Below are 115343 nucleotides of genomic sequence, written 5' to 3'. Positions count from 1 at the left end.
CCCGCAGTAGCAGCACCATCTAATCCTAATACAGATACCGGAGTTGAAGGTCCAGCTTCTTTCACAATATTTCCTCTTTCATCATGCATGGCTTTAATTTTACCATGATGTTTTCCTGCCAACATGTAATCTCCAACTTTCAATGTCCCGTGTTGCACTAATATCGTAGACACATATCCTTTTCCTTTATCCAAAAATGCTTCTACAACCGTTCCTTGGGCTGCTTTATTTGGATTCGCTTTCAAATCTAAAATTTCAGCTTCTAATAACACTTTTTCCAATAAATCTTTTACACCTGTCCCAACTTTTGCAGAGATATCATGTGATTGGATTTTTCCACCCCAATCTTCTACAAGCAAATTCATACCTGCCAAACGCTCTTTAATTTTCTCAACATTAGCATTTGGTTTATCAATTTTATTGATAGCAAATATAATTGGCACATTAGCAGCTTGTGCGTGAGAAATAGCTTCTTTGGTTTGTGGCATAATATCATCATCCGCTGCAACAACAATAATAGCGATATCTGTAACTTGAGCACCACGAGCACGCATCGCCGTAAAGGCTTCGTGACCCGGTGTATCAAGGAATGCAATTTTTTGACCGTTATCCAATGTTACTCCATAGGCACCAATGTGCTGTGTAATTCCTCCAGATTCTCCAGCGATAACATTCTCTTTACGAATATAATCCAGTAAAGATGTTTTACCGTGATCCACGTGACCCATTACAGTTACAATCGGCGCTCTGAAAACTAGATCTTCTTCTTTATCCTCAACAACCTGAATCGCCTCTTCAATATCAACGGTAATGAATTCTACTTCATATCCAAATTCATCTGCAACAATTGTTAATGTTTCTGCATCCAAACGCTGATTTTGAGTAACCATGATTCCAAGAGACATACAAGTTCCAATCACTTTTGTAATTTGCACATCCATCATGATTGCAATTTCACCTACAGTAACAAATTCAGTAACTTTAATAGTTTTACTTCCTTCATCTAAAGCTCTTTGCTCATCATCAGATTTCTGACGGTGCGTATCTCTTTTATCTCTTCTATATTTTGCAGCTTTAGATTTACCTCCTTTACCTTGAAGTTTCTCTAAAGTTTCACGAATTTGATTTTTAACTTCTTCTTCTGTAGGCTCAACCTTTGCAACAATTGCAGGTCTATTCCCTTTTACAAAACCAGGCCTTGCGCTTCTATTCGCATTAAAACCGCCACCTCCAGTATTTGGAGTAATTTTGTTAGGATTTGGTGCCCCAGGAACACCAGGAGTTGCAGGAGGTTTTGGCGCTCCTGGTTTCGGAGCAATTCTCTTGCGCTTATTTTTATTAGCATTACCTGCACCAGGTACTCCAGTAGCACCAGGTTTGTTAGGCGTAATTTTCGGATCTTCCTTTTTCTTCTTAGGTTTATTAAATTGAGACAAATCAATAACCTGACCAGTTAAGGTTGCACCGGAAAGTTTTTGGTATTGAGTAGTTATAGATTCCTCAACTGGAGATTCATTTACAGAATCGTCTGCCTTTTTCTCAATAACAGCTTCCGGTTGTTTAACATCATTCTTAACTTCTTTAAACTTCGGTTTATCTTTAACCTCATTGTCTTTAGAAACAGGAACCTCTTTTTTGCTTTCTATCGGAACTTCAACTTTTACAACAGGCTCAGTTTCTTTCTTAACTTCTTCTTTAACAACAGGCGTTTCGTTTGAAGTTACCTCTACAGGAGCAATTACTTTTTCAGCAACAACAGGTTCAGGTGCAGGAGTGGCTTTTTTAGGATTAAGATCAATTTTACCAACTTGAACCGGTCCAGACAATGTAGCTCTGGCTTTAATTACTTCTTGTTGTTTCAAACGCTCTTCTTCTAGTTTGCGTTTATCTTCAACTTCTTTTTCACGCTCAATACGCAACGCTTCTTTTTCTTTTCTTTTCTCCTCACCAACTTCTTTAGAAGCTTCCTTATTCCCCTTGTCGCCTGCAAACTGACTTTGTAGGATATTAAATTCATTGTCAGAAATTTTAGCATTTGGATTTGCATCAATAGCAATTCCCTTATCCTTAAGATAATCTACAGCTCTTTCTAACGAAATATTTAATTCCCTTAAAACCTTGTTTATTCTAATAATTCTCTCTTCAGACATAAAATCTTTTTATTTTTACCTTATTCGTTGTTCCATTTTTACTTTACATTAAAAATAGAAATTTATTTTATATGAGGAATTAACAGCCTGTTAACTATCAAACTCTTCATTTAATATTCTTATTACATCTAAAATCGTTTCCTCTTCTAGATCTGTTCTTCTAACCAAGTCTTCAACGTCGTGTTTTAAAATACTTTTTGCAGTATCTAAACCAATTTTTGCAAATTCCTCAATAACCCACTCTTCGATTTCATCTGAAAACTCGGTTAATTCAACATCATCATCATCAGCAGTAGTTCCTGCAACATCACCTTCACGAATTACATCTAATTCATAACCTGTTAACTGTCCAGCCAAACGAATGTTATGACCTCCTCTACCGATTGCTTTAGAAACTTCTTCCAATTTCAAAAACACTTCAGCTCTCTTTGCTTCTTCATTAATTTTGATAGAAGAAACTTTAGCAGGACTTAACGCTCTGGTAATATACAATTGAACGTTGCTTGTATAGTTAATTACGTCGATATTTTCGTTTCCTAATTCACGAACAATTCCGTGAATACGAGATCCTTTCATACCAACACATGCTCCAACTGGATCAATACGATCATCATAAGAATCTACAGCTACTTTTGCTTTTTCACCAGGAATTCTCACTACATTTTTAACCATAATTAAACCGTCAAAAACCTCTGGGATTTCTTGTTCAAATAATTTCTCCAAGAACTTATCTGAAGTTCTAGACATAATAATTTGAGGCTTGTTCCCTTTTAGTTCAACACTTTCAATTATACCTCTAACGTTATCTCCTTTACGGAAGAAATCAGAAGGAATTTGTTTTTCTTTTGGCAAAATAATTTCGTTTCCGTCATCATCCACCAAAATTACAACTCTTGGACGAACATGATGTACTTCCGCAGTATAAATATCTCCGATAATATCTTTAAATTGCTTGTAAAGATTAGTATTATCGTGTTCGTGTATTTTTGAGATTAAGTTTTGTCTTAAAGCCAATATCGCTCTTCTTCCTAAATCTATCAATTTAACCTCTTCTGAAACTTCTTCACCAATTTCGAAATCGGCTTCGATTTTTCTAGCTTCAGTTAATGTAATTTCCTCATTTTCAAAATCCAAATCCTCGTCAGCAACGATTACTCTTCTTCTCCAGATCTCCATATCTCCTTTATCAGGATTTATGATGATGTCAAAATTATCATCTGAACCGTATTTTTTCTTCAATGCATTTCTAAATACATCTTCCAAAATTGCCATAAGCGTTACACGATCAATAAGTTTATCATCTTTAAACTCTGAAAATGAATCGATTAATGCTAAATTTTCCATGCGAATTCTTTAAATTAAAATGTTACTGTAACAACTGCTTCTTTAATGTCTGCGTAAGGTAGCTGCAATTCTTTTTGAACCGTCTCTTTTCCCTTACCCACTTTTTTGGCTTCTCTAGCTTTCCAAGACAAAATTATAAAAAGATCATTAGCTTCAACTAATTCTGCTTCAATATTTTCGCTATTGGTTTTAACAATTAAAGTTCTGCCAATATTCTTTTTATACTGTCTAACTAATTTTAGAGGTGAACCAACTCCTACCGAAGCTACCTCTAAAGAGAAATCTTGCTCTTCTCTATCCAAATTTCCTTCAACAGCACGACTTAAATCAATACAGTCTTGCAAAACCACTCCATTATCTCCATCAATCCCAATAATAATTTTAAAACTATCCGTTACAGTCAAGTCAATTAAAAAAACAGATGGTTTTTCCAGAAGAGCCTCTTCTACTACTTGCTTTACTTTCTCTTTAAATGTCATATCTTTATAAAAAGAGGGGACATTAGTCCCCTCATTATTTAAACTTTACTAAATAACGGTGCAAATATAGTGTTTTTTTATAAATCAAAAAATTGATTACTATTAAAAAAAAATATATCTTTAAACTATAATTAATAAACAGTTTAAACAAACCCAAATTACCATGAAAAAAATTCTTATCCCAACTGATTTTTCAAAATATGCTGACGAAGCCATAGAAGTTGGAGCACAAATTGCAAAAGAGAATAATAGCGAAATTGTATTAATTCACATGTTAGAATTACCTACTCACATGAACGATGCAATATCAAACGAAACAAGCATACCAGAGATCATGCTTTTTAAACGCAAAGCAGAAGAAACACTAAAAAGCATAAAAACTCGCCCTTATCTGTCGGAAATTAAAGTTACTGAAATAGTGCGATTGGATGGTGCTTCTAAAGGAATCAACAATTACATCAAACAAAACAATGATTTCGATTTAATCATAATGGGTTCTCACGGATCAACAGGCATAGATGAAATCTTTATTGGATCTAATACCGAAAAAGTAGTCAGAGAATCAGAAATCCCAGTATTAGTTATTAAAAACAAAATAGAAAACTTTAAAGCCAAAAATCTAATTTTCGCTTCTGACTTTTCAAACGAAATCAAAAAGCCTTTCAAGAAAGTCCTGGAATTTTCTAAATTATTTGAATCAAAATTAAATCTAGTAATGATCTGCACGCCAAACAGCTTCAAAAGCACTTCAGCTGCACATAAAATCGTAAACGAATTTGTATCCGAATTTGACATGCCAGAATATTCTTTTGAAATATACAACGAAAGCAATATTGAAAAAGGAATAATAAATTATTCAAATGAAAATAACGGAGACATAATTTCCTTCTGCACTCATGGAAGAACTGCATTGAGTCATTTCTTTACAGGAAGTATTTCTGAAGATTTAGTAAATCATTCTTCTAAACCAGTACTGACATTTAAAATATAACCTTTGTAATACAAAACAAAAGCCTCTCAATCGAGAGGCTTTTGTTTTTATTATTTACAGCTTAAATTTATTCCATAAAAAAAGCCTCTCGATTGAGAGGCTTCTTATGTTGGTCTACTAGGACTCGAACCTAGAAAGACTGCACCAAAAACAGTTGTGTTACCATTACACCATAGACCAGCTTTACTGCGAGCATTTCTGCTTAGCGAGTGCAAATTTAGAACAAATTCCTAGTTGTGCAAACTTTTTTGCTCTTTTTCTTCAAAAAAATTAAAGAAATTTTCAATTTAAAAATCAAAATCTGATTAAAATACTGAATTCCAAACCGTTTAGCAAAATGATTATTTTCATTAAAATTATAATAATGCGACTTCACTTTAAAAAAAAAAACATTTTCTTTGTATCGCTTTTAAAACATATAAAAAAAACAGAAGACAAGTATATGACATCATTCAATTTCAACAAATGGAATACCATTACAGGTTGGTTTGCCTTTTCAATCGCTTTAATAACTTATACGCTTACTGTTGAGCCAACCATGAGCTTTTGGGATTGCGGGGAATATATTGCTACTGCTGCAAAACTAGAAGTAGGACATCCGCCAGGAGCTCCTTTGTTTCAAATGATCGGTGCCTTTTTTGCAATGTTTGCAATAGACAAAGAACATATTGCACTGATGGTAAACATGACTTCTGTCTTTTCTAGTGCTTTTACTATCCTATTTATGTTTTGGTCATCTACGATGATTTTAAAAAAAATCATTAGCCAGTATTCTGAAATCAACAGCAGTAATTCAGTTGTAATAATAGGAAGCTCATTAGTAGGCTCCCTTGCGTATACTTTTTCAGATAGTTTTTGGTTTAATGCAGTAGAAGCCGAAGTATATGCAATGGCAAGCTTCCTAATCTCATTACTACTATGGTTAGGTCTGAGATGGGAGCAGGAAATGGACACGCCTAGAGGGCATAAATGGTTACTTTTAATTTCACTTGTAGTTGGATTATCATTTGGAGTGCACTTCATGGCCTTGTTAACTATTCCTGCGATTGGATTTTTATATTATTTTAAAAATTATAAAGTAGTAACAGTAAAAAATTTCATAATCGCTAACATTGTAGTTGTTTCTGTTTTACTTTTCATATTCAAATTATTATTACCGTTAACAATGGCATTCTTTGGTAAAACCGAAGTATTCATGGTGAATTCAATGGGACTGCCATTTAACTCAGGAACTATTTTTGTAACATTATTACTAATAGCTTTCTTCTATTTTGGATTAAATTACACTCGCAAAAAAGGACTAACACACTACAATACACTTATTCTATGTATCCTTTTTATTCTTATCGGATTCTCGACTTGGTTAATGCTACCTATCCGTGCCAACTCAGATACTGTCATTAACGAAAACAAGCCATCTGATGCTGCTGAAGTTTTAGCCTACTACAACAGAGAACAATACGGAGTAAATCCTTTATTTTACGGACCTCAATACACCGAAGCCTTCACAGGCCTAGACCCAGAAACACCGTATTTAGACAAAGCTCCAAACTACGAACGAGATTACAAAACAGGTAAATATGTAATTGTAAACAATTATAAAAATGCCGAGCAAAATTCGGACGATAGTCAAAAAACTATTTTACCAAGAATGTGGAGTACAGAACATATTGAAAACTACATAAACTTTACTCATCCGCCAGCATTTAGAATAGACCCTAATCATGATTATGATGAGGATTTAGTAAAATATGGTTTAGACCCTAGTAAATTAAGTGAAGAAGATTACAACAAAGCAATTGCTCAGTTAAAAAACGAAACCGAAAAAACCGTATCTGAGTTCAGACAAGCCTATGCTCAAAAACAAATTGACAATGATGGATATGTTTCTTTCCTAAAGCATTATAAAGATTACCTAATAATCGAAAAACCTACTACTGCAGACAATTTCAGCTTTATGTTTGAGTATCAATTTGGCTACATGTACTGGAGATATTTAATGTGGAATTTTGTTGGAAGGCAAAATGATGAACAAGGAAGATATGATTATATTGACGGCAATTGGATCAGCGGTATTCCATTCGTAGATAATACACACATCATTTCGCAAGACAATCTGCCAACAGACGCTTTAAACAACAAAGGCAGAAACGTCTATTTCTTTTTGCCATTTATACTTGGCTTAATTGGAATTATGTACCATGCCACTAAAGACAGAAAAAGCTTTTATGTTCTCTTTGCTCTTTTCCTTTTTATGGGAATTGCATTAAAAATATATTTAAATGAAAGACCATTCGAACCACGCGAAAGAGATTATGCCTTAGTAGGATCTTTTTTTGTATTTGCTATCTGGATTGGTTTTGGCGTGTATTCGCTATATGAAAGTTTTCAAAAATATGTTTCCTCAAAAATTGCCGGTCCAGCCATTATAGGAGCATCTTTATTAGCCGCACCGATATTAATGGCTTACCAAAACTGGGACGATCATGACCGTTCTGGCAAATACACAGCAACAGCAATGGCCAAAGCGTATTTACAATCCTGTGATCCAAACGCAATTTTATTCACTATCGGAGACAACGATACCTTTCCGCTTTGGTATGCCCAAGAGATAGAAGGAATCCGCACCGACATTAAAATTGTAAACACCAGCTTGTTCATGACCGATTGGTATATTGACCAAATGAAAAGAAAAGCATACGAATCAAATGCATTGCCTATCTCATTTACACACGATGAGTATGTAGGTGACAAACTCGATTATGTTGCATTCATTGATAAAACACAAAACCGCTGGGATTTAAAAGGTTTTCTAACATTTATAAAAGATCCAAGATCTACTGTAGAAATGCAGAACGGACAGACTATACACTACTATCCAACCAATAAATTAAGAATCCCTATAGACAAAGCCAATATTATAAAAAATAAGGTTGTTAATCCAAAATTATACGATTCTATTGTTCCTTACATTGACATTGATATAAAAGGAGGTGCTATTTACAAGAATAGACTAATGATGCTGGATCTTATCAACAACAACAACTGGAAAAGACCCGTTTATTTTAGTGGAGGAGCTTTCGACCCTGAAGATTATTTATGGATGAAAGACTATCTTCAATTAGAAGGCATGGTATATAAATTAGTTCCAATAAAAACAGTATTACCAGAAGATTCTAGTCAAATGGATATGGGACGAATTGACACTGATAATATGTATGCCAAAGTGATGGCATGGGACTGGGGCAACAGCGACAGTGATAAAATATACCACGATCCAGAAACCCGAAGAGAAAGTCTTACCTACAGAATGAATCTGGCACGATTGATGAAACAGCTTATCGCAGAAGGAAAGACAGACAAAGCAAAAAAAATCATTGAATTAGCAATGACAAAAATGCCTTTGGATAAATTTGGCTATTATGCATTAGTTCAACCATTTGCTAAAGGATATTATGATGTTGGCGAAAAAGCTAAAGCACATGATTTACTTGAAAAATTAATCAATAAGTATCACGAAAACCTAAATTACTACGCTAAATTGGCTCCGTCAGAACAATCAGATGTGAGTATTGAAATTGTAACAGATCTTGAACGTTATAGAAGTCTATTGACTGTAATGCAGGAAAGCAAAGATGCTGAATATTATAATTCCAGCAAAAAAACATTCAACACTTATATTGAAATTTTCGCCCGTTTTGGACGCAAAAAAGAGTAGATATTTTATACAAATTCAACCGAATAAAATGTAGTGCAATGTAAAAATGCACTACATTTTTTTTGCTTAAAATTGAATTTAATTGTACTATTGAATTATGAAATTCTATTGGATAAAGACAAATACTTTTATAAAAAAAATATTCTCCAATTTCACTTGGGACATTCCTAACGTAGAGAATAAAATCTATCTCACTTTTGATGATGGCCCGACTCCTGATATAACAGAATGGGTTTTGGAAGAATTAAAAAAATATCAGGCAAAGGCAACTTTTTTCTGTATTGGAAAAAACATTAAAAACAATCCCGATCTATTCAAGAAAATAATCAGTGAGGGACATGTGGTAGGAAATCACACCTTTAATCATCTAAATGGATGGAAAACAAATTCAGAAGATTATTTAAAAAACACCTCGCTATGTCAAGCGGAGATAAACAATCTGAACCTAACTGGCAATAAGTTATTTCGTCCGCCATACGGAAAAACAAAAACATCACAATCCAAAAAATTGCGTAAATTAGGCTATAAAATAATCATGTGGGATGTTCTCAGTGCCGATTTTGATCAAACCATAACACCTGAGAAATGTCTAGAAAATGTACTTCAAAATGTAGTTCCTGGAAGTATAATCATTTTTCATGACAGTGTAAAAGCATATAAAAATCTGAAATATGCACTCCCTCAGTCATTACAAATTCTAAAAGAAAGAGGCTTTACATTTGATACAATCGAATAAAAGATAAGGAATCCTTTATAACTGCTCTTGCACAATTCCTATTAAGGTATTTGCATCAAGCTCTCCTGATTGTCTCCAAATCATCATGCCGTCTTTATAAATCATTAAGGTAGGCAGTCCTTTTATACGGAGAGCATCAGCTAATTCTTTATTTTTATCTACATCGATCATAATAACTTTCACTTTATCTCCAAGCGCCGCCGCTACATCTTTTATAACAGGATGCATTGATAATGATGGTTCGTTCCAATCTGTGTAAAAATCTATTAACACAGGAACTTGTGCATTTATAAGTTCTCCAAATTTTGACATAAAACCAAAATATTAAATTTTTATTAGTTTCAAAAAGAGATATTCATTTACAAATTTAGCATTTTAAACCAATTATGCTAATTTTTCTCCCTTTAATAGTCGAATTACTGTAATCTCGGGCATAATACCCACCCTTCCAGGATAAGCGTGGAATCCAAACCCTCTGTTTACATATACATATCTGCCCAGATTCTCATATAAACCAGCCCACTGCTTATAAACATATTGCGCCAGACTCCACTTAAAAAAACCAGGAATCTCGATACCAAACTGCATTCCGTGAGTATGACCAGAAAGTGTCAAGTGGTAGTGTTTGCTATCATGCTGCACTACTTCGTTCCAGTGGCTAGGATCATGACTCATTAAAATTTTAAAATCCTCTTTGGTTAAATACTGCGAAGCTTTCTTTAAATCACCTGCCTGCTTGAAATTTTTACCCCAGTTTTCTACTCCTACCAATGCAATTTTTTGACCATCTTTTTCAATAAAAGTATGTTCGTTCAATAACAGCTGAAAACCAATATCTCCATACAATTTTTTGATTCCTTCAAAGTTTTCATCTTTTGCTTTTTGCGAAGGCCAAGTCACATATTCACCATAATCATGGTTCCCTAAAACAGAATATTTTCCATATTCATGTTTCTTGATTTTATTAAAAGTTTCAATCCAAGGATGCATTTCTTTGGCGTGAGTATTCACAATATCACCTGTAAATAAAATCAGATCCGAATTTTGTTCATTGACCAAATCAATAGCATGACTGATTTTTTCGGGATTATCAAAACTGCCACTATGTACATCAGAAATTTGAGTTATTGTAAATCCATCAAAAGCAGCTGGCAAATCAGGAAAATATATTGCTTGTTTGATTACTTTAAAATTATATTTTCCTTCAAAAATTCCATAAATCAATGACATGAAAGGAACAGCGGCAAGTCCTAAACCAATCTGACTAACAAATTTTCTCCTGGAAGGCAAAAAAGTTGACTTAGCATCATTATCAATAAAATAACAAATTGATCCTGAAATTAAGCGGAAAACATCCTCTCCTAATAAAACTATTGTCACTACAATTTTTGGAACATAAACTATAAGCAGCAGTCCCATCGTAAACATAGTCTGCTTGGTCTGCCCAACTGAACGGTCAAATTGTGTAAAAGAATAAATAATAAATATAAAAAGAAGAAAGCTTATTACTTGATAAGAAATCAGCATCCATCGCATCTTAATCAAAGTTTTGAGTGCCTGGAATGCATAAAGCTCAATAATAAAAAGAACAGCCCCGAAAAAAAATAAACGTAGAATCATTATTTTAAAAAATTTTACACAAAGTAACAACTAATGAAAACGTTAAGGTTTTATATTATCATAATTTTAACGCAAAAAAAGGGAGTAAATTTCTTTATCTCCCCTTTCCATCTATTAAAACCAACTTTTAATGCTTTTTTAGTCAATGATCTAATAAACCACTGACTGAAAAAACAATTATTTTTTTGCTGTTGAAGTTTCTGCAGCCGCAGTTTTACCAGCCTCAGCTTTGTGTGCTTTTTTGGTTTCTTTTTTAGCTTCTTTTTTAACCGCTTTTGTTTCTTTAGCTGGAGCAGTTTGAGCTGGCGCAGTTTGTGCACTTACCATAACTGTTGTTCCTAAAGCTACTGCCAATACCATCAATAATTTTTTCATGATTCTAAATTTTTAAAATTGTTAATTCGTTTATTATTTATAGGTCAAAACTACGTATGCCAAATGAAGATTAGATGAAGTTTTGACCTGTCTGAAAAAATTAACATTTAATTAGATTTTGGCTCTTTTGCAAACAATAAAAGAAAAGTGGTACCAACATTTATTTCAGATGAAATTTCAATCACAATATGATGAAACAAAGCAATACTTTCAACAATGGCAAGCCCTAAACCCTGCCCTTCCTGATCTGTACTCACTCTAGTAAATCGTTTAAAAACATTCTGCTGTTGTTTTTCATTCATTCCAATTCCAGAATCAGAAACTGAAATAAAATATTTCCCATCCAAAAACCCATCAGTTATTTCAATTGTACCCAATGGTTTATTGTATTTAATGGCATTCACAATCAGATTATAAAAAAGAATGTGTATCAGTGTTCTATTTCCTTTAAAATTAAAATGATGCTGTATTTTTTTATCAAAAGACAATTCTTTATCATCAATTCGGTCCTGCAAATCACTTACCAAATCGGTAATGATTGCATCAAAATCAATCTCTTCATTCGCTTCATACTGATTGTTTTCAATTTTTGAAATCAGCAGTAAATTAGCAATTATCTTTTTCAACAAATCCAATGTACTTAATGAACTCACAATTTTGTCCACGGCTCCATCATCCAAAGATTCATTTTGCAACAGGTTCTCAAATTTATTTTTTAACAACGCAATCGGCGTCAGCAGTTCATGGGAAACATTGGCAATGAACTGTTTTTCTTTTTTAAACAATTCAGTAATCCTGTCCATCATTTGATTTAAAACCGTATCCAATTCCTGAAAATCTGTCGAATGTGTTTTTATCGGCGTGTGATCAAAAGCCTCGGGTTCATTGACATGCCGAATTTTAGTGTCAATGATTTTATAAAATGGCTTTAATAAATATTCGATATAAAAAGTATCAGCTACAAAAGTAATCACAACAATTATGATTAAAACAATAATAAAGAAAAGCCTAATCACAAAGGTTAGATCATTAATTTCACTCAAATTATTCCCTATTTCCAAGAGATAATTTTCGTTTTCATATTTAAAATAATACTGAAGAATTCTATAATCATTACTTTCTTCTTCAATAATTCTTGGCTCAGTAACAAAAAGCGTCTGATTAATTTTAATAGCAGAAGGCATTCTGGAAAGCAAAAGAAACTCACTGTGCAAAGTCGAAAAACTCGCATACGTCTCCGAAGTATCATTCCGAACAATAAAATCATTTATTTCCTCCTTGTCCAAATGGTCAATGAATTTCTGCTTTTTCTCCAGCAGACTTTTATTGATGTGATTGTAAACCACTTTTTCGACCAAAACAGGAAGCATCAACCACAAAACCAATATCAGCAGTAAACGCGATAATGCATTAAAAATAGCCAGCTGATGTTTGATTTTCATGTTTAAAGAATGTTTGTTGTTTTAAAAAAATTACTTCTATTAGACTTTTATTATTTGCTTTTGAATTTGATTTTTGCCTTTTGATTTTTGTTTTTTGCTTAAACATTGATCCTATAACCAACATTCCTAACCGTTTCAAACCATTCAATTTTGGAATGTTTATCCAGTTTCTTTCTAAGATTCCGCACATGAACATCAATAAAATTCGAATCCGAATTCACCTCCAGAATATCTCCCCAAATATGTTCAGTCAATTGTAGACGCGTTATGACCCGATTTTTATTCAAAACCAAATACTGAAAAATATCAAACTCCTTTTTGGTGAGATTAATTGGAATCTCGGCATAACTCACTTTATAATCCTGCAGTTTCAGACTAAATCCATGAACATCCAACTGATTGACCGTGTAGCCATGCATTCTTCGGATAATCGCAAACAACCGCGCACCCAATTCTGTCAAAGCAAACGGCTTTGTCAAATAATCATCAGCGCCAAGCTGTAAGCCGTTTATGCGGTCTTCCAGTTCTCCTTGGGCAGTAATGATGATTACTGCAACTTTAGATTTTGTTTTCCGAATCTCTTTCAAAACATCAAAACCACTTCCGTCTGGCAAGCCTAAATCCAAAAGCATAATATCATAATCGTTGCTATTTATTTCCTCCAAAGCCTCTTCACAGTTCTTAGAAACTTTACAGATATAACCACTTCCCGAAAGATACTCTTTCACCTCTACAGCCAATTCGGGATTATCTTCAACAATTAAAATTTTCATAACTGATTACGATTAAAAATCATATACTTTTTAAAATTTGACGTATCTAAAATACAAAAAAGCCAGTAAATCGCTCTACTGACTTTGATAAAATAATCAACCCTTTTCTTTTACTCCCATCCTCAAATGCACGCAAAACAAAAACATCAATTATTTTTTTGCACTAGCACTTGAGGCTTCGGGTGTTGCCATTTTTTGCTCTTTTTTAGCTTTGTTGTGTTTGTGTTTTTTGGTGGTAATCTCTTTTGTCGAAGTTGCTTTTACATCTTTCGCAGGGAATGCCTGAACCATTGCACTTGTTCCTAAAACTGCTACTAATAACATCAATAAATTTCTCATGATTTCTAAAATTTAAATTATTAACTGTTTATTTATAGGTCAAATGTATAACCCTAAAATGAAGAAGAAATGAAGATTGATCTTTCCCAAAAAGTTTAACTTTCCCTTAACTGATTTCGTTTTCCTTAATTATTTTTTGGAGCAGAACATTTGTGATTTATTACAAGTTCCCTCCCGCTATCCACTACAATCTTGCAGGCCGAACACCGGCCTACAAGGATTTTCGTTTCTATCGGGGCTAAAAGACAACATTTCGTTTTCATAAAATCTGCTATATCGACAATGAATTCTCCGCACAGTTTGTCATTCCGAGGAACGAGGAATCACACTAGTTGCTTACGTTATATGATCTCTCCTTCGTCGAGATGACAAAACTGCGCTAAAACTTCTAGAATACCAATTATAAATTTAAACAACAAATTCATTTTTAAAACTCAATTCCCTACTTTTACGGACTAATTTTTTCAATATGTCAACTCAAAAACGTCTTTACCTTCTCGATGCTTACGCTCTAATATTTCGTGGTTATTTCGCCTTTATCAAAAACCCAAGAATCAATTCAAAAGGAATGGATACTTCGGCTATTATGGGGTTTATGAATGCCCTGATGGATGTAATCAAACGTGAAAAACCAGATCATTTAGCCGTAGCTTTTGACAAAGGCGGAAGTACTTACCGCTACGAAATGTATCAGGAATACAAAGCACACCGTGACGAAACTCCCGAAGCAATAAAAATAGCTGTTCCATATATATGTGAATTATTAAAAGCAATGCATATCCCAATTATAGAAGTCGCTGGTTTTGAAGCTGACGACCTAATTGGAACCATCGCCAAACAAGCCGAAAAACAAAATTATCAGGTTTTCATGGTAACACCCGATAAGGATTTTGCACAATTAGTTTCCGAAAACATCTTCATGTACAAACCCGCGCGAATGGGTAACGGAATCGAAATCTGGGGAGTTCCCGAAGTTTTAGAAAAATTTGAAATAGAGCGTCCTGAGCAAGTAATCGATTTTCTAGGAATGATGGGCGACGCCGCCGATAACATTCCAGGATTACCAGGAGTTGGAGAAAAAACAGCCAAAAAATTCTTAAAAGAATATGGCTCAATGGAAAATCTTTTGGCCAACACGCATCAACTGAAAGGCGCTATAAAAGAAAAAATCGAAGCCAATGCTGAGTTGGGATTATTGTCTAAAAAACTAGCAACTATCCTACTCGACTGTCCCGTAACTTTCAACGAGACAGAGTATGAATTATCCAAACCCGATGTTGAAAAAACCGATGCGCTGTTTCAGGAACTGGAATTTCGCCAGATGAAAGCACAGTTTGACAAATTGTACAATCCATCTGCTGAAGAAGAAACTACAACAAGCCCAGAAACTGCAACTGCCAAAAAAGCACCAGCAAAAAAATCCAACGAAGAACAATTCGATTTATTTGGATTTTCTGAAGAAGAAACTGGCGAAGCACAACACAGTTCGTTCTACGCAACTCTTGAAAATACTGAACATTTTTACCAAATCATACAAGGTGATTTTGCCGTAAAATTGCTTTTGCAAAATTTACTTCAGCAGACTTCCGTTTGTTTTGATACCGAAACTACAGGGATTGATGCCTTAAACGCCGAACTGGTTGGAATGTCATTTTCTTTCGAAAAAGGAAAAGCATTTTATGTTCCGTTTCCAGAAAGCAGAGAAGAAGCTCAGACTTTGGTTGACAAATTCAAGCCTTTTTTCGAAAATGAAGACATCGAAAAAATTGGTCAAAACGTAAAATACGACTTAAAGATTCTCTCAAATTATGGCGTTCAGATAAAAGGAAAACTATTCGACACGATGATTGCGCATTATCTGATCAATCCCGATATGCGCCACAATATGGATGTTTTATCAGAAACCTATTTGAAATATTCACCAAAATCAATTGAAGATTTAATCGGTAAAAAAGGAAAAGGGCAAAAAACAATGCGCGACGTACCATTGGAAGATATCAAAGAATACGCCGCCGAAGATGCTGATATTACCTATCAGTTAAAACAGAATTTCAGTCCGATTCTAGACAAAGCCGAAACCAAAAAACTATTTGACGAAATCGAAATTCCGTTAATCCCTGTTTTGGCTGCAATGGAATTGGAAGGAATTAACCTTGACGTTCCTTTCTTAAAGTCGATGTCAATTGACATGGCTGCCGAAAGCAATGCATTGGAACAAAAAATATATGAAACTGCTGGCGAGAAATTCAATCTGGCTTCACCAAAACAGCTCGGCGATATTTTATTTGACAAATTAAAAATCGGCGGAGCAAAACAAAAGAAAACCAAAACCGGTCAATATGCTACCGGCGAAGAAGTTTTGTCGTATTTAGCCAATGACAACGAAATTGTCCGTGATATTCTGGAGTGGCGTCAGATGGTAAAACTGCAAAGTACTTATATTGATGCGTTGCCGAATCAGGTTGACTCCAAAACAGGACGCGTTCACACCGATTATATGCAGACTGTTGCCGCAACAGGCCGTTTGAGTTCTAATAATCCAAATCTGCAGAATATTCCGGTCCGTACCGAAAGAGGACGATTAATCCGAAAAGCATTTATTGCCCGAGATGAAAATTACACTTTGGTTTCTGCGGATTACTCTCAGATAGAATTGCGTATCATTGCCGCTTTATCCGGCGAGGAAAATATGATTAAAGCTTTTCAAAATAACGAAGACATTCACAGAAGTACTGCTGCAAAAGTATTCAACGTTGCTTTAGAAGAAGTGACCAAAGAACAGCGTAGCAATGCCAAAACTGTAAACTTCGGAATTATCTATGGCGTTTCTGCCTTTGGATTGTCAAATCAGACTTCGCTTTCGCGAAAAGAAAGCGCGGAGCTAATTGATGCCTATTATGCGACTTATCCAAAACTGAAATCGTACATGTCTAATCAGGTAGATTTTGCAAGAGAAAATGGATATGTACAGACGGTTTTAGGAAGAAGACGTTATTTGAAAGACATAAATTCTGCCAATATGATGGTAAAAAGCGGTGCCGAACGAAATGCTGTAAACGCACCAATTCAGGGTTCTGCCGCCGATATTATCAAAATTGCGATGATTAATATTCATAAAAAACTAGTTTCCGAAAACTGGAAATCAAAAATGTTACTGCAGGTACATGATGAGCTTGTGTTCGATGTTCACAACGATGAACTCGAAAAAATCCAGCCGATGATTAAACACGAAATGGAAAACGCCTTCAAAATGGATGTACCATTGGATGTTGAAATTGGAATGGGAAGAAATTGGCTGGAAGCGCATTGATTTTAAGTTGGCAGGTTACAGATTTTAGTATTCAGTAATTACTATTTTGCAAGTATATAAAGACCGATTAACAAATTAGAATATTATGCAACTTTATTTAAAAAATAAGAATGACTGATGATTTCAACCCTCCAATTAACAGTAGAACAACTAAAGAATTGTTAGAAATAGCAGGAGCTCCAAAAAAATGGAATCCAAGAGCGTTAAAATTAGCTCTTGATGAACTCCATAACAGAAAAGTTGACACTTCCCAAATTGAAGAAGCACAAAGGACTGAAAAAAAACAAGTAGAATTGGAAATTTTAAAAAAAGCGAATAAAAGTTATCAAATTTCAGATTTCATTTTAAAACCAAAAAGCACTCTATTTGAACTTTTATTTACTTGGGAATTAAAAAAAGATGGATACATCCTTAAAGCGAAACAGCAGAAAACATTCAGAACTGTTCTTTGTATTATTTTTTTTCGTCTATGTTTTAAAGGAATTGACTGCAAACTCCTAGTACTTTATTTTTAATAAAAAAAGAGCAGAAGTCGTTACGTAAATAACCGTATCGATTCCTGCTTTTTTTATTTGCACAGTATATGAGATTATTAATTTTGAAGCCTAAGTTTTTTTTGTGAATGTTTTAGCGGGTTTTCGACTAAATTAAACCCATTATTCGAATTTGGCAAATAACCCCAATCTCGTGTAACAACTGTCGGCAGAAGTATTATTTACGTACAATCCAATTCTCAATTTCAATACCTTTTAATCTTTCGAAGTCTTTGGTGTTTTCGGTTACAAGAATTAATTTGTTTTCTATTGCAGTTACACCGATTAATAAATCAAATTCGTCATTTTGAGGTTTACCTAGTTTATTTAGACGAACTTTTTCTTCAGCATATTTTTTTATTGAACCGTAGATTGGAATTATTACAATTCCTTTTAAAAATATATCTACAGCTTTATGTGATTTTATTTTATCAGCACTATTTTCTGCACCAAATCTTAATTCTAAAACAGTTATTTCTGAAATATAACAGTTTTCTAAACCTTTTGATTTGAATATTTTGTCAACTTCAAATTTTCCACGAAGAAAATGTACACAGATATTAGTATCTAGTAAATATTTCATTAGAATTTAATATCTTTTGTTCTAAATTTTCTACTTGATTTGATTTCAGTATTTATTTCATCAGAAGTTTTTTCACTTGAAAATGCTCCAAAAGATTTATAAAAGTTAGTCTCTTTACTTTTGGTTTCTGCTTTTAATGATTTTGTCAACTTTTCAATTAGTTCAAGCTTGCTCATTGAGTTTAGGCTCTCGAATAATCCGAAGTAATTTTCTATTATATTTTTGTCAGTAAAAGTCATTTTTGTGCTGTTTTATTCAAAGATATACTTTTTTCCGATTTTGGTCAAATATTTTTACCAGTGTTCTCGCACTACCATAGTAGTTTAGGACTAAATTAAGCCCATTCTTCGGATTTGCCAAATCATCCAAATACAAGACCATTTTTCCATTAAACCAAATGCCCAAATCCGTTGTAGTGGCTGTTAGCAGTAGTCGCTTTTAATCAGAACCAATAAATTTCGTTATTCCACTTTTCACATCAACTTCAGCCCAAGAATGTTTTCCAAAAGTAACATTAAGAACTTTTCCATTAAGTTTAATATAACGGATTTTTGCTTCTCCAACTTTCGGCTTTCCGCAAACTTTAATAACATTTGTTTTCCATTTTAGTTTTCCACTTTCATAAGCAGACAAAGTTTGGTTGTCGTTTTCTAAAAAATAGATAATAGATTTATTTTCAATTCCTCTATAATTTGAGATTGCTAAATTCAACTCAGTTTCTTTTGTTATTTTCTTTTCATCATACAATTTCTGTTGAGCAAAACTTGTAGATAATATCAAAAATTGAAAGATAAAATACAAATATGGTTTCTTCATAAGTTTCTGAATTCTACTATTTTTTTGCGATTACTGCCAACTAGTTCATACACGAAACAACCTTCGTAAATACCTCCAAAATCGGGTAAATCAACGAAAGTTTGCCTCGTTTTATTCTTCTCTCAAATATAGAAATTTAAAATTACAAACCTGTAAAAGTAATTTTTGTTGATTTATGCTCTTTTTACGCTCCGCCTAGTAAAATTGGGCATTCGTAGAAAAAATAGTGCCATCAAACGAGCTTCGAACTGCATCAAAAGGTCTTCGGACTCTGTCAAACATGCTTCGGAATACATCACACAATCTTCGGAACGCAGATTACATACTTCTGATTCTCAATTATAAACTTCGAACAACCTCTCACCTTTTTCGAATGGACTTTTTTGATCTTTCGATGAATTTTTCGACAGAATCAAATCTAATTGCATAGTAAACCTGTTTATAAAATTGTTGCGCAATAGCCTCTTGTCAAATTTCGACATCAAAGTAGCAGCTAAATAATACCATTTAGAAATTTCTAAAGCATAAATCGATACGTCATTTTTATCAAAAAAATATTGGCGGGCTTACTACCAAGAAGCTGCGAGTTCAATTCGTTAAATAAATTTTCATCACTAATACTGTTAGATTTTATTGCTTGTGACCAAACCAAATACAGCTCGGAACCTGGAATATATTCCCAGCGCATTACTAAGTTAGACTGAAATTGAGTGGCAGAAAAATTAGGATTGTGAATCGTATAATCTGCCTCACCATTGCTGTCTTCATCTATTTGGTATCTATTATGAGCTTCATCAAAACTAATCTGATTTTCATTAAACAAACTAACCCTGTCACCATAATAATCTGCCAATGGATTAGTCACCCTATTGAATTGATTATACTTTCCTTTCGAAATAAAAGGCTGTCCGTAATACTGAATTGTCAGATTGGGATTGATGTTATAATCCAATCGGATAGAAGCACTCAATGTATTTTGATTTAAATTTCCTGTAATATATCGCGGGTCACCGTTAAAATTGGATTCTGTAATGTACTGCAGTTTATTTTTATTGACAGAAAAACTGGGATTCAATGATAGCGTAAAAGCATTAATCGGCTGATAAATAACTCCCAAACCAAACTCTGTATAAGAAAATGAATTGTCTTTTCCTTGAGAATCATAAACAGCTGTGTTGAATTTTAGTTTTTTTCTGCTGTCGGATGTAATACTGACTGATTTAAAAAACTCCTCCGAATAACGGAATCGCGGTCCGCCCTGCAAAACAGAATTCGAATAATTTACTGGTTTATAAATCAGGGAGACAGCTGCTTCCCAATTATTTTTTAAAACGGAGCTTGCGCCCAAAGTATACTGCATTTTATTGTAATTCCCTCCAAAATCAAAATTGGTAAACTGCTCCAATTGTGTGGTTATTTTTCTGAACTGCCCAAATGGCTTTAAAGTCTGATAGGATAAAAATGCAGACTGCTTAATTTCATCAGCCTGACGCAGAAACCCAATATCGTTTAGCTCTAACTCAGGAGATTTCCACATTAACGAGGTATTATAACGCCAGCTTCCAACACTTGCTTTTCCAATTTCGAATTTACCTCCCGTTCCCGTCAGCGAAGTTCTCATTGGATCTACAGAAACATAATCAGCATCAGCTCTTTGAAACAGATGTGTCATGCTTCGCTGTGTAATTATTATTGCTTCTTCACTGCCATTTACCTGGCTCATTACCACATTTCCTTTAAAATAATACTTTCTATTCTTCCAATTGTGCATAAAATCAATTCCCGATGTATATGCCGATTTATGAATAAAATTGAGATTATTTTCATCCACGTTCCGATTTGTTGCCGTAAAAATACCACCTATATAACTATTGCGATTATTAAAATCTTTCTGAACTCTGCCCACTAAATAATTGGTGTAAGGTTCTACTAATTCTTTTCTTTCTTCGCCGTTTTCCAGAATTCTGGCAAATTCATTTTTCGTTACACTTTCGAGTGCTCCAATTGACCAGCCACTTTTTGTTTTTCCGCTAAATTTTGCCGCTCCCAAAATCGTTGAATTAGTGGGAGTTTCAACAAAAGCCTGGTCAGAAACATTTGGAATACCATGCGGATTACCGCCAATTCTTCGGGAATAAAATAAATTATCCTGATTATCTGCAAAAATATAATCGAAGATATTTTTGTTTTCCACAAAAAAAGGACGGCGCTCTTCATAAAAAATCTGAAAACCATCCAGCGCAATTGCAGCAGGATCGGCTTCTACCTGACCAAAATCTGGGTTGATAGTCATATTTAACGTTAAATCATTGGTTATGCCAATCTTTGCATCCAGTCCGCCATTTATTTTAAAATCATTACCGTCCTTATATGGATTTCCCGCTACAGGCGGATATGTTTCTAATTTGGAAAGTACAAACGGCTGTATTTCTATCTGGCGTTTTGGAGACAAACCATTCAAACCATGTAATTCGCCAAACTCGCTTACCCATCCCGGAGCATCGAGAGGAATACGCTGCCAGACCGAACGCTCCTCTGTCCTGAAATATCTTCGGGTAGATTCTAATCCCCAGAATTGCTCCGAAGCATCACTAAATTTTAACTGGCTCAGCGGAATTTTTATTTCTGCTGTCCAGCCTTCCTCATCAACATTGGTTTTCAGGTACCAGATTGGATTCCAGTTTCCTTCCCAAGTTTTTCCGTTATCTGAAATAAAACCGTCACTTTTTACTCCGGCAACAGACCCTGCAAAAGAAAATGCGGTAAGCTTATCGTTATGACTACTAATGTTTATTTCGATCCAGTCTCCTTCAAAACCATCTCGTCTTGATAATCTTTTTACGATTCCTTTTGGATCTCTGTCATAACATCGAAAGCCAAAATAAATAAACTCGGTATCATACACCACCTTAAATTTGGTCTGTTCCAAAGGTGCCGTATTTTCATCGGGAAGATTTTCGATAAAATCTCCCGTCCAATCTACAATATCCCAGCCAGCATCAGTTAAAAGCCCGTCAATAACTGGCGGTGCCTGCGTTCCTAATGCTTTGGTGGTATATATTTTTCTTTCCACTTTTGGCGCCTGCTGTCCAAAACTAATTTGAAAAAGGAACAGCAGTAAAAGCACGTCCCTTTTAGAATGTATCGTTTTCCAGATTTCTGGTAAATTAAACTGCATCACAAGAAATCTTAAACTATTTACTCAGTTCCAAAACCCACATTTTCGTTGCTGGGATAGTTGTTTTGTCTGATGTTTTCAGGATTTCATCCGTCAGTACATTTTTTGCGGAAGCGAAACCAGCCGTTCTTTCGTCATACTTCTGAAAGTCAATTTCTTTTTCGGAATCACTTGTATTCATCACACACATTATTGTTTGATTTTCATCATATCTGAAATACACATACAATCCGTCAACAGGAACATAATGCATCATTTTTCCTGTTTTTAGTGCCGAGGAATTCTTTCTGTAATTAGCCAGTTTCCGAACCAAATCCTGTGTTGATTTTTCGTCATCTGTCATTCCTTTTCCAGTAAATGCATTTTTGGTATCTTCATTCCATCCGCCGGGAAAATCGGCACGAACCAAACCATCAGGAGCTTTGAATCCTTTTGCCAGCACTTCGGATCCATAATACAATTGCGGAATTCCTCTGCAGGTCAGCAACCATTGGAAACCCATTTTTTGCTTTTCGACATTCTCTCCTACCAATGAAAAGAAACGAGGTTCGTCATGATTGTCCAGCAACAGTACTTTTTGCATCGGGTTCTTGCTTAAATAATCACTGCTCAAAGTATAATACAATCTGTTCACTCCTTCTTTCCATCCAAAAGGCTCGGTCAAGGCTGGAATAATTCCGTAATACAATGCTTGAAAATCCACCACCGAAGGCAGGTTGCTTTTGAAACTGACATCCAAATTATTTTGTTCAAAATACGCCTGATTGGCCACGCCATGAACCATGATTTCTCCAAAAATGCTGATTTTCGGGAACTCATCCATAATTGCTTTATTACAGCGATTGGCAAAATCCAAATCATTATAAGTGTATGTATCCAGACGAACTCCGTCGATTCCAAACTTCTCGATATGCCAAATGCAGTTTTGAATAATAAAATTAGCCATAAACGGATTGTCCTGATTGATGTCCGGCATTATAGAATCAAACCAGCCGTCACTCATTCTTTTTTTATCAGATTTTGTTCCGTAAGGATCAAACAAAGTAATCTCTCTGTAATTTGTCTGCGTGTAAGCCGGCCATCGGTGTACCCAGTCATTCGCCGGCGGATCCAGTTCTAAGAAGTGAAAAGACCCCATATGATTGTAAACCGCATCAAAAATAAGTTTCATCCCTCTTTGATGTAATTGATTACTCAATTTTTCATACAAAGCATCGTCACCATATCGCTTGTCAATTTTGTAATGATTAGTAATAGCATATCCGTGTTCGGTTCTTTTTTCCATATCATTTTCCATGATTGGAGTAAACCACAATGTAGTAACACCAAGCCCCTGAATATAATCCAGATTATTGATCACTCCCTGCAGATCCCCGCCATGACGATCGTACATTTCGTTTCGGTTAAGAGATTGATCTCTCATTCCTTTTACTTTGTCATTTGTCACATCCCCGTTACTGAAACGGTCTACCATAATCAAATCAATAAAATCACTGGAAGTTACGCCCTGCGCGTATTGTGTTCCATTGCCAGATCTTCGGTTGTAAAGAGGCCATTTTATTTTTTGTTTTCCTCCCTTTTGATTCAGTTCGATAATTACATCACCGGCAACAGCTTCTGGTGCAATGACAATATCTACAGCAATGTATTTTTGGTTTGGAAAAGAATAGGTTTTTGCAACAGTTATTCCGGGATAATTGATGGTTACTTTATCAGATAAAAAAACATCATCAGTAGTTCGGATAAGCAATTGAATGGCATTGGTTTTCATGTCTGTCCACCAGTTTGTCGGATAGACTTCGGTGTTCTTTGCATTGGTTACCAAAGAAAAACCAAGCATCAGCAGTAAAATTGTTTTTTTCATAATAGTTATTTGTGATTTAAATAGTTGGCGAAAGGTATTTTCCTTTTCCGGCATCAGAAAGCCACTTATTTAAACGACCTGTTTTCTATTGTAAATAACCATTATGACCGCATGTCATCTGAATATGAAAACGTGTTTTCTAAACCACATTGATTTAAATTCTAAAACAAAACTCTTAGATTTACATTTTAGAAAAAACATGATGAGCGATGTAAGTATATATTCTGAAAGGACTTCACAGAAAATAAAATTGTATACATTTTATTGGTTGGGATATATTTTGCTTTTCAGTTTAATTCAGGGATTACCAACTTCCGATTTCTGGAGAGCTTTATCCAATGAATGTTACAGCACTCCGTCCAAAATATTGTTCGTTTTACTGATTGTTGAATTGGCAATGCCTTTTCTATTCTTCAAAAAGAAAAAGACGCTGTTCCTTTTTACTTATCTTTTCCTGATTCTGCTCTTCGCCTTTATTCAGCGACTTATCGATAATTATATTATTATTGCCATCAATCTGACCGAGTGGAAAGCCGAACCATTGTTTTATGCACCCGCTTACCTATATAATGTAATCAAACTACAATTTGTTGTTACCATTCCGTTAGCCATAAAATTGATTTATTATCTCGCAGAAGAGAAAAACAGGGTTCAATCCATTTTGACCGAAAAACTTCAAGCCGAATTATTTTCACTGCGGAATCAATTTCACCCGCACTTTTTATTTAATGTGCTAAATAGTCTGTACTCTAAAATCCTGAGCAAGTCAGATGATTCTGCAGATATTGTGCTTAAAATTTCAGATTTCCTGCGGTATTCCGTTTATGAGATAAATACGAAATCTATTCCTTTGGAAAAAGAAATAGAATATTTAAAAAATTATATTTCACTACAGCAATTACGGTTTGACAACCGGCTTGAACTTAGTTTCAGCACCAACGGAATTACAGAAAATCAATTTATCGAACCTTTCCTGATTCTTCCTTTTATTGAAAACAGTTTCAAATTCTGTCTGGATGATGCCAATGAAACTGCATGGATTACTATTTCGATTACCGCTTCAGAAGAATGGCTGGTGATAAAAATTGAAAATAGTCTGCCTTCTGATTTTTCAAATAATGAAAACACGGAGAATCCATACAGCGGAGTCGGAATCAATAATGTAAAAAGAAGACTGGAACTGCTTTATCCGGATCAGCATATTTTGACAGTAAAAAATGAAGGTGATTCTTTTTTTGTTTCATTAAAAATAAAAACAAATGACACCCACTAGAATCAACTGCATTATAATTGAAGATGAACTCCCGGCATCAATTTTGCTTGAGATGCATATTGCCAAATTTGATTTTCTGGATTTGAAAGGAAAATTCATGAGCACAAATACTGCACTGCATCTTTTGAAAACCCAAAAAATTGATTTACTTTTTTTAGACATCAATTTACCTGGAAAATCCGGAATTGAGTTTGCAAAAACATTGCCGGAAGATATCGGAATTATTTTTACAACTGCCAATCCACAGCATGCTGTAGACGGATTCGAATTGGAAGCAATCGACTATTTATTGAAACCAATTTCATTCGAACGGTTTTCGAAAGCAATACACAAATACTGTAAAATTCAGAAAACGAATCAGCAATTCGAACAGCTGACACAAGCGGAAGCCGAGCGTCCTTTTATTTTTGTAAAATGTGAAAGAAAAACACTCAAATTATATCTGGGTGAAATAAATTATTTCGAAGCACAGGGGAATTATCTGCTCATTCATACCGAAAGCGATTGTTTTAAAACCCATCAATCTATTACAGAAATAATCGAGAAACTGCCCGAAGGATTATTTCTCAGGATTCATCGTTCCTTCCTGATTCCTTTGAAAAAAGTCACACAGTTCAACAGCCGTTCTGTAACCATAAAAAATAAAATGCTGCCAATCGGAAGGCTTTACAGCACAACAACGATTAATCATTTGCAATCATTTCTAAAAAAATAGCATAAAAAAAACCATTCAATACGAATGGCTCTTTTATTATGTAGTGGATTCTCTTTCCTTTAATTTTGTTTTGATGACAACTGTTTCAAAAGGTTTGTGTTCTTCTTTAGATTCTAATCGGTCAATTAACAATCTTACAGCTTCTTCTCCAATCTCAATTCCATGCTGGCTGACAGTAGTTAAACTAGGTGATAAACGTCTGGAAGCAAGAATTCCATCAGCAAAACCAATAATTTTTAGGTCCTTCGGAATTTTATATCCTTTCTTTACTCCAACTTTTAAAGCTGCAACTGAATCATTTTCTTCCAATGCAAAAACGCCGTCAACAAGATTATTAGAATACAATTCCTCAATCTTCTCCGCTAAATCATGATCAGATTCTGATTCTGTTCGGATAATAATATTTTCATTGATTGCTATATTATTTAACTGCAGGGCTTTTAAATATCCTTCAGCTCTTAATTTACCAACACTTAAATTATTTGAAGACGAAATTAAAGCAATGTTTCTACAGCCTAAATCAATCAGGTGCTGGGTAGCATTCTGACCCGAATCAAAATCATCAACAATCACTTTATCACATTCTACTTCGTCTGTGGTTCTGTCAAACATAACGATAGGCGTACCGTCATTTATTATCGAATTAAAATGGCTGTAATCATTCAGTTTTTGCGCCTCTTCAGAAATAGACAAAACGAAACCGTCGATAGTTCCGTTACTCAGCATTTCCATTGTATGCGCCTCTTTGTCTAACGACTCATTAGAAATACACATAATAACATTATAACCCCTTTCATCTGCCACCTTTTCAATACCGCTGAAAACCTTGGCGAAAAATGAATTTAATATATTAGGTATAATAACGCCGATCGTTTTAGTTTTACGATTTTTAAGGTTCAGACCAATAACGTTGGGCTTATAATTTTTTAATTTTGCATATTCTTTAATCCTTACTTTCGTTTGTTCGCTAATCTCAGGACTGTCATTAAGCGCCTTAGAAACAGTAGATACCGAAACATTAAGTTCTTTTGCAATTTGTTTTAATGTTGCTTTTGCTTTCATTGGAGAGGGGTGGTATTTAAACTAAATTAATAGTCCTAAAATTGAAAATTATCCGTATTTAACAGTACATACCTAATTTTTTACTAAAAAACATAAAAAAAAGCAGGCATTTATTCGATAAAACGGAAAAGTACAAAAAAAATGCAACATCAAAAAAAAAAAAATCAAAATTATTGCAAAAGAATGAAACGTCGATGCAACTGAATTTACCATTCAATAAATATATATTTGATTATCAGCATAAACTCACTAAAAAAATAATCAATTAAGCTATTTGGATTTAAAATAATTAATTGTACTTTTGCAACCCCTTTATTGGGGATGGAATGTTTAATTAAAATATATTATTGTGAACGCATTAAGCTACAAGACAATTTCAGCAACAAAAGCCAATTCTACAAAAGAATGGATTGTTGTAGACGCTGATGGTCATAACTTAGGACGTCTTGCTACTAAAGTCGCTATGATTTTAAGAGGTAAGTACAAGCCAAGTTACACACCACACGTAGACTGTGGAGATAACGTAATTGTTATCAACTCAGAAAAAATCAACCTTACAGGTAACAAATTAGACGAAAAAACATATGTTCGTCACACAGGTTACCCAGGAGGACAAAGAACTTTAACTGCTAAAGTATTGCAAGCAAAAAACCCTGCATTATTAGTAGAGAAAGCAGTAAAAGGAATGTTACCTAAAAACAAATTAGGAGCTGAACTTTTCAGAAATTTAAATGTTGTTGTAGGATCTGAGCACAAACAAGGAGCTCAAAAACCTAGAACTGTTAACCTAAACGATCTTAAGTAATGGGAGTTATTCACAAAATCGGTAGAAGAAAAACCGCTGTTGCACGTGTTTATGTTTCTGAAGGAACAGGAGTAATCACTGTAAACAAAAAAGAATTCGCAACTTACTTTCCAACTGCAACTTTACAATACAAAGTTTTACAACCATTATCTATGACAGAAAATGCAAGTAACTTTGACGTAAAAGTAAACGTTTACGGAGGTGGTTCAAATGGTCAAGCAGAAGCTGTAAGAATGGCATTGGCACGCGTTATGTGTGAAGTAAATGCTGAAAACAGAGGAATTTTGAAGCCAGAAGGTTTGTTAACAAGAGATCCAAGAATGGTTGAACGTAAGAAATTCGGTCAGAAGAAAGCTCGTAAGAGATTCCAATTCTCTAAACGTTAATATTGCCTGTCTTGTGCAATACGTACAAGACATTCTAGAATGTATTAAAAAATTTAAAACAATGTTGTTGTTGTCCCATCGAGGTGGGAAATTAGTTTAGCATCTAAATGAAGCCTAGAGCCTAAAGCTTAAAGCTTAAAGCCATAAGGACCATTGCTAATTCAACAGAACGTAAACTAGTACAAAAAATGTCAAACAAAGTAGAAGTAAAAGAATTACTAGAAGCAGGTGTTCATTTTGGACACATGACTAGAAAATGGGATCCAAATATGGCTCCTTACATTTATATGGAGCGTAATGGTATTCACATTATCAATCTATATAAAACTGCAGCAAAAATCGAAGAAGCTAATGAAGCTTTGAAAAAAATCGCTGCATCAGGTAGAAAAATATTATTCGTTGCTACCAAAAAACAAGCAAAAGATATCGTTGCTGACAAAGCAAAAGCTGCAAACATGCCTTATATCACTGAAAGATGGCCTGGCGGAATGCTGACTAACTTCGTAACTATCCGTAAAGCTGTTAAAAAAATGGCTACTATCGATAAAATGAAGAAAGATGGTACATTCATGACTCTTTCTAAAAAAGAGCGTTTGCAAGTTGATCGTCTTCGTGCTAAACTAGAGAAAAACTTAGGTTCAATCGCAGATATGTCTAGACTTCCTGCAGCATTGTTCGTAGTAGATATCAAAGCTGAACACATCGCAATAAAAGAAGCTCAAAAATTAAACATTCCAGTTTTTGCAATGGTTGATACTAACTCTGATCCACGTGAAGTAGATTATGTTATCCCTGCAAATGATGATGCTTCTAAATCAATTGATAAAATTTTATCTTTAGTAACTGCTTCAATTATTGATGGTCTTGCAAACAGAACATCTGACAAAGAAACAGATGCTACTGAAGTTGCTGAAACTGAAGCTCCTGTAGCTGAAGTAGCAGCTGTTGAAGCTCCTGCAGCTCCAGCAACTGAAGAATAAATCAAATTTTAAATTCCAATTTTAAATTCCAAATTCCATAATTAGATTTTTAACTATCTGATAACGTTGGAATTTGGGATTTGAAGATTGGAATTTTTACTTTTAACATTAAAACAAAAAATATTATGGCAACAATTACTGCTGCAGACGTAAATAAATTAAGACAAACTACAGGCGCCGGAATGATGGACTGTAAAAAAGCTTTAGTTGAAGCTGATGGAGATTTCGATAAAGCGATACAAAACCTTAGAGAAAAAGGACAAAAAGTTGCTGCTAACCGTTCTGACCGTGAGTCTTCTGAAGGAGCTGCTGTTTCTTTTATCAATGCTGACAAAACTAAAGGAGCTATCATCACTTTAAACTGTGAAACAGATTTCGTAGGTAAAAACGAAGCTTTCGTAACTTTAGCTAAAGAATTAGTTGAAAGAGCTATCAACTTCTCTTCTAAAGAAGAATTCTTAGCTTCAGACTTCAATGGACTTACTGTTGCTGAAAAATTAATCGAGCAAACTGGTGTTATCGGTGAAAAAATCGAAATCGGTGGCTTTGAAATTTTAGAAGGCGCATTCGTTGGATCATATGTTCACGTTAACAAAATTGCTGCATTAACAGCAATTTCTGCACCAATTGCTAATGGTGACGTTATAACCAAAGACATCTCTATGCAGGTTGCTTCTATGGGAGCTGACACATTATCTTACAAAGATTTTGATCCTGCTTTCGTTGCTTCTGAACTTGCTGCTCGTATTGCTATAATCGAAAAAGAAAATGAAGAGGCAAAACGTTTAGGAAAAACTTTAAAAAATGTTCCTAAATACATTTCTTTCTCTCAATTAACTGAAGAAGTTTTGAAACAAGCTGAAGAAGATGCTAAAGCTGAATTAAAAGCTGAAGGTAAACCAGAACAAATTTGGGACAAAATTATTCCAGGAAAAATTCAGCGTTTCATCTCTGACAATACTACTTTAGATCAAGAGAAAGCTTTATTAGACCAAAACTTCATAAAAGATGACAGTAAAAAAGTTGGCGATTATGTTAAGGGATTCAATGTTGAAATCTCAGGTTTCAAAAGAGTTTCTTTGGGATAATACCTATTGATTTAAACAAACGAAATTATAATTAAGATTTCGGTTTACATAAAAAATCCCATCTTGTCTCTTCAAGATGGGATTTTTTTTTATGAATCAAGCCTTTTGATTAAACTTAGCGTTACCTGCAACGCATACAATTATTTCAAATTCACTAATTCAACTAATCTTCTTTATTTCTAAAAAAGAAAGCTAAACCACAATAATGCCCTACCATAAGATTTCTATCCTTAACGACAGGATTAAAACAGCACGATGAGGCATAAAGCAACAACAAAACACTTCTTTCTCTTTTTGACCGCAAAAAAGACTGCTTAATGACTTTATATGATGCGCAAACTTTTAATAAAAGAACAATTTTAATTTTTCAAAACTCCTTTATAATCAAAATAGAAAATTTGACCTATAAAAAAACAGCAGTAAGAAAATCTTACCGCTGTTGTTTAATTGTAATTTGATACTATTTAAATACTCAAAAGAGCACTATTTGAATTAACTATTTTCTGTCGTTAACCTCTACAGTTACCATTGCAGGATCTTTCAATTCTTCTTTTTCGACCATTTTAGAAAGTCTAAAAACAAGCAATGTACCTACAACTCCTAAACAAGTCATGAAAACCCAATTGGACTCGTACCCTGAATTCTGTATAATTTCCATACCCGTTTTAGCACTTAAAATATGTGCAAAACTATAACTCATTGTAAAAGCTGCCATATATTTCCCTTCCTGCATATGCGATCTGTCCATTGCAAATGAATTAGCAAATGGAAAAGTCAGCATTACACCGCAAGTCATAAAGAACATCATTGGAATCAAAACTACCTCAAAAGGAAGCAATAACAACAAGAAACTAGTTGCCATTAACAATAAACCGAAAGAAATAACTTTGTGATTATTAATTTTATTTCTGCTTACATAATTCACTATAGGAAGTTCAAAAAGCAAAATAAGCAATCCATTTAAACTTAATAGCAATCCGCTATCAAATTCTGTCATGTTAAAACGCTCTTTGTGATACAACGGCAAAGTAGTGAAAATCTGGAAGAAAAGAATACCTGTAATCAAACAGATAACCAAATGCAGCATGAATGGTCTGTCCTTCATCACTGAAACTTTAACTTTTTCCTTACTTTCTTTGCGTACTTTAATTGGTAATTTTTTCTCTTTAACGAAAAGAACAAAGACAATAATTGCCATTATACAAGTTATCCCATCTACATAAAAAATGTATTCATAACCCATCTGCATAATAATCAGACCGCCCAATACAGGACCAAAAAGAAATCCTAAATTGATAGCTGCACGAGTTAATGAATAGGCACGAGCTCTATCCTCTTTCTCTGTAAATGTTTTCAAACATACCAGCATTGCAGGTCTAAACATATCCGCAATAGTAGTAAGAATCAAAATACCAACGCAAAGCTCCTCAAAAGTAGTAGCATACTGCAGTAAAATAAATACTATACCACTTGCAAATAAACTAAAGACCATGACTTTATAAAAGCCAATTTTGTCTGACAGCTTACCGCTTAACCAAGTTCCTATTATAGAACCTATTCCAAAGAAAACCATTACCCAGCCAATCTGGCTATAAGTAAATTCTAAATTTTCTTTCATGTACTTTGACAGAAACGGAATAACCATTGTCCCTGCTCTGTTAATGAATGTAATTAAAGTTAAAATCCAAACCTCTTTCGGAAAACCTTTAAAATTGTCGAAGTATTTTTTTATCATAATTAATTTTTTTTGGGGCAAAAAATTTGTTGTTAGAGGCAAAAGTATATTATTTTTTGAATTAAGCAACAAGTAAACAGTTAAAAAACAAAACATTTTGTAAACATTCACAAAACATTTTAAAAACAAATAGAAAAGGTTTGGAAAAATTTTACAAAAACTTTTTTTTTAAAAAAAAACACAAAACAAGCGGATTATTCAATTTTTAATATAGATTTGCAATTCTAAGAAACCCCAAAATAATTACAATATGAAAGAAAAAATCTACTATTTAATAATTTGCTTTGTGCTTTCCTATTCTACACAAGCACAGCTTTATGGAGGAATAGAAATAGGAAGTAAAGGAATCAAAATGACTGTTCTCGATGTCGAAAGCATCAAAAGGAATACTTACGATGTAAAAGAGTTTTGGACTGAAAACGTTGGAATTGCTGCTGGTATTGGGATCGAAGGATCTCTATTACAGGAAGATATTGAAAAAGCAGGAGATGTAGTTTACAACAATTACAAAAAAATGCTTAATGAATACAAAATTGAAGACAAAAATATCTTTATTGTAGCATCATCTGGGGTAGGTTTAGCAAACAATACGAATGATTTAGTTGTAAAAATCAAGACCCTTACTAACAAAAAGATAGAAATCATCTCTTCTTCTTTAGAGGCAAAATTACTTTTAAGAGGATGTATCCCTCCTAAAAACTATTTAAGCTCTGTTATTATCGATATAGGTGGAGGTAATACAAAAGGAGGATATGCAAAAGACATCAACGGTGCTTCTGTATTCTTCCCAATTTCCTGCGATTTAGGAACTGTTACTTTGACTGAGATTATCAATAAAAAATGTAAACAAAAAACTGTTTTTGAATTTAATGAAAATCTTTTTGACTATTTACCTACTATCAGAGAGAGTTTCAAAAAAATGTACACCAGCCGTGCAGAATCACAAGACAAAAGCAATGTATACATCTCTGGTGGAGCAGCTTGGGCATTCTACACACTTTTAACAGGAATAAAAGCGGAAGAAAACTTCACGCAAATACAATATGATGATATTTTAGCAATTAGAACAATTGCAGAGAATAATTACCAAAGATTCGTGACAAATGCAGAAACGAATCCTGAAATGCAAAAAGTATTAAAAACATACCAACAAAAATATTTAATTGCAGCATTTAATCTTTTGGAAACTTCATTAGAAGTTCTGCCAAACATACAAAACAAAAAAATATTTTTTGCTAAACAAGGTCAGATTGCCTGGTTAGTAAGTTATGTATTCGACAGTGCTAAAGGAGTTAAACAAATCTATTAATTTAGCTGTATCGTAAAATATTATAGAAAAACAAATTCAAGGCTGTCTTAAAAAAGACAGCCTTATTTATTTAAAGCAAGCCTAAGATTTTTTTTTACAATGCACTATATTAGATTCAAAAAATAGATTATTTTTGAAAAATTGTTACAGTATCTTAACACATTAGCTATGTCAAATTTTAAAATTTTATTCTCCTTCATAATACTTACAGTACTATTTAGCTGTGGTAAAAACAAAGAAACTGAAGAACACCAATTAGAACAGCAAAAAGAACCAAATTACGAGCAGACCGCCCCTGCAATTCCTGAGTCTCAAAAAAATGACACAATATATAAATCGAAAGAGGACAGTGTAAGAGCTGTCAAAAACTCCATTTTAAGAAAACAAAAATTCAAGAAAAAAGAGGAAACTGGAGGTGAAGAAGAAACAGTTGCCGAAACGTCTGTAGAAACACCTATAGACAACACAGCTAAGACACCCGATAATAGTATTCCTTCTCAAAAACCCGCAATTAAGAAAGCGAAAGCACCGTCTTTTGTTTACATCAAAAAGATTTTAAACGAATGTGAAATCGGAAAAGTAATGACGCAGGAAGACTTGCAACGCCAATTTAACATTCCCAAAGAAGCAATACAGTTAGTTAAAACTGTTACCAAAATATCAGATAATGAACTGGACATTAAATGGAAAACTACTTGGCTTGTTGAAAAAATGTCAGATGCAAAATTTAATGACGGAAGGCTCAAAGTGCGTTTTGAAAAAAACAGAATGTACACATCAGGCGGTGCCATAGGCATCAAATATGAAAAGAAATTATATACCGATTTATACCTAATAGGACGTTCTGCTCATATTCCAACTGTAAAAGGATACTATTGGCAAATTGGTAAGGACTAATGGAAGAACCTATAAGATGTGGCTGGTGTCTTTCCAGCGATTTATATAAAAAATATCATGACGAAGAATGGGGCGTTCCCGTGTATGAGGACACCAAACTATTCGAATTCCTGCTTCTGGAAACTTTCCAAGCCGGTTTAAGCTGGATTACCATACTCAACAAAAGAGAAAATTTCCGCAAAGCCTTTGACAATTTCGACTATAAAAAAATAGCCAGCTATTCCGAAGATAAAATACAGGAATTACTACTGGACGTAGGTATTATCAGAAACAAACTCAAAGTTTATTCCGCCATTTCAAATGCTCAGGCTTTTATAAAAGTTCAACAAGAATTCGGCAGTTTTTCTAAATACATCTGGGGTTTCGTTGACGGAAAACCAATTGACAACCAACGTAAATCACTAAAAGAAGTCCAAGCCACTACTCCACTTTCCGATACAATCAGCAAGGATTTAAAAAAACGCGGATTCAAATTCGTAGGCTCTACAGTAGTTTACGCTCATATGCAAGCCACTGGAATGGTCAACGATCACGTGGAAGATTGCTGGAAGAAAACAAACAATAATCACATCTAACCAGAGTTTTGTTTTTACAAAAAAAGACTACATTTGCAAAAAAAAACAATCTTCCTTTATGAAAAAAGCAATTACACTTCTCAGCATTTTTTTGTTCACTATCACAGCCTGTACCAAAGACGACAATAATACAGAACAAACAATCCTTCTTAAAAAGTTCATTAATATAGAAGGCTCAAATACCCAAACTGGCATCATTAATTACAACGGCAATAAAATATCAGAGATAGCTTATTCCAATGGTTACAAGTATATCTATACTTACACTGGCGACCTAATCACAAAGGTAACGGGCTATGAAGACGGTACAATCGTAAGCATTATCGATTACACTTATGAAAACAACAATCTTAGAGGCAGTGTTGAAAACTATACAAGTAAGTCAAATGGAGTTTCAACTAACAGTAAATTAAGAACTGTTTATACCCCTAAATCTGATGGAACCATCTTAGAAGAACGCTTCAGTATAGACCCAAGCACTAATATAGAAACAAAAACTGCCAACAATATATATACCTTTACAAATGGTAATTTGATAAAAGAACTTAGTACTTACACTTATTTTGACGGAACAACAAGCATTACTACTACTATTTATGAATATGATAATAAAAAAAATCCTTCAGCAACCGCTATAGGACTTAATAAAATTGAATTCAGCGATACATCTTCATTAAACAATATCAATAAAAGAACTATTTCCTCTAAAAGCACAACAGATGGCATTCATTTTACACATCATCCCGACCAAACAAGAAATTATATTTTATCTTATGATGCCAACAATTTTTTAAAAGAGAGAAAATACAACGACATAAATCTCAACAATACCCCAACTACATTCATTACACAATATTTTTACGAATAGTAAAACGCGAAAGAATCTTTAAAAGGTTTCAATTTTAAATTATATAAAAAGCATGCTAAAAATAACTTTAGCATGCTTTTTGGTTAAAAAATAATCTCATACGCATTTCTTTATAATAAATTATATACATTTGCTTCACACTTTAGGGGTGTCTGCAATCGCAGGCTGAGATTTTACCCTCGAACCTGATCTAGTTCATACTAGCGTAGGAAAAAGTAAGATGACTTCTTTGCCGCACATCTGTGCGCAATTACAGCCATTCCTAAAGTATAATTACATACTAAATTCTAAAGGAATGGAACTGAAAATCAACAATCAAACCAAACAATTCCCTCTTGACAGTCTCACTGTACAAGCACTTCTTGACATGGAAATTCCCGAAAAACAAAACGGAATTGCCCTAGCCATCAACAATACCGTAATTCCAAAATCCAATTGGAATACCCACCTCATTCAAGAAACCGACGACATCTTAATCATTTCCGCCACACAAGGAGGATAATTCGGGCGTGACCCCATTGAGAAAAGGGGCTAAAACATAGCACCGCTTATACAGCCCCTTTCCTCAATGCGGTCGGGCTATCCACGCTACTACGGTAGCCAGCTCCTATCCCTCACGCGGGCAACTGCAAACCAAGAACTTTATATTTTCAGTACAAGAAACTACATATCAGACATAAAAAATCAAACTATGAACAACGAAGAAAAAATCTCAATAACGCCTTTTCCAAACTCCAAAAAAGTATATATCGAAGGAGAAATCCACCCGATAAAAGTCGCCATGCGTGAAATCTCACTAGCCGACACCAAATTAACCAACGGAAGAATCGAACAAAACCCACCTGTAACTGTTTATGACACTTCGGGACCATATACCGACCCAAACATTAACATCGATGTCCGCAAAGGATTGCCACGTATCCGCGAACAATGGATTCTAGACCGTAACGACGTAGAAGAACTAACCGAAATCACTTCTGATTATGGCAAATCGCGTTTGAATGACGAAAAATTGAATCATTTACGTTTTGAGTATTTACATAAACCAATGCGTGCCAAAAAAGGAGCCAACGTTTCCCAACTACATTATGCAAAAAAAGGCATCATCACTCCCGAAATGGAATACATTGCCATTCGTGAAAACCAACGCATCGAGCAATTGAATGAGCAAACGAAAGCCATGCAATGCCAACACGCAGGTCATAGTTTTGGGGCCAATACACCAAAATCAAAAATCACAGCCGAATTTGTTCGTAGCGAAGTAGCCAGAGGTCGTGCCATTATCCCAAACAACATCAACCATCCCGAAAGCGAACCAATGATTGTTGGACGTAATTTTTTGGTGAAAATCAATGCTAATATTGGAAATAGCACCGTAACATCAAGCATCGAAGAAGAAGTCGAAAAAGCCGTTTGGGCCTGCCGTTGGGGAGCCGACACCATTATGGATTTGTCCACCGGGAAGAACATCCACGAAACCCGAGAATGGATCATCCGCAACTCACCAGTACCAATTGGAACTGTGCCAATCTACCAAGCCCTCGAAAAAGTAAACGGAATCGCCGAAGACCTGACTTGGGAAGTATTCCGTGACACCTTAATCGAACAAGCCGAACAAGGAGTTTCTTATTTCACTATTCACGCCGGAGTTTTATTGCGTTACATCCATTTAACTGCTAATCGTGTTACCGGAATTGTTTCCCGAGGCGGTTCAATTATGGCAAAATGGTGTTTATTCCATCACAAAGAAAACTTCCTCTACACCCATTTCGAAGAAATCTGCGAAATAATGAAGCAATACGATGTCGCTTTCTCTTTGGGAGATGGTTTACGCCCCGGCTCCATCGCAGATGCCAATGATGCCGCACAATTCGCCGAATTGGAAACTCTTGGTGAATTGACAAAAATCGCATGGAAACACGATGTACAAGTTTTCATCGAAGGACCAGGTCACGTGCCGATGCACATGATTAAGGAAAATATGGACAAACAATTAGAGCATTGCGATGAAGCGCCATTCTACACTTTAGGACCATTAACAACTGATATTGCTCCAGGTTACGACCACATAACTTCGGCAATCGGAGCGGCAATGATTGGATGGTACGGCTGTGCAATGCTGTGTTATGTAACTCCAAAAGAACACCTTGGATTACCTAACAAAAAAGATGTAAAAGACGGCGTTATCACTTATAAAATTGCTGCACATGCCGCCGACTTAGCCAAAGGTCATCCTGGCTCGCAATATCGCGACAATGCCTTAAGCAAAGCCCGTTTCGAATTCCGTTGGGAAGATCAGTTTAATTTATCGTTAGACCCTGATACGGCAAGAGAATTCCACGATGAAACCCTACCTGCTGATGGGGCCAAAGTAGCACACTTCTGTTCAATGTGCGGACCAAAATTCTGCTCAATGAAAATATCACAGGAAATCCGTGATGTTGCCGAAGCTGAGAAAGGTATGGCGGCCAAATCAGAAGAGTTTATTGAACAAGGAAAAGAGATTTATATTTAAATAGAAAATAGAGCAAAGAAAAAAGAAATTAAACTTTCTAAATCTGAGTAGAAAAATGATCGTAATCACCAATCCAATTTCAATAGCTAATGAAATCTGCACTATTCATTCTCTTTTTGAGAACGGATTGGAGTTACTTCATATTCGGAAACCTAATTTTGGTGAAACAGAAATGAAACAATTTCTTTCTGATATAAATCATAATTATAGAGAACGCTTAGTATTGCATAATTACCATTGTTTAGCCGAAAAATTCAATATAAAACGTATCCACATAAGTGAAAGCAAACGAAAAGTAACCCTAATGTTACCTAGCAAACTACCATTTGATACCTATACAAGAAACGGTTTTCATTTATCAACTTCCGTTCATACTATTGAAGACTTCAATGCTTTGGAAAACGTTTTTGAATATGCTTTTTTAAGCCCAGTTTATCCAAGTATTTCTAAAGAAAATTACTTCTCAAAAACAGATATGTTTGAAGCTGTTAAAAACAGAAATAATTATACCACAAAGCTTATTGCTTTGGGGGGAATAGAATCAAAAAACATAAAACAAACATTAAAAAACGGATTCGACAATGTAGCCCTGTTAGGAACCATTTGGAATCGAAATAATCCAATCGAAAACTTTAAATCATGTCAGCAAATCGTCCAATCGTATTAACTATCGCTGGTTTTGACCCTTCAGCCGGAGCTGGAGTATTGGCAGATATCAAAACATTCGAACAGCATCGTGTATATGGTTTTGCTATTAATACCGGCAATACCATCCAGACCGAAAACGAGTTCTTTGAAATGCAATGGACAGATTTGGCATTTGTTCTGAAATCATTGGAAAAACTATTTATGAATTATACAATTAATGCAGTTAAAATAGGAATCGTGCCTTCATTAGAGTATTTGAAAGAAATAGTTTTTGCCATCAAAAGACTTTCACCAAAAACAAAAATTGTCTGGGATACCGTTTTAAAATCCTCTACTAATTTTGATTTTACAACTATTGGAAATCGTCAGGATTTGAATGAAATTCTAAATCAGGTTGATTTAATTACACCAAATTATGATGAAATCAAAATCATTTTTCCAGACTTCACACGGCTCTCCTGCTTCATCAGTTCATTGTCGCCCATACGAAGAGAGTCAAATGAAGATTTTATCTGTTCAGTTTTATTGAAGGGAGGTCACAATCCAAATGAAATGGGCGTTGATTATCTCTACATTGATAATGAAATTCATCAGCTTTTACCCAAAACTATTGAATGCTATGAAAAACACGGATCGGGTTGCGTATTATCTGCGGCAATAACCGCCAACATTGCATTGGAACAAAACTTAAAAACAGCTTGCGAAAAAGCAAAAATATATACTGAAAACTATTTATTATCCAACTCAACTAAACTAGGATTCCACCATGTATAACAAACTGCAATATATCTCTCAAGGAGAAAGCGTCGAAGAGCAATTGTATAATATTCATAGCGCATTAGACAACGGATGCGATTGGATTCAAATGCGATTTAAACATCAAAAGCCAAAAAAAGCTTTTGCCTTGGCTGAATCTGTAAAATTTTTATGCGAAGAATACCTCGCCAATTTCATCATCAACGACGATGTTCATCTGGCCAAACAATTCAATGCTGATGGCATTCATTTGGGACTTTCTGACATGGGGGTTGCTGAGGCCAGAGCCATATTGGGCAAAACCAAAATTATCGGCGCTACGGCAAATACATTTGAAGACATAGTGAAACAAGTAAATAATGGCTGTGATTATATTGGTTTAGGCCCATTTAAATTTACCAAAACCAAAAGTAATTTGAGTCCGATAATTGGTTTAGATGGTTACCGCTCCATCATCGACAAAATGAAAGATTCAGGAATTGAAATACCGCTGTACGCTATTGGAGGCATAACCCTTGAAGATTTAGAAAACCTAGTACAGACTGGGATTCACGGTATTGCTATTTCGGGCATTATCACCAAAAGCGATCAAAAAAGCAAACTCATTACAGAACTTAACGAAAAATTATATGGCAACGTCATTATTTAAAATAGGAGACAAAACACTGCAATCCAGACTGTTTTTGGGAACTGGAAAATTTGGTTCCAATCTGCAAATGGAAGAAGCTATTTTGGCCTCAGAAAGCGAATTGGTCACGGTGGCTTTGAAACGTATCGATTTAGAAACCGAAACAGATGCAATTCTAGCGCATCTCCAACATCCGCAAATTAATTTACTGCCGAATACTTCTGGTGCTCGAAATGCCAAGGAAGCGATTTTTGCAGCTCAATTAGCAAGAGAAGCATTAGAAACCAATTGGCTGAAACTAGAAATACACCCAGATCCAAAATATCTGATGCCCGACCCAATCGAAACCTTCAAAGCAACTGAAGAGCTGGCGAAACTAGGATTTATTGTTTTGCCTTACATACATGCAGACCCTGTTTTGTGCAAGCGTTTAGAAGATGCCGGAACATCAGCTGTGATGCCTTTGGGTTCGCCTATCGGAAGTAATAAAGGATTGAAAACAGTAGATTTTTTAGAAATTATTATTGACCAAAGTAATGTACCAGTAATTATTGACGCTGGAATTGGCGCTCCATCAGATGCAGCAAAAGCGATGGAATTGGGAGCTGATGCCGTTTTGGTAAATACTGCGATTGCCGTTGCCGGAAACCCAAAATTAATGGCCGAAGCGTTTAAAGAAGCGGTTATTGCAGGACGAAAAGCTTTCGAAGCCAAACTGGGACAACAATATAAACACGCTATCGCTTCTAGTCCTTTGACGACTTTTTTATATGAGTAAATATTTAACCGCAAAGAACGCAAAGGCTTGCGCAAAGTTCGCAAAGCTTTGCGAACTTAACTTTAGACATTAAACTTTGTGAACCTTGCGGTAAAAACCATCACAATATGAAAACATTTAAATCGGTTTTTGAACAATATGATTGGGACACTATCCAATCCAAAATATATCAAACTACTGCGAAAGAAGTCGAACAGGCTTTGGCAAAAGGTAAACGTAATCTGGATGATTTTCTGGCTCTGATTTCACCAGCTGCACAGCCATATTTAGAGCAAATGGCACAAATAAGCCACGAGCTTACCAAAAAGCGTTTTGGCAAAACAATTCAAATGTATGCGCCTTTGTATTTGAGTAATGAATGTCAAAATATCTGCACCTATTGCGGTTTTAGTTTAGACAACAAAATCAAACGAAAAACATTGACCGAAAATGAAATCGTATTAGAAGTGGAAGCCTTAAAAAAAGCAGGATTTGATCATGTATTGCTGGTTACCGGAGAAGCCAATTATACCGTAAATATCAATTATTTTCTAAACGCTATTGAACAAATCAGAAATGATTTTTCGATAATCTCGGTCGAAGTACAGCCTCTTTCACAAGAAGAATATGAGCGTTTGCAAGTTGTCGGAGTGTATTCAGTTTTGGTGTATCAGGAAACGTATCATCAGGAAGTTTATAAAAAATACCATACCAAAGGCAAAAAATCAAATTTTGATTTTCGATTGGACACACCCGACAGAATTGGAAAAGCTGGAATCCATAAAATAGGTCTAGGAGTTTTACTAGGTCTGGAAGACTGGCGCACCGATAGTTTTTTCAATGCTTTGCATTTGGATTATTTGCAGAAAACGTATTGGCAGACCAAATATTCGGTTTCATTTCCGAGACTACGCCCTGCAGAAGGCATCATTGAACCCAATTTCATTATGGATGACAAAGATTTGGCTCAGCTTATTTGCGCCTATCGATTGTGGAATGAAGATTTGGAAATTTCCATTTCGACTCGCGAGAATGAAAAATTCAGGAACAATATTATTCCGCTTGGCACAACGAGTATGAGTGCAGGATCAAAAACCAATCCAGGAGGCTATGTAGTTGACCCGCAATCGCTGGAGCAATTCGAAATTAGTGATGAACGTTCGGCTGCTGAAATTGCAGAAATCATTTCTCAAAAAGGATATGAACCCGTTTGGAAAGATTGGGACAGAACATTTAGTCAAAAGTCAAAGGTCGAAAGCCTTAAAGCCTAAAAAAGCTTTAATACTTAGACTTTCCAACTTTTGACTTTCCTAATTTTAAGACTTAAACAAAATGAGTGTTATACAAGAATTTTTACGATACAACCGACAAACGATACTGCCAGAAATAGGTGATTTGGGACAAGAAAAACTCAAAAAATCCAAAGTTTTGGTAATTGGTGCCGGTGGTTTGGGTTGCCCTATTTTGCAATACATTGCCACCGCTGGAGTGGGAACTATAGGCATTGTTGATTTTGACAAAATTGAGATTCATAATCTGCATCGGCAAATTTTATATACTGAAGACCAAGTGGGATTGCCTAAAGCTACGACAGCCAAAGCGACTATCGAAAAGTTAAATCCGCTGATTACTGTTTTAGCTTTTGAAGAAAAAATAACACTCGCTAATGCTTCAAAAATTATTGATGGTTTTGATTTTATAGTAGATGGCTCCGATAATTTTGCCACCCGATATTTGGTAAATGACACTTGTGTGGCTCTAAAAAAAACTTTGGTTTATGGAAGTATTTTAGGTTTTGAAGGTCAGTTGGCAGTTTTTAATCATCAGGGAAGTAAAAATTTGCGGGATTTATTTCCGGAACCTCCTAATCCTGATGATGTGCCTAATTGCAGTTTTAATGGTGTATTGGGAACTTTGCCAGGTATGATTGGAACGATGATGGCACACGAAACTTTGAAACTGATTATGGATTTACCAACATTGAAAAATGAATTAGTATTGTTCAGCACTTTGAATTGGAGTTTTACGAAACTGAAATTTTAACCATATAAGGCATATAAGTTCATTTAAGTTGGTATGCAAAAGAGCGATAATTTATATGACCTTACATGCCTTATATGGTAAAGTCATTTTCTTTTTAAAATTGACATAAAATCTTCCCGTTTAATTTCCCTACAGCCTAAACTTTCCAAATGTTCATTGTAAACCTGGCAATCCAATAAGCTGTAATTCTTTTCTTTGAGTTGATTAACTAAACTGATAAACGCTACTTTGGAAGCATTGGAAACCAACGAAAACATACTTTCACCACAGAAAACATGTCCCAAATCGATACCGTACAAACCGCCAACCAACTCATCGTTTTGCCAGACCTCAACCGCCTTTGCTATTCCTAATTCATTGAGTTTGCAATAGGCTTCGATCATTTCATTAGTAATCCAAGTTCCTGTTTGTCCGTCGCGTTTTACTTGCTGGCAATTGGAAATGACATCCCGAAAATTTTGATTAAAAGTCACTTTGAAGACATCCCGATTGAGGATATTTCGCATGCTTTTGGAGACAATCAAATCGTCTAAAAACAATACCATTCGGGGATTGGGCGACCACCAAATAATGGGTTCGCCTTCATTGAACCAAGGAAAAATGCCACTATGATACGCAAGCTGCAATCGCTCTGGAGACAAATCACCACCAATGGCAAGTATCCCATCACTATTGGCGTGGGAAACGGGAGGAAAAAACAAATCAGGTGATAGGTAATACATTTTCAATTTTAAAAATCAATTTCAATGGCAATGGCAATGGAAAATTCAAATAAAAAAAATCAGAAATTCAAGTAAACTCAAACTTCTGATTTCTAAATTCTGATTTCTGCCTTCTTTTTTCTTAGAATGGCAAATCGTCTGCTTCTTCTTCGTTCAAGTTAGTTGCTGGAGCAAAAGCTTGAGCAGCTGGCATTGGAGGTGCTTGCTGAGCTGGTGCTTCTGCAGCTAATCTTTCGATTCTCCAACCTTGAATACTATTAAAATATCTAGTTTCTCCTTGTGGATTAACCCATTCTCTTCCTCTTAAATTGATTGAAACTTTTACCGCTTCACCAATATTATAATTACTTAACAAATCACATTTATCTTGAGTGAATTCAACCAAAATATGCTGTGGATATTGCTCATCAGTAGTAACAACCAATTCTCTTTTTTTGAATGCCGCACTTACTTGTTGCTCTGGATTTACAACTTTAATTTTCCCAATTACTTCCATCTTCTTTTTTATTTAATTATTGTTACTTTGATTTTATTTTTTTGGCTAAAAGCACTTTCCATGCCGAAATTACATCATTCTGTAAAAGATATTTTTTGGCTTCCAAGTGCTGTTTTTCAAGGTCATCGGAGCTCAAAACTGCCTTTACAGCAAAATTTTGCTTTACAAATATACTAACTTCTTCAGTAGTAGGCAAGGCTTCAATATTACCTAACATTCCTAAATCGTTTCCATTAAAAACAGAGCTATTTTTAACAAAATCAGGAATAGCATCTACCCCAACCCCTAGTGTTGTAAGCGGTTTCGGCACTTCGAACAGTCCCTGATTGGAACGGGAATACCAATTGGCACCCAATCGGGAAACCAAATCAATTTTATGCTGGTCGATAGTTCCATTTTCGTTTAAAATGGCTTCATCGATATGTATATGAACTACTTCGCAAAGGATTAGATTTCCTGCTCCGCCTTCTGTTCCCAAAGGAATTATCTGGGTCACTTTGCACTCAAATTGTACTGGTGATTCTTTTACCCGAAAAGGTTTTATAGCAACTGAAGGTACTGGTGTAAAACCTGCTTTTAAAAATTCGTCAACTCCTTCGGCATACTCAGTACTTGCCAATGAAGTCTGCTGCACCATATCATAATTTACCACGTTGATAACGACTTCGCCTGTAGCTTCGGCATTGATCAGGGTGTGCTTAATTGTATTGTCTCTTACACGCCTTGCGGGCGAAAAAATCAGTACCGGCGGATTCGCGCTGAACACATTAAAAAAACTAAAAGGCGACAAATTTGGAATCCCGTTTTTGCCAATTGTACTCGCAAAAGCAATAGGCCGAGGTCCTACTGAACTTTGTAAATAGCCCTGTAATTTAACCGTATCAATGCTTTTTGGATCAATGCTAATCATAACTTTTTATTTGAACAAAAATAACAAATTAGCATCAGGATTCTGGATAAAATATAAATATCTTATGACCACAAATGCCCTAGCCCTGATGGGAACGGCATCCTGTTGTCCCGGGGTTCGGGACAACAGATATAGTGGACAGCAGGATTAGCTGCAAATAATAGTGATTTTAAAAGCAAGCACAATCTGAAGTTCATTATTTCGTTATATTTATACCACAAATTTACTGTTATGAATTTTACGGAAAACAGCAATCCTATCCGCTGGATTATTATTTTTATATCATTTGCGATAATTACGATTATCCTTTGGAACACTTATACTTTTTTTCAGATTTTCAAAAATGAGGAACGGATAAAAATGAACCTTTGGGCAACTGCTACAAAAACTTTAATCAATGCTCAGGAAAACACTGAGGTTGACTTACCTCTTCAAATTTTTGACAACAACACTACTATTCCAGTGATTCTGATCGAAAATGACAGCATTATTACTTCTAAAAATATTGACGAAGACATCCTTAAAAATAAGACCAAGACTGCCGCATATCTAAACGAATTAAAAAACGAAAACGACCCTATCAAAATCATTTACGCCCCTGGAAAACACCAGGAATTGTACTACGGGAATTCTTCCTTAATAGCAAAACTGAAATATTATCCAATAGCCTTATCGCTGATTATTATTCTTTGCGGCATCCTGATTTACAATTTTTATCTCAATCATAAAGTTGCTACTCAAAATAAATTATGGGCAGGAATGGCCAAAGAAACTGCACATCAGATAGGGACACCACTTTCTTCACTGATAGGCTGGCTGGAGATTTTGAAACTGGATAATATCGATGAATCTATCACTACAGAAATCGAAAAAGATATTGAACGCTTACAGACCATTACTGATCGGTTTTCTAAAATTGGTTCAGAACCCAAATTAGAATTAAAAGACGTCGTTGAAGAAACGAAACAATCCTATAATTATTTAATTTCCCGCTTTTCTAACCAAATAGACTTTTCTTTTAAAGGTCCAACGACACCCTTAAACATTTTTTTAAATCCAACTTTACACAGTTGGACGATAGAGAATCTAGTTAAAAACGCCATTGATGCAATGAAGGGAAGAGGAAAATTATCCTTAGTAATTGAAGAGGACAATCGACATATAAAGATAAACGTAACTGATACTGGAAACGGCATTCCTAAGAAAGAATTTCAGCGGGTTTTTGAAACGGGGTTTACTACCAAAAAAAGAGGCTGGGGATTAGGGCTTTCTTTAACCCGAAGAATTGTTGAGGAATATCACAAAGGCTCAGTGAAAGTACTGCACTCTGAAATAGGGAAAGGAACTACTATGCAGATTGTATTTTTAAAAAATAACAACTCTTAAACAAAACTACTATTAACGTAAAGGAACTCCAAACCACGTTATTTTCGTAAACATCCCTTTTCGAGCCGATTTACTTTTACTCATATAATCATTTACGAATTTTTCCTGTTCTTCTATCTGCTTTAAAATATCGATTATTGATTTTTTTAATGATTTTACATACGCCAGATTATTATCATCAAACTTACCAATCTTATAAATTCGGTTTTGACAATCCAGTATTTTCTGCTTTGGAGCCAGAATCATTTCTTTGATCGCTTCATCAGGTAAAACCGGTTTAAATTTATTATTTCTATACATAATAAAATCGTTAAACTGTGCTACCGCCTGATTATATTCATCACTGATGTCCTTCATTTTTGCCATTGCATCGTTATTTTGCACAGCATCCACTTCACTCTTTTTAAAGTGAATCATTTCCTGAATCAATTTGTTTTTGACACCGTTATTCTGAATTCGGATCAAAGCAGTTCTTGCCTTATCAACTTCTGACATTCGGTCATATTCTTCAATTTGACCTGCAAAATCAAACTTTGGCTTGGTCTTATTTATCTCAGTTTTTCCATCGATAAATTCCTGATTGGTGACGGTATAATTTAAAAACTGCCATAAATAATCGAACGGCATATGTGTTGCAATAAATTGACTTGGAGCCACCTTATAATTGAGATTATTTAGTCTTTTAAAGAATTTCATATTCTGAACATAACCTGCACCCCAAGTTGGATCAAACAGCCACCAAGTATTATTAATTTTTGCGGCGCACCAAGCATGTGACAGTACGTCTACTTTACCATTTTGCTTAGTATATCCACCAACAATATAGGATTTGATGTTCACCTTTTGAGCAATATCATTAAAAACTTCAGCATAATGAATGCAGACACCTTTCTTTGTTAGTAATGTATTTTTAATTTTATCTGGAGAAACTTCAGAGAAGTCGATGGATGCAATGTTCTCAATATCATAGCTGATATTTGATGCAGTCCAATAAAACACAGCACGGATTTTATCATTTTCCGATTTAAAGTTTTCATTAATATATTTGGCAATTCCATCTGTTGAAGTACTTAAATCCGACGGAATTTTGTCCATTTTTGCATCAATCAAAACATAAGGATTCTTCGTTTGACCAAAACTCATACTCGTAAATAGTAAAAACAAAAATATACGCTTCATAATCATTCATTTTTAAGCATAAAAAAACACAAACCTTTAGAATATTTCTTAAAAAGATTTGTGTTTTGAGCCTTTATATTTTTTACAGATTTGCTTGAATACTACTCGCTAATGTTTCAAACTCTTCTTTTGTTAAACTTACTTTGTGTCTGAAAGTCATTTCGCCCATTTCATTCAACGGAATCAAATGAACGTGTGCATGAGGCACTTCGAGACCTATTACAGCCACTCCTACTCGTAAACAAGGAACTGTTTTCTCTAGTGCAATCGCTACTTTTTTGGAAAAAGCCATCAAACCTAGATATAAATCATCTTCCATATCAAAAAACTTATCCACTTCTTTCTTTGGAATACAAAGCGTATGCCCTTTAGCATTTGGGTTTATATCCAAAAAAGCTAAGAAATTTTCATCCTCAGCCACTTTGTAGCAAGGAATTTCTCCGTCAATTATTTTTTTGAAAATGGTACTCATTATTTATTTGTTTAATCGTTAAAGCGTTTAACCGATTAAACAAATTAACGGTTAAACAGTTAAAAAAACTATTCTCTTGAAATTTCAAGGATTTCAAATTTCAAAACACCATTAGGCACAGTAATTTCGGCAACTTCGCCTACTTTTTTGCCCAACAAACCTTTTCCGATAGGAGAAGTAACTGATATTTTACCGGTTTTTAAATCGGCTTCGCTCTCGGCTACCAATGTGTATTTCATTTCCATTCCGTTGGTCTGGTTCTTGATTTTCACATTTGACAAAACCAATACTTTTGACAAATCCAAGTTAGACTCATCAATTAATCTTGCATTGGCATGAATTTCTTCCAGTTTTGCAATTCTCATTTCAAGCATTCCCTGTGCCTCTTTGGCTGCATCATATTCTGCATTTTCTGATAAGTCTCCTTTATCTCTTGCTTCTGCTATATCCTGCGATGCTTTTGGACGCATCACGCTTTTCAAATAATCTAACTCTTCTCTTAATTTTTTTAATCCGTCCGCTGTGTAATACGATATTGCGCTCATAATTTCCTCATTTATATAAAATAGAAAAAATCCCATCAGGACGGGATTTCTTTTCACAAAGATAGTGTATTTTTATTTTTAGTTTACAATAATATGTTAATCATAATAATTTCAAAGTTAAATAAATTAAATTTGTTTAACTAATTCCTCGGACTTAATTTTAAATAATGAAAAAATACATTCTACTGCTTATCATATCGCTATTTTTCCTGGGATGCAGCGACAATGAAAACTCTAATAAAAATCCTTATATTCCAAATTACACTTTTTCAGTAGATCTTAACCTGAATTTGCCGCTGTATGCAAACCTTAAAAGTCCTGGTAATGGTATTTATTATTCAGATGCAGGTGTAAAAGGCATATTCGTTTTTAATACTGGCACAGGATACAATGCTTTTGATGCTGCCTGTCCTAATCAGGAAATAAGCAGCTGTTCTACTATGACCCTCAAAGGAATCAATGCGCTTTGTGCGTGTGACAGTAAAGAATATAATCTATTTACAGGTCAAGGAACTACAGCCGTAACCTATCCTATGAAGCAATACCTTGTCCAGGTAGTAAGTGAAACCCTTGTCCGGGTGTATAATTAATACTACTAGGGCGTGCCACCATACAATAAAGGGAGCAAATCATCGCACTGGTGATCCGCTCCCTTTATTGTATACTGTCGGGCTATACGCGCTGCTTCGGCAGCCAGCTTCTATCCCTCACCCATGACCCACAGCATTCTTCTAATTTTAAAAAATCCTGAAGATTATTAAATTTTCCTGTTTAAAACTTCAAAGTTAATCCTGCCAAGAAATTAGCTCTAGCCTGCGGAAAATAATAAACATAACCTCCTCCATAATCAACTCCGTTAGAAACATAATCAACATTAAATATATTATTAGCCAAAACATTAATTCCTATCGATTTGAAAACTGAATTCATTTTTATTTCATAAGAAGCATTTAAATCATTTACAAAATAATCTTTCAATTTACCGCTTTTATCATCAATATTATTAAGGTATTGTTCACTTACAAATTTAGACAGCCAGCTTATTCTTAAGGCAGTTATTGGCGCAAAAGTCAAAATATTTCCTGCAATAAAATCAGGAGAATAAGCAATATTAGTATTCCCTAAATCAACTAAACTTCCTGTGGCATCAGAAACAAAATCAACATTTTTATTACTGCTTAGTGTAAAGTTTGGTGAAATAGACCACTTCTGTCCAAATTTAATAACCGCATCAACTTCCAATCCTAATCTATAACTATCGCCGCTATTCTTGCGTATTGGCGAACCAACATCATCCAGTTCTCCTGTCAAAACCAGCTGATCTTTATATTTCATATAATATACATTAGAATTAATCTGAATCGTTTTTGATTTCAATCTCCAGCCCAGTTCATAATCATTTAGTTTTTCAGGCCTTACACCAGTACCTCCTTCATAATCCGTTCTGTTAGGTTCACGATTTGCTGTGGCATATGAAAAATATAATGCGTTTTTTTCATTAACATTAAATGTAAATCCAGCTTTTGGGTTAAAGAAATTAAAATTATCATCAACCAAACCCGTTTCTGCTGCATTAGCTTTATATCGTACATTGCGGTATTGCAGATCTCCGTAAATACTTAAATTCTCTAACAATTGATAATTGGCTTTTGCAAAAACATTTCCATCACTTTTGGTGGCAAAATCATCGTAATAATGATCTCCCAGTTCGCTTTTCGAAGCATATCTAGACCAGATTACTTTTCCAAAATGATCTCCTTCGTATTTATTCCATCCGCCCCCTAGAATTACATCTAGTTTATCTGCTTTATAATTTACCGAAAAAGTAGTTCCATAAAAATCATTATCCAGCCATTTTTGACGAATTAAATCAGTACCTGGGACTAAATCTCCATCACTATTTTCAACCATTTTAGTAGGCTCAATTGCTCCATATCCTTCTACTGGTTCATTATATTTATAATTCTCATAATAACCTGTTCCTTTAGTGTAATGAAAAGCTAAATTTGTGCTCCAGTTATCAGATACTTTTTCGTTCCAATGCAATTGATAATGATCTTGCTGGTAGTTATCAGTTTCGTTATCATAGTAACGAGTTTTTCCAAATTCATCAATAAATTCTCCAGCAGAGTTGTAAGTTCTATCATCTGCCAATTTATCGGCATCAATGCCGTTCCATGACTGATACGTTTTTTCGGTACCGCCAAAGGTCAAGGCTTTTATCAAAGTAGTTTTCCCTACATAAGTTCCCTGCAGAAAATACGATTTTAAATCACTGCTTGCCCTATCTATATAACCATCCGATTTTAAAGCCGATAAACGTCCCGCAATTTCAAAATGATCATTCATCAGACCAGTGCTGAATTTTACTGTATGTTTATGTGTATTAAAAGTTCCGAAGGAATTCGAAATTTCTCCTGTACTTTTCTGGGAATAACTATCTGTCAGCATATTCAGACTCGCTCCAAAAGCACCAGCACCGTTTGTAGAAGTTCCTACACCGCGTTGCAGCTGTAAACTCTGTACCGAAGAAGCAAAATCAGGCATATTTACCCAATAAGTTCCATGACTTTCTGAATCATTATAAGGAATTCCGTTAATCGTTACATTGACACGAGTCGCATCACTGCCGCGAACACGAATTCCTGTATAACCTAGACCATTACCAGCATCTGAAGTCGTTACCACAGAAGGCAGGTAATTCATTAACACCGGAATATCCTGACCCAGATTTCGCGCTGCCAATTCTTCTTTACTCATATTAGAAAAACTTACTGGTGTTTTTGTAGTAACTCTCAGCGCCGAAACCAGCACTTCATCTAATTGATTGACCTTTGTTGTATCTTTTTGGGCTTGCTGCGCACTAGATAAAGCAGAAACCAGAAGAAACGAACAAGATATTAAAAAAAAAATTTTCTTTGTTTTTTCAGCTTTTGACCTTTGATTCTTTTTAAAAAATAGATTTTTCATCCGTAAATGATTTACGAATAAAAGGGGTAATTATTCTTTTGTTTAAATTAATAAATGGCTGTTCTACGGCAAATAGATAGTGTAAACGCTATTTTTTTGTCGTTTTTTCCCTTGGCAGCATTACCTGCCCAGGTTCTTTGGGTATGATCTCAGCTCGTTATTTAGAGCACCCCTTTGAGACAATGCAAAAGTAATATTAAAAATTGCAAAAATCAATAACAATTTCAAAAATCAAATTCCAATAAAAACATTAGTCTAAATTGGGTTTTCTGCGTGACTGCTTAATTTCAGAAATATTCTTTTTGTCTTTAATTCTTTTTCTTATTGCAGCTTTTGGAATTTTGGTGGGCTTGCGTTCTCTCGGGACATACAATCCTTTCTTTAAAATATCCAAAAATCGTTTGGTAACTATTTCTTTATTTTTGAGCTGGCTTCGGTCTTCATCACAATTCAGAATCAAAATCAAATCTGAAGTTAATCTGTGCTTTAAATTGGTTTCCAAAACTAATTTTTCCTCTTCGGATAATGCCATTGAATTGCGCAGATCAAAAGTCAGCACAACCTTGGACGAAACTTTATTAACATTTTGTCCTCCAGCACCGCTGCTTCTAACCGCTCTATATTTCAGTTCTGAAAGAATGGCTTGAATTTCCATTTCCTATAATGGCTGATGAGCCTGTTTTAATAGATCATTAACTGTTTTTACGGGATTAAAAGTAAACAGAGGAACTTCAACAAAAACAGTAAGCCAATTGGCCATTGCACCATTCCACAGTCCAGGAAGTTCATAGGATTTTAAATCAATCCCAGCATGATTTTTATATACAATAAAACCACTTTCTGGATCTATAAACTGTCGTAAATCGAACTTTTGATTTTGATAATTCTTTAATCCGCAAACCAAATCTACGGGATTAAAATGAGTAGCATTTCCGAGTAGTTTCGATTGTTCACTATTTTTTAAATCAATTTGCGAAGTTTCAACGATCTGCAATGTTAGCCTGCCATCAACTCCTCTTACCCAAAAAGGCCCCCCGCCAGGTTCTCCCTCATTTTTGACCATCCCGCAAACACGAATAGGTTTATCCAATATTTCTTTTAATTTACTGACTTGGTTTTTAAGTTTGAATTTATAAAAATCTTCATTCACCTCAATACTTAATTGTTCTTTGAGAAAAATCAAAATCTCATCTATTTTTTCACAATTTATTTCAAGTTCATCTAATTCCTTTAAATATAAGAAAATTTGATTTTGAAGTTCTAATAAAATCCCAGCCAACCCTCTTTTATAGAAGGAAATCTTATGAACATTATTTTGAATTACATTATCTATATTCTTAACAAAAACAATATCAGAATCAATTCCATTTAGATTTTCAATTAAAGCTCCGTGCCCGCCAGGCCGAAAAACTAACATTCCCCTCTCATCACGAAATGGTTTATTCTTTAAATCTACAGCAATAGTGTCAGTTCCCTTTTTTTGAAACGAATAACTGACTTCAATACTTGAATTTGATTTTATTTCAATTTTATTTTTTACTTCTTTTATAATATCTTCAAACTGATCTTGATGATTCTCAGAAACCGTTAAATGCAAACTTGATTCATTATTAGCTGTAGCATAAAAAGCACATTCATGTAAATGTTCTTCAATCGGAGTGGCAATTGATGCAGGGTACTTATGAAAAGGAAGAACTCCCTTAGGCTTGTTAGCAAAATCAAAATATTGAGCCGACAAAAGTGTCTTTATAAAATAATAATTTTTATAGTCACGAGCTAACGTATTAAAATTAGGATATATTTCCTGTAATTTTTTATCTACTGCTGCAAAAAAAGGAAACTTATCCATCCCAACGATAAAAAGAGACAATTCAGTATCTTTTTTTCTATTGATGTAAGCATTAATAGTTTCATTTCCTAAATCGAAATCATTCAAAAAAGTATTTAGAAATTTAAACATTCTTGTGGCTGCACCAGATGCAGGAACAAATTTTTGCAATTTTAGGTTTGATTTATTGGCATCAAAAAAATTGACTTTTTGTTCAAAATCAGTATCCGATAATTTTAGAATCCCATTATTTATAGTTGCAGGATTTACCAAAATAATTTTCTGAATTCCTTCATTGAAAATACGAAGCTGTCTTTTTACATTTTCCAGCGGAATGCCGTGGTGATGAATTTGTAAAAAATCAGTAGAGGTAAATCCCATCTGCAAAGCCATCGTTAAATCCTCTACAATACTGATAGCTTTTTTTAAGCGGGTTTCTTTATCTCCAGAAATAGTAATAAAAGGTTTTTTATTATCAATCAAAGATTGTTTAAAGACTTCAAAAACGCTTTCCCTTCCTTCTGGACTGTCTCTCAAACCATCGTCTTCCCAAGGCACATCAATATCCGTCAAAAAAAACAAATCGTATTGATGCGTACGGGCAGCCTTATCCAATAACGAATCACAAAAATTATAATACAGTTCAGAAAAGACTTTTGTTACTAACAAATTAGTATCACAAAAAAGATATTTATTCGCAATTAATGCACTCTCATTTTCCAGTTTTGTCTGTCCATAAGCAATAGGCAGCATATCGTCAATATCACAAATGCCACGGCCGCTATCTAATTTCTCCTGTAGATAGCCACGAGCAAATTCGGGAACCCAAACTGTTTGATAATACTCTGCAAGCTGTGTAGCCAAAGTAGTTTTACCTGTAGATTCCGGCCCAAAAACGGCAATTTTTATTATTGGTGAAGCTCCAGATTTTGTGAGCTGTTTAAGATTTTCTTCCATTCTAAATAACCGTAAACGGCAATAATTGTAAATATTATATATTGAAAGCTTGTAAAGGTATATCCTTTTGCCAAATAAAGCGGTATAGAAAGTAAATCTCCTACAATCCAAAAAATCCAGTTTTGGATTTTTCTTTTGGCCATCAGCCACATTCCAACAAAAAATATCGCTGTCAATATGGTGTCCAAATAGGAATACCAGCTGGCAAATTTATTAAAATAAAGATACACAATGACCACAAAAACAACAGTTAATACAAAAATAATCACAGCCATTATCCTCTCTTTACCGTTCATCGTTGAAATTGGAAATTCATCGATATTATCCTTTTTCCTAGTCCAATGATACCATCCATAAATGCTCATTATAAAATAATACACATTAATCATAGAATCTCCCAGAAGACTCCATTGCCAAAGTAAATATGCATAAATTGATGTACTTATCAGCCCTGTTGGAAAAACCCAAATATGATCCTTCTTGGCGCACCAAACACTCCACAGCCCAAAAAAAACTGCAGTAAGTTCTAAGTAAACTTCGTGAATTGGATATTCATTGTACTGTGCGAACAAGTAGTCAAACATATATTTTATTTTTTATCCATATTAAAAAAATCGGCATCATTTTCAAACGCTGTTCCTATAACAACTAGGTCAGCTCCGGCTTTGTAGGCATTTTGAATTCCCTGCAATTCTATAATCCCGCCGCCAACAATAAGCGGAATTTCAATATTTTGTGCGATTTTCTGAATCATTTCCAAAGGAACAGCTTGTTTGGCCCCGCTCCCTGCTTCTAAATAAATTAATTTATTGCCCAACATTTCTCCTGCTTGAGCGGTAGCGAGAGCGAAATCGAGATTGGTTCTGTCCAGCGGTTTAGTTTTACTAATACGTTCTACAGCAGTTTCTCCCCCGCTTTCTATAAGCATATATCCTGTTGAAATTATTTCGAGTTTTGTTTTCTTTAAAATTGGCGCAGCTTCTACTTGATGATCAATCAAATAATCTGAGTTTCGCCCTGAAATTAAAGACAAAAACAAGATAGCGTCTGCGTGATTTGAAATTTGAGATGGATTTCCAGGAAAAAGAACAATAGGCAAGTTTATTTTTTGCTTTAACGTAATAATCAGATCGTCCAGAATATTATTTTCAACATGGCTTCCGCCAATAAAAATATGGGTTGCTGGCGACTGATTGATTTTTTCGATTAAATATCCCAAATCATCCCAATGAATTTTATCAGGATCTAAAAGTATTGCGAGCAATTTTCGCTTTTCAAGCTTGGATTGAAGAATTTGGGTATAAATTGATGTCATAAATTATTTCAGAAAGATCTCAAAGGTAACGCAAAGATGCACAAAAATATTTTCTTCCAGAAATTCAGTATTTCTGACTGATAACTATTTTTCAAAAGCGTAAACCAAAGTGAAGTTTTCTATTTCCAGATAATTTACCTGAAACTTTATCTCTAAATCATCAAAAAGAAGACAAGCTTGCGTTTGTTTTTGGGATAAAGCAAATGGTTTTACCCGAATATGATCTTTGAAACTGATGCCTTTTTCGTTCCTAATTTTAAAGATCGCTTCTTTGGCGCCCCAGATTACGGTAAGTTTTTTTATGTATTGCTCTAAAGGTTCTCCTTTTAAATAATCGAATTCATAATCAATGAATTTATCGGCAATGCGGATAATTTTTTCACGCTGCAGTTCCATATCAATTCCAACCGTTTCTTCACTTATGATTATCGAAGCAAAATTGTGAGAATGTGTAATTGAAATGTAACGATGGTCATCTAAATACGGTTTCCCAAATTCATCATAATGCAGATCATAATCTGAAATTCCTATTTCTTGAATCAGCATACGCACACTTAAGAAAGCACGTTGATGCATTTCGGATTTCATTCCGTTTAGCCTAAGCTGTGTTTTTTCTTTTAAAACTACTTTGTCCACTAATTCATCAAAGGATTCAGTAACTTTCCAAATCAGGATTTGTGTTGTAGGATTGACGTTTATAGTTTTGAATAAAGGCATTCTTTTTTTAATATTATAAATGGTGAATTATAAATTATCATTTTTGAAACAAAACTTATTATTGACTATCTGGTGTTTTTAGCCCTGATGCTTGAATTGTTTTCACAATTCCCTTTTATGGTATCGTTTTTTCTAATGAGACCACAAAAGATATAGTGGACAGCAGGATTAGCTTCAAATAAAATTATTTCCTTAAAATTCAAAAGATTACGAAATTAAACAAATCATAAATATTCCCGAACGCTTTTTAAATCATAAGTTATTATGTAAATTTGCAAAAATTTTACAATTATACAAATATACTATAAATGAGTACAACGACTACGCCATATGTGGCTTTCAAAGTAAAAGACATTTCTCTAGCGGCTTGGGGAAGAAAAGAAATTGAATTGGCTGAAGCTGAAATGCCAGGTTTAATGGCGCTTCGTGCTGAATATAAAGATGAGCAGCCACTTGCTGGTGCGCGTATCGCTGGATGTCTGCACATGACTATCCAAACTGCAGTTTTGATCGAAACTTTAATCGCTCTTGGTGCTGAAGTTACTTGGTCTTCATGTAACATTTTCTCTACTCAGGATCAGGCTGCTGCTGCTATTGCTGCTGCTGGAATTTCAGTTTATGCTTGGAAAGGTCTTGACGAAGAATCTTTTGACTGGTGTATCGAGCAGACTTTATTCTTTGGTGAAGACAGAAAACCATTGAACATGATCCTTGATGATGGTGGAGATTTAACTAACATGGTTATCGATCGTTTCCCAGAATTGGTTCCTGGAATTAAAGGATTGTCTGAAGAAACTACTACTGGTGTTCACAGACTTTACGAAAGAGTAAAAGCTGGAACTCTTCCAATGCCTGCAATCAACATTAATGACTCTGTTACTAAATCTAAATTTGATAACAAATACGGATGTAAAGAATCTGCAGTTGATGCTGTTCGTCGTGCAACTGACTTAATGTTAGCTGGAAAAAGAGTAATCGTTTGTGGATACGGTGATGTTGGAAAAGGAACTGCTGCTTCTTTTAGAGGTGCTGGTTCTATCGTAACTGTTACTGAAATCGATCCAATTTGTGCTTTACAAGCTGCAATGGACGGTTATGAAGTTAAAAAATTAGATACCGTAATTGCTAATGCTGATATCATCATTACAACTACTGGAAATAAAGATATCGTTCTTGGCCGTCATTTCGAACAAATGAAAGACAAAACTGTTGTTTGTAACATCGGGCACTTTGATAACGAAATTGACATGGCCTGGTTGAACAAAACTCACGGTGCTTCAAAAATCGAAATCAAACCACAAGTTGACAAATATACTATCAACGGAAATGACATTATCATTTTGGCTGAAGGCCGTTTGGTAAACCTTGGCTGTGCAACAGGTCACCCAAGTTTTGTAATGAGTAACTCATTTACAAACCAGACTTTGGCTCAAATCGAATTATGGAAAAACAGTGCTGCATACAAAAATGAAGTGTACATGTTACCAAAACATTTGGATGAGAAAGTTGCTGCTTTGCACTTGGCTAAATTAGGAGTTGAATTGGAAGTTTTACGTGACGATCAAGCTGCTTATATCGGCGTTGAAGTTCAAGGTCCTTTCAAACCAGAATATTATAGATACTAGAAGATTTTAGATTGCTGATTGGCGATTTATGATTTAAGATATAGAACCCTTACAGTGATGTGAGGGTTTTTTTATTAAATAAAAAAGCAGGTAGCGTATTTAGAGTTGAAAATTTATATTTTAGCAGTCTAAAATTTTTAAAAAACCTCTACCTCTATTTTAATAAGTATGAAAAAAATCGCATTGTTATTATTCATGCTGTCATTAGGTTCGTGTGCTACTATTTTTAATAAAAAAGATCACATGTTATCGATAGCAACAAATGCATCAAATGCTACTTTAAAAATTAATGACAGTGTCTATAACTTACCTGCTCAAATACGTGTTAAAAGATCTAAAAAAGATTTACCAATTGAATTAATTTCGGATAGCCTGAATAAAAAGTATACTCTTAAACCATATATAAATGCTAAGTTTTTATACGGAAATTTGCTATTCATTGATTTTTTTGCCCTTGGTTACATAACTGATTTCACAAATCAGAAGAGATTCTCATATCAAGATAGTATTTTTTTAGATATTCATGATTCTATTAGCATTATTAAAACAGACAGAGCAAAGCGTTTTGAAAATTTCAAACATTATTTAACTAAAGAGTATACAACTAAAAAAGGTCAAATTAACTTCATAACAGGGATTCCCTATGTAAATAATTTTTATGCGGAACCGGTGGGTGAATCTGCAGTAAACAGCACTGGCTTTTTTGGATTTTCTGCTGGTGTTGAATATTTCTACACTAACAAAAACTATTTTTCAGCTAATTTTAGAGCAGCTTTTGATTATGAACTGCCAATTCCTGTGCCGTTTCCGGATATAAGTTTTGGTGAATTAAGATCTGTTAGTTTTAATTTAACACACAATCATAAGTTCAAAAGATTTTCAGTTGGCTATGGTGTAAATTATACTAAAAATCGCTGGAGTAAAGATATTGAAAATGATGAAAACTATGAAGATTATGAAACTACTACCAAAACTAATAAGGCACTAGGCGCCACAATAAATAGTTATTATCAAATTAGTCCAGTATTTTATTTAGGATTAAATTATAATCAAAGCCTTCTGAATCTAAATGATTCTTCTAACTCACAATTTGAACATGTAATTTCATTGGATTTTGTATTTAAATTTTCACTTAACAAAAATGAACTTTAAATCTGCCTGAAATAAATTTTAACAGACAGTGCTTTTAAAATATATTTTAAAAAATTAAAAATTTCTATCCATAAAAAGCTGAACAACTATCCTAAACATAAATAATTCAATGCAGTCAAGCGATGTGTTTTTTGTCACATTATTTCATGAAATACTGTAATTTCTCAATGTTAAATAACCGTCAACCGGTTCTACAATAAGTTAATCTCCCCATTTTTTTAACAGGAAACATTTCTCTAAAAATAATTGTCCGTTTCCAAATAACTGACTATTTTTAAAATCACAAACAAACCACTATTACTCAACCTATTCAAAACTGACAGCCTTGAAAAAATCCCTCACTCTCTCCTTTTTATTTGTTTTTATTTTTAGCCAAATTATTTTCGCACAAGAAAAAAAGCCAAAAGTTGTCTTAGTATTAAGCGGTGGCGGTGCCAAAGGAGTAGCGCATATTCCGCTTTTACAAAAACTGGATTCTTTACACATTGTTCCAGATCTTATCGTAGGGAATAGTATGGGAAGTATCATCGGGGGGTTATATGCCATGGGGTATTCAGGCGACAGTATCGAAAAAATTACAAAAAGTATCGACTGGGACAAGATACTAGGCGGTGGCCAGTCCTTAAAGACAGTAAGCGTTGAGGAAAAAAGAGAATTTCAAAGATATTTGGTCGGCCTAGGAATTAAGGATGGAAAACCAAACAGTATTAGCTCTATATTGAATGATCAAAACTTGAGAGAATACCTTTCTGAATTGACCTTTCCTGTTTACAATGTTAAAGATTTTGACAAACTCCCAATTCCGTTTCGAGCTATGGCTACTGATTTAGTAGAGGGGAAAGAAGTTATTTTAAGCAGTGGCAGTCTGGCTTTTGCAATGAGAGCCAGTATGTCATTACCCGCAGTTTTTAATCCAATGAATTATGAAAAAACTGTCTTAGTCGATGGTGGTGTTATGAATAATTTCCCGACCGACATTGCCAAACAAATGGGTGCCGACATCATCATAGGCAGTGATGTAGGCGGCGGAATGGAACCTATAGAAAAACTAAATAGTTTTGCAACAGTATTAATGCAAACTAGTATGTTTCCTAGTAACATAAAAAATCCTGCTAATCGCTCTCTGTGCAATATATTAGTAGATCATCTTCCTAATTTACGTTTTTCAACGGCTGATTTTGCTGAAAGTAACAAAATTTACAAAGACGGTAAAATTGCAACAGCTCAAAATTTACCAGCTTTAATCGCTTTAGCAGAAAAATTAAAGCCATTTCCGCAGCGTACTCACGAACTCCCAAAAATGCCTAACGAATTTGTCCTTGATACTATTGTCTATAAAAACATAAGCAAGGAAAATATTCCACTGGTAGTAGCTAGAGCAAACCTCAAAACACATACAAAATACACTACAAGAGATTTAATATCGGGGCTAAATAGAGCTATGGGGACAAATCTTTTTAGTCAGATCACATACAGCTATTTCATTACCGATAAAGATAAACTGGGAATTATACTGACCGGTTTTGAAACTGCCAAAAACCAAGTCAATGCATCGCTGCATTATGACACTTATAGAGGTGTTGGGCTAATTCTTAATTATACCGCCAGAAATGTTCTTGCCGAATCTTCACGCTTAATTATCACAGGAGACATTGCCGAGCAGCCAAAAGTTAGAATCGATTTTCAGAAAAATTTCGGAAAGAACAAAGACTGGTGGTGGGGATCTGAACTTTATGGAGCCTTTTTAAGACAGGAAATATTTATAGATGGTAAGTCGGCAGACAATATACTTTATAATGCATTTGAATTCAACAATGAAATAAACAGAAATTTAAATTCATTAAAAAGCTACATCGGTTTTGGTTTAAATTACCACTATACTAATTTAAAACCAAAATACGATACTGACTACAACCCTAATGTTTTTAACATCAGCAGCTACAACTTTAATGATTCAGAAATAAATCTGCATTATTCCTATAATGACATGGATAAGGTTTTCTTTGCCACAAATGGAACAATTTTAAAATCCAATATAAGCCGTTCATTGTTTACAAACGCCAACATCTCATTTTCTGACCCAGCCATAACAAACATTTCCAGCTCAACAAACGGCTATACTAAATTTGGATTTTCATTTGAAAAAAGAGCAGTTCTAAAAAGAAAAATTACAGGAATGGTAGGATTTGATTCGTATTTCATTTTCCAAGATAAACTTAAAAATGACCAAGCCTCTTTTTCGGATTATGGCTATGCAGCCAAATATTTCTTGGGAGGCATCATACCAAGTTCGGGCAGTAACCGCTTTTCTTTTCCTGGCCTGAATGAAGACGAAGTCAATGTTACTCAATTCATGGGAGTTAGACTTGGTGCGCAAATGAATCTAAAGGGGAAATTATATGTAACTCCTCATTTTAATATCGCTTCAGTGGGTTTTGATAATTTTAATGAATACATTGATAAAGTCTTTACTCCAAAAGGGAACTGGGATCAAAATTTAGAGACAAGTCTGTTATTGTCCGGAGGAGCTGCTATTTCGTATCAGTCAATTTTAGGACCTATTCACTTTGACACTTCCTGGATAAATAATATTGACAAAACCAGATTGTTCTTTAGTATTGGTTTTTCACTTAATCCATAGAAAAAAAAGACTTGGCATTATACAAAATACAAAACCCGTTTCTTTCGAGACGGGTTTTGTTACTATAAAGGTCTTTATAATTACTCTTGCAGCGTAAACTTTATAGCAGTACCGCCTCCTGAAGCTAAATTCAAATCTAATATTGTTTTACTGTTTACAGTTTTAGTATCGATAGTTACCGGATAAGGATTCGTTTTATAATCTGCTCCGGGGCCATCAGCATATATTTCGGCCTGATATTGTTTTCCTTCTTCTAAAAAAGATAAAGAAACTGATAATTTTCTGGCTTCTTTATTCGTGATAGAACCCAAATACCAATTTTTCCCTTCCCAATCTTTACGGACAATAGTGGTGTATTCTCCAATTTTGGTATCCAATACTTTAGTTTCAGACCAAGTACACGGCACTTCTTTAACGAATTTAAATTCTGGCTTTCCTTCATAATTTTCAGGCAGATCTGAAGCCATCTGCAATGGACTAAATATCACTACATACAAGGCTAACTGGCTTGCTAATGTAGTCTGCACTTTTGCATTATTTGGTGTTTTGTAGTCAAAATTAAAAATTCCAGGCGTGTAATCCATTGGACCAGAAAGCATTCTTGTAAATGGTAAAATAACAGTATGCTGCGGCGAATTACCTCCATCGGCGGACCAGGCATTGTACTCCTGTCCTCTTCCACCTTCTGCAGACATGAAATTTGGATACGTTCGTTGTAAACCAGTTCCTTTTACAGGTTCGTGGTTATCAATCATAATGTGGTATTTTGCCGCTACTTCAATCACTTTACGATAGTGACGAACACCATACTGGCTATCATGCCATTCTTTTTTATCCAAATACTTATTTACATAACCTGTTTTTACAGCATTTATACCCAATTTATTATACAGTTTGAAAGCTTCTTCGAATTGGTTTTCATAGTTTTTTGTAGCTCCTGCAGTTTCATTATGTCCTATCAAACGAACCTTTTTCTGAGTGGCATACTTAGTTATTTCATCCAAATCAAAATCTGGATAAGGTTTTGTAAAACTAAAAGCTGCACCATCGGCAGTCCAGTCACCGTCCCAGCCTACATTCCAGCCTTCGACTAATACTCCGTCTAAATTATTTTTGGCTGCGAAATCAATATATTCTTTAGTAATTTTAGTGGTCGCTCCATGTTTTGGACCTTGTCCCCAAGTATATTTTTCGAGATGCATTCCCCACCAGATACCAATATATTTTGAAGTTTCAATCCAGGACTCATCAGTAATTTTTGAAGGTTCATTTAAATTTAGCATTAAAGTAGAAGTTACCAAATCGCCAGGCGTTTTACCTACAATAACGGTTCTCCAAGGAGTTACAAATGGTGTCTGAGCATATACTTTGACACCATCAGCCCACGGCACAAGATCACTTTTGTATTGATTGCCTTTTAACTTCAGTAAAGTCATCGATGCAAAATCGGTAAGGTTTGCTTCATGGATGGCGACAAACAGCTTGTCTTTGGTTTCAAAAGTGGCAGGCGTATTAATTGTATCGGTTTTACTCATGAGCGTTTTTTTATACTCACTTTCGTAATAACTGTTATCTCTATGAACCGGAATTGACCACACATCGTTATCAAACGGAAATGAAAACTGTGTAATTTCATTCGAAATTTTTATTTTATCCAAATGAGGCTGTTTTGGAAAAGAATATCTAAATCCTAAACCATCATCAAAAACCCTAAAGATAATATCCACTAATCTTCCTTCTCCCTTTGATTCTTTCAAATGAACAATTAATTCATTATGAGAATCTCTAACTTTTCTAAATTCGCCCCAAGGCTGTTCCCAAACAGTATTGGCGGTATTTTTATCGACTTTTATCACCTCAAATCCTTCCGTCATCTTTTGAATTCCATCAAATTCAAAACCCAATAACGAAGGTTCTATTACCGATTTTCCGCTGGAGGAAAAACTATACTGAGGCTGTCCTGTCTTTGTCAAATAAAACTGCAATTCATTGTTTTTACTTGGGGAGGTAATTGAATATATTTTCTTTGCATTACAGGACAAGGATAATGCAAATACAAAACCAATCAGGTAAAATCTATATATTATTTTTTTCATTATTTATCTGCATTAATTATAACTGCTATTTAACTTCATTTAATAATTGTTTTGCTTTGTCGGGCTGCATAGACACAAAATAGCCAAATACTTTGTCAAGTTTTTTCTGCGCCTCTGTGTTGCCTTTCTTTTCTTTTCTCAAATTGTAAAGTTTACTGATTTCAGAAAACGAACTGCTGGTATTTTTTACTCCAGCAAAAGTTTTAATCTTTTCGACATACGAATACCCAAATTCCTTGGTTGGTTCAATCATGGTTCCTTCGCCAAAATCGTTCCATGTAATTAATTGAAGATAATTTACCTTGGCAGATTTTGCCATTGCTAATGTCTCGTCTAGAGTTGCGCCATTATTATGATCAATAGTCCAGCCAATATCATCTCCTGCTCCACCATCTTTATAAAAATCATGAAATCCTGGATAAGCACCACCCATGCCAACTGAAAGTTTAGGGAGTGTATTGGTGTAAAAATTACTTAGATACGTGTTGTCTTTGTATACCCATGCATATTCTCCAGACGCATTTGTTCCTGCTTTAGAAGAGTGATCCCATAAGGTTAAAAATGCTGGTTTTGTACTCAAGCCGCTAAAAACATTTGTCCATTCATCGGCAGTGGTTAAAATGATTGGTCCAAAATTCATTAATAATGGCTTACTGTTGATTTTTATATAATTAGAATCTCCAAAGTAATGGCTCTGCATATAACTTAAATCTGTTTTTGCCGCACTGGTAACTGTAGGCGCTAAACCTGCGTCTACAATATTTTTTAGAAATCGGTCTTCATAAACTATAGCATATTCTAGACCTACTTTGTCCAGCATAGCAATAAGCTGTTCGGTATTTTCTTTGACCATTTTATAATCATTAAGATCATAAGTGCCGTACCAATCAATTAAAACTCCGTCAATTCCTGCGTATTTCATCATTAACAAATGATTTTCGATCACCTCTTTATCTCCGGAATGATAAGGACCAATAAGCGGATAATAGTACGATGCAATTTCTCTGCGTCCATTAGCATCTGCATTATTTGGGTTTTTGTTTGCCATTGTCCAATGATAGCCCCATTTATGATCAGTGCTGCTTTCATTGGTTTCAAACCAAGCCATATAATGCATATAGATTTTGGTGCTGTTTGTCTTTTCTACAGGAACAGGATCGAAAGTCTCGGTAACTGGAGGAGTAGAAGTATCTGATTTTTTATCATCTCCACTACAGCTAGATGTTACTGCAAGATTGATAATACCTATGCAGAACAAGGTGATGTATTTATTCATTGATTTAATTATTGAATTTTAAAAAATATCAGCCTCCCACGACTAACCAACATGGGAGACTGACAAAAAGAACCTAATAACCAGGATTTTGTTTTAGGTTTTTATTAGTAGTAAGAACTGTACTTGGAATTGGAAAAATTGCTCTGTATTGTTCAGTTGCTCCTTTTTCCCACCATGGTAAAAAGAATGTTCCAAAACGGATATTGTCTGTTCTTCTTTTTCCTTCGAAAGTGAATTCTTTTAACAGCTCCTGATCTATAAAAGCAAGATCAACTGTCGCCGGCATTTCTTCTCCTGCACGGGCAGTAACCTGCTGTACAAATGGTTTTGCAAGATCTGGAGAACCCAAACGCACATAACATTCGGCTTGCATCATTAATATTTCGGCATAACGGATTAGTACGAAATCGTGGTCACGTTCCCACATTTCGCCAGCTTTCATTTCATATTTGCCAATACGCACACCTTGATTTTCTTTAGCATCAGCCACACTATTTACCTCCTCTGTATAAGTTAATGGTTCTCCATTATCCATGATAATTACAGATCCAGTTGCCAAATTGATCTGATCGCCGGCAACCATACATTTTTTTCTTTTATCAGTATCTGCAAAAGCCGAATAAACTCCAGGCTGTGCACACATTCCGTTTGCGCTCCAAGGATAATCTCCTGTGGCAGAAAGCGTCAGTTTATGCAGATAATGACAGGACATGGAACTCATATAGTTACCAACAGTTCCAGCTTTTGAATCGTAAGGAATTGCAAAAATTATTTCAGGTGACTTTTGATTTTCTGTTGCAAAATTGGCAAAGAAATCTGGTGCTAACGTATAACCCGAAATTTTTTGGCACATATCAATACAATCCTGCCAGCGCGGTGTACTTATAAAAGCTTCTGAATTTAAATACAATCTTGCCAGTATCGAATAGGCAACATTTTTTGTCAATTTAGAATACACCACATTCGAAGTTAAATGAGGAATGGCATCCAGTAATTCTTTTTCGACAAAATCATAAACTTGTTTTCTAGTCGAATTTGAAGGTAAGCCTACATCCTCAAAATTGGTTACAATTGGCACATTTCCAAATAAATCCAAAAGATTGTAGTAATAGTAAGCTCTCAATCCTTTTAATTCGGCATAAATCGGTGCTTTTGCATCTGCTGCCAAAGATGATTTATCTACCTGATAGATTATCGAATTAATTTTAGCAATTCCTGCATAATTATAGCGCCAAGCCGAAAGAATCATACGGTTATCAGCATTCCAGGTATGTTTTTGTGCATCTTGATATTGTCCGCCATCGTACCAGTTTGTTCCTCGGGTAGGAATAGTAGCTTCATCCGAAACAGTCTCGTTTAAGAAAAAAACATATTCGCAAGTTGGATATGAATTTGAAATCGCATCACCAAACCCTCTTAAGGACGAATAAGCACCACCAACTAAAGCATCAACTTCTTTTGGAGTTTTTCCAAAATTTGTATCTTCCACTTTATCAAATAGCTCTTCATCAAGATTGGTGCATGAAATAGTAAAAAGCATGCTTATGATTAATACTGCTGTTATTTTGATTTTCATTTTATATATTTTATAGTTAGCAAATCGTTTAATTATTTATCGAAAAATTCACACCAAACGAAATGGTCATTGGTCTCGGATAATTATTAAACCTATCAATCCCAGGATTATCTAAACCTGACAAATTAACTTCGGGATCTACACCGCTATAGTTTGTAAACACAGCTAAATTTTCTCCCATCATGTACACTCTTAATTTTGAAATTTTAGATTTTAATGGTATTACATAACCAACTGTTAGAGATTGTATCCTGAAAAAAGATGCATCTTCGATCCAATAACTGGAGAAAGTAGGAGGCGATTTTATACCTGAACCCACAAAATCATCAGGAACATTGTAAGCTGCCATTCTATTTGGATCATACAGCATCATATTAGTAGCATTTAATACTTTTTGCCCAAATAAGCCATATCCTGAAATACCTAAATCAAAATTGCCATAGGTAAAATCCATTCCAAGTCCCATAGAAAAATCAGGCTGTACATTTCCTAAATCTTTTTTCTCAGTGCCAAGGATAAATTTGCCATCAGCATCTAAACCAGAAGCTTCGTAACCCCAAAAAGTTCCAACTGGATACCCTTCGGCAATGATCTGCGAATATTGGTTTGACATTCCAGAAAGACCATGTAAAGAACCGCTGTAAATCACATCTGTTTTATAAGATGGATTTGATAGTTTTTCAATTTTTTGAATATTATGAGCCATTGTTAAATTTGCATTCCAAGTAAATTTTTCGCGCTCCATAATTTTAGCATTCAATGTAAGCTCCAGTCCTTTGTTTGACAATTCACCAACATTTGCAAGCATTGTACCTACTAAATATGGAGGCTGCGGTACTTCATAAGTATATAATAAATCTTTTGTGTTTTTAGAATACCATTCGAATGAACCTGTAATACCTTTAAAAAGACCAAAATCAACACCAATATTAAACTGCTCCGTAGTCTCCCATTTCAAATCAGGATTTGGATTTTGCGTAGGTGAGTATGCTAAACTCCAGCTATCGGTCGCTGGATCATAATAACTGTCACGACCCACTCCCAAGATTGAAAGTGACTTGTACTCGCCTATCCCGTCTTGATTACCGGTAACTCCATAACCTACTCTTAACTTTAAGTTGGTAAGCCAATTTTCTGTAGATTTCATAAAATCTTCATTAGATATTTTCCAAGCTGCAGATGCCGATGGAAAAGTTCCCCATTTATTATTTTCTCCAAAACGGCTTGATCCATCTTTTCTAATTGTAGCGGTCAGCATGTATTTGCTGTCATACGAATAATTAGCACGGGCAAAAAGTGACACTAAATTTGATTTTCCTTTATAAGAATACACATCCCCCAAACGGTAATTATAGCCTGCTCCTAAATTATTATACGAAAAAAGATCTGTTACAAAACCGCTTCTCTGAGCGCCAAATCCTTCATAAATATTTTCAAAATAAGAATAACCCACCATTCCGTTGATGTTGCTTTTTCCTAATGTTTTAGTATAATTCAAATAGGTTTCTACCTGACTAGTAACATATTCCCCATACGTTTTTTGTGCATATCCATCTTCTGTCTGTCCTTCCATAACTGCATAAGTAGGTTTGTATGTGTTGCCTTTGTTGGCATTATATTCCATTGACAGATTCACTACAGCTTTGAAATCATTAAAAAACTTAGCTTCCGATTTAAAGTAACCTAATAATCTGTTTCTGTCATTATCCGCAGTTCTGTTCGTTTGAATTTCAACTGGGTTTTCATACAGAGTCCCTCCTACTGATGTAAAATTTCCATTAGCATCACGAACAGGAATAGTAGGATTCAAGTTAAAAGCACGTTCAAATATTCTATAATCCAATGGATGGAATTTGTCTATAGAGGCAAATAAACCAGTATCAAATTTTACTGCTTTGTTTAAAATATACTGATAGGCATTTAAATTGGCACTCAAGCGTTTTAAATCAGTTGATTTGATAACCCCTTGATTATCTAAATACGATAACGAAGTACGAAAACCACTATCGCCGTTACCGGACGAAATGCTTAAAGTATGAGAATGTGAAATTGCTGTCTGTTCCAATTCTTTCTGCCAATTAGTATTTGCACCATAATCGATTGCATCTTTCATATTATTTTCGCGAACATATCCTCTCCATTGATTTGCAGAAAGCATATCGATATGGTTTGAAGCAGTTCCAACTCCTGAATACCCATTATAAGTTACAGAAACTCCTCTAACTCCAGATTTTGTAGTGATGATGATAACACCATTAGCACCTCTAGAACCATAAATTGCAGTTGCCGAAGCATCTTTTAAAACATCAATTGACTTAACATCTGAAGGCTGAACAATGTTGATGTCTACACCTGCAATTCCGTCTACTACAATAAGCGGATTATTGCTAGCTGTCAATGAAGTTCCGCCTCTTAGTCGTATTGAAGATCCGTAACTTGGATCACCACTGTCTTTTACCAATGTTAAACCCGCCACTTTTCCCTGCAAAACCTGTTCTGTAGAAGAAATAGTTCCTTTGGCCAAATTATCTGCTGATACCGTCGAAATAGCTCCTGTAAGATCTGATTTTCTCATAGTACCATATCCTACAGATACTATTTTAATATCATCAAGCATATTGACACTGCTGTCCAAACGAAAATTAATAGGCGCGTTCGAATTGGCATCTACCTGAGCAGTCTTTGTATTAAAACCCATAAAAGCCGCTTCAATTGTACTTCCTGATGCCACTTCAAGAACAAATTTACCAACGAAATCAGTCGATACAGCATTCTTAGTTCCAGATTCCTTAACTGTTGCTCCTGCTAACGGAACGCCCGAATTGTCATAAACGGTACCAGTAATTAGCTTTTTTCCCTGCGCATATACTCCTGCAGAAAGAAAAAGCATCAGAATCATTAATAGCAATGATTTGTTAGCCCATACTTGATGCAGTACTATTTTTTTATTTTTATTATTCATTAGAATTTATATTTTTAGTTGATAATGAATTGTTTAGTCTAATGTTTTCAGAGGTATCGTTGTATCTGAAATAACTTTCCCTTTATTGTCTTTTATCAAAACATGAATCTCGGTTAAGTTTTTTATTCCAGCCAATCCCGAAACTAGATCTATGAATCCTTTAATCTCTGCAGTGTTCCCTGCAAACTCTCCAGTTAGTATTTTGGCCCCAGCCGTAACTGTATAAATAAGTTTATTAACACCAGATTCGTTGTTTTTTCTCATGACTCCAAGAAAGTCTTTCTGGCTAATCTGCAGAGGGAAAAAACTAAATACCGGCGGTGGTGGCGGGGTGTAATCTGCTGCAATAAGAACCTGATCGGGAGTTGTGCCCGCCCAATCATCTTTGACCATCAAAAAGACTAGATTTGTCATAATGTATCCGTCTGGCGTATTGTAATACTTAGAAGGGATTAAATCCATTTTGTAAATCCCGCCTCCTAAATCTTTCAATTTTGTTTTCTCAACTATTTCTGGAAGCCAAGATTGATATTCCTGTTTTACATCCCAGTCATTAAGTCCGCTGTGCATGTGAACACTTGTCGCATTCTCAAAACCAGGCTGCAGATTTGCATTGAATAAAATACTTAAACCTTCATTCAGGCTAGGTTTAGTTGGGTATGCTCTAATTAATTCATTAGCAGTGCTGAAAGAAGAAAAATCAGTATAAGGGACATTCGCAACTTCAGATTGTTTTGATCCATTAAAATTTTTCAATCGAAACCAGAAACCTGCACTTGCTGCAATCTCGGCTGGCGTTTTAGAAAAATAGACTGTTGGTGTCAAAGTAAAACTCCATATTCCATCGCCTTCAGACTTCAATTTTGCAAAATCAGAAGAATGCTCCCAATTCCCAGCATCCGGCTCAGAAGGAGACCAAATCCAAATATAAATATCCTCTTCAGCCGTAAAAGTGGTAGCTGACAGATCAAAATACCAAGTAACCTGCTCATCATATTTATAAACTACAGGATAAGAACTGATTTTCCCAACAGAACCTGCTTGTTCTTGCGACTGAACGAGATTTGGAATCAAAAAAAGCGCAAGTAAAATTGTATATATAATTTTTTTCATATCAAATTATTAATTAATTGCTTTTAATTTAAAAACATACGACACAAAAGCAGTACCTCCCGAAGTTCGAACCAATTGAATTTCCATTTGGTCATTACTTCCAGGGACTGACGTTAATCGCAATTCGTCTGTTTTGTGTGTTTTTTGAGCATCACTATACAAGTAGATTTTTGATGCGGTTCCATTTGTCTGCTGAAAATTGGAACTTAATTCCCAATATCCTTTTAGAGCAAACAAAGGAGGAACATTACCAGTAACTTCATAAGTAGTAGGCTGATTTTTGTCGTCAACACTAAAATTAATTTTAAAGTCTGGATAGTTAAACAGAGTACTTAAATTCTGTTCACTTGGTTCAATGGCATTAGACTTTGCAAATTCGTCTACCATTTTTAAATTCATTAAACTCCAGTCTCCATTTACTTTTTCGTAAACCGTGATTGGTTCTACTGAGTTTCCATCATCAAATTCATTACACCCGAAGGTTAATAAACATAATACAATGGCTAACCCATACATAATTTTACATTTCATAAATTTGGTTTTGTTAGTTATTATTGGGTCGAAATTAGAAGTATACTAACAGGCAAAAAAAGAATTTATGAAAAATCAAGATATATAAAAGGTAAAAAACAATTTAAATTATTGAAAATCAATCAGTTGAAATTTAAGCTGATTAAAAAAAATCAAGATGAAATTTAGATTCAAAAAAACACTTAAATCACAAAATAATATCAATATCCAATATAAAAGAAGAAATATTTTCACATAGCACATAAATAAACCATTATTTTTATCAAATAAAGATTTTTTAAAGTATATTTAAGATTTATACAGAGAGAGAAAAAATCAAGACATATAAATCTTACATTTTTTAAATACTTAATCTATAATTACCTGAAATTCAACCCTATTTAATTATAGAACTAAAATACACCTACACAGATGCACAGATTGGCAATTTTATTGTTTTTTATATTTAATACCGTCATTTCGGCTCAAGAAACAGCACCTACTTTAGAAATTCTTGACAAAGTATTACTTAAAAAAGATTTCTATATCAAACAAAAATATTCTAAAATAAAAACCCTTCGAACGGATGCTCACAAATTCATTTTAAGCCAAAACAACAAAAGCCTTTACAACACGTACATGTTATTGTTTGATGAATACAAATCATTCAAATACGATTCAGCTTATTATTATTTAGAAGAAGCAAAATCAAAGGCGATCAAATTAAAAGACCCTGCATTACTAGCAAAAACAAGAATAAAAGAAGGTTTTATACTGTTATCATCAGGTCTTTTTAAAGAGGCTATCGACACATTAAACAGTATCACGCCAGAACAATTAGATAACAGAAGCAGATACGAATATTACTCCATCAAAGCCCGGGTTTACTATGACTTAACAGATTACAACAAAGACCAGAGATACAGCATTCATTATGTGCAGATGGGGAATGAATTTCTCAAAAAAGCATTAGCCTTAACCAAACCAAACACAAATGAATATTGGGCCGCAGAAAGTCTTGAACGCTTAAAGCAGCAAGATTGGGAAGGTGCCAAAAAAGCATTCAGCTATTGGATAAACCACTATGATTTACCGCCAAAATACTATGGAATCGCCACTTCAAGTCTTGGCTACATTTATTCAGAAGGAGGAAACAAAAAGAAAGCTATAGAATATCTGATTCTAGCAGCAATTGCCGATATCAAAAACGCTACAAAAGAAACTGTTGCATTGCGCAATCTAGCCAATGAACTGTTCAAAATGGGACAGATAGAAACAGCAAACAGATATGTCAATCTTGCTATGGATGATGCAACTTTTTATGATGCAAAGCATCGAAAAATAGAAATATCGTTCATTTTGCCAATTATTGAAAAAGCACAGTTCAGCAAAGTAAAAAGCAAAAACGACTTACTCGAAAACATTATAATTCTGCTAACCCTTTTTGCACTAATAATTATCGCTTTCCTTATTATTATCGTAAAACAATTAAAAGAAAAAAATGCCTCCAAAAAAGTAATGGCAGAAGCACTGAGCAAATTACAGGAAATGAACATCAGTTTAAGCGAAACCAATACTATCAAAGAAGAATATATTGCGTATTTTATTAAAGCCTCCTCAAACCTTATAAATAAGATTGACCACATACAAAAAAGCACGATTCAAAAAATCATCTCTAAAAAAACAGATGAAGTTATTTCCAGTCTAAAGAGATATAATGTAAAGGATGAACGGGAGCACCTATTTCATCAATTTGATGAAATTTTCCTAAAGCTATTCCCAACGTTTATCACTGAGTTTAACGAATTATTTTCTGACGATCATAAATCAATCGTTAAAAAAGGGGAACTATTAAACACAGAGCTCAGGATTTTCGCATTATACAGATTAGGAATTCAGGATGCTAACCAGATGGCAGACTTCTTGGAATTATCTGTGGCAACAATTTACACTTATAAGACCAGAATAAAGAGCAAGTCTAAATCGAAAGATAAATTCGAAGAAAAAATCATGGCCATCAGAGCAATCTAAAAATGTTTTATATTGCACCACCAATCTCGTTTCCAGTCATTTATTCGTAAAACAGCTCAAATGTAACATAGCAAAGACTCCGTTGCTTTTCTCCAAATTTTAAAAACAACTTTGCTCCAGCAATCAATTAAAAGTCATCTTTGCATAAAAAACAAAAACCCGTTTCTTTCGAAACGGGTTTTGTATAATTGAGAATCTTTATGATTATGCTTCGAATGGAAGTATAGAAACATAAGATTTGTTATCTCTTTTCTTTTGGAACTGAACAACTCCATCTACTCTTGCGTGTAGGGTGTGATCTTTACTAATGTAAACGTTTTCACCTGGATTATGCTTTGAACCTCTTTGTCTTACGATGATGTTCCCAGCAATAGCAGCTTGACCACCAAAAATCTTAACGCCTAAACGTTTTGATTCTGATTCTCTACCATTCTTCGAACTACCGACACCTTTCTTGTGAGCCATGACGTATTAGTTTATTTTGTTATTATTCTTGTGTATCTTCTTTTTTAGCTTTTGGAGCTTTTTTCACTTTAGGAGCTGCTACTTCAGCTTCTTCTGTAGTTGCTTCAACTGCTGCTTTTTTTGGAGCTGCTGCTTTTTTAGCTGTTCCACCTGCAGTAATACCTTCAATTACAATTTGAGTAAGATATTGTCTGTGACCGTTTCTTTTTTTGTATCCTTTTCTTCTTTTCTTTTTGAAAACGATAACTTTATCACCTTTTAAGTGTTGTAACACTTTAGCTTCTACTGAAGCACCTTCTATAGCTGGGGCGCCTATTGTGATTGATCCGTTATCATCTACCAAATAAACTTTGTCAAAAGAAACTTTTGATCCTTCTTCATTTGCTAAACGGTGAACGTAAACCTTTAGGTCTTTGCTAACTTTAAACTGTTGCCCTGCTATCTCTACGATTGCATACATACTGAATTGTTTTAATAATTTTTAAGGATGCAAATATACAATTAAATATTTACCCTGCAATCCTTTGCAAAAAAAATATTAACACCTTTAAATATGATATCTTTCTGTTCCATATTTAAAACAATTACCGTGATAAAACAAAACAAGTTCTACATTTACTAATACTGAATTTACTTACTAATCTAAAATAAAAAGAGTATTTTTGTTGTAACAACTATAATAAAATCATGACTAACAATAAATAAATTATTAATCTTTATGAAAAAATCAATAATGATGTTAAGCGCTGCATTAATGCTGGGAGGAGTTGCTTCTGCTCAAAAGGTAGCTTTCGAAGAATACGATTTAGATAATGGCTTACATGTTATTTTACACCATGACCCTTCAGCTCCTGTTGTAATAACATCGGTAATGTACCATGTAGGCGCCAAAGATGAGAGTCCGGACCGTACAGGTTTCGCTCACTTTTTTGAACATCTTTTATTTGAAGGTACTGAAAATATCAAAAGAGGCGAATGGTTTAAGATTGTTACTTCAAATGGAGGAACAAATAATGCGAATACAACAGATGACAGAACTTATTATTATGAAATTTTCCCGTCAAACAATCTGGAGTTAGGACTTTGGATGGAATCTGAAAGATTACTGCATCCTATTATTAACAAAATTGGAGTTGACACACAAAACGAAGTTGTAAAAGAAGAAAAAAGAACCAGTTATGATAACCGTCCATACGGAAATATTCTAACTGCCGTAAAAGAAAACATGTTCAAAAATCATCCGTACAGATGGACAACTATCGGCTCTATGAAAGATCTGGATGCTGCAACTCTTGAAGAATTCCAAGCATTCAACAAAAAATTCTACTTGCCAAATAATGCCGTTTTAGTTGTTGCAGGTGATTTTGAAAAAAAACAAGCCAAAGAATGGATTCAAAAATATTTTGGCGTAATTGCTAAAGGAGAAGTAACTCCGAAAAAAACGTATACCGAAGAACCTATTACTCAAACTATCAAAGCAACGTACGAGGATCCAAACATTCAGATCCCTATGCTGGTTGCAACTTATCGTACTCCTTCAATGAAAAGTAGAGATGCAAGAGTACTGGATTTGATTTCATCTTATTTAAGCGATGGCAAAAGTTCTAAGCTATACAAAAAAGTTGTAGATGACAAAAAAATGGCTTTAGAAATCGGGGCGGTAGGTTTTAGCCAAGAAGATTATGGTATGTATATATTGTACGGTTTGCCAATGGGCACGTTTACTACTAATGACATATTAAAAGAAATAGACGAAGAAATCGTAAAAATACAGACTGACCTGATCTCTGAAAAAGATTATCAAAAACTACAAAACAAATTTGATAACAACTTTGTGAATTCCAATTCAAGCATAGAAGGAATAGCTAATAATCTTGCCTCTTTTTACCTTCTTTACAAAGATGTCAATTTAATCAACACCGAAATTGAACTATATCATTCTATAACACGCGAAGAGATAAGAGAGGTTGCTAAAAAATACCTAAATCCAAACCAGCGTTTACTTTTAGATTATGTACCAGCCAAAGCAAAACCTCTTAACTAAAGAAATTGATATCATGAAAAAAATAAGTATAATATTCATCCTTTTGTTAGTAACAGGAATTATGCAAGCACAAGACCGCACGCAGCCTAAGCCCGGAAAATCACCTACAATCAACATCAAAAAACCACAAACTTTTGTTCTGGCTAATGGCATGAAAGTAATGGTGGTAGAAAATCATAAATTACCTCGAGTTTCCTTCAACTTAACCCTAGACAACGCACCATTTGCCGAAGGAAATAAAAAAGGAGTAGATCAATTAACCAGCAATTTAATTGGAAACGGAAGCAAGAAAACTACAAAAGCGGCCTTCAATGAAGAAATAGACTTTTTGGGAGCCGATATCTACTTTAGTGCCCAAGGAGCTACTGCAAATTCACTTTCGAAATACAGCGGAAGAGTTTTAGAATTAATGGCAGAAGGAGCCCTGAATCCTAATTTCACTCAAGAAGAATTTGACAAAGAAAAAGCCAAATTAATTGAAGGAATGAAAGCCGAAGAAAAGAGCGTTCCTGCAATTGCTAATCGAGTTGTTGATGCTTTAGCTTTTGGAAAAAACCATCCATCAGGAGAATTTGTCACCGAAGCAACATTAAACAACATCACACTAGCTGATGTCCAAACCAATTACCACAACTATTTCGTGCCAGAAAATGCATATTTAGTAATTATCGGTGATATTAAATACAGCAATGTAAAAACTGCCGTAGAAAAATTATTTGGCTCTTGGGAAAAAAGAAGTGCTCCAAAAACGTCATATGACGCACCAGTAAATGTTTCAAATTTACAAATCAATTTAGTTGATGTTCCAAATGCAGTTCAGTCAGAGATTACATTGGTTAACACTGTAAATTTAAAAATGGGCGATCCTGACTTTTTCCCTGCAGTAATTGCTAATCAAATTTTAGGAGGCGATTTCAATAGTTATTTAAATATGAGCCTGCGCGAAAAACACGCGTGGACTTACGGAGCAAGATCAAATGTTGGAGCCGGCAAATACACTACAAAATTTTATGCTAAATCTGCTGTAAGAAATGCGGTAACCGACAGTGCAGTAGTTGAATTCATCAAAGAAATAAAAAGAATCAGAACTGAAAAAGTAACTGATGAAGTATTGAAAACTGTAAAGGCCGGATATATTGGAAGGTTTGTTATGCAGGTAGAAAAACCGCAATCAGTAGCACGATATGCATTAAATATCGAGACAGAAAATCTTCCTGCTGATTTTTATGAAAAATACATCCAAACAGTTAATGCTGTTACAGCTGATGATGTATTGCGTGTTGCGAACAAATACTTCTTAATTGACAACACCAGAATTGTAATTGCTGGAAAAGGTTCGGAAATAGGACCAGGATTAGAAAAACTAAACATTCCTATATTCTATTTTGACAAATATGGCACGCCATTGGAAAAACCAGTTTTGAAAAAAGAAATCCCAGCGGGAATTACAGCCAAAAATGTACTTGAAAACTACATCAAAGCAATTGGAGGAGATAAAGCTGTAACATCAGTAAAATCTATAGCTATGAAAGGATCGACCTCAATTCCGCAGGCTCCGTCTCCGCTAACATTTACTTCAAAAACAGATACAAAAGGAAATTCATTAGTAGAACTTGCAATGGGACCTATGAGCGTGATGAAACAAGTAGTCAATCAAAAAGGAGCTTATGCCATCCAGCAAGGCCAGCGCAAAGATTTTGAAGGTGCTGAATTAGCCGAAATGAAAGCATCTGCAACTCCATTTGAGGAAGTATTGCTGTTAAAAAATCCAGCCCTTACTATTGACCGAATTGAAAACATTAATGGCAATGACGCCTATGCAATCAAAAACGGAAAAACTACTTATTTCTATGACACTAAAACAGGTTTAAAATTATCTGAGTCAAAAATTATAGAACAAGGCGGACAAACGATGAACGTCACAACTAATTTTGAAGATTACAAGGAAGTAAAAAGCGTAAAAGTTCCTTTTACTATCATTCAGAATGTAGGCATTGAATTAAACATCAAAATGTCTGAAATCACCATCAATGAAGGTGTAAAAGATACCGATTTTCAATAACTAAATATTTATTTGCAAAAAAAATAGACTGCTAATTGGCAGTCTATTTTTTTTATATCTAATTCATTTTTTAGAATTCAGATACCTAAACAGTAATAATTAAATTATTTCTTAGCCGATAAATAAACTCCTATCAAAATAATGAAAGCGCCAATACATTGAACAAATGTCAGCACCTCATTATCGAGCATTCCCCAAAAAATAGCAACAATCGGAATCAAATACGTAACCGATGTTGCAAAAACAGGCGATGACATTTGAATTAATTTGAAGAAGATAATATTTGCAATTCCTGTACCAACAACACCTAAAATCAATATAAACCAAAGGGAATGCTGTACTTTTTCAACATGAACAATTTCGAATAAATCAGTAAAAAACAAAATTCCCAAAGCAGGAAAAAGCAATACCAAAAAATTTCCCGTTGTAATACTCAAAGAAGTCAAATCGGATAAATATTTCTTAATCAAATTAACGTTTGTTGCGTAACAAATAGAGGCAATCAAAACCAAAACAGCATAATAATAATTTTGCTCCGGATGATTAACTGCTCCGTTAAAAACCAAAAGCAAACAGCCAACAAGTCCAATAACAACGCCCCATATTTGATTTCTTCTGAAAGTAATTCCAAAAAAAGCAGCTCCCAGAATCAAAGTATTAAGCGGTGTCAGCGAATTTAAAATGGCGGTAATTGAACTGTCAATCTGAGTCTCGGCAATTGCAAAAAGATAAGCCGGAATAAATGTTCCAAACAAAGAGGTTAATGCAATATATTTCCACTTATGGCTTGGAATTTTAAGCAAACTTTTAAAACCAATTATAAGTAAAAACAGCGCTGCAAAAATAATCCGTAAAGAACCCAATTGAAAAGCAGTCAATCCAATTAGTCCTTTTTTTATCAATATAAAAGAGCTCCCCCATATAAGAGACAACACCAACAAATAAATCCACTTCAGCTGCTTTGATATCATAAATTTAATTTTGATGCAAATTTGTAATAAATTTAGCAATCACCACTTCCTTTTTAATTATTTTTGTATCAAATTATTAAAACGTAAAATCTCAACATAATGAACTTCACAAAATCAATCGCAATTATAGCACTTTCAGGACTGCTTTTTGCCAGCTGTAAAGAAAATAAAACCGAAGTAAAAACAGAAACTGCTTCTACAGAAACTACAGCACCGAAAGTTAAAAAAGAAATTGCTCCCGAAAATCTTCAGACCGCTAGCTTCAGTATCGAAGGAATGACTTGTGCTGTAGGATGTGCTGCAACAATTCAGGAAGAATTAACAGTACTTGACGGCGTACAAACAGCCAAAGTTGATTTTGATAAAAAACTAGCTACCGTAACTTTTGACAAAACCGTTCAAACTCCCGAAAGCTTGACCAAAGTAGTTCAGGCAACTGGTGACGGAAAAACGTACAAAGTCTCTAATATGAAGTCGTAAAACGACAAATTATTAAACACGTAAATACAACAAAGCCCACGATTTAAATCGTGGGCTTTGTTGTATAAATCCTATTTTAGTAAGATTGCTTTCTTCCTCGCAAAGACTTTGGTTGCGATTTTTACCTAAAAACTACTAACTGTTATCTGCTTTCTGAATATTGCTATCTATACTATAACTACTTCCACTTCAATGTTTCCATCAAACGCTGCATATCATTCTTAATATAACTCGCAGCCGGCATAATAGAATCAAAATTAGGTTTTGCATAAAAATAAACAGAGCCAGTCACGAAATGCTTAATACTGTCTGTAGCATAAAACTGAGAGTTTGTTGCTGCATTTCCATCTACTTCATAAAACATCCCATATACTTTTTTATCGGGGTTGACGAATGGCTGTTCCAATATATCATCTGCTTTTATAACATGCTCATACGTTAATTTTTGAGCATCTCTGAGCAGTTTATTAACATCGTTACGTACCGGTTTATAAGTAAGATAGATAGTTGCCTTCATTTTTGGATAAGTGATCGAATAACCGCAGCCCGCATCTTCCTTCACAACTGCTTTAGAATTCACATCAAATTCAAATGGACAATTCCCTTTAAAACCAATATATTCCGCTTCAGGATAATCCAATCGCAAATAACTGGAAGGCTTAGGCAAAACGTCTTTTTTACATCCGGCTATTAACAAGAAGAATGCAAAAAACACAACAAGAAAGGTAATTTTTTTAAGCATTTTTTATTTTATTCAATCGTTACTTTTATTTGTTTAACCCTTTTTTGATCTACAGATTCGATAACAAACGTGCAGTTTTCAAAAACTATTTTCTGTCCCTTTTTTGGAAAATTACCTAACAACTCCAGAATAAATCCAGCTAATGTCTCTGCTTCTCCCTTTTGTTCTTCAAATAAATCCTCATCAACATCAATAATCCTGTAGAAATCCTTTAGATTTATTTTACCCTCAAAAATATAATTTCTATCATCAAGTTTTGAAAAATTAACAGGCGCATCATCAAATTCATCACTGATATCGCCAACTATCTCTTCTATAACATCTTCCAAAGAAACCAGTCCAGATGTTCCTCCATATTCATCAACAACAATTGCCAAATGACTTTTCATACTTTGAAAATCTTTGAGCAGATTGTCTAATTTTTTATTCTCGGGAACAAAAAAAGGCTCACGTAATAGGGCTGTCCAATCAAAAGTCACGTTATTAATATACGGAAGTAAATCTTTGACAAACAAAACGCCTTCTATCTGATCTATATTGTCTCTATAAACTGGAATTCTCGAAAATCCTTTTTCAATAATCTTGGGGTAGATTGATGCAAAAGACTCCGTAATTTCTAAAGCAAAGACATCAATTCTTGGACTCATTACTTGTCTAGTATCCGTATTTCCAAAAGACACGATTCCTTCCAATATTTTCTGTTCTTCAGTTGAAGTATCATCATTGGATGTTAATTCTAATGCTTGTGAAAGCTGGTCTACTGAAAAATTTGTCTTTTGTTTTCCTAATTTATTCTGCAAAAACAAAGTAACTGAACGCATTGGAGTACTTACAGGAGATAAAAACCTGTCTAATCCAGAAATGGGATATGCAATTAATTGTGCAAACTTAACATTGTTTCGGCTGGCATACACTTTTGGCAAAACTTCTCCAAAAAGCAACAGTAAAAAAGTTACTAAAATTACTTCGATTGTGAATTTTAAAACGGGAGAATCTATCGCTGAAAAAATATCTTTACCGACAAAAGAAAATAAAATAACCACACCAATGTTAATGAAATTATTAGCCACAAGTAAAGTTGCCAGCAATTTTTTTGGTTTTTCTAAAAGCCTTGCAATAATTTTTCCCTTAGAACTATTTTCTAAAATAGAATCTTCTAAATCCTTTTGTGACAAGGAAAACAAAGCTACTTCAGCGCCTGAGACTATCGCTGAACAAAACAGCAGAATAACAATTCCGATAAAACCGAATATTAAAGTAAGATCAACTTGAGAAGCAATCTCAAAACTGGGCTCTGGATCCAAATTGGTATAAATTAGTTAAACAATCAGAACGGCAAATCATTGATTGGCAAGCCGTTATTTTGAGGGTCAAAGTTAGTGTTTTTTAGGGATTCTGAAGAACTTAATGCCTTATTACTTTCAGCATCTTTTTTGGTTGTCAAAAAAGTAAATTCAACTACCTGAATTTCCATCGTATGTTTGGTCGAGCCATCTTCTGCCTGCCATTGCCGTGATTTAATGCGCCCTTCCACATATATCTTATCCCCTTTTGAAAGATATTTTTCAAAAATTTCTGCTACTTTATTACGAACAACCAGATTATGCCATTCTGTAGAAGTGATTTTTTCGTTGGTGGTTTTATTGATATAAACCTCATTTGTTGCTAATTGAAGCCTGCCAATACAGTTTCCTCCTTCAAAATAATGCATTTTGACATCGTCGCCAAGATGCCCAATAAGCATCACTTTATTTAATGTTCCGTTCATAATCTTGTGGTATTTCTATCAAAGGTACATTATTTTTTGAAACATTTTTTATAGGTTTTATCAGAGTATATGTTTTAAAAGTTTCATCTACATCTGAATCTGAGTGATTACAGAAATAATCAAAACTGACTTTACACAATTTTCAATTTAAAAAACAAAAACTTGTCGCTTTCTGACTCCGGGTGAGGGATGGAAGCTGGTTACCGAAGTAACGCGGACAGCCCGACGCTATAAAGCAATGGGGCCGAATACGCGTTCCTATAAAGTGGCCCCGTTGTTTTATAGGGTCACCCCCACACGAGCTTTAGCGAACTGACGAAGTAAATTATTTTACAGCTCCTCTTCGATGAAATTATGAATGACTATTGGAAACGGAAACGTTTTGGCTGTTTCGATGTTCATTCCGTTTTCGATTGTGCCTTTTAAATTTGCTTTCCAAAATTTGATATGCAGATGCTGGTGCGAGAGTTTATGAATGATACTTTCTTCATTATATTCCATCAGGCTCTCGATTGCATTTTCCTGAAAAAATTGCTGATTAATCTGCTGGGCTACGATTTCGAAATCCTCCACTTTGTCGGTCTCGATCAAAGGGAATTCATATAGATTGTGCCAGATTCCTTTGGCAGTGCGTTTCTGGATGACGGTGTTTTCCAATTCATCGACAGCTACTATATAATTAAAGTAACGGTTTCGGACTTTTGTCTTCTTTAATTTAACAGGTAATTGATCCACTTTCTTTTTCTTAAGAGCAAGACAGCTGGTATTAAAGACGCATTCAGTGCAGTTAGGATTTTTCGGCACGCACTGCAGGGCTCCAAATTCCATTATCGCCTGATTGAATTGCGCAGGATTATCTTTTGGCATTAACTCAAAAGCCAAAGCAGCGAATTCTTTTTTGGCGGAAGCCTGAGCAATATCGGTTTCAATATCAAAATAACGAGAAAGCACTCGAAACACATTTCCGTCTACCACTGGAACACATTCATTATAGGAGAAGGATGCGATTGCAGCAGCGGTGTACTCGCCAATACCTTTGAGTTTTAATAAGTCCTTATAATTATCTGGAAATATGCCGTTCATTTCATGAGCGACTATCTGCGCGGTTTTGTGCAGGTTACGGGCACGTGAATAATAGCCTAATCCCTGCCAAAGTTTCAGTACTTTTTCTTCCTCGGCGTCTGCCAAATCAAAAACAGTCGGAAAAGCAGTTGTAAAAGCCAAAAAATAAGGCATTCCCTGCGCAACTCTTGTCTGCTGCAGCATGATTTCGGAGAGCCAAATTGGGTATGGATTGATTGTTTTTCGCCAAGGAAGATCGCGTTTATTCTGCAAGTACCACTTAATTAAGGTATTATAAAAATTCATCTTAATATTTTAGAAAACAAAAGTAATTGTTTATGTAATTAAAATTTAACGATTTAGGTTGATTTATTGTTTTTTAAATTCATATATTTGCAAACTCAAAAAAATTATTACAACATAATAAAAAGGAAGAAAATGACGAAAGCAGATATCGTAGCGAAGATTTCAGAAAAATTAGGTCTTGAAAAAGGTGATGTACAAGCAACCGTAGAGACTTTTATGAACGAAGTAAAAAACTCACTAGAGACTGGTGACAATGTTTACCTAAGAGGTTTCGGTAGTTTTATCGTTAAAACAAGAGCTGAAAAAACTGGAAGAAATATTTCCAAAAATACCACTATCAAAATTCCAGCACACAACATTCCTGCATTCAAACCTGCTAAAGTTTTTGTTGAAGGTGTAAAAGTGAACAACGAAGCAAAATAACACTATTAATTAATTATAAAATCTATTAGATATGCCAAGTGGTAAAAAAAGAAAGAGACATAAGGTAGCAACGCACAAACGCAAAAAAAGAGCGAGAGCTAACCGTCACAAAAAGAAAAAGTAGTTTTAAACTACTTTTTTCTTTTTTAAACGTTCATTGAAATCGATTTTCAGTAAAACAGTATTCAGTCTGCAGTATTTAGTCACTGCAAACTTAAATCTGAATACTGCAAACTAAAAATCACCGGGTACAAAACCTGTTTAATTATTGTTTAATCCATCCTTGCTTGAAAAGTTGATGGCTGGCAGTTGATAGTTGATGGATTTTCCAACAACAAACAACAAACAACCGACAACCAATAAGTTCGGATAAAAATTTACAAATGAACAAAGAATTAATTATTCGTTCTAGTTCTGATTTCGTAGATTTTGCCTTATTAAAAGATGGAAAACTAATTGAATTACACAAGGAAGAAGAGAAAAGCAACTTTCAGGTTGGTGATATTTTTATTGCCAAAATAAGGAAACCCGTTGCTGGACTTAACGCTGCTTTTGTAAATGTAGGCTTCGAGAAAGATGCCTTTTTACATTATCACGATTTAGGACCTAACTTAGCTTCCCAGCTGAAATTCATAAAACTTGTAAGCGCAGGTAAAATAAAAGATTTCTCCCTTAAAAACTTTCAGTTTGAAAAAGAGATAGACAAGAACGGTACAATTACAGATGTAATCAGTGCTAATCAGTCTGTTTTGGTGCAAGTCGTCAAAGAACCAATATCGACCAAAGGCCCTAGATTAAGCGCTGAGCTTTCTCTGGCAGGAAGATTTATTGTTTTGGTTCCGTTTTCTGACCGCGTTTCTATTTCGCAGAAAATAGAAGACAAAAAAGAAAAGGAACGTTTGAAACGTCTTGTACAATCAGTCAAACCAAAAGGATTTGGCGTTATTGTTCGCACAGTAGCCGAAGGCAAAAGCACAGTAGAATTAGAAAAAGATTTGCAGAACCTGCTAAGCAGATGGAATGCAATGTGTAAAAAATTACCAACTGCTCATCATCCATCCAAAATTTTGGGAGAGCTCAACAGAGCCTCTTCTATATTAAGAGATGTATTTAATGATACCTTCAGCGGTATCCAGATCGATGATGAAGAGTTGTACCACCAAACAAAGGATTATCTGCAGGAAATTGCACCGTCCAAACAATCAATTGTTAAGTTCTATCAGTCCAAGGACACTCCTATTTTTGAGAAATACAATATAGAGAGACAAATCAAGACTTCATTTGGAAAAACCGTTTCCATGAGTAAAGGAGCTTATCTTATCATAGAACACACTGAAGCTTTGCACGTTATAGACGTAAATAGCGGAAACCGTTCTAACAAAGCCACCAACCAAGAGGACACAGCCATGGAAGTCAATATGATTGCAGCCGCCGAAATAGCGAGACAATTACGTCTGCGAGATATGGGCGGAATCATAGTAGTTGATTTTATCGATATGTCGAATCCCGAAAATCGAAAAGTCCTGTTCGACTTCTTGAGAGAAGAAATGAGCGACGATAAAGCGAAACACAAAATCTTACCACCGAGTAAATTTGGGTTGGTCCAAATTACCAGACAACGCGTAAGACCAGAAGTTATTATCAAAACAAGAGAAGAAGATCCAAACAATGAAAACGGCGAAATTGAAGCGCCGATTTTAATCATTGACAAAATCGCTTCCGATCTTGAAAGAGTATTAAAAACCCACAAAAACGTAGTGCTTAATGTACATCCTTTTGTGGCTGCATACCTCAGTAAAGGTTTTCCATCATTGCGTTCAAAATGGTTTTTTGAACACAAAAAATGGGTAAAAATCATACCACGTGACGCTTACACGTATTTAGAGTACCATTTCTATGACAAAAAAGGAAATGTTATCAACGAATAAAACAAAAACCGCTTTTCGAAAGATTGGCGGTTTTTTTGTGGCCTTTTTTCAAATAATTTTTGGGAGCTAGTTCCAGCTATCCGTTGCAATCTTTTTATTTTAAAGAAAAAATAAAAAGGATTTCCACTGCACACGAGCGAAGCGAACTGGCGAAGCAATCTGGGCTAAGGAATTTGTTTTTCAGAACAGCAGATCATAAAAATTGAAATAAAAAAATCACCTTTCACATGAGATTAGAAAGGTGATTTAATATCTTTTATATAGAACCTCAACTCGATCATTTTTGCCTTTTTTAGAAAATTACAAAAAAGCAATATGTTGATTGTTAGCCCCGATTGAACCGGAAATCCTTATAAGCCGGGGTTCGACTTATAAGATTGAAGCGAAAAGCGGGACGATACTTCTTGAAAATACCAATCTTTCTGCTCCAAATAATTAATAAACGAATTCAGCAGCTTATTAAATCTTGATCGTTTGAAGTTTTAATGCTGCTTTCTTTCGCTGCACCAACAGCACAGTAAACAAAACTCCCATTAATGACATTCCTATTCCAATTAAATTTGGCGATGCATAACTAAATCCCGCAATCAGAGGCAGTCCGCCTAAGAAAGCCCCTAAAGCATTTCCGATATTAAATGATGCCTGTATTGCTGCCGAAGCTATCATCTCGGCACCAACCGCAACCTGAAGCATCAGCATTTGAATGGAGGCAATAAAAGTAAATGAAATACAACCTGTTGAAAACACCAAAAACAAACTAACATAAGGATTTGAGGAAAAGAAAAATACCATTGCCAAATCCAAAGCCATCAGTAAAAACAAAGTGATAAGTGTCGTGCTTGGCGGAAATGTATCGGCTAATTTACCTCCAACAATATTTCCAACAACCATTCCGGCACCAGCCAATATCAATATATAAGGCACATTGGCGGCATCAAAACCTGAAATTTCAGTCAGTAAAGGTGCAATATAACTAATCCAGCAAAACAATCCTCCCACTCCAATCGCAGTTATGAGAATCACCAACCAAGCCTCGATTTTCTTAAACAACTGCATTTGTGTTTTCATTGAAACCCTATCATTGGAAGACAGATTTGGCATCCAAAAATAAAGAGAAATAAATGTAAGTATTCCAAAAATACCTATCAGGATAAAAGTATAGCGCCAGGAAAGATGATGCCCAATATAGGTTCCGATAGGCACTCCAATAAGATTGGCAATTGTTAATCCGGCAAACATAATGGATATTGCTTGAGCTTCTTTTCCTTTATCAGCAAGTCGGCTGGCAACCACTGCACCCACACCAAAAAAGGCTCCGTGAGGTAACCCAGATAACAATCGGGTTAGAATAAATAATTCATAATTGGGTACAATTACGGATAAGGAATTAAAGAAGGCGAGCATGGCTGCCAAAATCAAAAGCGTTTTTTTCGGCGGATAATTTCGGGCGCCAATAACCAACAAAGGTGCACCAATAACCACGCCAAGCGCATAAGCCGAAATTAAGTATCCCGCAATTGGTATACTAACATTTAAATCCGAAGCAACATCGGGTAAAATCCCCATCATCACAAACTCTGTAATCCCTATCGTCAAACCACCCAAAGAGAGTGAGATCAAGCTTTTTTTCATATCGTTTTATAGTAATTTTTGTCTTTTGCAAAATTAGGCACAAAAACCATCAAATAAATTGTAACTTCACAATATAAACTTGCAACAATCGGCTATGAAAAAATTAAATCAATTCGACACTTTAATGATTGATGAATTTGAGGAGGACAAATATCACCTGCCAACTCATAGTCATACCTATTACGAGATTATTTACATCATCAAAGGCAGTGGAATTCATCAGTTGAATAACAACTTACTTCCTTACAAAACAGGCGATTTATTTGTAATCTCAACCGATGATGAACACTATTTTGACATTAAAAAAAGAACTCGCTTTTTCTTTATAAAATTTACCGACACCTATTTTAATTCGAATAAAAAATTGTCCTGCGATGAATTTCTGCTCAATACACCCGAGAATTTCATGCGTGATAAGTCCCTCAAAGAAAATGTGCTGAAACTGGATAAAACCCATGCGAGTATATTAAAAAACACAATAGATAACATCAGGACTTACAATTGCAAAGACCATATTTCGACTTCACCGATTGCCTTTTATCAAATCCTATCCATTTTTGGGTTAATAAAAGAAAGCCTGCAACAACAGAACATAAAGATCACAGGATCAGGAATAGACAACGATCAGATAATCTCCTATATTCATCAGAATATCTACAACCCAAAACTAGTTCAGATTAAAACTATAGCTGATCATTTTACCATTTCCCAAAGTTATTTTGGAACGTATTTCAAAAGAAATTTTTCGCTAAGCTACAGGGATTACATCAACAAATTGAGAGTGCAATTGATTGAAAAAAGAATTCTGAATAAGCAATTATCGATGAAGCAAATTGCCTTTGAATTTGGTTTCACCGATGAAAGCCATCTTTCTAATTACTTCAAAAAACAAAGAAACTTGAAGCCTAGCGAAGTGAAGAAATTATAGTAAAATTTAATCATTATTAGGAACTATTTAGCTTCGCTGAATCTTCGATTTCTAGCTATCCGCTGCAAACGAAATTCACTGAACACCGATAAAAATAAAAGCGTAGTGAAGTAATCTTTTTATTTTTAAAGAAAAGTTTTTACAAAAATACATCAAAGATTAAAACAGGCAAAACGATTGTAGAATAAAGGCTTTACAGCCATTTTGTGATTTTGGTAATATGATAAAAAGCAGTAAAAAGCAAGGTTTTGAAAAAGTAAGGTTACCAAAACGTTACTCTTAAAAAATGAAACAATTGTTTTAAAATACTGTTTTTCAGTCTATTGCTTTGTGTTTCGTATTGTTTCGTAGCTCATATAAGTTTAATTTTAACATTAAGAATTATGAGTATGAAAACGACAAAAAAATCAACGTTTAAGGTATTGTTTTACCTTAAAAAGAATGCCCCAAAGAAAAATGGGATGATTACAGTTATGTGCAGGATTACCGTAAATGGCAACCAGTCTGCATTCAGTACAAAATTAGATATTTCCGCATCAAATTGGGACTTGAAGTACGGTAGGGTTTTAGGGAAAAGCCGTGAAGCCCTAGGCATGAATAGCAAGCTTGATAGAATCCGTTTGGATATTGAGGAATGTTATTCTAAAATACTAAATAACGAAGGAGCTGTAAATAGTGCTAACCTTAAAAATGTCTTTCTCGGTATGGAAAGTGGAGAACTGACCTTTTTCAAATTCTTCGAACAGTTTCTTTTAGACTTTGAGAAAAAAGTTAACAACGGACTTCGGGTAAAAGGCACACATACTAAGTATACAACACTTTTGAGGCATCTTAGGAGTTTTGTCTTTAAAAAATATGGTTGTTCGGATGTATCATTTAACAATCTTACTCCTGATTTTGTTCAGGACTTTGATTATTACCTGCGTGACGACCAAAATTTAACGCATAACACGATTTGGATTTACATGCTTGGATTTACAGCAGTGTGCCGATTGGCAATCGGCAGAAAGCATCTATTCTCTAATCCGCTCAGTGAATACAAGAACACAAAAAAAGATAAAGATAGAGGTTATCTGTTGCGCAGCGAATTGGAACTGCTTGTAACATTCAATTGCGAAAAAGGAAATGATGAATTGGTCAGAGACCTGTTTGTTTTCAGTTGCTTTACAGGGCTTTGCTATTCGGATATAAAAGGACTTAAAAACAGTAATATTCAAGAGTTCTTTGATGGTAATAAATGGATTATCGTTCGCAGGAAAAAAACAGCTACATCATCCAATGTAATGCTGTTGGAAATACCTAAAATGATTATCGGGAAGTATGCAGGATTATCAAGAGATGGAAAAATATTCCCAGTACCAGCAAATGCTACCTGTAATAATCGATTAAGAGTCATATCTAAATTAATAGACTGCCTTAAAGAGAAGAAAGTAACCTTTCATTTGGCGCGCCATACCTTTGCTACTCTCTTTTTAAGCGAAGGTGTTCCCCTTGAAAGTTTGAGTAAAATGTTGGGACACAAAAACATTGCCACCACACAGATTTACGCAAAAGTGCTTAACGAGAAAGTTGGAAAAGATATGCAAAAGGTATCGCACAAGTTTGAAGCTATGGAACGCTCTTTTGTGACAAGCTTATAAGAAGAACAATGTATTTCAATAATACATTACAGCCCATTGTTTTAAGTGTAACAATGGGCTGTTTTTTTATATTTAGCTGTTTAGAATACGATTTTAAAGTATTCTTTTGATTTCAATCGAACTCTGGTAATTACCCTCCAATATCTTGATGATATCCGATTCTCGGAACAGGATTTTACGTTCGAGTTTGATAAAGGGAATCAATCCGTCATCTCTGTACTGTTGCAAGGTACGTTTGCTAATGTGAAGTATTTCACAGACCTTTTCGCCACTCAAGTAAATTTCCCCACGCAAAAGCGGGTGAAAATGTTCCTTGATATACAATAGTTCATTTTTGATGTTTACCACTACTTCCAATAAAGCAAGCATATTCTCACTTGAATCTCCAATATGTTTCATTTCTTTTGCTTTTTTTATAGTTGTTCTCCCTGCATCAGTAATTCCACATCGGCTAATCTGAAATAAGTTTTCCGATTGATTAGTGTCGCCCCAAGAATGCCTTTTGATCTATAGGTCTGTAATGTCCGTTTGCTTATATTAAGTAATTGGCAAGCTTCCTGCTGGTCAAGCCATTTCGTTGCCTGTTGCAATGCCTTGTATGGAGAAGTGATTTCCTGGATCAATTTAGAAACTTCCTTTACTTCTTTATGCAATGTCTTTAAAATCTGAATATCTAAAACTGTTATTTCCATATCTAAATAATTTAAATTCGAAAATAAAAGTTATTTATATGTAACATTCCAATATTGTATTCAGTTGCTTTGTTTGGCACACTGTTGTCAAATAGAGTATTTGAAAAGTGCTTCCTAAAAGAATAAAAACTAGCCAAATTTAAACGGATACCTCAACACTTCCTTTGTTAAGAATTCTTGAAAGATTCTTCTCTTTCCTTGTAAATAGATACACTTTTACTGCTTTTGGCATAAAAACCTGCATTCCTGCATGCTTACATACCAACCTGATTGCCTGCGTATATCCGTAAATATAGATTTATAAGCTAATTATTAGGTCAGTATGCCCGACATTGGAAGAAAAACAGCCATTTAGGGACTAAACTTTAGCCTATAATTTTCTGCGTTTTACCTTTCGTTTCATTTGGTTTGCAAAGGCATTCTCCTGAAAATCCTCTGCTTGAGGATTGGACAATAATCCTCCAAATACATCAATATGTATGGTTTCCTTACGGTTCTCCAAAATTTCTTCCCCACCCAAAGAACCCAAGAAGTCATGAGCTTGTTTTGTTTCCCTGATTAAAGAATCGGTGTTCTTTAAAGGAATGTTTTCAGCTATTGGCAGATTTACTTTATTAGCGTTATTCCACCAGTCATTGAATACATTTGCTGAAAGGTTTTTACCTAAATCCGAACCATTCCATACGGTTTTGGAAGCGTGGTCAATAAACGTGATACCATAAATACGCCCATGGGCAGTACTGCGCAGTACTGCATTTACTCCCTGATTTATCAGTTGTTTTTTAAAATCAGTCTGGTTATCTGCAGTCTGCATGACCCGCTCAATTTTGTTCTTAACCGAATCCCTAGCAGGATTATCTTTTAGTTTTTTTCTGCACTCAGCGTAATGGGATTGCAGTTGTATATAACCTGCACTTTTTCCAAAGAGTGATGCTTTGAAGGGATTACTTGTCTTTTCTCCCTGTTCATTTAATGCGAAATATACCATTCCTTGTTTTGGAATTCCATTATATTCGCCCTTGACTTCTTCAGCAGTAATATTGAAAAGAGAAAGCAGGGCGTTGTATGTTCCGAAAGTCTGAAACGAATAATATTTTGGAAGAAGGCGTATTACAGAAGCCATCTGACTTTTTATATCGCCTGCTTTATAATCTACTGGTTTGAATATTTGATTTTGAGAATTTTCCTTTTTCTCCATAGCTGAATGCAGACCGTACTCGCTTTCCAATGCCCGACAAACATCCATCGAACGCCTTTTCTCAAATTTATCAGAGATTTTTCTGCCTTCTTCATCCACGCAAACCGATACGATATGAATATGGGTGCGCTCAATATCGGTATGTTTAAATAACACAAAGGGCTGTTCTCCATAACCGAGCTTTTCCATGTAAGTCTGGGCGATGTTCTTAAAGTCCTCATCACTTACCTTATCCTTTGGATCGGGATTCAGGGATATGTGCAGTATTGGATTTTCAGTTTTTCTATTGGCTTCTAAGTAAGGTTCAAAGGATTTCAGTATTTGACTAAGAGAATAACTGCCATCCGTTGTTTGGATTATTCTTTCGGCATGCAAAATCTGGGCATTTCCTGTTTCTACTTTACTTTGATTATAAGCCAACGACCCATATAAGTTGCTTCCTCTTCCAATTTTCGCAATCATTCTCTCATGTATTTTTCTTCAAATTCTGTAGTTAGCTGAATAATTTTCTGCGATAAAACAGCTAATTCTGCAGTTTGCTTTTCAAGGTTATACAGGTAGGTTGAAGCCTTTTTTTCTGAAAAATTGCGGTATAGTATTTTTACAACCTGATTGTAATTTGTTCCCACAGCCCTGAACTGTCCGAATAAAGTGGTCAAGCGCATGTAATAATCCATTCCCGCTTTATCAATCTTTATTGTCTTAATACCTTTTTGGAAAATGCAGGCTGTAATGAAGTGTGCCATCACATTCATTTGTGAAGCTTCATACAATGACAAAAAACGTGCATTTTCCTCTGCTGTGAGACTGATGGAATAACGGTGAACTGCGGGATCTTTCTTGGGATGCCTGCCACCTTTGTGCGGGTTGGTCTTGTTGTTACTCTCCATAGCATTTATTGACTATTGGTATAATTTAAAATTTTAAAACCAATATATTTTATTATCAAAAATGACTAGTATTTATGACAGTTTTTGGAAGTGTTCGGCTTAGTGTTTCTTAATGGAAAGGGCATTCTTTTACAAGGCAAACAATTGTATAAGACCCAGAAAATCATTATATTTAATGTATGAAAAAGACAAAAAAAGGCAAAGAAATACCCAATCTTCATCCCAAATTCTTTTGGGAATTTATTTATGATAAGATTAATTGGGAGCGTTCCTATAAAATGGTAATTGCCCGTATTGTAGAGCGTGGAGGGCAGGATCAAATTGACGAAATAGTTCGTTTTTATGGTCGGGAAAAAGTGATTACGACTGTCCGTGACGAAATTTACTTTCTGCCTAACTATGCCATTGAAGATGCCCTTAAATTCTTTCCCGAACTTAAAAAAGAAGAAATGTACTGTTACTTGAACCGCAAAGACAAACCCTATCACTGGATTTAGTTTCAATTTAGTATTTAGCTTTTGTCCAGATAAATAAAAAGAAACCCAAGTTATGACGGGATTCTTATGCTAACCAAAAGACTTCGGCATAATGTTTTGCTCGTTCCTCACAAACCACCCTTCGGGACTTATTCCGATTCCTTTTGGTTTGCATGAATCCCGTCAAGTGAAATTGCTTTCTTTTTCTTTTTTTCGGTTTTTCTGTTTTCTTTTGAAAATGTATTTTTTCTTGGTTTCTGTACAGGTTCAATTATGCTTGTGAGGTTTGACAGGAATATATATGTAAAAATCTAAGCTTTTATAGTAAAGCATTTTTATAGTTTTATGCTTTTATAGTTTTAAAAGCATTTATGCTTAAAGGCTCGCTTTTACAAAACATGCAGGATTATAACAGTCTTTTACACCTGCATTCCTGCCTGCCTGCACTCTTGAATTCAGGAATGCAGGCAGGCATAAAAACCTGAATTCTTGAATTCTTGCATGCCAACATACCTGCATGCTTACATACCTACATGCTTGAATACAAGAGTTCCTGAGTACTTGTCTGCCTGATTGCCTGCATACATCCATAAATAGGGATATATAAGCTAATTATTGAGTCAGTATTCCTGAGACTTTAAGAAAAACACAATTGTATAATTGGACTGTCCTGTATAATCCTGGATCCCAAATAATTTCTAAAACAATACTCTATCACACTACAATAAAAAAAGGGCATCAAGCCCTTTCAATAAATCCATTCCAATAATATTTTCGAAAGAAAATGGCAAGTTGTGTTTTGAGATGCTTGAAATGAATTCGGCATCTCAAAACCACTTGCCCCTGCGGAGGCTGGAAAACGCCTCCGAAGTCGCTATGTTTGTCAAATGTTGAAGAGAAAAGGCATAAGCCTTTATTTGGTTTTATAAATTTGATATAGAATACTAAATATCAAATAAACAATGACTTATGCAAGAACTAATGATCAAAATTACAGAAAATGAACAAAAAATTTTTGTTGGAATAGATGTACATCTAAAAAGCTGGACAGTGACAATCTTAACAGAGAACATTGTTCATAAAACCTTTACGCAGCCTCCTAGTGCGGCTGTTTTAGCGGATTATCTCAGAAGAAATTTTCCCGATTGTGAATACTATTCTGCTTATGAAGCAGGATTTAGTGGATTTTGGGCACACTATCAATTACTGGAACTGGGAATAAACAGTATTGTGATTAACGCTGCTGATGTTCCAACTTCGCAAAAAGAACTCTTTCAAAAGAACGACCCCATTGACAGTAGAAAAATTGCAAGAGCCTTAAGAGCGGGACAGCTTAATGCAATTCACGTCTTGAAAATAAAAACTTTAGAAGACCGTTCTCTGGTGAGAACAAGGGATATGTTAGTAAAGGATCTGGTAAGATTAAAATGCAGGGTTAAATCTTTTCTTCACTTTTACGGAATAGACATGCCCGAACAGTTCAAGAGCCCTTATACACACTGGACTAAACGTTTTATCAAATGGTTAAGGAAGATGTACAACTATCTTCACCATACGGTATAGATTCTTTAGGGTTTCTTGTTTCCGAGGTGGAAAGTCTACGAAAACTATTGCTTGAGGTAAACAGAAAAATCAGAGATCTAAGCGAAGAAGAACGCTATAGTAAACAGTTTGGTTTATTGGTAAGTATCCCTGGAATTGGCAGAATTAGCGCAATTACTTTACTAACTCAAATTGAGGATATAGCACGTTTTAAAAATACTGACTCATTTGCTTCTTATATTGGATTAGTACCCAACTTTTATTCGAGCGGAGAAAAAGAAAGTATAGGACAAATTACATTCAGAGGGCAAAAAATATTGAAAAGAATACTGGTAGAATGTGCATGGATGACTATCCGGTTTGATCCTGCATTATCCATATCCTATAATGAATATTGTAGACGGATGCAGCCAAATAAAGCCATCATAAGAATTGCACGAAAATTATTAAACAGAATTTATTATGTTTTGAAAAATGAAAAAATATATGCCTGTGGTATTAAGTAATAAGAGCTATAAAAACAACAACAAATATGAGGTGACCGCTTAATCCCCGACTGTAACTAGATTACTATCCGAAGTTTGCGGCCCTCAACTATAAAAATTGAAAAAGCGAAATGTAGCATTTAATGTCTACTGATAGAAGGTTGTTTTTATAGTAATTATTTATGAGTAAAAGGTTTTTTTAGCCATTGAGCGATACTTGTAATAAATAAAAAAAGAGGATGATAAAACATCCCCTTAGAATAATGTTACAGTGTAACGCAGGAAGTCTATTGCTGACAAGTTGCTCCTCAGCAGAGCCTGTTTCCTCTTCAACTCCTTAATACAAAGGAAATTATTTTTGATATAAATAAAAATAACTGGAGAAAAACTTTGATTACAACATAGAAGTCGGCGTTTTTGTTAAATTTACAAATGGAATCATGTTGTTTGACAATGTGATTTTTAGGCATTTAATCAGTATTTCTAGAATCTGGAGAAAATAATATACTTATTTCATTTAGCAATTCAAATTCATCTATTGGAAATAACTGCAGAGCAATACCCAGTATAAGTCCGACGTCAATTGACTGACTTTTTATCGTACTAGGAACTTCTGCTCACTCCTGATCCAGAGCCACCATATATAATTTCAACAGATTTCTAATAATAGAAGCGAGTTCATAATAATCATACACTCTTATTTTTGCGATATGAATTCCGCTTTTATCTTTCACCGGCTTCAAAGCGCTTAGGCAGTTGGCAGTCAGTTTTTTAAATTTTTCTAGTCTTTCAAGTTCATCTATTTCCATGATCTTTCCAATAGAAGCAGGTAGAATACTTTTTTGCCGTGCAGTACTTTTGAATAATGATCCACTTTGGTACTGGTGGAAAGATGTGACAGGAGTGCTTTAGGAATAAAACCTAGCTGCTCGTTAACGGATACTTGGTGGTCTTTAAAATTTGCCATAAACTACTTATTTAAAGTAAAAAATATACAAAAAATAAATTAAAAAAGAAAATACTCGTTAATTATTAGAATAAAAAAACTCGGAAGAAAATCTTCCGACTAAGACTAACTTTTGAGTCTCTTTTTTATTGTCAAATATTTGCAGACTTCAATACTTGACAAAACTTCAAGAATCTATAGAAAATTAAAAGACTCTGGGCAGTTTAAGCTGTTGTCAAAGCTAACGGCAAGATGTCCAGTTGTATCACAACCGACATCTTGCATCCCTATTGCCCCGGAACTAGGCGGTGGATACATTAAGTGCACCTATAGGTAGGTGCATCTTTTTTGAGGCATTTATGAAGTCCTAACACCCATGGTATTAAAACATGGATTCTGGATGATATAAATCTTATCCATTTTCTAACTAATTCCAACTCTTAATTTACGTTTCTTTCTTTGCATTTCCAATAATGGATACAGACTGATATGCCAAGCATCGAATTGCTGCATGATCAACCTGAATTCCATACATTTTTATTATATCTTCTACATCTCATAGCTTAACTTAAGCCTAAACTTGAAATATAATGTCTGCAGAATAATAGACTTCGCTTAATAATAACCTTTTGTATTGATTAATTTAAGAATTTAAAAAAGGTAAAACTTACCTTTAGATACCGCAGAGCCATATTAATTTGTTCTAAAAATATCCCTAAATTGATACAGCAATCGCTCTGTCAATCGCAAATCTTCGGTAATAATTTCGGCGCTACCCGACATTTCCTGCTGAAACGGAATAGTTTTATGATAGGAAGTTTCTAGTTTTTTTGGCAAAACAACATCAATCAATAAATTTCCTTCTTGGTTGGGCGTAAGCGAAATGTTTTGCACCACTCCCTGCAACATTCCATACTCATTATCTGGAAAATTAGCGAGTCGAATATTTACTTGCTGCCCTATTTTTATTTTACCCGATTTGAGTGCAGGAGCTTTGAGTTTGCCAACATACCCTTTTTGCAAATTGGGAATAACTGCAAAAACAGCTTCTCCCATTGAAATGCTTTGGTTGGCCGTCCAGATTTGTAAAAACGAAACTTTTCCAGCTATCGACGATTTCAAAACATATAATAATTCCCAATCTTTGATTGCTTTTTTGAGATTATAAAACGATTGTATTTGAGTACTCTCCAAAGTTGCATTTTCTTTAGTGCTGTTTATTTGATTGCTTTTGGCATTTCGAGTATTATCAATAAAAGTCGATTGGAGTTGCGAAATACTATTCAATAAACTTCGATAGTTTTTCTCGGCTTGCAGGTAACTCAATTTTTTATTATCAAAATCTTGCGCCGAAATAATGCCTTTATTAAACAGGGTTTCATATCGATTGATATCATTTTTCTGCAATTGCAATTCGCTTTCGTTCAAGCTTTTTTGCTGTTGCAAAAGCTGTAATCTGGCTCTAATCTGAATGTCTTCAGAGCCCTGTGCAGTAGCCTGAACCTGATAGGGCCGCAATTCTTGATTCAAATCGTGCGCCAAGCAGTCTTTCTCAAAAAGGGAAAAAGCGGCTTGTATTTCCCCGAGATTAGATGCTTTATAACGGTTAATTATGTCTTCAAAATTTATACTTTTTCTACCGCCTTCTTCAGAAATTGGGAAGCTTATTGCTTTGGAAAGACTTAGCACTTCTTTATAATCTGCCGAATTTTGAATAATTGCCAACGTTGTGTTTTCTTTTACAATGGTTTTGTCTAGTACTAAAATAGCTTCTATTTTTCCTGATGTTTTTGCTAAGACTTTCTCGGGCGGAATTTGGGTGGTAATGACAATTGACGTTGCGACAATATCGGGATATTTGATGAACCATGTTGATAAAAGCAATAGCACAATCACCCCAGAAACTGCCACTGTTCCCCACCGAATCATCCAGTTGGGCACTCGGGTTAGGATTTCTTGAACTTCTTCACTTCTTAATTCTATTCTTATATTCTTTGGCATTTGTTTCATTTTTAAATCTAAAACACTTCTCTTATTTGTTATTATTTGCGTCATAAGTGCAAATCAGTAAACAAAAATTTTATATTCCCAATTGCAATTGATTTCGAACCAATTCATAATAACTTCCTTTTCGTTTCACTAACTCCTCATGGTTTCCCAGTTCAATTATTTTGCCTTTTTCCAGTACTACAATCTGGTCTGCATTAATTACTGTACTCAATCGATGAGCGATGACTACCACGGTTTTATTTTTAAAAAAAAGATCTAACTTTTGCATAATTTTTCTCTCGTTATTGGAGTCTAATGAAGATGTGGCTTCGTCAAAAAACAACATTTCAGGATTTTTATAAACGGCTCTAGCAATCAATAAACGTTGTTTTTGACCAGTACTCATCCCTACCCCTTCCACTCCTATTTTGGTGTTATAACCTAATGGTAATCCTGAAACATAGCTGGTAATATTAGCAACATCGGCGGCATAAACTAGACGTTTTTTATTGATGCTCTCCATTCCAATAGCAATATTATTGGCAATCGTATCATTAAAAATAAAACCTTCCTGCATCACTGCGCCAACATGATTTCGCCAAGATTTCTGATTTATATTTTCTAAATCAGTATTATCTACTAAAATCGTTCCTGCATTTGGTTTATAAAACTTCAACAATAGCTTCATTAAAGTAGTTTTACCGCTACCACTCGTGCCCACAATAGCTGTGATTTTATTGGTGGGAATAGTAAGGCTTAAATTTTCTAAAACATTCACATCAGACCCAATATACCGAAACGACAAATCATGTATAACAATATTGCTATCCATAGGAATGTCGTGTGTCTGCGTTTCGTCTTGCTGGGTCTCATCTTCTTTTTCGTGAATTTCAGAGAGCCTGGATAGAGATATCCGGGCGTCTTGCAACTCCTGAATAAAGCCTATAAAATGCTCAATAGGTCCATTTAAACTCCCTACTATGCTGCTTATTGCCATCATCATTCCTAAAGTAATTTGCCCATCGATGACCAGTTTTGCAGACAAAAAAGCGATAAAAATATTTTTGACCTGATTAATAATTGATGAGCCGATTCCTTGAGTCTGTCCGAGTATCATACCCTGCATAGATACTTTAAATAACCGAGCTTGTACAAACTCCCATCCCCAGCGCTTTTCGCGCTCGGCATTGTGCAGTTTTATCTCCTGCATTCCGTTTATAAGCTCAATTACCTTACTTTGCTCTTGACTTACTTCGGCAAAGCGTATATAATCAAGTTTTTCCCGTCGTTTAAGAAATAATGTTACCCACAAAAAATAAAAGAGACTCCCCGTAAAAAAAATAATAAATATTTTGAGATTGTAATACGCCAAAACTCCTCCCATTACTATCATATTTATAAATGAAAATAAAATGGTTAATGACGATGTGGTTAAAATTTTCTCTATCCTGCTGTGATCATTTATCCGCTGCATGATGTCGCCAGTAATACGTGTATCAAAAAAAGATATTGGCAGATTCATCAATTTGACGAAAAAATCAGAAATGAGCGAAATATTTATTCGTGCCGATAGATGTAGTACAATCCAACTTTGAATAATACTCAAAGTAGTAGTGCCAACAAAAAGAAACAATTGAGCCACTAGCATCATGTAGACAAAACTGATGTTTTGGTTACGTATTCCTATATCCATTACGCTTTGGGTGAAAAATGGGCTTACAATTTGCAGCATCGTCCCTACTAACAGACCAATTGCTAACTGTATCATAAACGATTTGTAAGGCAACACATACTTTACCAAAAGCGCAAAACCAAATTTGTTTTTGGGATCTACATCTGACTCGGATTGATAAAACTTAGGTGAAGGTTCTAATAGCAATACAATGCCTTCTTCGGTGGTTTGACTGGCATTATTGCCAATCCAAGATTTCAAAAAACTTTTTTCATCGTATTCTAATAACCCAATAGCAGGGTCAGAAACATAATATGTTTTATCTTTTTTCCATAATTTAGAAAACATTTCGCTTCTTTGTCTTTCTGGAACCTTATATAGTACTACATAGTGCCCCTTATTCCAATGCAAAATACAAGGGAGCGGAACTTCTTCTAATTTTAAGAGGTTTATTTTTACTCCCATACTCCTAAAACCAAGTTTTTCGGCAGCATCACTCATACACATCAAATTACTGCCCTCTCGGGTAGTTTCAGTGTATTCACGTAATTTTTGAATATTTAAGGATTTACCGTGATGTTTCGCGATAATTTTCAGGCAGGTAGGACCGCAATCTTTGTGGTCAGCCTGTTTGTAATATGGAAATTTAGCCAATTTTGTTTTTATTTATGCTGAAATTTTATTGTCGTTTTTAGATATCTTTGCTTTAATTTTTAACGATAATAATTTCCAAAAACTATTTTTGTTAATTCCGTTTTTATTAAAATAAAAAACTTCGGGGATAGGATAGGTTACCGTTTTGTTCTTACATTTTACTTTATATTTTATCAAGTCATAAAACATACATTCAAACCGGTCATCGTATATTATTATTCCATTGTCCCATCTTATATTGTTTGACATACCTTGCACAATTATGTAATCGAAAAAAGCTCTAAAATGCCCTTCCTTATCCCCTTTTACGGCGAGATAAGTCATGCTCTGTACGTTATTTGGATAGTCTAAAATAGAATCACCTCGATCCAGTTCGGTAAACAAAAAGTTGCATTCATCAAAACAATAATGCTCTGGATCTGTATAAACCTGCTTATAGTCACGGCTCTGCATAAACAACGTATTCATTTTTATGTTATTTCTATACAAAAGAAAAGTTCCTGTTGTAATATCGTTTCTGCTGCTAATGATATCATACTCATTGAGAATTTTGGCAGTCATAAAATTGCGAATATTACCATAAGCCATATCGATATCTCCATGCCCCCAAAAATCATATTTTTGAATAATTTCCGGAAAGATAAAGCCATAAGCGGGTTTGAAATCACAGAGCTTATAAGGAGTTTCTATAGCTACCGTAAAGCCTAGTTTTACTGATGCACGTTCTTTGAACTCTTCCAATGTTTTGTAGACTACTTTCACATTTTCTGGCTTATCAGGTATAATAGCTGTGTTATCCGTAATTATTATAAAATCTACAGTTGGATTAAATTTACAGGTATGAATAAAATAAGGCATGTACCATGGATATTTACCATACCAGAAGGTTATTATAGCAAGTGATGATAGTCCTTCAGTATTTTTTTCTAAAACATTCATTGATTTATTTAAATTGCTTTTTGAATTTATTTTTGGTTGAATTTTGATAAAAAGAGATCTTGATTATTGCTAATAGGTTAAAAATATACCTTTATTTATTCTTTGATTTTTAAAGTTAAAAGATTTTCTCACTCTATATTGTAATCACCTTTATTGTATTTGTCGATTATTTCTTTTGCAGCTGCGAAATCAGCTTCATTTATTTGTAAATTTACAGGATTGTAGCCTCCGGCGGTAACTAACCAAGGCTCTATGGCTGACATATACTGGTTTTGGACAAAGCTTTCAATGCCGGCATTACTTAATAAATTTTTAATATTCATGACTTCCATTTGGGATCCTCTAAATAGTATTATCATTAATTTTTTATTTAAGTTAATCGTTTATTTCTTGTATTAATTTTTGTATCGAAAAGCCATATTTTATATTCATATAATACAATACAGAAATTGAGATAATGATATTTACTCCTATGCTTATATCAAAAAATAACGCGGTAGAAAATTTATTAGTCAGAAAATTTATGAGGAGAACAATTGCATTGCTGAAAGAATGCAAAATAATGGTGTATGCTATATTTTTATTTTTAGCATACACCATTCCTAAAAGAAACCCTACTATTGTAGCAAATACAATTTGAATTGGCTGTATATGGATAAGCCCAAATAGAAAAGCTGAAATTATGACACTCTTTTTTTTGTTATAATTATTTAGAAGAGAGTTTAATAAAATGTTTCTAAATATTATTTCTTCTAAAAAGGGAGCAACCACTACAGCGCCTAAAATAAAATATAGTGACGGCTGAAAACTATTATTTGGAAAAAGAAAGTGATTGATCGGTATAATGAATAAGGTTTGTAGCGTCCAAATAATTATTAAAACAAATAATATAAAATTAACATCAAATGGGATGATGACATAGTTTAATTTTACTCTGTTTTTAAAGTTGATCAAGTGTACAAATAGCACAAAAAATATCGAAAAACCAATAAAAAGTAAATGCATTGCCAAATCTTGATTAAATAATCTGTCTAATATAAAATATTTTAATGGCATACAAATGACCATTGACAAAATGAGCAATAAAGCAAATTGTACTATATTTTTTGGAAACATATCTTAATTTATTAAGACCTGCAAAAAGAATATTTGCAGGTCTAGATTTGTTCTTTTTAAGAGTTTTATAAACTAATCTACTACTTAATTAACGATTTAACTGCGTTAATTCCCATTTGAATTCCATTTGATACAGCTTGAGCAAAGTATAAAAGCTCGTTCTGTTCATTTGCTGCATTTGTGCCGGCTCCCATAGGGTTGTTTATCGGCTGCGCATATTGTGGTGCGGGAGGATATCCGCCACTCCCGCTGGATAACATTGGCTGTGTAGCCTGCCAAGTGCCATTTCCTCCGCTACCTGCCATAATATTTCTCATTTCTCTTCTAGATAGGCCATTTTCTAAATTGTAAAGATTCATTTTTTTCATTTTTTTTCATTTTTAAGTTTATATTAATAAAATTACCCTTATCATATCCAATATCAATCACGTGCACATGATTGAAAAGAGATGATAAAAAAACTTACAAATAAATAACATTATTTTCGATAAATTAAGTTTTTTTTGATTAATTTTACATTTTTTTACGAAAATATTTATTTTGCTAAAAATTAAAGCAAGAATTATAAAACAAATTGATTTATTTCAAAAAACACGGCACCTAAGTTTAGTACCATAAAACCCTCTATGCATTTAGAAAACGAACGAAATAGAATTACTATCATTCATATTAATTTGCATAAATTCACCAACTTAAGCATAAGACTTATTTATAAAAAAGTGTTCATGGTAATTAATCAACAAAGTGAAGCACCATAAACTTATATTTATAATGTTTATCGAGCAGATAAAGATCATATTGTGATTTTAAATTAAGAACTAAAATTTAAAAAAATTGTGTAGAACTAATAAAAAGTGACTAAAGTTTTTTTTTAAAGTTAATCAATGAATAAAATCTATATAAAATTATTATGAATATCAAACAAGGTGTATATTTTATGTCAAACAATAGAGTATTGGATATGACCATTACTTTTTTAAACAGTTTTAGAGTTCACAACAAAGAATTGCCATTATGCTTAATTCCTTACGACAATGATTTTAAACAAATTGAGGCATTAAAAGATGTTTATCATTTTCGTGTTTTTGACAATCAGCTACTGTTAGAGACTTGCGATTCTATTAGTGTTAAATTTCATGGTAATGTAGTAGGCGCCTATCGAAAACTTGTGACTTGGGAGGGCGCTTTTGAACAATTCATATATATAGACATCGATACTGTTGTGCTTGATAGCTTATCTTTTGTTTGGGCAAATCTAACTCATTGCAAAATATTTACTTCGCACTCTAATATAGCTGAAATCCGAGGATGGGTTTGGAAAGATTCCATTTATGCTAAAAATAAATTAAATAAATCACAAATTGAATATGCCGCAAATACAGGTTTTATAGTAAGCACAAAAAAAACTTTGTCTATAAACTGGGTTCTTAGTCAAGTAGAAGAAGCCTTGGCATTAAAAGAGCATATGACTTTGTTTTGCATGGAGCAGCCATTTTTAAACTTTCTGATAGTTACTTCTGGTTATAATTATGGAAGTTTATTTAGTTTCTTTTTAAGCGATGCCATAAGGGAGGAAAAAAGTAGCATAAAGTTGGAATTTTGGGCAGGTTTGCCTAGAGCAAAAATTAATAAAGGCCGATTAATACACCCTAAGCATCATCCAGTTTTCTTAGTGCATTGGGCTGGAGTATGGCAACAAAATGATGGTGATTTATCCAAAATTCCATATAAACAGCTTTGGGAGTATTATAGAAACCTAGACCCATTGTACTTGCCAGAACCAGAAAATGGAACTCAAAATAGCATTTTAAAACGTCTTTTAGCTTTTTTTAATATTGTGAAGTGACATGTTTCTATCACAATTCTTTTATAATAAAAAGTCCCATTTAAATAATTACAACTAAAAATGAAACAGTTAAGATAGTTAGATAAAATCGAAATAAAGTAAGAATACATAATTTTGAATGTAATACTAAAAACCTAATACCAGAATAAAATCTGGTATTAGGTTTTGCTTTTTTCTCTTATTTATACTCCGTACATCTATTTTGGCGATTTTGGGTCATTCTCAATATCTTTTGACTTTCGAAATGGGTTTTGTAATGATTAATATCCAAAGGTTTTCCTTAAAATACTTCTAGATGGAGCATTTCCATATAATAAAAGCTTAGGGCATATGCTGTTATATGTTGGCACACCGATTTTCAAAACAGTTTCAAGTTGCTCTTTGTTAGCTAAATATTGAGGTAGTAAAAAATTGGTGTTTGACAATTTTATTAAAAGCTTCAATTCTAGAGTTCGATGTGGATATTAACAGACAAACAGCCTCAAAACATTTAGAACAACTTATAGAACGTAAATTAGTGGCTTTACATAAAATAGGAAAAAAAAATTACATCAATACAGCTTTATATGACTTTCTGCATAATGTACCACAACAGTTTAAGTTTAAATAATTTTTATTTTGAATTCATTTTTAGTGTCATTTAAAAAAAACTTAACATGTCAAAATTATCATCTTAGAAAAAGTTAACACTTTATAAATTTTATCAATCCCGTCCTAAATAAAATTACGGTATATAAAATCTGCCCATTTCATTGAGTTTATACTTTGAAATGGTCATTTTCTAAAAGAGAACCCCCTGTATATTTTCTGGAGGAGGTCCTATGTGTTCTTCAAAAGGTTTATCCAACCATTTTTGCAGGTCAATTTTAACGAAAAAATTCAAACGTATAAAAGCTACTAAATTGGATAGATACCAATCAAATTTTGATTGCGCTTTTAATGCTTTTAGGATGGGAATAGTAATTAAAGTCGTCCAGATTTGAATCATAACAGCATTTTCGGATGTTCCCATAAATGATTTTATGTGAAGTAACTGCTTTATGTCTCTAAAAAAGATTTCTACTTGCCATCTGCTTTTGTATAACTCACCAATAGTTTTGGGTGACCAATAAAACTGATTTGTAATAAGCTCTATAATTTGTTCATTTTGTTCATCTCATACCGCTACACGCCGTAATTTTTTGGATATTTTGTTTTTGAAGGCTCATTTTTCAATTCAATCAATTCGTCTTTCATAATATGCTGATGACGATTTTCGGGCAACTCATTTTCTTATACTGTGATATATTGTAAGTTCTCTTTGTGTCTAATTAAAAAAAAAACTTCGTTGCTATCCCAGATATTTAAAAGAGAAAAGTCATTATAAAAGCGGTTAGCAACAATCACACTGTCTTTTAAAAGTGGAATTTCATAAGCTCCTTTATTATCAGCTGTTTTACCGTTGGTAATATTGATGTAAGCAGGTAAATTACCATCAAAATCAAGCAGTGTGTGCATTTTAACAGCTCCTTTGGCTTTTTTGTATTTTGCCCAATCAAACAAACTTAAGCATAAACTAATGGTAGTTGAGTTCAATAAAAAAATCTTTGACTTTATTCTGAATTTAACTTGTTTAAATTTGGGATGCTGTCCTAAACTTTGGAGTAATTCAAAATAATATTTTTTGAAGAGTTCGTGAGAACGATTTTTATTTTGATAACTAATCGAAGATTTTGAGGGAGCTTTATTGATTCCAAGATGGTTTAAGTTCCCTGTGGCAGAACGAAGTCCGTTACTGATATCTCGAACAGACTGACTCTTGGCAAACTGGCAGAAAAGCATTGAAATTAAATGATTCCAACTATTGAATCCTTTATTATGCTTGTCGGTTTCTTTCCTGGAAACTATTTTATTGAATTTTGAACGGTCTAATTTTGAAATTATTTGAGAAAACAAAGTTATATTTGCCATAAGAGGGCGGGTTTTTGTTGTGCAATTCAAAGTTAATTTGAGACACAAAAATTATCCTCTTTTTCTTTTCCTTTTTTTTAAACGTTTACGACGTTATTGAAATTTTATATTAATAAAATAATTTATCACTAAAGCCCAAAATAATTTGGATGGCTATAAATACTCAAGTGAGGAAAATCCAAAAAACATCACTGAGGCGATTTTTATACAAAATATAAAATATTAAAAATCATTAAGATATAATTTTAAAAAGAACAAATTTCAATTTTCATAACACTGAGGTCATGGATTCAATTCCCCTCTTTTCAACGATAATTATAATAAAACGGAACCGATAATAATAAGAAGAATTTAAAATTCATTTACTTTAAAGATTATCATTATCACAAACTATCTTATAAAAATCATCAATAAACTTGTTAGATTTTTCTAGATTACCCACTGTTAGAAAAATTAAGAAGTCCCTTTTTATGACATTCTTTAGTTCTAAAAAAATATTTTATTTAAATTAGAAGCTTAAATTTGTGTGACGCATTACCTAGCGGGCGGGAACTTGACTCTAACTAACATTGAGTTTTTATTTAGTTTAAAATAGACTTCCCTTTATATTCCCTTCAAAACAACATATGTTAATTATGTGTTCTATAACTTCTTTTTGTTATTCCCTTGTCACATTCTTTGAATTCAGAAATATAAAATCATAACATTGAACTCAAATTAGAATATTCTAAAATTGGAACAAGTTAAAAAAAACAACAAAAAAGCCAATCCCTTCGAATTGGATTTTTGTGGCAGTTATGTTTGTGTCTTATTAATTTATCATATCTTTAAATGTTTCTTGTTCTTTTAAATTCCAACATTATTGTCAATTATTGTTGATTTTTTTATCGCCTATAAAATGGTTCGAAAATTGTGCCGTTAGGGCTACTTTTATTATTTGCTTTCATTTTCTATTAAATAAAGCATACAATCCATTTCTTATTTCTTTAATTTGTTTTCAGGGACACTCATAACATCCACTTATCTCTATATAGTCGACGACAGTATTAGGAATATTGAAAATCTTGCTATATTTTACAAAAATATTTTTATGTATATTTGTCGGGAGCAAATGGAAACATATTGAAATACAAAGCAATAAGCACCGTTACCAAATCGTTACCAGACTACTTTGACAATCTCTATAAAAGCCCAGTATTCAGCCGATAAGGCTTTTTTCTAAAAACTTTAAAGAAAAAACAAAAAGGATTCCACTTCACACGAACGAAGCAATCTGGGCTAGGGCATTCGTTTTAAAATTAAAATTAATTTTTAACATTAATTTTATAATTTAGCGACATTTTAATAATCTAATTTTTCAAACGTTAAAAATAATAAGAATCTATTTTTAGCATCATTAACTTTATAAAAAATGAAGAGCCTTACAGAAATAATAACTAAAAATAATTTCTTTTACATTAGTGTTTTACTATTAATTATCGCTTGCAGTCTTTTTTTATGCATCTATTCTAGAGCTGAGGGGTTTGTGCTTATGAATAGTTTCCATTCAACTGCCTTAACAATCTTTTTTAAAAATATTACTTATTGCGGAGATGGTCTTTTTACCTTAATACTATTTGCAATTATCATGTTCTTTTTTAAAAAGCATAGAGAATTAGGGTTGCTTTTATTGATTGGCTATTTAAGTTCTGGTATTTTATCTCAAATCATAAAGAATTTTGTTTTCTCTCCAAGACCTAATGCCTATTTTGCATATTATCATCCCAACTATCATCTAGATACTTTTTTAAAAATCAAAAGTTATCGTAGTTTCCCTTCTGGTCATACGGCTTCAGTATTTGCAATGAGTACCATTCTTACAAATTATTTTAAAAAAAGATACTTGTATCCTTTGTTATTATTGTTTGCAGTTACAATAGGCTATTCACGTATTTATTTGGCTCAACACTTCCTTATTGATGTTTTGGCTGGTGCAATAATTGGAGTTTTATCAGGCACTTTCTGCATTCTATGGTACAGTAAAAACAAAATCAAAATCAACAAAATAATAATTCAACTTACACAGAAACTTCTATTAAGGATGCAAAATTTTAAAACGCAAGACAAACCAAAGGCGAATATTTAATGTTTGGATTACTTAGATTTTCTGTCTTGACTTGTAACTGATTTAACACTTATTATTAGCCAATAATTTCAAGAAAGTGCTTAGACCTAGAAAGAGTTGTTAACTTTTTTTATACAGATTACAAACTCTATAGCGAATTGAAAAAGTAATCTGGGCTAGGACATTGATTATCAAAAAAAAAAAAAAAAAATACTTTTTTACAATATATTTACAATTTTATTGAATTTTAATAATCTAAATTTCAACCATTAAAAACAGCAAGAGTCTATTTTTACCATATATTAATTTTATGAAAATGAAAAGACTTTTAGAAATAATAGACAAAAACAACTTTTTTTATATTGCAAGTTTGCTCTTGACTATCTCTGCTGTTTTCTTTTTATGCACTAATACAAAAGCTAATAGTTTCATCATTTTGAATGTCTTCCACTCAGCTTCACTAACAATCTTTTTTCAAAACATTACTATTTGCGGAGATGGCCTTTTCACTTTATTGCTATTTGTGGTTATCATGCTTTCCTTTAAAAAACATAGAGAATTAGGGGTGCTTTTGCTCCTTGGCTATTTAAGTTCTGGAATTTTATCCCAAATCATAAAACATTTTGTTATGTCGCCTAGGCCTAGCGTATATTTCGAATCCCTACATTATAGCTATTATTTGGACACTTTTTCAAATTGCAGAATTGGATTTCGAAGTTTCCCTTCTGGTCATACCGCTTCGGCATTTGCAATGGTGACCGTTTTTACAAATTATTTTAAAACAAGACATATCTGGGCTTTTTCATTGTTATTTGCAATGGCGATAGGATATTCCCGAATTTATCTGGCCCATCATTTCCCAATTGATGTATTGGCGGGAGCTACTTTAGGCATTCTATCAGGTACTTTCAGTATTTTATGGTACAGAAAAAATAAATTCAAGATCAAAAAAGCGGGTATTCAAATTACAAGGCAATACAACTTAACGATGCACAATTTTAAAACTCAGCATAAACCAAAAATAAATGGATCTTATTAAATTTTTTAAATTTGGATTGGTTGGGTTTTCCGGACTCCTGATAGATTTCTCAATAACTTGGTTTTGTAAAGAAAAATTGTTGCTTAACAAATACCTTTCCAATTCATTTGGATTTCTTTTTGGTGTTGTCAACAATTATTTTCTGAATAAATATTTCACTTTTCACAATACAGATAACCATCTTGCCACTCAATTTTTAAGCTTTCTGATTATCTCCATTATCGGTTTTTTATTGAATACCTCATTTCTTTATTTACTTCAAAAAAATACCAAAATCAATTTCTATGTTTGCAAAGCAATCGTAACAATAATTGTTTTCGTCTGGAATTTTACCGCAAACTCATTGTACACCTTTAAATTATAATGAAAGAAAATCAACAGTTAATCTTAATTATAGCACTGGCAACAATCACTAGATGCATTATAGCCGTATCAATAGGCTTGGGCAACGACGAAGTGTATTATCTGACGTATGCCCAACATCTGCAATGGAATTATTTTGACCATCCACCAATGGTTGCCTTGTTAATTCGGCTGACAACTTTTAATCTCTATTTCACCAATGAGTTTTTTGTTCGTTTGGGATCAATTATTTTTGGTGCAGTTAATACTTATTTGATTTATCGCATCTGCGAAAGAATTAAAAATAAAAAAGCGGGTTTAATCGCCTCGTTGCTTTATTCAGGTTCCTTGTATTCCAGCATAATTGCAGGAGTATTTATTTTGCCGGACTCTCCACAATTATTTTTTTGGCTGATTAGTATTCGCTTTTTAATTCAAATTGTTTCCGAAACTGCCGAACCTAAAAAACTTAACAAACATCTGATCCTTTTCGGTTTATTCAGCGGATTGTGTATTATGAGCAAAATTCACGGGATCTTTTTATGGGCTGGTTTTGGGTTGTACATTTTATGCTACCAAAGAGCTTTACTAAAAAATGGTTATCTGTATTTAGCAGTTCTGATTACTTTGCTCATTATTTCGCCAATTTTAATTTGGAACATCGAAAATCATTTTATAACCTATACCTTTCACAGTCAAAGAGTCACAATTAACAGAGGAATCAATGTTTCCGGTTTTTTTAGAGAGTTTTTTGGAGGCTTTTTTTATAACAATCCGATTAATTATTTTTTGACAATTTGTACTTTAATTGCCGTTTGGAAAAATAAAATCGACATTTCGACAGCTGTCAAAAGACTGCTTCTTTTGATAAGCCTTCCTTTAATTCTATTATTACTTTCTATCTCATTCTTCAGAGACACTCTGCCACATTGGTCAGGTCCGGCATTTGTTACACTACTAATACTCACTTCCTGTTACATTTCCGATGAAATTGAAAGTACCAAGAATACTAATACAATATGGAAAAGATCAGTAAATTCCTCATGCATATTGATTTCTGTAATTGCAGTGGCAGGTATTCTAACTATAAATTTCTACCCAGGAACAATTGGAAAGAAGGACGAAATATCCTTGGGCAAAAAAGACTTTACACTTGACATGTATGATTGGAACTTCTTCAAAACTGAATTTAAAAAAGTACGCAATAAAAACATACAATCGGGCATAACAAAAACTACTTTCATCCTAAATAACAAATGGTTTCCTGGAGCGCATATTGACAATTATATTGCACAGCCTTTGGGACTGGACTTTATAGCTTTAGGAAAACTGGAAGATATCCATACTTATAATTGGTTAAATACCTATAGAAAACAGCTAAAAATTGGTGATGATGCCTATTTTGTAACTGTTTCAAATAGTTTTAGCGATCCGAAAGAATTGTACAAAAAGAGCTTTAAAAAAATTAATCCTCCAATAATTATTAGACAATTCAGGAATAAAAAACCTGCCCGAAATATGCTGGTTTATTTACTTCAGGATTATACTGACGAATAAAAATTATTCCTTCACAATCTCAATTTTTCTTCGAATTTCGTTTCCAAATTCATCGACCACAGTAATGTAATGAAATCCCGTCGTTGCCGAAATAGGCATTTCATGAAAGGTTTTGGTCGTGCCTTTAAAAACATTATCGACATACCAAAACAATTTGCTTTCGCGTTGCGAATGAGCCACTTTTAAAATCACGGGCTGTACTTCGCTGTTGAAATTTTTGGTCAAATAGATTTTGCTGTTGGTTTTTGGGTAAATAAAATCCATTGTAGCGGTTTGTGTTCCCATACAATCATTTCTGAACGGAGGCAACGGCAAATACTCAATGTGCTGACTTTTGTAATACCAAGCCATCACGGGAGGCAAAACAAACCAATTTTTGGTCACAATTTTATCAACACTTTCGCAACTGCTGTTAACCTGAAACTGCAGTGTTTTATCCAAATGCACCGTTTTATGGTAGGGACAAACAGGAGTATTCTTCCCTTTTTTGGAAACCCATTGTTTAATTGTCGGACAGCCTTCTTTGGCAATATAGCCACTCAGGTTACAGACCTCAACTTCATCCAAATCTTTATAGGGCGTATCAAACCATCGTTGTCTTGGCAACAAATTAAAGACATCAAACAAAATAGGAGCCGAACTTGTAACTCCCGTCAATGTAGGCCTTCCCTCACCTGTTGCGTTACCTACCCACACACCCACAACATATTTTGCATTCGTTCCTATCGCCCACGCATCGCGGTTACCAAAACTAGTTCCAGTTTTCCAAGCAATTTTGAGCGAACTGTCGTAGAATTTCCAAGCCTCGTCACCCTCGGGACGATTTACCTGTTCCATTGCATTATAGGTCTGCCAAATCGAACCCGCTCCCAAAATGTTCTTTTGCTTGGTTTCGTCCCCAAAATCTATTTGAAAATCATCATCATAATTAAGTTCTGCAAATTCATTGGTTCGGTAGTTTCCTTGATTTTTATTGAAATAATTTAAGGTTGAAGACAAACCCGCATAGGTTCGGCACAAATCCCATAAATTGCTTTCGGCTCCGCCCAAAATAAGCGACAAACCGTAATGGTCTGGAGGTTTATTTATATCTCTTAATTTGAAACGCTGTAATTCTTCATAAAATTTATTCACACCAAAATCCTGCAACATCAATACGGCGGGAATATTCAGCGAACGCGACAATGCCCGATGTGCCGGAACCGCACCGTCAAATGTCAGGTTGAAATTTTGTGGTGTATAACCCGAAATCTGTGTCGGGATATCAGCCACCAATGTGTTGGGCAACAATTCCCCGTCGTCGAGCATAGCCCCGTACAAAAGCGGTTTGAGAATACTTCCCGTACTTCGTGGCGCATCGATAATATCCACATCTTTTTGGTGGTTACCATCCGTAGGCGAATTCCCCACGTAACTCAGCACTTTTCGATTGGACACGTCAATAACCAAAATGGCCAAATTATGGACTTCATTTTGTCTGTATTGATTGTAATAATACTTCGCAATTTGGTTGACCCTGTTCTGCAATCCAATTTCAATAGTCGTTTTAACCCTTGTTCCCGACTGATTTCTGGCAACACGTTGCAATAAATGAGGTGCAATTTGAGGCAGATCATACGGCTTTTGTGGCAACGGTTCGTCTATCGAAAGTTCATAAGTTTGCTTGTCGATTATTCCTTCTTGATTTAATTTTAGCAAAAGCCTATTGCGTTTACTTAATAATTTAATTTGGTTTTTACCAGGGTAAATTAAACTTGGAGCATTCGGCAAAACCGCCAATGTTGCGCTTTCAGCCCAAGACAATTGATGTGACTGCACTCCAAAATACCGCCAGGAAGCCATTTCGAGACCCACCACATTTCCGCCAAAAGGAGCATGAGAAGCGTATAATTCCAATATTCCATTTTTCGAATATCCCAACTCTAATCTCGTTGCGAGAATAAGTTCGATTAATTTTTCGAAATAGGTTCGCCCTTTTCCATTTCTAGATAAGCGGATTACTTGTTGCGTCAAAGTACTTCCGCCACGAACGACTTTGCCTGCTTTTCTATTTTGCTTAAATGCGTTGACCATCGCCACAGGATTGAATCCAGGGTGTTTATAAAAATACTCATCCTCAAAATAGACAATGCATTTCTTGAATTTATTAGGAACGCTGTCTTGCGCGGGAAACCGCCATTGTCCGTCAAGCGCAATTTTAGCGCCAAGCAACTCACCTTCCCTGCTTTCAATCACCGTGGAATACGGTTCCTGAAACAAAGTTCGTCGCAACGAAAAATAATAAACCACCAACAGCAAAAATGCTATTGATGATTTTATTTTATTCCTTTTTATCCAATTGATGATGCGTTGTGAGAACGCTATTAGTTTATTTTTCAAAGTTTTTTTGTTTAACCGCAAGGGTCGCAAAGTTATACGCTAAGTACGCAAAGTTTTTTTGGACACGGATGACACGGATGGAACGGATTATCACAGATTTTTACTTTATAAATTTTTATTTCAATTTGCATAAAATCCTTTGTATCCGAGCTATATTTTATCTGCGTAAATCTGCAAAATCTGCGTGCTATATTTTTCATGCAGATTTCGCAGATTCAGCAGATTTATTTTTAATTCAATCCGTGTAAAATCCGTTTAATCCGTGGCATCCGTGGCCCATATCATTATCTACTTCACCACCTGAACCCAAAATCCTTTAGTCCTTGCCAAAAACGTATTATCATACATCGCCTCGCATTGCAGTCCAGGTAAATAATACGTTCCCAAATAAGAAGCATTCAGCAATATTCTAAACGTTTTTGCCTCACCTGCTTTCAAGCCAAAATAGAAATTAGTTCTATCATCACGAATATCAATATAATCGGCAACATTGTTGGTTGCGTCACCATAGTCCGTAAAACGGGTATTTACAATTTCAAAACCGGATGGTAAAATCTGAGACAACGCTACATTTTCAACGTGTTCGTTCTTTTGGTTTCTAACGGTAACCTCAGCCACAAACTCGGTTCCCTGATTGATTTTAGATACATTGATAACACCACCTTTTCGGTTTTTGAAAACTATAGAAGCCGAAACATTGCTCTGTATTTCATTTTCCTGACCAATAGGAAGAATTCCGGTATTCAGCACCCTAACAAACAATCTGTTCTTTCTGTTATTTTTTAGAGTCACACTGTTTGAACCCATTTTGACAGCCAAACTCTTGTCTGCTATGGTTTTCATAGTTTTAACTGCTTGCGATTTTCCGTCTTTGGTAAACTGAATATCAATTCCTTTGGCACCATTGCTCATCGAAAATTTAGCCATTGCATACAAGCAATAAGCCGTGGTCTGCGTGCTCATCCATTGATCGCTGGACATGTCTTTTGCTAATTTTATCGCCATTGCAAATGACTTTTCCTTTTGCCCAAGCAACAACATCGTTTCCAATGCCATTGCCCGATTTCTGTCGGCCGAACCATAATAGTAATAGTTGTAATTGGAATTATCTTCTATTGTACTGTTCAAAAATAATGTCTGACCAGCCGATTTTTGTCCTGCCAACACATACGCCACTGCCAAACGCAATTTACTTTCGTTCGAAATCCCTTTCGTCTCTCGCAATCTGTTCATCGAAGCCAAATCAGGTGATCCCGCCAAAGCCAAAGTGTATAAACGATAGGCCTGCGCCAAATCATTTCCGTAG

The 115343-nt window shown here is 34.4% G+C and carries 100 protein-coding genes, 1 tRNA gene, 1 pseudogene and 1 riboswitch (2 of these 103 cut by a window edge); of the genes and pseudogenes, 44 read left to right on the top strand and 58 right to left on the bottom strand.

The features are described from left to right. From infB to rimP, 3 genes are all read right to left on the bottom strand, one after another. A protein-coding gene (infB, locus tag C8P67_RS05815) for a translation initiation factor IF-2 (RefSeq protein WP_115811314.1) crosses the window boundary here: on the bottom strand, positions 1–2150 show its 5' portion. Its footprint begins 760 nt before the window's first position; only the first 2150 of its 2910 coding nucleotides appear in the window; the start codon lies at positions 2148–2150; its stop codon lies off the left edge, out of view. A 90-nt stretch (positions 2151–2240) separates the two neighbouring features. Further along, on the bottom strand, positions 2241–3494 hold the full coding sequence (nusA, locus tag C8P67_RS05810; RefSeq protein ID WP_115811312.1) for a transcription termination factor NusA: 1254 nt from the start codon (positions 3492–3494) through the stop codon (positions 2241–2243). Positions 3495–3508: 14 nt separating this feature from the next. Then, complete coding sequence (rimP, locus tag C8P67_RS05805; RefSeq protein ID WP_115811310.1) at positions 3509–3973, bottom strand: ribosome assembly cofactor RimP; 465 nt, start codon at positions 3971–3973, stop codon at positions 3509–3511. Positions 3974–4136: 163 nt separating this feature from the next. Here rimP and C8P67_RS05800 point away from each other — a divergent pair, with 163 nt between their 5' ends. Then, positions 4137–4964, top strand: a complete 828-nt coding sequence (locus C8P67_RS05800) for a universal stress protein (RefSeq protein WP_115811309.1) — start codon at positions 4137–4139, stop codon at positions 4962–4964. A 109-nt stretch (positions 4965–5073) separates the two neighbouring features. On the opposite strand, the gene C8P67_RS05795 is transcribed toward C8P67_RS05800, so the two are convergent. Beyond that, positions 5074–5144: transfer RNA gene (locus tag C8P67_RS05795), tRNA-Gln, on the bottom strand. Positions 5145–5406: 262 nt separating this feature from the next. Between C8P67_RS05795 and C8P67_RS05790 the strand changes: the two genes are divergently transcribed. Together C8P67_RS05790 and C8P67_RS05785 are read left to right on the top strand one after the other, a co-directional pair. After that, the gene (locus C8P67_RS05790; RefSeq protein WP_115811944.1) at positions 5407–8682 is read left to right on the top strand and encodes a glycosyltransferase family 117 protein; all 3276 of its coding nucleotides are present in this window, start codon (positions 5407–5409) and stop codon (positions 8680–8682) included. A gap of 97 nt (positions 8683–8779) precedes the next feature. Further along, entirely contained in the window at positions 8780–9418 is a 639-nt protein-coding gene (locus tag C8P67_RS05785; protein ID WP_115811307.1) for a polysaccharide deacetylase family protein, read from the top strand. Between the two features lie 15 nt (positions 9419–9433). On the opposite strand, the gene C8P67_RS05780 is transcribed toward C8P67_RS05785, so the two are convergent. The 6 genes from C8P67_RS05780 to C8P67_RS05755 all read right to left on the bottom strand — a co-directional run bounded on the left by C8P67_RS05780 (position 9434) and on the right by C8P67_RS05755 (position 13967). Then, entirely contained in the window at positions 9434–9730 is a 297-nt protein-coding gene (locus tag C8P67_RS05780) for a thioredoxin family protein (RefSeq protein ID WP_115811305.1), read from the bottom strand. 72 nt (positions 9731–9802) lie between these two features. After that, a complete protein-coding gene (locus C8P67_RS05775; RefSeq protein WP_115811303.1) occupies positions 9803–11038 on the bottom strand; it encodes a metallophosphoesterase in 1236 nt (411 codons plus the stop codon). 177 nt (positions 11039–11215) lie between these two features. Next, positions 11216–11413 (bottom strand): hypothetical protein, encoded by a 198-nt coding sequence (locus tag C8P67_RS05770; RefSeq protein WP_115811301.1) that lies wholly within the window; start codon positions 11411–11413, stop codon positions 11216–11218. A gap of 107 nt (positions 11414–11520) precedes the next feature. After that, positions 11521–12855 (bottom strand): sensor histidine kinase, encoded by a 1335-nt coding sequence (locus tag C8P67_RS05765; protein WP_245980381.1) that lies wholly within the window; start codon positions 12853–12855, stop codon positions 11521–11523. Between the two features lie 98 nt (positions 12856–12953). Beyond that, complete coding sequence (locus C8P67_RS05760) at positions 12954–13628, bottom strand: response regulator transcription factor (protein WP_115811299.1); 675 nt, start codon at positions 13626–13628, stop codon at positions 12954–12956. 150 nt (positions 13629–13778) lie between these two features. Next, positions 13779–13967, bottom strand: a complete 189-nt coding sequence (locus tag C8P67_RS05755; protein ID WP_115811297.1) for a hypothetical protein — start codon at positions 13965–13967, stop codon at positions 13779–13781. A 469-nt stretch (positions 13968–14436) separates the two neighbouring features. Between C8P67_RS05755 and polA the strand changes: the two genes are divergently transcribed. After that, entirely contained in the window at positions 14437–17277 is a 2841-nt protein-coding gene (polA, locus tag C8P67_RS05750; RefSeq protein WP_115811295.1) for a DNA polymerase I, read from the top strand. A gap of 110 nt (positions 17278–17387) precedes the next feature. After that, the gene (locus C8P67_RS05745) at positions 17388–17792 is read left to right on the top strand and encodes a hypothetical protein (protein ID WP_211319891.1); all 405 of its coding nucleotides are present in this window, start codon (positions 17388–17390) and stop codon (positions 17790–17792) included. A gap of 196 nt (positions 17793–17988) precedes the next feature. On the opposite strand, the gene C8P67_RS05740 is transcribed toward C8P67_RS05745, so the two are convergent. From C8P67_RS05740 to C8P67_RS05720, 5 genes are all read right to left on the bottom strand, one after another. Next, complete coding sequence (locus tag C8P67_RS05740) at positions 17989–18393, bottom strand: type II toxin-antitoxin system VapC family toxin (RefSeq protein ID WP_115811293.1); 405 nt, start codon at positions 18391–18393, stop codon at positions 17989–17991. Then, entirely contained in the window at positions 18393–18632 is a 240-nt protein-coding gene (locus C8P67_RS05735) for a hypothetical protein (protein WP_115811291.1), read from the bottom strand. The genes C8P67_RS05740 and C8P67_RS05735 overlap by 1 nt, the downstream gene beginning before the upstream one ends. A 199-nt stretch (positions 18633–18831) precedes the next feature. Then, positions 18832–19209 (bottom strand): hypothetical protein, encoded by a 378-nt coding sequence (locus C8P67_RS05730; RefSeq protein WP_147298202.1) that lies wholly within the window; start codon positions 19207–19209, stop codon positions 18832–18834. A 517-nt stretch (positions 19210–19726) separates the two neighbouring features. Continuing rightward, entirely contained in the window at positions 19727–22387 is a 2661-nt protein-coding gene (locus C8P67_RS05725; protein ID WP_211319890.1) for a DUF5916 domain-containing protein, read from the bottom strand. Positions 22388–22403: 16 nt separating this feature from the next. Next, positions 22404–24251, bottom strand: a complete 1848-nt coding sequence (locus C8P67_RS05720; RefSeq protein WP_115811287.1) for an alpha-amylase family glycosyl hydrolase — start codon at positions 24249–24251, stop codon at positions 22404–22406. A gap of 103 nt (positions 24252–24354) precedes the next feature. Between C8P67_RS05720 and C8P67_RS05715 the strand changes: the two genes are divergently transcribed. Both C8P67_RS05715 and C8P67_RS05710 read left to right on the top strand, forming a co-directional pair. Further along, entirely contained in the window at positions 24355–25524 is a 1170-nt protein-coding gene (locus C8P67_RS05715; protein ID WP_115811285.1) for a sensor histidine kinase, read from the top strand. Then, on the top strand, positions 25511–26239 hold the full coding sequence (locus C8P67_RS05710; protein ID WP_115811283.1) for a LytR/AlgR family response regulator transcription factor: 729 nt from the start codon (positions 25511–25513) through the stop codon (positions 26237–26239). Before C8P67_RS05715 ends, C8P67_RS05710 begins: the two co-directional genes overlap by 14 nt. A 36-nt stretch (positions 26240–26275) precedes the next feature. Here the strand turns inward: C8P67_RS05710 and C8P67_RS05705 are convergent, their stop codons facing one another. Beyond that, positions 26276–27301 (bottom strand): LacI family DNA-binding transcriptional regulator, encoded by a 1026-nt coding sequence (locus C8P67_RS05705; RefSeq protein ID WP_115811281.1) that lies wholly within the window; start codon positions 27299–27301, stop codon positions 26276–26278. A gap of 349 nt (positions 27302–27650) precedes the next feature. On the opposite strand from C8P67_RS05705, the gene rplM reads away from it, so the two are divergent. The 4 genes from rplM to tsf all read left to right on the top strand — a co-directional run bounded on the left by rplM (position 27651) and on the right by tsf (position 30560). Next, positions 27651–28106: a 50S ribosomal protein L13 gene (gene rplM / locus C8P67_RS05700; protein ID WP_115811279.1), complete on the top strand. Its 456-nt coding sequence runs from the start codon at positions 27651–27653 to the stop codon at positions 28104–28106. After that, positions 28106–28492 carry a 30S ribosomal protein S9 gene (rpsI, locus tag C8P67_RS05695; RefSeq protein WP_115811277.1) on the top strand — a complete coding sequence of 129 codons (387 nt, stop codon included), beginning with the start codon at positions 28106–28108 and terminating at the stop codon, positions 28490–28492. Before rplM ends, rpsI begins: the two co-directional genes overlap by 1 nt. 188 nt (positions 28493–28680) lie before the next feature. Further along, the gene (gene rpsB / locus C8P67_RS05690) at positions 28681–29472 is read left to right on the top strand and encodes a 30S ribosomal protein S2 (RefSeq protein WP_115811275.1); all 792 of its coding nucleotides are present in this window, start codon (positions 28681–28683) and stop codon (positions 29470–29472) included. Positions 29473–29597: 125 nt separating this feature from the next. Continuing rightward, positions 29598–30560, top strand: a complete 963-nt coding sequence (gene tsf, locus C8P67_RS05685; RefSeq protein WP_115811938.1) for a translation elongation factor Ts — start codon at positions 29598–29600, stop codon at positions 30558–30560. A gap of 496 nt (positions 30561–31056) precedes the next feature. On the opposite strand, the gene C8P67_RS05680 is transcribed toward tsf, so the two are convergent. Continuing rightward, on the bottom strand, positions 31057–32295 hold the full coding sequence (locus C8P67_RS05680; RefSeq protein ID WP_115811936.1) for an MFS transporter: 1239 nt from the start codon (positions 32293–32295) through the stop codon (positions 31057–31059). Between the two features lie 250 nt (positions 32296–32545). On the opposite strand from C8P67_RS05680, the gene C8P67_RS05675 reads away from it, so the two are divergent. From C8P67_RS05675 to C8P67_RS05620, 12 genes are all read left to right on the top strand, one after another. Beyond that, positions 32546–33604 carry a Ppx/GppA phosphatase family protein gene (locus tag C8P67_RS05675; protein WP_115811273.1) on the top strand — a complete coding sequence of 353 codons (1059 nt, stop codon included), beginning with the start codon at positions 32546–32548 and terminating at the stop codon, positions 33602–33604. A 168-nt stretch (positions 33605–33772) separates the two neighbouring features. Further along, positions 33773–34501 carry a hypothetical protein gene (locus tag C8P67_RS05670; RefSeq protein ID WP_115811271.1) on the top strand — a complete coding sequence of 243 codons (729 nt, stop codon included), beginning with the start codon at positions 33773–33775 and terminating at the stop codon, positions 34499–34501. Next, the gene (locus tag C8P67_RS05665) at positions 34501–35076 is read left to right on the top strand and encodes a DNA-3-methyladenine glycosylase I (RefSeq protein WP_115811269.1); all 576 of its coding nucleotides are present in this window, start codon (positions 34501–34503) and stop codon (positions 35074–35076) included. Before C8P67_RS05670 ends, C8P67_RS05665 begins: the two co-directional genes overlap by 1 nt. A gap of 58 nt (positions 35077–35134) precedes the next feature. Further along, complete coding sequence (locus C8P67_RS05660; protein WP_115811267.1) at positions 35135–35944, top strand: hypothetical protein; 810 nt, start codon at positions 35135–35137, stop codon at positions 35942–35944. Positions 35945–36078: 134 nt separating this feature from the next. Next, positions 36079–36173: riboswitch (TPP riboswitch) on the top strand. 66 nt (positions 36174–36239) lie between these two features. Next, entirely contained in the window at positions 36240–36446 is a 207-nt protein-coding gene (thiS, locus tag C8P67_RS05655; protein ID WP_115811265.1) for a sulfur carrier protein ThiS, read from the top strand. A 189-nt stretch (positions 36447–36635) separates the two neighbouring features. After that, on the top strand, positions 36636–38459 hold the full coding sequence (gene thiC, locus C8P67_RS05650; RefSeq protein WP_115811263.1) for a phosphomethylpyrimidine synthase ThiC: 1824 nt from the start codon (positions 36636–36638) through the stop codon (positions 38457–38459). Between the two features lie 55 nt (positions 38460–38514). Next, on the top strand, positions 38515–39126 hold the full coding sequence (locus C8P67_RS05645) for a thiamine phosphate synthase (RefSeq protein ID WP_115811261.1): 612 nt from the start codon (positions 38515–38517) through the stop codon (positions 39124–39126). Beyond that, positions 39099–39881: a hydroxymethylpyrimidine/phosphomethylpyrimidine kinase gene (locus C8P67_RS05640; protein WP_115811259.1), complete on the top strand. Its 783-nt coding sequence runs from the start codon at positions 39099–39101 to the stop codon at positions 39879–39881. Before C8P67_RS05645 ends, C8P67_RS05640 begins: the two co-directional genes overlap by 28 nt. Then, entirely contained in the window at positions 39874–40512 is a 639-nt protein-coding gene (locus tag C8P67_RS05635; protein WP_115811257.1) for a thiamine phosphate synthase, read from the top strand. The genes C8P67_RS05640 and C8P67_RS05635 overlap by 8 nt, the downstream gene beginning before the upstream one ends. Continuing rightward, on the top strand, positions 40493–41269 hold the full coding sequence (locus C8P67_RS05630) for a thiazole synthase (RefSeq protein WP_115811255.1): 777 nt from the start codon (positions 40493–40495) through the stop codon (positions 41267–41269). Before C8P67_RS05635 ends, C8P67_RS05630 begins: the two co-directional genes overlap by 20 nt. Positions 41270–41376: 107 nt before the next feature. Continuing rightward, on the top strand, positions 41377–42519 hold the full coding sequence (thiH, locus tag C8P67_RS05625) for a 2-iminoacetate synthase ThiH (protein WP_115811253.1): 1143 nt from the start codon (positions 41377–41379) through the stop codon (positions 42517–42519). Between the two features lie 61 nt (positions 42520–42580). Next, positions 42581–43291, top strand: coding sequence for a HesA/MoeB/ThiF family protein (locus C8P67_RS05620; RefSeq protein ID WP_115811251.1), 711 nt, complete (start codon positions 42581–42583; stop codon positions 43289–43291). A gap of 83 nt (positions 43292–43374) precedes the next feature. On the opposite strand, the gene aat is transcribed toward C8P67_RS05620, so the two are convergent. The 3 genes from aat to C8P67_RS05605 all read right to left on the bottom strand — a co-directional run bounded on the left by aat (position 43375) and on the right by C8P67_RS05605 (position 45419). Further along, positions 43375–44013: a leucyl/phenylalanyl-tRNA--protein transferase gene (aat, locus tag C8P67_RS05615; RefSeq protein ID WP_115811249.1), complete on the bottom strand. Its 639-nt coding sequence runs from the start codon at positions 44011–44013 to the stop codon at positions 43375–43377. 121 nt (positions 44014–44134) lie between these two features. Then, positions 44135–44509, bottom strand: a complete 375-nt coding sequence (locus tag C8P67_RS05610; RefSeq protein WP_115811247.1) for a DUF3127 domain-containing protein — start codon at positions 44507–44509, stop codon at positions 44135–44137. Positions 44510–44531: 22 nt separating this feature from the next. Next, positions 44532–45419: a flavin reductase family protein gene (locus C8P67_RS05605; protein WP_115811245.1), complete on the bottom strand. Its 888-nt coding sequence runs from the start codon at positions 45417–45419 to the stop codon at positions 44532–44534. A 231-nt stretch (positions 45420–45650) separates the two neighbouring features. Here C8P67_RS05605 and C8P67_RS05600 point away from each other — a divergent pair, with 231 nt between their 5' ends. Further along, positions 45651–46805 carry a sensor histidine kinase gene (locus C8P67_RS05600; protein WP_115811243.1) on the top strand — a complete coding sequence of 385 codons (1155 nt, stop codon included), beginning with the start codon at positions 45651–45653 and terminating at the stop codon, positions 46803–46805. Between the two features lie 12 nt (positions 46806–46817). On the opposite strand, the gene C8P67_RS05595 is transcribed toward C8P67_RS05600, so the two are convergent. The 3 genes from C8P67_RS05595 to greA all read right to left on the bottom strand — a co-directional run bounded on the left by C8P67_RS05595 (position 46818) and on the right by greA (position 49001). Then, on the bottom strand, positions 46818–47984 hold the full coding sequence (locus C8P67_RS05595) for a transglutaminase domain-containing protein (protein WP_170141416.1): 1167 nt from the start codon (positions 47982–47984) through the stop codon (positions 46818–46820). Between the two features lie 82 nt (positions 47985–48066). Continuing rightward, positions 48067–48456: an HIT family protein gene (locus tag C8P67_RS05590; RefSeq protein ID WP_115811239.1), complete on the bottom strand. Its 390-nt coding sequence runs from the start codon at positions 48454–48456 to the stop codon at positions 48067–48069. A 68-nt stretch (positions 48457–48524) separates the two neighbouring features. Next, positions 48525–49001 carry a transcription elongation factor GreA gene (gene greA, locus C8P67_RS05585; RefSeq protein WP_115811934.1) on the bottom strand — a complete coding sequence of 159 codons (477 nt, stop codon included), beginning with the start codon at positions 48999–49001 and terminating at the stop codon, positions 48525–48527. A gap of 167 nt (positions 49002–49168) precedes the next feature. Here greA and C8P67_RS05580 point away from each other — a divergent pair, with 167 nt between their 5' ends. Next, on the top strand, positions 49169–49591 hold the full coding sequence (locus C8P67_RS05580) for a hypothetical protein (protein WP_115811238.1): 423 nt from the start codon (positions 49169–49171) through the stop codon (positions 49589–49591). Between the two features lie 181 nt (positions 49592–49772). Here the strand turns inward: C8P67_RS05580 and C8P67_RS05575 are convergent, their stop codons facing one another. The 6 genes from C8P67_RS05575 to C8P67_RS05550 all read right to left on the bottom strand — a co-directional run bounded on the left by C8P67_RS05575 (position 49773) and on the right by C8P67_RS05550 (position 56788). Next, positions 49773–51971: a TonB-dependent receptor gene (locus C8P67_RS05575; protein WP_115811236.1), complete on the bottom strand. Its 2199-nt coding sequence runs from the start codon at positions 51969–51971 to the stop codon at positions 49773–49775. A gap of 250 nt (positions 51972–52221) precedes the next feature. After that, the gene (arfB, locus tag C8P67_RS05570) at positions 52222–52626 is read right to left on the bottom strand and encodes an alternative ribosome rescue aminoacyl-tRNA hydrolase ArfB (protein WP_115811234.1); all 405 of its coding nucleotides are present in this window, start codon (positions 52624–52626) and stop codon (positions 52222–52224) included. Positions 52627–52629: 3 nt separating this feature from the next. Beyond that, positions 52630–54756, bottom strand: a complete 2127-nt coding sequence (locus C8P67_RS05565; RefSeq protein WP_115811232.1) for a DUF4301 family protein — start codon at positions 54754–54756, stop codon at positions 52630–52632. After that, the gene (gene pnuC, locus C8P67_RS05560; protein WP_115811230.1) at positions 54708–55340 is read right to left on the bottom strand and encodes a nicotinamide riboside transporter PnuC; all 633 of its coding nucleotides are present in this window, start codon (positions 55338–55340) and stop codon (positions 54708–54710) included. The genes C8P67_RS05565 and pnuC overlap by 49 nt, the downstream gene beginning before the upstream one ends. A gap of 5 nt (positions 55341–55345) precedes the next feature. Further along, complete coding sequence (locus C8P67_RS05555) at positions 55346–56071, bottom strand: geranylgeranylglyceryl/heptaprenylglyceryl phosphate synthase (protein WP_115811228.1); 726 nt, start codon at positions 56069–56071, stop codon at positions 55346–55348. 84 nt (positions 56072–56155) lie between these two features. Beyond that, the gene (locus C8P67_RS05550) at positions 56156–56788 is read right to left on the bottom strand and encodes a 4'-phosphopantetheinyl transferase family protein (protein ID WP_115811226.1); all 633 of its coding nucleotides are present in this window, start codon (positions 56786–56788) and stop codon (positions 56156–56158) included. 308 nt (positions 56789–57096) lie between these two features. Here C8P67_RS05550 and ahcY point away from each other — a divergent pair, with 308 nt between their 5' ends. From ahcY to C8P67_RS05535, 3 genes are all read left to right on the top strand, one after another. Beyond that, on the top strand, positions 57097–58413 hold the full coding sequence (gene ahcY, locus C8P67_RS05545; protein ID WP_115811224.1) for an adenosylhomocysteinase: 1317 nt from the start codon (positions 57097–57099) through the stop codon (positions 58411–58413). Between the two features lie 168 nt (positions 58414–58581). Further along, positions 58582–59565 carry a hypothetical protein gene (locus tag C8P67_RS05540; RefSeq protein ID WP_115811222.1) on the top strand — a complete coding sequence of 328 codons (984 nt, stop codon included), beginning with the start codon at positions 58582–58584 and terminating at the stop codon, positions 59563–59565. Positions 59566–59890: 325 nt separating this feature from the next. Further along, a complete protein-coding gene (locus C8P67_RS05535; protein WP_115811220.1) occupies positions 59891–62206 on the top strand; it encodes a patatin-like phospholipase family protein in 2316 nt (771 codons plus the stop codon). An 80-nt stretch (positions 62207–62286) separates the two neighbouring features. Here C8P67_RS05535 and C8P67_RS05530 read toward each other — a convergent pair whose 3' ends face one another. The 6 genes from C8P67_RS05530 to C8P67_RS05505 form a co-directional block, all read right to left on the bottom strand. Continuing rightward, positions 62287–64302 (bottom strand): glycoside hydrolase family 97 protein, encoded by a 2016-nt coding sequence (locus C8P67_RS05530; protein ID WP_115811218.1) that lies wholly within the window; start codon positions 64300–64302, stop codon positions 62287–62289. A gap of 25 nt (positions 64303–64327) precedes the next feature. Next, a complete protein-coding gene (locus C8P67_RS05525) occupies positions 64328–65578 on the bottom strand; it encodes a glycoside hydrolase family 71/99-like protein (protein WP_115811217.1) in 1251 nt (416 codons plus the stop codon). A gap of 73 nt (positions 65579–65651) precedes the next feature. Further along, the gene (locus tag C8P67_RS05520; protein ID WP_115811215.1) at positions 65652–67154 is read right to left on the bottom strand and encodes a RagB/SusD family nutrient uptake outer membrane protein; all 1503 of its coding nucleotides are present in this window, start codon (positions 67152–67154) and stop codon (positions 65652–65654) included. A gap of 28 nt (positions 67155–67182) precedes the next feature. Beyond that, positions 67183–70116 (bottom strand): SusC/RagA family TonB-linked outer membrane protein, encoded by a 2934-nt coding sequence (locus tag C8P67_RS05515; protein ID WP_115811214.1) that lies wholly within the window; start codon positions 70114–70116, stop codon positions 67183–67185. A 33-nt stretch (positions 70117–70149) separates the two neighbouring features. Continuing rightward, positions 70150–71229, bottom strand: a complete 1080-nt coding sequence (locus C8P67_RS05510; RefSeq protein WP_115811213.1) for a hypothetical protein — start codon at positions 71227–71229, stop codon at positions 70150–70152. A 9-nt stretch (positions 71230–71238) separates the two neighbouring features. Then, a complete protein-coding gene (locus C8P67_RS05505; protein WP_115811211.1) occupies positions 71239–71760 on the bottom strand; it encodes a DUF5004 domain-containing protein in 522 nt (173 codons plus the stop codon). Positions 71761–72171: 411 nt separating this feature from the next. On the opposite strand from C8P67_RS05505, the gene C8P67_RS05500 reads away from it, so the two are divergent. Next, a complete protein-coding gene (locus tag C8P67_RS05500; RefSeq protein WP_115811209.1) occupies positions 72172–73770 on the top strand; it encodes a DUF6377 domain-containing protein in 1599 nt (532 codons plus the stop codon). 204 nt (positions 73771–73974) lie between these two features. Here C8P67_RS05500 and rpmA read toward each other — a convergent pair whose 3' ends face one another. Together rpmA and rplU are read right to left on the bottom strand one after the other, a co-directional pair. Then, complete coding sequence (gene rpmA / locus C8P67_RS05495) at positions 73975–74235, bottom strand: 50S ribosomal protein L27 (RefSeq protein WP_111409679.1); 261 nt, start codon at positions 74233–74235, stop codon at positions 73975–73977. Between the two features lie 22 nt (positions 74236–74257). Beyond that, a complete protein-coding gene (gene rplU / locus C8P67_RS05490; protein ID WP_115811207.1) occupies positions 74258–74695 on the bottom strand; it encodes a 50S ribosomal protein L21 in 438 nt (145 codons plus the stop codon). A 258-nt stretch (positions 74696–74953) separates the two neighbouring features. Between rplU and C8P67_RS05485 the strand changes: the two genes are divergently transcribed. Beyond that, positions 74954–76279, top strand: coding sequence for a M16 family metallopeptidase (locus tag C8P67_RS05485; RefSeq protein WP_115811205.1), 1326 nt, complete (start codon positions 74954–74956; stop codon positions 76277–76279). A 13-nt stretch (positions 76280–76292) separates the two neighbouring features. Beyond that, on the top strand, positions 76293–78341 hold the full coding sequence (locus tag C8P67_RS05480; RefSeq protein ID WP_245980380.1) for a M16 family metallopeptidase: 2049 nt from the start codon (positions 76293–76295) through the stop codon (positions 78339–78341). Between the two features lie 104 nt (positions 78342–78445). On the opposite strand, the gene C8P67_RS05475 is transcribed toward C8P67_RS05480, so the two are convergent. Then, complete coding sequence (locus tag C8P67_RS05475) at positions 78446–79312, bottom strand: DMT family transporter (protein WP_115811203.1); 867 nt, start codon at positions 79310–79312, stop codon at positions 78446–78448. Between the two features lie 99 nt (positions 79313–79411). Between C8P67_RS05475 and C8P67_RS05470 the strand changes: the two genes are divergently transcribed. Further along, entirely contained in the window at positions 79412–79792 is a 381-nt protein-coding gene (locus C8P67_RS05470) for a heavy-metal-associated domain-containing protein (RefSeq protein ID WP_115811201.1), read from the top strand. Between the two features lie 178 nt (positions 79793–79970). On the opposite strand, the gene gldD is transcribed toward C8P67_RS05470, so the two are convergent. The 4 genes from gldD to mutY all read right to left on the bottom strand — a co-directional run bounded on the left by gldD (position 79971) and on the right by mutY (position 83670). After that, positions 79971–80534 carry a gliding motility lipoprotein GldD gene (gene gldD, locus C8P67_RS05465; protein ID WP_115811199.1) on the bottom strand — a complete coding sequence of 188 codons (564 nt, stop codon included), beginning with the start codon at positions 80532–80534 and terminating at the stop codon, positions 79971–79973. A gap of 8 nt (positions 80535–80542) precedes the next feature. Then, positions 80543–81838 carry a gliding motility-associated protein GldE gene (locus C8P67_RS05460; RefSeq protein ID WP_115811197.1) on the bottom strand — a complete coding sequence of 432 codons (1296 nt, stop codon included), beginning with the start codon at positions 81836–81838 and terminating at the stop codon, positions 80543–80545. A gap of 23 nt (positions 81839–81861) precedes the next feature. Then, a complete protein-coding gene (locus C8P67_RS05455; RefSeq protein WP_115811195.1) occupies positions 81862–82302 on the bottom strand; it encodes a single-stranded DNA-binding protein in 441 nt (146 codons plus the stop codon). Positions 82303–82632: 330 nt separating this feature from the next. Next, positions 82633–83670, bottom strand: a complete 1038-nt coding sequence (gene mutY, locus C8P67_RS05450) for an A/G-specific adenine glycosylase (protein ID WP_115811193.1) — start codon at positions 83668–83670, stop codon at positions 82633–82635. 87 nt (positions 83671–83757) lie between these two features. Between mutY and C8P67_RS05445 the strand changes: the two genes are divergently transcribed. Together C8P67_RS05445 and C8P67_RS05440 are read left to right on the top strand one after the other, a co-directional pair. Beyond that, a complete protein-coding gene (locus C8P67_RS05445) occupies positions 83758–84093 on the top strand; it encodes an HU family DNA-binding protein (RefSeq protein ID WP_255410990.1) in 336 nt (111 codons plus the stop codon). Between the two features lie 383 nt (positions 84094–84476). Next, positions 84477–86021, top strand: coding sequence for an Rne/Rng family ribonuclease (locus tag C8P67_RS05440; protein ID WP_115811191.1), 1545 nt, complete (start codon positions 84477–84479; stop codon positions 86019–86021). Positions 86022–86480: 459 nt separating this feature from the next. Here C8P67_RS05440 and C8P67_RS05435 read toward each other — a convergent pair whose 3' ends face one another. Continuing rightward, positions 86481–87653: an MFS transporter gene (locus C8P67_RS05435; protein WP_115811189.1), complete on the bottom strand. Its 1173-nt coding sequence runs from the start codon at positions 87651–87653 to the stop codon at positions 86481–86483. A gap of 94 nt (positions 87654–87747) precedes the next feature. On the opposite strand from C8P67_RS05435, the gene C8P67_RS05430 reads away from it, so the two are divergent. Both C8P67_RS05430 and C8P67_RS05425 read left to right on the top strand, forming a co-directional pair. Beyond that, on the top strand, positions 87748–88581 hold the full coding sequence (locus C8P67_RS05430; RefSeq protein ID WP_115811187.1) for an AraC family transcriptional regulator: 834 nt from the start codon (positions 87748–87750) through the stop codon (positions 88579–88581). 389 nt (positions 88582–88970) lie between these two features. Continuing rightward, positions 88971–90221, top strand: coding sequence for a site-specific integrase (locus tag C8P67_RS05425; protein WP_115811185.1), 1251 nt, complete (start codon positions 88971–88973; stop codon positions 90219–90221). 93 nt (positions 90222–90314) lie between these two features. Here the strand turns inward: C8P67_RS05425 and C8P67_RS05420 are convergent, their stop codons facing one another. The 4 genes from C8P67_RS05420 to mobA all read right to left on the bottom strand — a co-directional run bounded on the left by C8P67_RS05420 (position 90315) and on the right by mobA (position 93001). After that, positions 90315–90620 carry a helix-turn-helix domain-containing protein gene (locus tag C8P67_RS05420; protein ID WP_115811183.1) on the bottom strand — a complete coding sequence of 102 codons (306 nt, stop codon included), beginning with the start codon at positions 90618–90620 and terminating at the stop codon, positions 90315–90317. Between the two features lie 14 nt (positions 90621–90634). Continuing rightward, positions 90635–90913 carry a helix-turn-helix domain-containing protein gene (locus C8P67_RS05415; protein ID WP_115811181.1) on the bottom strand — a complete coding sequence of 93 codons (279 nt, stop codon included), beginning with the start codon at positions 90911–90913 and terminating at the stop codon, positions 90635–90637. Positions 90914–91283: 370 nt separating this feature from the next. After that, complete coding sequence (gene mobB, locus C8P67_RS05410) at positions 91284–92573, bottom strand: conjugal transfer protein MobB (protein WP_115811179.1); 1290 nt, start codon at positions 92571–92573, stop codon at positions 91284–91286. Next, a complete protein-coding gene (gene mobA, locus C8P67_RS05405) occupies positions 92570–93001 on the bottom strand; it encodes a conjugal transfer protein MobA (RefSeq protein WP_115811177.1) in 432 nt (143 codons plus the stop codon). The genes mobB and mobA overlap by 4 nt, the downstream gene beginning before the upstream one ends. Before the next feature lie 179 nt (positions 93002–93180). On the opposite strand from mobA, the gene C8P67_RS05400 reads away from it, so the two are divergent. The 3 genes from C8P67_RS05400 to C8P67_RS22265 all read left to right on the top strand — a co-directional run bounded on the left by C8P67_RS05400 (position 93181) and on the right by C8P67_RS22265 (position 95525). Next, positions 93181–93498 (top strand): DUF6922 domain-containing protein, encoded by a 318-nt coding sequence (locus C8P67_RS05400; protein WP_115811175.1) that lies wholly within the window; start codon positions 93181–93183, stop codon positions 93496–93498. Positions 93499–94446: 948 nt separating this feature from the next. Next, positions 94447–95040 (top strand): IS110 family transposase, encoded by a 594-nt coding sequence (locus C8P67_RS22270; protein WP_211319889.1) that lies wholly within the window; start codon positions 94447–94449, stop codon positions 95038–95040. Continuing rightward, the gene (locus tag C8P67_RS22265; RefSeq protein WP_211319888.1) at positions 94998–95525 is read left to right on the top strand and encodes a transposase; all 528 of its coding nucleotides are present in this window, start codon (positions 94998–95000) and stop codon (positions 95523–95525) included. Before C8P67_RS22270 ends, C8P67_RS22265 begins: the two co-directional genes overlap by 43 nt. Before the next feature lie 596 nt (positions 95526–96121). Here the strand turns inward: C8P67_RS22265 and C8P67_RS22325 are convergent. From C8P67_RS22325 to C8P67_RS05355, 8 genes are all read right to left on the bottom strand, one after another. Beyond that, entirely contained in the window at positions 96122–96313 is a 192-nt protein-coding gene (locus C8P67_RS22325) for a hypothetical protein (RefSeq protein WP_245980379.1), read from the bottom strand. Then, a complete protein-coding gene (locus C8P67_RS05385; RefSeq protein ID WP_245980378.1) occupies positions 96304–96471 on the bottom strand; it encodes a hypothetical protein in 168 nt (55 codons plus the stop codon). The genes C8P67_RS22325 and C8P67_RS05385 overlap by 10 nt, the downstream gene beginning before the upstream one ends. 672 nt (positions 96472–97143) lie before the next feature. Then, positions 97144–98451, bottom strand: coding sequence for an HlyD family secretion protein (locus C8P67_RS05380; protein ID WP_245980377.1), 1308 nt, complete (start codon positions 98449–98451; stop codon positions 97144–97146). A 79-nt stretch (positions 98452–98530) separates the two neighbouring features. Then, positions 98531–100765: a peptidase domain-containing ABC transporter gene (locus tag C8P67_RS05375; protein WP_115811173.1), complete on the bottom strand. Its 2235-nt coding sequence runs from the start codon at positions 100763–100765 to the stop codon at positions 98531–98533. Between the two features lie 12 nt (positions 100766–100777). After that, positions 100778–101704, bottom strand: coding sequence for a DUF6625 family protein (locus C8P67_RS05370; protein WP_115811171.1), 927 nt, complete (start codon positions 101702–101704; stop codon positions 100778–100780). Between the two features lie 128 nt (positions 101705–101832). After that, positions 101833–102063, bottom strand: a complete 231-nt coding sequence (locus C8P67_RS05365; protein WP_115811170.1) for a putative signal transducing protein — start codon at positions 102061–102063, stop codon at positions 101833–101835. Between the two features lie 16 nt (positions 102064–102079). Continuing rightward, entirely contained in the window at positions 102080–102820 is a 741-nt protein-coding gene (locus C8P67_RS05360) for a CPBP family intramembrane glutamic endopeptidase (protein WP_115811168.1), read from the bottom strand. Between the two features lie 80 nt (positions 102821–102900). Then, positions 102901–103188: a hypothetical protein gene (locus tag C8P67_RS05355; RefSeq protein WP_115811166.1), complete on the bottom strand. Its 288-nt coding sequence runs from the start codon at positions 103186–103188 to the stop codon at positions 102901–102903. A gap of 542 nt (positions 103189–103730) precedes the next feature. On the opposite strand from C8P67_RS05355, the gene C8P67_RS05350 reads away from it, so the two are divergent. Beyond that, positions 103731–104666, top strand: a complete 936-nt coding sequence (locus C8P67_RS05350) for a hypothetical protein (RefSeq protein ID WP_115811164.1) — start codon at positions 103731–103733, stop codon at positions 104664–104666. 781 nt (positions 104667–105447) lie between these two features. Here C8P67_RS05350 and C8P67_RS05340 read toward each other — a convergent pair. Then, positions 105448–106616, bottom strand: a pseudogene (locus tag C8P67_RS05340) (IS4 family transposase). A gap of 1411 nt (positions 106617–108027) precedes the next feature. Between C8P67_RS05340 and C8P67_RS05335 the strand changes: the two are divergent. The 4 genes from C8P67_RS05335 to C8P67_RS05320 all read left to right on the top strand — a co-directional run bounded on the left by C8P67_RS05335 (position 108028) and on the right by C8P67_RS05320 (position 111658). Further along, entirely contained in the window at positions 108028–108741 is a 714-nt protein-coding gene (locus C8P67_RS05335; RefSeq protein ID WP_115811159.1) for a phosphatase PAP2 family protein, read from the top strand. A 295-nt stretch (positions 108742–109036) separates the two neighbouring features. Next, positions 109037–109759, top strand: a complete 723-nt coding sequence (locus tag C8P67_RS05330) for a phosphatase PAP2 family protein (protein WP_170141414.1) — start codon at positions 109037–109039, stop codon at positions 109757–109759. Continuing rightward, positions 109746–110123, top strand: a complete 378-nt coding sequence (locus tag C8P67_RS05325) for a GtrA family protein (protein ID WP_115811154.1) — start codon at positions 109746–109748, stop codon at positions 110121–110123. Before C8P67_RS05330 ends, C8P67_RS05325 begins: the two co-directional genes overlap by 14 nt. After that, entirely contained in the window at positions 110123–111658 is a 1536-nt protein-coding gene (locus C8P67_RS05320; protein ID WP_115811153.1) for an ArnT family glycosyltransferase, read from the top strand. The genes C8P67_RS05325 and C8P67_RS05320 overlap by 1 nt, the downstream gene beginning before the upstream one ends. Positions 111659–111661: 3 nt before the next feature. Here the strand turns inward: C8P67_RS05320 and pbpC are convergent, their stop codons facing one another. Beyond that, complete coding sequence (gene pbpC, locus C8P67_RS05315; protein WP_115811928.1) at positions 111662–114037, bottom strand: penicillin-binding protein 1C; 2376 nt, start codon at positions 114035–114037, stop codon at positions 111662–111664. A 288-nt stretch (positions 114038–114325) separates the two neighbouring features. After that, on the bottom strand, positions 114326–115343 hold the 3' portion of the coding sequence (locus C8P67_RS05310) for an alpha-2-macroglobulin family protein (protein ID WP_115811151.1). The gene runs 4655 nt beyond the window's last position; only the last 1018 of its 5673 coding nucleotides appear in the window; the start codon falls outside the window, past its right edge; the stop codon is at positions 114326–114328.

The sequence above is a fragment of the Flavobacterium aquicola genome (genome assembly GCF_003385115.1).
Taxonomy (GTDB): Bacteria; Bacteroidota; Bacteroidia; order Flavobacteriales; family Flavobacteriaceae; genus Flavobacterium; species Flavobacterium aquicola.
This window is presented reverse-complemented; position numbering and strand designations above follow the sequence as displayed.

What these genes read in the sequence shown, in the direction of transcription:
- nusA (WP_115811312.1), bottom strand. Translation starts at nt 3,494, where the DNA reads ATGGAAAATTTAGCATTAATCGATTCATTTTCAGAGTTTAAAGATGAT.
- rimP (WP_115811310.1), bottom strand. Translation starts at nt 3,973, where the DNA reads ATGACATTTAAAGAGAAAGTAAAGCAAGTAGTAGAAGAGGCTCTTCTG.
- C8P67_RS05800 (WP_115811309.1), top strand. Translation starts at nt 4,137, where the DNA reads ATGAAAAAAATTCTTATCCCAACTGATTTTTCAAAATATGCTGACGAA.
- C8P67_RS05790 (WP_115811944.1), top strand. Translation starts at nt 5,407, where the DNA reads ATGACATCATTCAATTTCAACAAATGGAATACCATTACAGGTTGGTTT.
- C8P67_RS05785 (WP_115811307.1), top strand. Translation starts at nt 8,780, where the DNA reads ATGAAATTCTATTGGATAAAGACAAATACTTTTATAAAAAAAATATTC.
- C8P67_RS05780 (WP_115811305.1), bottom strand. Translation starts at nt 9,730, where the DNA reads ATGTCAAAATTTGGAGAACTTATAAATGCACAAGTTCCTGTGTTAATA.
- C8P67_RS05775 (WP_115811303.1), bottom strand. Translation starts at nt 11,038, where the DNA reads ATGATTCTACGTTTATTTTTTTTCGGGGCTGTTCTTTTTATTATTGAG.
- C8P67_RS05770 (WP_115811301.1), bottom strand. Translation starts at nt 11,413, where the DNA reads ATGAAAAAATTATTGATGGTATTGGCAGTAGCTTTAGGAACAACAGTT.
- C8P67_RS05765 (WP_245980381.1), bottom strand. Translation starts at nt 12,855, where the DNA reads ATGAAAATCAAACATCAGCTGGCTATTTTTAATGCATTATCGCGTTTA.
- C8P67_RS05760 (WP_115811299.1), bottom strand. Translation starts at nt 13,628, where the DNA reads ATGAAAATTTTAATTGTTGAAGATAATCCCGAATTGGCTGTAGAGGTG.
- C8P67_RS05755 (WP_115811297.1), bottom strand. Translation starts at nt 13,967, where the DNA reads ATGAGAAATTTATTGATGTTATTAGTAGCAGTTTTAGGAACAAGTGCA.
- polA (WP_115811295.1), top strand. Translation starts at nt 14,437, where the DNA reads ATGTCAACTCAAAAACGTCTTTACCTTCTCGATGCTTACGCTCTAATA.
- C8P67_RS05745 (WP_211319891.1), top strand. Translation starts at nt 17,388, where the DNA reads ATGACTGATGATTTCAACCCTCCAATTAACAGTAGAACAACTAAAGAA.
- C8P67_RS05740 (WP_115811293.1), bottom strand. Translation starts at nt 18,393, where the DNA reads ATGAAATATTTACTAGATACTAATATCTGTGTACATTTTCTTCGTGGA.
- C8P67_RS05735 (WP_115811291.1), bottom strand. Translation starts at nt 18,632, where the DNA reads ATGACTTTTACTGACAAAAATATAATAGAAAATTACTTCGGATTATTC.
- C8P67_RS05730 (WP_147298202.1), bottom strand. Translation starts at nt 19,209, where the DNA reads ATGAAGAAACCATATTTGTATTTTATCTTTCAATTTTTGATATTATCT.
- C8P67_RS05725 (WP_211319890.1), bottom strand. Translation starts at nt 22,387, where the DNA reads ATGCAGTTTAATTTACCAGAAATCTGGAAAACGATACATTCTAAAAGG.
- C8P67_RS05720 (WP_115811287.1), bottom strand. Translation starts at nt 24,251, where the DNA reads ATGAAAAAAACAATTTTACTGCTGATGCTTGGTTTTTCTTTGGTAACC.
- C8P67_RS05715 (WP_115811285.1), top strand. Translation starts at nt 24,355, where the DNA reads ATGACCGCATGTCATCTGAATATGAAAACGTGTTTTCTAAACCACATT.
- C8P67_RS05710 (WP_115811283.1), top strand. Translation starts at nt 25,511, where the DNA reads ATGACACCCACTAGAATCAACTGCATTATAATTGAAGATGAACTCCCG.
- C8P67_RS05705 (WP_115811281.1), bottom strand. Translation starts at nt 27,301, where the DNA reads ATGAAAGCAAAAGCAACATTAAAACAAATTGCAAAAGAACTTAATGTT.
- rpsI (WP_115811277.1), top strand. Translation starts at nt 28,106, where the DNA reads ATGGGAGTTATTCACAAAATCGGTAGAAGAAAAACCGCTGTTGCACGT.
- rpsB (WP_115811275.1), top strand. Translation starts at nt 28,681, where the DNA reads ATGTCAAACAAAGTAGAAGTAAAAGAATTACTAGAAGCAGGTGTTCAT.
- tsf (WP_115811938.1), top strand. Translation starts at nt 29,598, where the DNA reads ATGGCAACAATTACTGCTGCAGACGTAAATAAATTAAGACAAACTACA.
- C8P67_RS05680 (WP_115811936.1), bottom strand. Translation starts at nt 32,295, where the DNA reads ATGATAAAAAAATACTTCGACAATTTTAAAGGTTTTCCGAAAGAGGTT.
- C8P67_RS05675 (WP_115811273.1), top strand. Translation starts at nt 32,546, where the DNA reads ATGAAAGAAAAAATCTACTATTTAATAATTTGCTTTGTGCTTTCCTAT.
- C8P67_RS05670 (WP_115811271.1), top strand. Translation starts at nt 33,773, where the DNA reads ATGTCAAATTTTAAAATTTTATTCTCCTTCATAATACTTACAGTACTA.
- C8P67_RS05665 (WP_115811269.1), top strand. Translation starts at nt 34,501, where the DNA reads ATGGAAGAACCTATAAGATGTGGCTGGTGTCTTTCCAGCGATTTATAT.
- C8P67_RS05660 (WP_115811267.1), top strand. Translation starts at nt 35,135, where the DNA reads ATGAAAAAAGCAATTACACTTCTCAGCATTTTTTTGTTCACTATCACA.
- thiS (WP_115811265.1), top strand. Translation starts at nt 36,240, where the DNA reads ATGGAACTGAAAATCAACAATCAAACCAAACAATTCCCTCTTGACAGT.
- thiC (WP_115811263.1), top strand. Translation starts at nt 36,636, where the DNA reads ATGAACAACGAAGAAAAAATCTCAATAACGCCTTTTCCAAACTCCAAA.
- C8P67_RS05645 (WP_115811261.1), top strand. Translation starts at nt 38,515, where the DNA reads ATGATCGTAATCACCAATCCAATTTCAATAGCTAATGAAATCTGCACT.
- C8P67_RS05640 (WP_115811259.1), top strand. Translation starts at nt 39,099, where the DNA reads ATGTCAGCAAATCGTCCAATCGTATTAACTATCGCTGGTTTTGACCCT.
- C8P67_RS05635 (WP_115811257.1), top strand. Translation starts at nt 39,874, where the DNA reads ATGTATAACAAACTGCAATATATCTCTCAAGGAGAAAGCGTCGAAGAG.
- C8P67_RS05630 (WP_115811255.1), top strand. Translation starts at nt 40,493, where the DNA reads ATGGCAACGTCATTATTTAAAATAGGAGACAAAACACTGCAATCCAGA.
- thiH (WP_115811253.1), top strand. Translation starts at nt 41,377, where the DNA reads ATGAAAACATTTAAATCGGTTTTTGAACAATATGATTGGGACACTATC.
- C8P67_RS05620 (WP_115811251.1), top strand. Translation starts at nt 42,581, where the DNA reads ATGAGTGTTATACAAGAATTTTTACGATACAACCGACAAACGATACTG.
- aat (WP_115811249.1), bottom strand. Translation starts at nt 44,013, where the DNA reads ATGTATTACCTATCACCTGATTTGTTTTTTCCTCCCGTTTCCCACGCC.
- C8P67_RS05610 (WP_115811247.1), bottom strand. Translation starts at nt 44,509, where the DNA reads ATGGAAGTAATTGGGAAAATTAAAGTTGTAAATCCAGAGCAACAAGTA.
- C8P67_RS05605 (WP_115811245.1), bottom strand. Translation starts at nt 45,419, where the DNA reads ATGATTAGCATTGATCCAAAAAGCATTGATACGGTTAAATTACAGGGC.
- C8P67_RS05600 (WP_115811243.1), top strand. Translation starts at nt 45,651, where the DNA reads ATGAATTTTACGGAAAACAGCAATCCTATCCGCTGGATTATTATTTTT.
- C8P67_RS05595 (WP_170141416.1), bottom strand. Translation starts at nt 47,984, where the DNA reads ATGAAGCGTATATTTTTGTTTTTACTATTTACGAGTATGAGTTTTGGT.
- C8P67_RS05590 (WP_115811239.1), bottom strand. Translation starts at nt 48,456, where the DNA reads ATGAGTACCATTTTCAAAAAAATAATTGACGGAGAAATTCCTTGCTAC.
- greA (WP_115811934.1), bottom strand. Translation starts at nt 49,001, where the DNA reads ATGAGCGCAATATCGTATTACACAGCGGACGGATTAAAAAAATTAAGA.
- C8P67_RS05580 (WP_115811238.1), top strand. Translation starts at nt 49,169, where the DNA reads ATGAAAAAATACATTCTACTGCTTATCATATCGCTATTTTTCCTGGGA.
- C8P67_RS05575 (WP_115811236.1), bottom strand. Translation starts at nt 51,971, where the DNA reads ATGAAAAATCTATTTTTTAAAAAGAATCAAAGGTCAAAAGCTGAAAAA.
- arfB (WP_115811234.1), bottom strand. Translation starts at nt 52,626, where the DNA reads ATGGAAATTCAAGCCATTCTTTCAGAACTGAAATATAGAGCGGTTAGA.
- C8P67_RS05565 (WP_115811232.1), bottom strand. Translation starts at nt 54,756, where the DNA reads ATGGAAGAAAATCTTAAACAGCTCACAAAATCTGGAGCTTCACCAATA.
- pnuC (WP_115811230.1), bottom strand. Translation starts at nt 55,340, where the DNA reads ATGTTTGACTACTTGTTCGCACAGTACAATGAATATCCAATTCACGAA.
- C8P67_RS05555 (WP_115811228.1), bottom strand. Translation starts at nt 56,071, where the DNA reads ATGACATCAATTTATACCCAAATTCTTCAATCCAAGCTTGAAAAGCGA.
- C8P67_RS05550 (WP_115811226.1), bottom strand. Translation starts at nt 56,788, where the DNA reads ATGCCTTTATTCAAAACTATAAACGTCAATCCTACAACACAAATCCTG.
- ahcY (WP_115811224.1), top strand. Translation starts at nt 57,097, where the DNA reads ATGAGTACAACGACTACGCCATATGTGGCTTTCAAAGTAAAAGACATT.
- C8P67_RS05540 (WP_115811222.1), top strand. Translation starts at nt 58,582, where the DNA reads ATGAAAAAAATCGCATTGTTATTATTCATGCTGTCATTAGGTTCGTGT.
- C8P67_RS05530 (WP_115811218.1), bottom strand. Translation starts at nt 64,302, where the DNA reads ATGAAAAAAATAATATATAGATTTTACCTGATTGGTTTTGTATTTGCA.
- C8P67_RS05525 (WP_115811217.1), bottom strand. Translation starts at nt 65,578, where the DNA reads ATGAATAAATACATCACCTTGTTCTGCATAGGTATTATCAATCTTGCA.
- C8P67_RS05520 (WP_115811215.1), bottom strand. Translation starts at nt 67,154, where the DNA reads ATGAAAATCAAAATAACAGCAGTATTAATCATAAGCATGCTTTTTACT.
- C8P67_RS05515 (WP_115811214.1), bottom strand. Translation starts at nt 70,116, where the DNA reads ATGAATAATAAAAATAAAAAAATAGTACTGCATCAAGTATGGGCTAAC.
- C8P67_RS05510 (WP_115811213.1), bottom strand. Translation starts at nt 71,229, where the DNA reads ATGAAAAAAATTATATATACAATTTTACTTGCGCTTTTTTTGATTCCA.
- C8P67_RS05505 (WP_115811211.1), bottom strand. Translation starts at nt 71,760, where the DNA reads ATGAAATGTAAAATTATGTATGGGTTAGCCATTGTATTATGTTTATTA.
- C8P67_RS05500 (WP_115811209.1), top strand. Translation starts at nt 72,172, where the DNA reads ATGCACAGATTGGCAATTTTATTGTTTTTTATATTTAATACCGTCATT.
- rpmA (WP_111409679.1), bottom strand. Translation starts at nt 74,235, where the DNA reads ATGGCTCACAAGAAAGGTGTCGGTAGTTCGAAGAATGGTAGAGAATCA.
- rplU (WP_115811207.1), bottom strand. Translation starts at nt 74,695, where the DNA reads ATGTATGCAATCGTAGAGATAGCAGGGCAACAGTTTAAAGTTAGCAAA.
- C8P67_RS05485 (WP_115811205.1), top strand. Translation starts at nt 74,954, where the DNA reads ATGAAAAAATCAATAATGATGTTAAGCGCTGCATTAATGCTGGGAGGA.
- C8P67_RS05480 (WP_245980380.1), top strand. Translation starts at nt 76,293, where the DNA reads ATGAAAAAAATAAGTATAATATTCATCCTTTTGTTAGTAACAGGAATT.
- C8P67_RS05475 (WP_115811203.1), bottom strand. Translation starts at nt 79,312, where the DNA reads ATGATATCAAAGCAGCTGAAGTGGATTTATTTGTTGGTGTTGTCTCTT.
- C8P67_RS05470 (WP_115811201.1), top strand. Translation starts at nt 79,412, where the DNA reads ATGAACTTCACAAAATCAATCGCAATTATAGCACTTTCAGGACTGCTT.
- gldD (WP_115811199.1), bottom strand. Translation starts at nt 80,534, where the DNA reads ATGCTTAAAAAAATTACCTTTCTTGTTGTGTTTTTTGCATTCTTCTTG.
- C8P67_RS05455 (WP_115811195.1), bottom strand. Translation starts at nt 82,302, where the DNA reads ATGAACGGAACATTAAATAAAGTGATGCTTATTGGGCATCTTGGCGAC.
- mutY (WP_115811193.1), bottom strand. Translation starts at nt 83,670, where the DNA reads ATGAATTTTTATAATACCTTAATTAAGTGGTACTTGCAGAATAAACGC.
- C8P67_RS05440 (WP_115811191.1), top strand. Translation starts at nt 84,477, where the DNA reads ATGAACAAAGAATTAATTATTCGTTCTAGTTCTGATTTCGTAGATTTT.
- C8P67_RS05435 (WP_115811189.1), bottom strand. Translation starts at nt 87,653, where the DNA reads ATGAAAAAAAGCTTGATCTCACTCTCTTTGGGTGGTTTGACGATAGGG.
- C8P67_RS05430 (WP_115811187.1), top strand. Translation starts at nt 87,748, where the DNA reads ATGAAAAAATTAAATCAATTCGACACTTTAATGATTGATGAATTTGAG.
- C8P67_RS05425 (WP_115811185.1), top strand. Translation starts at nt 88,971, where the DNA reads ATGAAAACGACAAAAAAATCAACGTTTAAGGTATTGTTTTACCTTAAA.
- C8P67_RS05420 (WP_115811183.1), bottom strand. Translation starts at nt 90,620, where the DNA reads ATGAAACATATTGGAGATTCAAGTGAGAATATGCTTGCTTTATTGGAA.
- C8P67_RS05415 (WP_115811181.1), bottom strand. Translation starts at nt 90,913, where the DNA reads ATGGAAATAACAGTTTTAGATATTCAGATTTTAAAGACATTGCATAAA.
- mobB (WP_115811179.1), bottom strand. Translation starts at nt 92,573, where the DNA reads ATGATTGCGAAAATTGGAAGAGGAAGCAACTTATATGGGTCGTTGGCT.
- mobA (WP_115811177.1), bottom strand. Translation starts at nt 93,001, where the DNA reads ATGGAGAGTAACAACAAGACCAACCCGCACAAAGGTGGCAGGCATCCC.
- C8P67_RS05400 (WP_115811175.1), top strand. Translation starts at nt 93,181, where the DNA reads ATGAAAAAGACAAAAAAAGGCAAAGAAATACCCAATCTTCATCCCAAA.
- C8P67_RS22270 (WP_211319889.1), top strand. Translation starts at nt 94,447, where the DNA reads ATGCAAGAACTAATGATCAAAATTACAGAAAATGAACAAAAAATTTTT.
- C8P67_RS22265 (WP_211319888.1), top strand. Translation starts at nt 94,998, where the DNA reads ATGGTTAAGGAAGATGTACAACTATCTTCACCATACGGTATAGATTCT.
- C8P67_RS22325 (WP_245980379.1), bottom strand. Translation starts at nt 96,313, where the DNA reads ATGGAAATAGATGAACTTGAAAGACTAGAAAAATTTAAAAAACTGACT.
- C8P67_RS05385 (WP_245980378.1), bottom strand. Translation starts at nt 96,471, where the DNA reads ATGGCAAATTTTAAAGACCACCAAGTATCCGTTAACGAGCAGCTAGGT.
- C8P67_RS05380 (WP_245980377.1), bottom strand. Translation starts at nt 98,451, where the DNA reads ATGCCAAAGAATATAAGAATAGAATTAAGAAGTGAAGAAGTTCAAGAA.
- C8P67_RS05370 (WP_115811171.1), bottom strand. Translation starts at nt 101,704, where the DNA reads ATGAATGTTTTAGAAAAAAATACTGAAGGACTATCATCACTTGCTATA.
- C8P67_RS05365 (WP_115811170.1), bottom strand. Translation starts at nt 102,063, where the DNA reads ATGATAATACTATTTAGAGGATCCCAAATGGAAGTCATGAATATTAAA.
- C8P67_RS05360 (WP_115811168.1), bottom strand. Translation starts at nt 102,820, where the DNA reads ATGTTTCCAAAAAATATAGTACAATTTGCTTTATTGCTCATTTTGTCA.
- C8P67_RS05355 (WP_115811166.1), bottom strand. Translation starts at nt 103,188, where the DNA reads ATGAAAAAAATGAATCTTTACAATTTAGAAAATGGCCTATCTAGAAGA.
- C8P67_RS05350 (WP_115811164.1), top strand. Translation starts at nt 103,731, where the DNA reads ATGAATATCAAACAAGGTGTATATTTTATGTCAAACAATAGAGTATTG.
- C8P67_RS05335 (WP_115811159.1), top strand. Translation starts at nt 108,028, where the DNA reads ATGAAGAGCCTTACAGAAATAATAACTAAAAATAATTTCTTTTACATT.
- C8P67_RS05330 (WP_170141414.1), top strand. Translation starts at nt 109,037, where the DNA reads ATGAAAAGACTTTTAGAAATAATAGACAAAAACAACTTTTTTTATATT.
- C8P67_RS05325 (WP_115811154.1), top strand. Translation starts at nt 109,746, where the DNA reads ATGGATCTTATTAAATTTTTTAAATTTGGATTGGTTGGGTTTTCCGGA.
- C8P67_RS05320 (WP_115811153.1), top strand. Translation starts at nt 110,123, where the DNA reads ATGAAAGAAAATCAACAGTTAATCTTAATTATAGCACTGGCAACAATC.